Below are 87,090 nucleotides of genomic sequence, written 5' to 3'. Positions count from 1 at the left end.
CTGCAGCGCCGGAGCGTTTGTGGGTCCCGGCATTCCAGCGTGGGACCAGTATGACGTATTAGCCTCAGTTTCCCGAGGTTATTCGTCTCTGCAGGGTAGCTTGACCACGTGTTACTGAGCTATATGCTGCGAGTGTGAACTCGCGCAACTAGCATGGCTAAATCGGACTCCGATAGCAATGGCCTCCGGCAGGATCAACCGGAATGGGTTCCTGGCGTGTGCCAGGAGGGTTTGGCGGGATGATCTCGACGTGTGTCGAGTCATCTCCATTGCGTGGTCCGTTCGTGGTGCTCGGTGTCACCGAACGGGTGGCACCGAACTACCAAGGCTAACATCAGATTCCATCTTGTACGGCGGACCGCAGGGGTGGAATCCTCATTTCTTCGGATTTGAACGTAGCGCGTCCGTTCCCATAAGGGCGTCGGTTCGCTTCGTTCGGTGTCCGAGTGCGACACGGGGTTGAACCGTGTCGCGGTCGCGGTGTGTCGTTCGCATTCAACCGAAATCGCCTCGACCACTTAAGGCCGTCGTATCGTCGGCGTCGTGAGAGTGCGAGGCACTCTCCCGTGCGACGTTTCGTCGGTGGGGTCGAGGGGCGTTCGGGTGTTTGGCGCTCCGGGAGTGTCCCGGGGCGCCCCGCGTATTTCTACCAATGGCAGGGTTCTACTTAACCTCATTGATTCGGGACAATTTTCAAAAAATAGTTCGGTATAGGTGCTATTGTGTGACAATCACGCCGTTTTTCGAATCTAGCGTGACTTCCGGATAGTTTATATAGTGGTATGGAGTTCGACGTACGCGGGCGAGCGCGAGAAACATACCATTATAGAGAAACAATCAGCCGGTCAGTCTCAATTTATAACGGGTCGCTTTATAAGCGAGGGGCGAGACGTTTCGACCGAACAATGAGTGCGCCGGCAGATTCCATCGAGATTCAGAACGTAGTCGCATCGACGGGTATCGGACAAGAGCTCGACCTCGAAGCACTCGCGGACGACCTCCCCGGTGCCGATTTCAACCCCGACAACTTCCCCGGTCTCGTCTACCGGACGCAGGACCCGAAGGCGGCGGCCCTCATCTTCCGCTCCGGGAAGATCGTCTGCACGGGTGCCAAGAGCATCGACGACGTGCACGAAGCACTCGGCATCATCTTCGACAAACTCCGCGGTCTGAGCATCCCCGTCGACGAAGACCCCGAGATAACGGTCCAGAACATCGTCTCGAGTGCCGACCTGGGTCACAACCTGAACCTGAACGCGCTCGCGATCGGTCTCGGTCTCGAAGACGTCGAGTACGAACCCGAACAGTTCCCCGGTCTCGTCTACCGGATGGACGAACCCGAAGTCGTCATCCTCCTGTTCGGGTCCGGAAAGATCGTCATCACGGGCGGGAAGCAGACCGACGACGCGGAGACGGCCGTCGAAGAAATCGTCAAGCGTATCGACAACCTCGGTCTCCTCGACTGAGACGCCCAAGGCGACGACTCGACCGCGGGCAGTCAAAACGGTGATAGCACCCGCCACGTAACCACAGAGGTATGAGCACGCGCGAGGCCATCGCTTTTCTCGTCGGGTCGGAGAGCCGACTCGAACTCCTCAGGACGCTCCGAGATCGACCGAGTCGGCCGAGCGAACTCGCCGACGAGTGTTCGTGCGCCCGCGAGACGGCACAGCGGACCGTCGGCGCCTTCGTCGACCGAGGGTGGGCACGGAAAGAGAACGGCCGGGGACGGTACGCACTCACCGCAAGCGGTGTCCTCGTGGCGGAGGGGTACGAAGCGTTCGAAGCGAGGGTGTCCGTCGCCGACCGGTTCTCGGTGTTGCTCGAGAACCTCGGCGGCGTCGTCTCCGACCTCGACCCCGTCGTCTTCGACCGCCTCCGGGGGACGACGGCGACGCCGGACGACCCACACGCGCCCATCGACCGATTTCTGGCGGTCGTCGGCACCGAAACGGTGAGCGAATTCCGCGGCGTCACGCCTATCGTCAGTCGTGTCTTCAACGAGGCGGCACGGCGAATCATCGGCCAGCAGTCGAACGTGGAACTCGTCATCGACGAACGCGTCTTCGAGACGTCCGCCTCGGAGTACCCCGACGACCTGACGCGGGCGTACGAACTGGACCAGTTCGACCTGTTCGTCTGTCCGGAACGACTGACGTTCGGGCTCATGCTGGTCGACGGTCACGCCTACCTCGCCGCGTACGACGACCACGGGAACCTCCTCGCGAGCGTCGACGGGACGGATCGAGAGTTCGTCGAGTGGGCCGAACGGACCTACCGAGCGTACCGTACCCGGTCGTACGAACCGACGTCAGACGAAACCGAGGCCGAACCCGACGACGACCGTAGCGGGGACGACACCGACAGCGAAGCCGACGACGACCGAGCCGTGCAGAACGGTGAGTAGTGACCGGTCCGGTCACGCGTGAGTGGTCCAATCACTTTTGAGTGTAGGAAGCTATAAGTTCGATCTCACGAAGAAGCAACTGCAGTCGTGTGAGAGACAGCACGTCCCGCACGAACCCCGCTGCAGTTCGGCCCCCACGTCGCAGATGACGAAGCGGAGTCCGAGGACGCGCCCGTGCCCTCGTCCCGGACTCTGTAATCGCTCGACGACACTACGTTCCGACTTCTTCGGAGAGCACGTCACGGACGACCTGCGGGTCCTCTAAGAGCTGGTGTTTCGTGTAGCTACCCTCTGCACTTCCACCGCTGTGTTTCGACTGCTCGATGATGTCGAGGAAGGCGTGTTCTTTCAACAGGTCGCGGACGCGACGCAGCGACAGACTGTCGGACCCTTGTCCGGTACAGATGTTTTCGTACACTTCGTAGACGCGGCTGGTCCGGAAGCCGTCCTGACGCTCGTTCGAGAGCGACAGCATCGCGAGCGCCTGCAGGACGTATCGCGAGTGCGGCGTCGACCCGCGGATGAGTTCGCGGAAGCGGTCGGTCTCCGCGCGTTGTCGCGCCTGCGTGACGAACTCCTCGCGAACCGTCGACGCCGCGGTCGACTGTGCAATCTCACCCGCGTATCGGAGGATGTCGATGGCCTTTCGCGCGTCACCGTGTTCTCGGGCGGCGAGGGCGGCGGCGCGGGGAATCGTCGAGGGGTCAAGTACGCCGTCCCGGAAAGCGTCGCTCCGGGCGTCCATGATGTCGCGGAGTTGGTTCGCGTCGTACGGCGGGAAGACGAACTCTCGCTCGCAGAGACTCGACTTCACTCGTTCGTCCATGCGGTCTTTGTACTGAATCTTGTTGCTGATACCGATGACGCCGAGTTTGCACTGGTCTATCTTCCCGGCCTCGCCCGCGCGGGACAGTTGCATCAGGATGTCGTCGTCGCTCAGTTTGTCTATCTCGTCTAAGATGATGAGCACGACGTCGTACTGCGCGTCGAGGATGCGCCAGAGACGTTTGTAGTAGGTGGATGTGCTGAGTCCTTTGTCGGGGACTTTGATTCCGGTCACTTCGGAGCGATTCACGCTGTCGGCGATGGTCTGGACGGCCTGCGTCTCGGTGGTGTCCTGCGCGCAGTCGACGTACGCGAACGTCGCTTTCACCGCCTCTTCGCTCGCCGTCTCGACGAGTCGCTGTGAGACGTACTTCGCACAGAGCGACTTTCCGGTTCCCGTCTTCCCGTAGATGAGGACGTTGCTCGGACTCTGCCCGAAGATTGCGGGGTTCACGGCCGTCGCGAGATTGGATATCTCGTCGTCGCGGCCGACGATGCGTCCCTCACCCGGGAGGTGATTGATCTCGAGGAGTTCCTTGTTGGCGAAGATGGGGTCCTCCCGAGTGAAGAGGTCGTCGCTGGCGTTCGGCATAGTACAGGACACCGTGTTTCCGGTGAAATGGTTTGTCATCTCGCCGCGCGACACACACACCGGGTTTCCGGTGAAAGGCCACATTGCCGGGGTACTCGTGCAGTCGAAACAGAGGTGTGGGTTCACCGGAAACCCGGTGTGTTCACGAGACGTGACCCCTCGGTGGTCGGTGTCCACCGGGCAACGACGGGCGAAGTCGGCGTCTGCCGGGGCGAATGACCGCCGAGAACGAACGAGAGGCGGATGAGAGGCGAACGAACGACGGGTGGAACGAACACTAGATGGGACGAACGGCACGTGAGACGGTGAGTCGAGACGGATGACGCGCCACACCTTCTTCTCCCCGAGGACGAGTCGCGTCCGTTCCATATCCGCCGCCGCCGTCACCCGCAGACCCAGTACTCGAACCGTCGCTTCCGGTGCGACATGTTCGAGTAACGAACTAGTGAGTGTTCGCGAGTGTATCAATGGACGTTTACACTAAACAACTATTTAATAGTTGTTGTATGCTCTCCAGAGAGAGCGGAACCCGAACGGAGTCGGCGATTCGTTGGTTTCCAAAAGGCCGAGTATGAAGCCGCGATACGCTCTTTCGCGTGCTACGAGTTCGTTTCGGCCGCTCGGGTTTCACCGGAAACGCGGTGTGACTCTCTCGCACGGCGCGACTCGTTGGTCGAGACGAGAGGTCAGGTTCACTGGCAGATTATCCGGGTGCAGACCTTCTACCCGAGATTTTTCACCGGAAACGGGGTGTGGCTCCGCTGACGTGTCTCCGACTCGACTCCCGACTTCGCTCGCCGCTATCCGTCTCCCCCTACGTTCGTCCGGTTCATCGGAAACCCGGTGTGCGTCTCTCTTCGACACCTGCACCCTCTTTTTGCCGTCTCACCGGAAACGTGGTGTGTCTCTCCGCGACGTTCCCCGACGACGGCGCGGCCCCGTGTCCTCGTCGACGGCGTTCACCGGAAATCCGGTGTGACTCCGACCTCCGCTCTTCGAACGTCAACTCCACTCCTCGAACGGCACCCCCTGCCCCTCGAACGTCGCGTGACGTTCGCTCTCTTCACCGGAAATCCGGTGTGAGGGGACGACTCACGCCGCACGCTACCTTCCCCTCATCGACGGCCGCCGTCGCAACTGTAGCTTCGAATCCGTCGGCCGATTTACGTCGTTGGTAACCGGAATCACCAGAAATTTGCATACTCGTTGTCTGAGCGGTCTCACCGCCTCCGGACGTCTCGGCCGCACTCGCCTCCCCTCCGCCGGTCGTCTCGCCTGTCGCGTCGGCGGCCGTCGCTTCGGCCTCTTTGACCCCACCTCCGGTCGCTTCCGAGAGCAGTTCCGAGACGTCCTCTCCGGACTCGCCGACGATCGCCACGGCACCGCCCGGACCCGTACTCTCTCCCTCGGCGACGAGGACGTGGTGGAGAACGCCGTCCTGTCGAACGCGTATCTCTCCGGTCGTCTTCTCGGACTCTATTTCCGCGACGACTTGGTCGTCGGTCACCTCCTCGCCCTCTGCGACGAACCACTCGACGACGAGTCCCTGGTCCATGTCCATCCCGAGCTTCGGCATTTTGACAACGTATCCCACGGTGTGTCATCACACACCACGAGAGAAGAAAAAGACGCACCTCGTCTCTCGAACCGACGACGCTCCGAACCCGTCAGTTCGATAAGGCCGCCGCCCGTACGAGGAGTAATGACGCCCTCGGTGTTCCGCCGAGCACGACACGGTCTCCGTCGAGTCGGCGCTTGGTTCGTCGCGCCTGCCCGGTGGATGGTCCGCACGCTGCGCCCGTCGAACGCTCGCGACGGAGACGAACGAGACTGGCGACTCGCCCACGCGCGCCGGACCGAGACGAAGTGGCGGCGCGACGACGAGACGGTCCGGTGTTTTCGGTTCGACGACGGGTACGTCTCGACCGTCGACTACGCCGACAGAGACGTCACGTGGCAGTTGACGCCCGGACAGGTCCCACTCGCGAGTGCGCTCGCGACGGCGACGGTGTACCTCCAACACGCGACGACGCCGCAGATGGACCCGGACGGCCGGCCGTTCGTCGCCGTCGGTGACGCCGGCCCGCGGCAGGTGTTCGAAGAGATTGCCGACGAACCGGTCGACTACGTCTACCTCGACACGCTCCGCACCCTCGAAGAGTTCCCCTCGTTCATCGACGTGAACGACGACGTTCGGCGCGTCTACGAACGGATGTCGCCGACGCGGTTCAACACGCTCGGCTGACCTGTTCGGCAGGCGCAAGCCGTTTCCCCGCCGCCCCCTTCCTCCGAGACGATGACGGAAGACGACGCTGCCGACGCGGACACGCCGACGGACGCGCACTCGTCCGACGAGTCTCACCCGAACGAGGCGCCGGAGGACGGCGCGGCAGACGAGACTTCGTCGCGCCGTCCGCGAGAGAACCACCCGTCTACCGTCGCAGACGTCCGGGCAGACGACGAGAGAACGCACAGCGACGGCGACGACGGCGACGACGACGACGAGAGTGTCCGTCGCGCCGACGACGACCTCGCCACCGAACCCACCGACGCCGCCGCCGACCTCGCCACCGACCGCGACGCCGACACCGACACGCCCGCTACGCCCTCCGTCCTCGACGTCTCGCTCGACGGCTTCTACGACGCGCTCGAAGCCGAGGGCCGCCCGGTCGTCACCGCCCAACAGGCGGGTCGAAATCTCGGCCTGTCGCAGTCCGCGGCGGCCGACGCCCTCGACCAACTCGCCCGGGACGGCGTCGTCCAACGCGTGAACGTCGAGACGGACCCCGTCGTCTACTACCCGACCGAGTGGGGTCGTCTCGCCGAACGCGAGCGAATCGTGCTCTTTCCCGAACGGCGCGAAGTCGTCGTCGACCGACCGACGCAGTACACCCGCGCCCGTCTCGCGCAGTTCGCCCACCTCGTCGACTCCACGGGCGACCGGAACACCGGCACGCGCGGCTACCTCTACAAGATTCGTCAGGAGGACGTCTGGCAGGCCCCGTTCGACGAGTTGGACTCGCTTCTCTCTCTCATGCGGTCGGTCCTCCCGCGTCGCTCACCCCATCTGGAGACGTGGGTGGAGAACCAGTGGAAGCGCGCGAACCAGTTCCGCCTCTACACGCACGAAGACGACTACGTCGTCCTCGAAGCCGCCTCCGAGAGTCTGATGGGCAACGTCGGCCGACAGAAACTGGACGAGGAACACCTCGTCGCGCCCATCTCCGACACGGAGAGTTGGGTCCGCGACGGGAAGGAGGCGCACATCAAGCGCATCCTCTACGAGGCGGGGTATCCGGTCAAAGACGACCGCGACTTAGAGACCGGCGACCCGTTAAACGTCGAACTCCGCGTCGAACTCCGCGACTACCAACGCGACTGGGTCGACCGCTTCACCGACCAGAAGGCGGGCGTCCTCGTCGGCCCGCCGGGGGCCGGAAAGACCGTCACGGGAATCGGCGTCCTCGCGGCCGTCGGCGGCGAGACGCTCGTTCTCGTCCCCTCGCGCGAACTCGCCGCGCAGTGGCGAACCGAGATTCTGAAGCACACCTCGCTCTCGGAGGACCAGATCGGCGAGTACCACGGCGGGCAGAAACAGGTTCGGCCGGTCACTATCGCCACCTACCAGACGGCCGGGATGGACCGTCATCGCTCGCTGTTCGACGACCGCGAGTGGGGCCTCATCGTCTACGACGAGGTCCATCACGTCCCCTCGCGCATCTACCGCCGGAGCGCCGACTTACAGGCGAAACACCGACTCGGCCTCTCGGCCACGCCGATACGGGAGGACGACAAGGAGAAGGAGATATTCACGCTCATCGGCCCGCCCATCGGCACCGACTGGTCGAAACTATTCGAGGCGGGCTACGTCCAGGAACCCGAGGTGGAGATTCGGTACGTCCCCTGGGCCGACGACACGGTCCGCAACGAGTGGTCGAGTGCGGACGGCAGAGAGCGCCATCAACTCGCGGCGATGAACCCGCAGAAGGTCGCCGAGACGCGCCGACTGCTCAGACAGCACCCCGAGTCGAAAGCGCTCGTCTTCGTCGACTATCTCGACCAGGGCGAGGAGATGGCCGAGGCCCTCGACGTGCCGTTCGTCAACGGCGAGATGCGGCATCACCACCGCGAACGTCTGTTCGAGCGATTCCGCGAGGGACAACTGCGAACGCTCGTCATCTCCCGCGTCGGCGACGAGGGAATCGACCTGCCGAACGCCGAACTCGCCGTCGTCGCCTCCGGCCTCGGCGGGTCGCGCCGACAGGGTGCCCAACGCGCCGGGCGGACGATGCGCCCCGCGGGCAACGCCCTCGTCTACGTCCTCGCGACGCGCGGGACGACGGAGGAGGACTTCGCTCAGCGACAGATGCGCCACCTCGCCGAGAAAGGGGTGCGCGTGACCGAGAGCGACCTGACGGACTGACGGTCTCCGATTCGCGTTCTGTCTCCCGCCGACGCCGACCGAACGGGTGCCGTTAAGTTCGGACCGTCCGTCGGCGGGTGTAGACGGGCGACGCAGACACCGACGACCACGCGGGTGTCGACACCGACGTCGCGGCCCACACCGATGTCGACGCCGACGCTCGCTCTCGAACCACACGATGACGCTCGAATCACTCCTCGGCGACGACGGACACGAACGGTACGAGAAGGGACTCGACCGGTATCGCGACGCGCTTCGAGCGAGATTCGGAGACGAGCGAGTCGCCGCCGTCTACGACGAGTGGCGGTCGTTCGTCCGAACCCACCACGGCGCGGTGTTCGACCGACTCGCCGAGGAGACGGACGACTCGTCCGCCGACGACCCGTCGCCCGACGACGACCCGTCGCCCGACGACGCCGACGCCGTCGCCCGCGCGGTGTTCGTCCAGACGCTCTCGCTCGATTTCCTCCTCTCTCGACTCCTCGCCGCCGCCGAACGGCAATTCGGTGTTTCGGTCGGTTCTGTCGACACTCCGGCGGGTGAGTCACCCGAACTCCTCGCGCGGTTCGACGCCGTTCACGCCGCCGTCGCGGACGCACTCGGTTCGACGACCGAGGACGCACTCTCCGACCTCGAACGCCGGTTCGTCACCGCCGCCGACCCCGGCGCAGTCGCCGAACTCCACCACCGGACCGTCCCGCGTCTCACTCGGCGGTTGTTCGGCCGGTACGACACGCCCGCCGGTCTCGCCGAACTCGCCGTCGAGAGCGTCCGGGACGACGGAGACGACTTCGCGGACGCGGTCGTCCTCGACCCCGGCTGCGGCGCGGGTGCGTTCCTCGCAGCCGCCGGTCGAGCGAAAGCCGCCGCCCTCGCCGAACGCGGCGTCGCCCCGAGCGAGACGGCCGAACGCGTCACCGACACGGTCCGCGGGTTCGACGTGAACCCCGTGGCGGTCCGCGCGTCGCGTCTCGCACTCGTTCTCGCCCTCCGGTCGGTGCTCTGGCGGAGCGACGTCGCCGGCGTCGTTCCCCGCGTCGTCCTCGCCGACGCCGTCGAGACGACGGCGGCCGACTCGCCGCTCGACGGCACGCGCGCGGACGTGGTACTCGGGAACCCGCCGTGGCTGACGTGGGACTCGCTGACGCCGCGGGTGAAAGACCGCTGGCGCGACGGGCCGATGGCCGACCCGAACCTCGACCTGTTCTGCCACCGCGGCCGGAACGCCCGACTCGGCTACGCGAACGACGACCTGTCGGTGCCGTTCGCGTGGACGTGTCTCCACGAGTTCCTCCGCGACGGCGGCCGCGCCGCGTTCGTCTTGAAACGGGACCTGACGACCGGCCCCGCGGGCGAACTCCTCCGCCGGCGTCGCGTCGGTGACAGACCGCTCTCGATGCGACACGTCCACGACTTCGGGTCGCTCTCGCCGTTCGGTCGCGAAGTCGCCGCCGGGACCGCCGTCTACCGACTCGACGTGGGTTCGGCGGATGCGGCGACCAGCCCGGAGCACCGGTCACCCGTCGAGATTCCGACGACGCGGTGGTCGCGGGACGACGAGAGACCGGTGTACGACTCTCTCGACACGGTGCGGCGGACGCTCTCCGCAGACGAGACGGCACTCGTTCCGGCCGACCCGGAGACGACGGCGTCGGCGTGGGTCCGTGCGGACGCCGAACGCCGTGCGCTCGGCGACTCGGCCTACCGCATCAGACACGGCGTGAAAGACGACGCCAAAGCCGTCTACGCCCTCGACCGGGAGACCATCGAGGAGTACGACCTCGAACCCGACCACGTCTATCCGTATCTGAAGTCGAAACACGTCGTCAAGTACGGCCTGTTCGGGCACGACAGACATCTCGTCCCCCAGCGGATGGCCGGCGAAGAGAACGAGGACGCTCTCCGCCGCGAGACCCCGAACACGTACGCATATCTCGACGCGAACCGCGAGCGTCTGGAGTCTCGCGGGTCGTCGTGGTTCGACGACGGGCCGTTCTACTCGCTTTTCGGTCTCGGACCGTACACGTGGGCCGACTACAAGGTGGTCTGGTGTCGTCTCGGCTACAAGCCGCACTTCGCCGTCGTCTCGACGGTTTCGGACCCTCTCATCGGCGAGAAACCGGTCGTCCCCGGCGACCACTGCATGTTCGTCGGCACCGACGACGAACGCGAGGCGCACTACCTCTGCGGTCTCTTGAACTCCGCGCCGTACCAGCGCTGTCTGCGCGACATCTCCTCCGGCGGGAAGTCCAGTCTCTCGAAGTCGACCGTCTCCAAACTCTCACTGCCCGAGTGGGAGGCGACGGACGCGCAGACGGCCATCGCCGAGGCGTCGATGGCCGCCCACGAAATCGTCCCCAAACACGTCGACTGCTCGAAGCGCGCGTACAACGCGAAGACCGTCCCGGAACTCGACGTGGTGCAGGCCCGCGTGGACCGCGCGGCCGAGCGGTTCCTGGCCGTCCGCGACGACCAATGAGAAATTCTTAAGTCCGGTCACGGCGCTACGAGTAGATGGACCGCTCTTAGCTCAGCCTGGCAGAGCAGCCGACTGTAGATCGGCTTGTCCCCCGTTCAAATCGGGGAGAGCGGATTTGCTTGCAAATCCGGTCGAGTCGGTTTGAGCAGCGAGCGAACGGTGTGAGCGAGTGAGTTCAAATCACCGTGACTTCGCTCTGCTCGTCACGAGCCTTCGGTCGCTTCGCTCACGAAGACGGGGAGAGCGGACTTCTCTTGCGACTGCCTGCAGAGCGACGCGACTACGCTTCGTCCGGGTCGGAGTCGGTCGCTTCGACCAGTCGACTGTTCTCGAACTCCTCTATCGTCCCCTCGTGTCGGACCTGTACGGTCTCTCCGGGGAGTCCCGGGTCGTCGGACGACCCGCCGACGTCGGACGGGAGCGAGACGGCGGTCACGCCGTCGAGCGTTACTTCTCGACGCTGGATAGGGTCGTCCTCGTATTCTACGGTCGCCCACGTGGCGGCGTCGACGTCGAGTTCCGTCCCGAAGTACTCCTCGGGGTCTCTCTCTATCGAGTCTGCGGTCTGCGACTCGCCGGGCGTCCGGTTGTCGTCTATCTGGACCGCTTCGTGCTTGTACTGGTGGAGACGGACGAGCATACCTGCCACGTTCGTAGGGCTACGCTATCGGTGGCGTGGCAACGTACGTAGGGAACGCCGAGTCGTCGACGGATTCACTCCCGCCCGCCCCACACGCGCTTGTCGTCGACCAGTTCGACCACCATCGGACCCGTTATCCGAATCTGACACGACAGGCGCGGGTAGCCGAACCGCGCCGCCAGTCGGTCGTGCCAGTGCGTCGGTGCCGGTTCGCCCTCTCGAATCCGCACGCCACAGGTGGCACACACGCCGTTTCCGCCGCAGTTCGCCCGTTCGGTCAGTCGCGCGTACGGCGACAGGTCGTGTTCGAGGAGGTGGTCTCGCAGTATCGTCCCGGCGCGCGCGTACGTCACCGCCTCCGCGTCGCCGTCGCGGACGACCACGCGAATTCGACCGGCGACCGTCCTCGCGCCGTCGTTCGTGTCCCCGCTCATGGATACCGGTTCGACGTCGCGTGGCGACGCGACGCATCACCTTCTGACGTGACTATTGTTCCCACGGTCCTAGAAAGTATCTCTCATATTACAACTTAAGACCCCCGAGTACTAGCGGATAGATATGAGCGTCGAAACAACTGCTCCTACTCGTGTAACCGTGCGCCAACCCATGAACGACCACGAGACGATGACCGTCGAAGTGGAGACGACGAACGAGACGCGTCATCTCGTCGAGTACGCCACCCCCGACCTCCGCCGGACGCTCGAAGCGCTCCCGTCGGGGACGACGATTCCCGTCACGCTCTCGCGTGCCGGGGCCCGTTCGAACGTCTGGCGCGTCGACGCACTCCACAACGACCCCGCTATCCGCACCGCGAACCCCGTCGCACCGACGCCCAACTGAAGTCTCCCGCTCGTCGCCCCGCATCACGGGCACTCTCCGAACTCGTCGGCAGGCGTTCTTTTTCCGCTTGCCGGTCTTCTCGCGCCGCCGTCACCGACGGGCGACTCTTCGAGGGCGACGTGCCCTGTTTCTCGCCGCGGGAACGGGCTACACGTGGGCGGCGACGGCGTCGGAGTGGCGGGAGTGACCGACCGGCGGTGTTTAGCATCCCGCCGTCGACTACCCGACCGTGACAGAGTTCGCCTACGAGACCGATATCACCGTTCGTTTCCGTGACCTCGACCCGGTCGGCCACGTGAACAACGCCGTCTACGCGACCTACTGCGAACAGGCCCGCATCGACTTCTTCCGGGAAGTGTTGAACGTCGAAAGCGAGGACGTGAACTCCGTCCTCGCGAACGTCGAGATAAACTACCGAAAGCCCATCGAAGGGCTGGGAACCCTCACCGTCGCTCTCGGCGTCACCGACGTGGGCGACTCGTCGTTCGAGATGGCGTACGAACTCCGGTTCGGAGGCGACGTGGTCGCCACCGCTTCCTCCGTCCAGGTCGTGATAGACCCCGAGACGAAGACGCCCACCCGCGTCCCCGACGACTGGCGGGAGCGAATCGAGAAACTCGACCACTGAGTCGGGACGGGTCGCTCGCAGTCGCGGGCCGCCGACCGATTCACAACCGACAGACCGCTCGGGACGGCCGACCGACATCGCAGAAACGGCGACTTTTTCACGCCGAACGATAATCTTCCAGTATGTCCCAGCACATACTGGAGTCGGGTCCGAGTCGCACCGACTCTTCGAACGACTCCTCCATCGCCGAACGCGCCGGAGAACGCGTGCTCCGAATCGGTGCGGACCGGCCCATCCGAATCAGCGCCGGTCACCGCCTCCTGCACCACGACGGAAAGTGCAGTCGCCCGCACGGTCACAACTACGAGTTCTCCGTCGAGGTGACCGGCCAACTGACGGACGAGGGATGGGTCGTCGATAAGGGCGTCGTCACCGACGTGATAGACGAGTGGGACCACCGGTTCCTCGTCGAGTCGGGCGACCCTCTCGTCGACGCCTTCGAGGCCAGCGGCGACGGCGACTCGCTCGTCGTCCTCGACGCGCCGCCGACGGCCGAAGTGATGGCCGTCCTCTTAGAGGAGAAACTGCTCGACAGGCTCCCGGACACCGTCTCGGACGTCGCCGTCGCGGTGCGCGAGACGGGCGAACTCTGCGCGAGTCACCGATAATGCCCGTCACCTCCCGCGTCGAACGCCCCGACACCGCCCCCGACGGTCCCGCACTCCCTATCAACGAACTGTTCGCCTCCCTGCAAGGAGAGGGGAAACTGGCGGGCGTGCCGAGCACGTTCGTCCGGACCAGCGGATGCAACCTCCGCTGTTGGTTCTGCGACTCCTATCACACCTCGTGGGAACCCACGCACGCGTGGATGGGTCTCGACGAACTCGTCGCGGAAGTCGACTCGCTCGCCCCCGACCACGTCGTCCTCACCGGCGGCGAACCGCTGATACACGACGAGAGCGCGACGCTTCTCGACCGACTGTCTGAGGACTACCACGTCACCGTCGAGACGAACGGAACGCTCGCGCCGGACGCGCCAATCGACCTCGCCTCCATCAGTCCGAAACTCGCCTCCTCGACGCCGTCGCCCGCGAACGCGCCGGAGGGCGTCGACGGCACCGAGGGCGTCGACGTGGGCGAGTGGGAGGAGAGACACGAGGCGAACCGAATCGACCTCGACACGCTCGCGACGTTGGTCGAACGACACGAGTTCCAGTTGAAGTTCGTCGTCACCGGTGTCGACGATATGGCCGAGGTGAACGAACTCGTGACCGACCTGCGCGGCGTCGCCGCCGCGGAGGTTCTGGACACCGACGTCCTCCTGATGCCGGAGGGACAGACCCGCGAACGCCTCGCCGAGACGCGGAACGTCGTCGCCGAGTTGGCCCGCGAACACGGCTACCGCTACACCCCGCGCCTCCACGTCGACCTGTGGAACGACGCTCCCGAGACGTAACCCCGACTCCGACCCACGATGACCGATTCAGACACCACCGACACGAACGCGACGGACAGAACCGATACCGGCACGAACGCGACGGACAGCACCGATACCGACACGACGGACAGCACCGACCGACCGACCGCCGTCGTCCTCCTCTCCGGCGGCATGGATAGCGCGACGACGGCCTACGAGGCCAAAGACAGGGGCTACGACCTCTACTGTCTGCACACGTCGTACGGGCAGAAGACCGAGTCGAAAGAGTACGACTGCGCGCGTCGACTCGCGGACGACTTGGGCGCACTCGACTTCCTCCACATCGAGACGGACCACCTCTCGGCCGTCGGCGCGTCGAGTCTCACCGACGACTCGATGGCCGTCGACGACGCCGACATGGACGCAGACGAGATTCCCTCCTCGTACGTCCCGTTCAGGAACGCGAACCTCCTCTCGATGGCCGTCTCGTACGCCGAGGCGAACGGCTGTGACGCCGTCTTCGTCGGCGCGCACTCGGAGGACTACGCGGGCTACCCCGACTGCCGACCGGAGTTCTTCGAGGCGTTCGAGACGATGGTGGACGCGGGCACGAAACCCGAGACGGACATCGCTATCGAGGTGCCGTTCGTCACCGACTCGAAGACGGACATCGCCCGCCGCGGCCGCGAACTCGGCGTCCCGTTCGAGCACACGTGGTCGTGCTACCGTGCCGAAGAACCCGCGTGCGGGACCTGCGACTCCTGCGCCTACAGACTGCAGGCGTTCCAGAACGTCGGCACTCGCGACCCGATTCCGTACGCGGAGCGTCCCGACTACGGCGAGTCGTAGCGGTCACTCCGCCCGCCGCGACGCCGACGAGAGCACCCGAACGACTCGGACTAGTCGCCACACCGTCCACCCGCCGAGAGCCATCGCGCCGAGTCCGACGACGGTGACGAAGACGGCAACCCAGTTCGCCGTCGCCACGGCGCAGTCGAGCGTCTCCCGCGCGCACGGCCCGAACAGTTCGCGGGCGAACGCCCCCCAGTAGACGAGTGCGGTTCGACCGGTCCATGCGGCGGCGGCGGCCGACAGGACGGCGAGGGCGCTCAGGAGTCTCCCCAGTCGTCGCGGACCGGCGTGGAGGGCTCGGACCATGCCGAACGTAGAACGTCAGAACACAAACACGTTTGGGTGGCTGCGGAGGCTCTTCTCGCGCCTCGACAACGCTTATAACTTAGTAATATCACTAGGTAGTCGATGACGACACAGCTCCAGTACGCGAGAGACGGGACGGTGACGCCCGCGATGCGGCGCGTCGCCGAACGCGAGAACGTGTCGGTCGAGTTCGTCCGCGAGGAGGTGGCGAACGGGCACGCGGTGATTCCGGCCAACCGTGAACACGCCTCCTTGGACCCGATGATACTCGGCGAGGCGTTCTCGACGAAGGTGAACGCGAACATCGGCAACAGCGAGGAGACGAGTTCCCGCGAGGAGGAACTGCGGAAACTCCACACGGCAATTCACCACGGCGCGGACACGGTGATGGACCTCTCCACGGGCCCGAATCTCGACGAGGTGCGCGAGGCGAACGTCCGGTACTCGCCCGTTCCCCTCGGAACCGTCCCCATCTACGAGGCGGTCAAACGGGCCGATTCGGTCGCGGATATCACGCCCGAACTCCTCCTCGACGTGATTCGCAAACAGGCGCGGCAGGGCGTCGACTACATGACTATCCACGCGGGCGTCCTGATGGAACACCTCCCGCTGACGGACGGGCGAACGACGGGCATCGTCTCCCGCGGCGGGTCGATTCTCGCGAAGTGGATGGAAGAGAATCGGATTCAGAACCCGCTGTACACCCGGTTCGAGGACGTCTGCGAGGTGTTCGCCGCGTACGACGTGACGTTCAGCCTCGGCGACGGCCTCCGACCGGGCTGTCTCGCCGACGCGGGCGACGACGCGCAGTACGCCGAGTTGGAGACGCTCGGCGAACTCGTCGACGTGGCGCGAGACCACGGCGTGCAGGTGATGGTGGAGGGACCCGGCCACGTTCCGTTGGATATGGTCGCAGAACAGGTCGACCGAGAGCGCGAGGTGTGCGACGGCGCGCCGTTCTACCTCCTCGGCCCACTCGTCACCGACGTCGCCCCGGGGTACGACCACATCACGAGCGCCATCGGCGCGACGGAGGCGGCGCGGGCGGGCGCGGCGATGCTCTGCTACGTCACGCCGAAGGAACACCTCGGACTCCCGGACGCCGACGACGTGCGCGACGGCCTCGCGGCGTACCGAATCGCGGCGCACGCGGGCGACGTGGCCGCCGGCCTCCCCGGTGCGCGAGACTGGGACGACGCACTCTCGGAGGCGCGCTACGCCTTCGACTGGCGACGGCAGTTCGAACTCTCCTTGCACCCGGCGCGCGCGCAGGCGGCGCACGACCAGACGCTCCCCGGCGACAACTACAAGGAGGCCAGATTCTGCTCGATGTGCGGCGTGGAGTTCTGTTCGATGCGCATCGACCAGGACGCGCGGTCCGGCGAGGGCGGGATGCAGGAGATTGCCGACGAGACGGACCTCGACGCCTCTCCCGCGGCCGAGGTGAACCTGCCGCCGGTCGGAACGCACGACACCTCCCGCGTGCCCGAACTCCCGGCGTTCCTCCGCGAACTACACGAGTCGGGGGACGGGGGCAGAGCGAACGCCGACGACTGACCGCGTCGCCGCCTCCGAAATCAGTAAGGGGGTCCGAAGAAAGGACTCTCTGTGTCCCGCGACCCGCCCGTCTCGCCGTTCGTCGGCCTCGCCGTCGCCGTGCTCGCCGTCAGCACGAGCGCGATTCTCGTCCGGTACAGCGAGGCGCCGAGTCTCGTGAAGGCGCTCTACCGCGTCGTCTTCACCGTCGCCCTCCTCGCGCCCGTCGCGGTGACGCGTTCGCGCGACGAACTCCGCCGCGTCCCGCGCCGCGACGTGTTCTGGGCGGCCGTCGCCGGCGTCGCCCTCGCCGTCCACTTCGCCTCGTGGTTCGAGAGTCTTGAGTGGACGAGCGTCGCCGCGAGCGTCACGCTCGTGCAGGCGCAACCGCTGTTCGTCGCCGTCGGCGCGTGGGCGCTCCTCGGCGAGCGAATCACCCGCGGCGTCGTCGTCGGTATCGCCGTCGCACTCGTCGGGATGGCGACGATGACGCTCGGCGACCTGTTCGTCCCCGACGCCGTTCGTTTCCTCTCAGCCGTTCCGGGCCTCGCAGAGGTTCTCGCGCCCGTCGCCGCCGGAACCGGCGACCCAACGCTCGCCGGCGAACGACCGCTGTACGGCGACGCACTCGCGCTCGTCGGTGCCGTCACCGCCGCGGGGTACGTCCTCGCGGGCCGGTCGCTCCGACAGCGACTCTCGCTGATTCCGTACGTCACCATCGTCTACACCGCCTGTGCCGTCGTCCTCCTCTGTCTCACCGCCGCGCGCGGCCACCCGCTCTTCGACTACGCCGCCCGCGAGTGGGCGCTGTTCCTCGCGATGGCCGTCGGGCCGGGCGTCTTCGGCCACACGGTCCTGAACTGGGCGCTCGGCTACCTGGAGTCCAGCGTCGTCTCCGTCTCGCTCCTCGGGGAACCCGTCGGCAGTACGGTGCTCGCCCTCGTTCTCATCGGTGAGACTCCGACTCCCGCGACGATAGTCGGCGGTGTCGTCGTCCTCGCCGGAATCTATCTGACGACTCGGAGAAACTCCGAGAAACCGGCCCATTGAAGCTTTCTGGGCCTGATACGGATACCTCGCGAACGGTTCTCTCGCCTCCGTTTCCCTCTTTGTCTACTGGTCAGTTATAGTATCAAATTTGATATTAGAGTCACAACGCTGATATGCTGTCAGAGAACTAATTTAGAGTATGACGACGCTCCGCGAGGAGATATCCGTGCTCTACGTCGACGCCGACGCGGAGCGCTCCTCGTCGGTCGCCGCCTTTCTCGAAGGAGAGAACGTCGGCCACGACTTCTCCGTCGAAGCGGTCGCTGACCCCCGCGACGCCCTCCAGGTGCTCGGTGACGCTCCGAGCACCGCCGACTGCATCCTCTGCGGCGACGAGTTCCCGGAGTCGGACCCCCTCGACTTCCTCCGGTTGGTCCGCAGCGGTCGGTCGTCGCTCCCGTTCGTCCTGTTCGCCGGTGACGACTCGGCGGACGCCGCGCGTGACGCGTTTCGCGCGGGCGCGACCGACTACGTCCCCGAATCGACCGACGCCGACCGGTTCGCCGTGTTGGCGACCCGAGTCGCGGACGCCGTCTCTCGGGAGTGCGCACCGACCACCGACGCTTCCGCAGACGGACCCGACTCGACCGAAATGGCCGAGACGGCGGTCTACGCGCTCGACGAGACGGGCCGGTTCGTCTTCGTCGACGACGCCTTCGTCGAGATGGTGGGGTACGACCGCGAGACGGTTCTCGGCAACCACCTCTCCGCGCTCGTTCCGTCCGACGAACGCCAGACTCGCGACGAACTCACGGCGTTCTTCGAGGCCGACGCGGAGACGACCCGGTTCGAGACGAACGTCTGCCGCGCCGACGGCGACAGTCTCCCCTGCGTCGGCCGTGTCTCGGTCCGGCCCTTCGACGCGGACGAACCGCACGCGGTCGGAACGCTCTCGAACGTGGCCGACCGTCAGAGAGCGCGGCGAGACGCCTCGCGCGAACGGCTGACGGACGTGGTGCTCGACACCTCGACGATGCTGATGAGCGCCGAGATAGACGAGGTCGACGCGAAGATTCACTGGACGATACAGAGTTTGGGCGACTTCGCCGACGTCGACGCCGTCGCGGTGTACTCGTACGACGTCGATACGGACACGCTCCAGAAGACGCACGAGTGGACGACCGGCGACGTTCCCTCGCGGCCCACCGTCGTCGGCGGCGAGGACTGCGAGTGGTTCATCGACCGACTCTGCCGCTTCGAGGACGTCACCGTCGAACGGCCTCGCTCGTCGTCGACGCCCGACGCGACGTCTCTGTCGCTCCCCGAAGGTGGAAGCTACCTCGCGCTTCCGATGGTGTCGAACTGGTCGCTCGTCGGTGCGCTCACCTTCGTCTCCGCGACGTCGCGGCCGTGGACCGAAACGGAGGTGTCGCTGTTCGACACCACGGCGGACATGCTATCGTACACGCTCGAACGACAGCGGCGCGAGCGCCGACTCCGCCAACAGAACGACCGACTGGAGGAGTTCGCGAGCGTCGTCAGCCACGACCTCAGAAATCCGCTGAACGTCGTCGACGGCTTCGTCGACCTCGCTCGCGAGACCGGAGACGTCTCGCATCTCGACCGGGCGGCCGAGGCACTCGAACGGATGGACACGCTGGTCAACGACGTCCTCCAACTCGCGAGACAGGGACGAACCGTCGGCGAGACGTCGTCCGTGGACGTCCGCGGCGTCGCCGAACGCGCGTGGGCCGCCGTCGACACGGGGGACGCGACGCTCGAACTCGGCGAGCATCTCGCGACCATCTCCGCGGACGCGAGTCGGCTCACACAGGTCATCGAGAACCTCGTCCGCAACGCCGTCGACCACGGCGGCGACGACGTCCGCATCTCCATCGGGTCGCTCCCGGACCGGTCAGGGTTCTACGTCGAAGACGACGGCCCCGGCATCCCGAAGGACGAACGCGCGACCGTCTTCGAACAGGGCCACACCACCGCCCGGTCCGGTTCCGGGTTCGGCCTCTCCATCGTGGAGAGTATCGTCGAGGCGCACGGGTGGGACGTCGTCGCCACCGAGGGGACCGACGGCGGCGCGCGGTTCGAAATCGTCACCGCCCCCCGCGCACAGACGTTCGACCCGAACCGGCCCTGACTCACTCCAGTAGCGCTCTCGTCTTCGCGTGGCGCTGTCGGAACATCGGTTCGAAGCCGACGAACCCGAGCGGCGAGAGCGCCCGTCCCAGTTCGCCGCCCGGCAGTTCGTACTCGACGTGGTCCTCCACGAGTGTCTCCTCGCCGTCGCCGTAGAATCGGTGGGTGTGGACCCACTTCTGGAACGGCCCGCCTCGCATCTCGTCTCTGAACATCGCGGTGTGTCCGTCCGACTCCCGGGCGACGATGTGGGAGGTCCACTCCTGCTTCGGACCGACGCCGAGGGGGTGAAGCGACATCCGTATCTCCGCGCCGACGTCCAGTATCTCCGGGTCGGGTTCGCCGTTCGGTCCGCGCACGGAGACGACGTCGAGACCCATCCACTCGGGCGTCAACGCCTCCAATCCCGACACCTTCGAGTGAAACTTCCACACTTCGGAGAGGGGTGCGGCGACTCGCGTCCGGCGCGTGTACGTAGCCATGTGTCGACGTACGGGCGACCGAACAAAAAGCGCGTGGGCGGGCGGTTCTCCGTCGTCTCCTGTTCCGCTCGTTCAGAGCGTGAAGCGAGTGACGTTCGTTCCCGCCGTCGTCAGGTCCTCGTCCGTCGCCGCCGCGACGGTGACCTGATTCTCGCCGTGTTCGATCCGTAAGACGGCCTCGAACGTCCCTTCCTCGGGTTCGACCATCTTCGTCTCGCTCGGCGTCTTCACCGCGACGACGGCGGCGTTCGTCTGCCCCGAGACGACGAGGCTGTCGCCCATGAACCGGGTGCTGACGTGGAGTCTCGGCGACTCCGGCCGGTCGGTCTCCAGGTAGCGTTCGCGGATGAACGCCGGCATCTCGATGGGTTCGCCCGCGTCGACGCTGTGCGCGAGGCGGACGAACTGCGCCATCGACCACGCCAACGGCGTCGCCGCGCCCGTTCCCTCGCCGAACTCCCAGTTGAAGTCCGTGCTGTGTTCGCGGTCCCACACCTGTTCGGCGAGCATCCGCCCGGAGTTGGCGAAGCCAGCCATCGTCTCGAGCAGGTTCTGTGGCGCGAGCGGACCGTCTTCGGTGCCGTTCATCAGTTCGTACTCGCCGCGCTCACCGGTGAAGATGGGCCACAGACGACCCTTCCCCTTCGACTCGATGGACCACGGCGCACCCTCTTGGTCGCGTTCGCGTTCGCCGTAGCCGTCGCCGTTGTAGCGGTAGAAGGCAGGGCCGTACGGCGTGTCGACGCGGATGGTGTTGTCCATCTCCGTGACGGAGTTCCGGACGACGTCGTCGTCGGCGGGCTTGATTCCCAGTCGGACGAGTTCGAGGAACCCGCCGTCGATAATCTCACGCTCGTCCAGCGTCGGTCCGTTGTTCGCGAGCGTCCGGAGGTGCCCCGCGTCCGGGTCGCCGTCGCGAGTGACGCGGACGTAGTACGGCGTGTTCTCGTGGCGTTCGGTCCCCGTGTCGGTGGCCGTCCACGACTCGATGCTGTCCGTCCAGTCGTCGGCGAGCGCCAACCAGATGAGCGCGTCGGCGTCGTAGCCCTCCTCGATGGCGAGCGCCGCGGCGGAGGACAGTCCCGCGATTTCGGCGGCGATGGAGGACGGCGAGTAACCCGCCTCCTCCTCCCAGCGTTCCTGCGCCGTCGGCGGCCCGTTGCGCGCGACGTAGTCGGCGGAGCGCTTGACGTTCACGTAGTCGTACTCCACGTCGTCGAACGTGACGCCGCGTTCCGAGAGCATGTACGCCATGACGGCGGGGAACGAGATGTTGTCCATCTGTTCGCCGCCCCACCGCGTCCGGCCGTTGAGGTAGGTGTTCTGCGGGATGAAGCCGCGTTCGTCCTGCTGGTACTCGTAGATGTACTGCAGGGCGTGAATCGCCGTCTCCACGTCGCCGACGGCCTCGAAGACGGTGAACACCTGGTACAGGTCGCGCGACCAGACGAAGTTGTAACCGTACCCCTTCGACTCCTCGGAGGTGACCGCCTCGCCCCACGGCACCGACGGCGAGGCGATGCCCGCGCCGAGGAACGTCTTGTCTTCGACGGCGCGCAGCGACATCAGGCAGGCGCGGTACTGGTTGGCCAAGGTGTCGTCGTCCGCGACGGAGACGGGCAGTTCCTTGTCCGCGAGGAAGTCCGCCCACGACTTCGAGTAGCCGGCGCGGACGCGTTCGTAGCCTCGCGTCAGCGCACCGGCGGCCTCACCGAGTGCGGCCGCCGTGTCCGCGTTCTCGGCGAACCCGAGCGCGAGCGTCTCGTTGAGTCGCGTTCCCGTCCCGATTCGACCGACCAAGACCACGTTCTCGTTGTCGACGCGTTCCTGTGCGGTCGGGAGTTCGCCGTTCCCGAACAGTCCCGCGAGGTGGTCGGACCCGGCGACGCCAACCGTCGCCCACTCGAACCGCCCGGCGGCGGTCATCGCGATGGCGACGCTGTACTCGTCGCCGTGTTCGTCGATGAGCAGTGGACGCGTGTCCCCGGCCTGGTCGTACGCCCCGGCGTCGCGGGCGACGAGGTGATAGCTCCCCATCTGGCCGAGACGGAGGCCGCGGTCGGTCGCGCCGGTGTTCACGAGTGCGGTGTCGGCCACCGCGTACAGTTCGTACTCGTTCTCGTCGCTCGCCTCGAACGAGACGTCCGTGAGCAGCGCGTCGTGTTCGGAGTCGGTGACGTACTCGATAGTGAGCGTCCACTCGTGTCCCCGCCCGTCGCCCTGTTCGGTGATGATGTGCTTGAAGACGAGCGAGTCGTCCTCGGCCATCACCGCGCGGCGTTCGATGGTGTCGGCGTGGTCGTCGCGCCGCGTCTCGTTGTGCGTCCGCGCCGTGTACGACGACTCGGGGTCGGCGTCCACGACGAGCATGTCGAGCGTCCGCAGGTTCATCAGGTCGACGCGCGGGAAGCGAACCTCGGTGAGAGAGCCCTCTGTGAGCGTGAACCACACGCGCGAGGAGTCTTCTTCGGTGTGGTCGGCGACGGTGCCGACGCCGTACTTCTCGCCGGTGGTCCACCGCGGCCGACTCTCCGGCCCGGAGGGTGCGGGCTTCGGCGCGGGAAGCGCGTCGTACTCCGCGAGCAGTCCGGTCGCGTGCAGACGGAGCGCGTGCGACCACCCGAGCGGTGCGGCGCTATCCGGCGTCCCGTCGTCGAACACTTGCTCGGTCAGGTAGCCGCCGCGCGTCGTGAACGGCCCGTCCGTGCGGAGCAGGTCGTACAGCTTCGTCGCCTCGTCGAGGAACAGGTCTGCCTCCTCTGCTCGACCGTAGTCGTCGAGGAGGACGGCGCACGTCGCGGCCGCGTTCGCACCCCACGCCGTCGACACCGACCACACCTTGGGGTCGTCCTGTTCGGCGACCCGCCACCAGTCGTCCTCGAACCGGACGAGTCCGGCCACGTCGCCCGTCTCGCGGTAGAGGTCGGACAGCGCCGTCTCCATGTGCGACTCTAACTGGTCGAGCACGCGTTCGGAGATGCCTTCGAGTTCGTCGTACGCGACGAACGCGTCGACGAGCGAGAACGTCGACGAGTCGAGTCGAGAGTCGAGCGTATCACCCTGCAGTCGGAGCGCGTACACCTCGTACTCGTCGTCCCAGAGTTCGTCGAGTCCCTCGTAGACGGTGGTCGCCTGCGTCTCCGCGTGGTCGACGAGTTCGGCACTGACGGGGGACTGCGCGACGGCGGCGTACGCCTGCAGGAACGTCGCGGCGGTGTGCGTGAACCGACCGACCATGTTCTCCCACGCGTTCTGGCACGTCTCGGGGAGGCCGTCGTCTTCGAGGCTGTCGTCTAAGCTCTCGACGCCGCGTTCGATGGTATCGCGAATCTCGCCGACGAGTTCGCCGTCTAACTGGTCGCGGCGGTGCGTGAGGACGTTCGCGAGGAACGTCACCGCACTCGCCGTCTGGTCGGCCTGATACTCGGGCTTGTCCGAGCCTTCGACCCGCGCGTGTGCCCACCCGGGTGCGATGCTCCCGTCGACGGCCCACGCGCGATGCGGCCACGACCCGTCGTCGAGTTGCGTGTCGCAGAAGAACTCCGCGTTCGTCACCAGTCGGTCCGTGAGTTCGAGGTTCATCCGGTCGTCCGCGTTCAGGAGGTACCGAGACACCTCGGCCTCGTCGCGGAACCACGTGTAGCCGTACCCGCCGGAGTGCGTGTAGAACGGGTCGAACTCGGGGCCGGCGATGTGTGCGCCCGTCGGCGCCGTCAGAAGCGAGAGCGCTCTGAGGTCAGAGCGGACGAGGTCCTCGCGGGGGACGTGGTCCGGGACGTACACCTCGGCGCGTTCGCGGGCGGCGGCGCGGATGCTGTCTGCCGACGCGTGTTCGAGTGCGCAGTGAGTGAGGTCCGCGAGGGCGTCCTCGCGGGAGATGATGCGGTGGTCGGACAACTGCGTGACGAGCGTCGTCCGCGCGGCGCGGCCCGCCGATTCGAGGGGGGCGGAGACGACGATGTCGCCGCTCAGGTGCGTGTCCTCGTAGCGTTCGAGCACCGCCTCGCGCGGGAACTCGAAGGCGTCCTCGGAGAGAATTTCGTCGAACCGTTCGGGAATCTGCCCGCGAACGTCGTCGAGACCAGTCGACGCGGTGATGTAGTCGTGCTCGTTCCGGTGGAACACCTCGACGGCCTGCGTCCCGTTGGGGCCGCCGTCCTCGTGGATGAGGCGACCCACGCGGGTCTCTCGACCCTCGGGTGCCATCGTCAAGAACGCCGTCAGGTGCGCGTCCGTCGGAATCGCCCCGCGGAGTTCCACGTGGGTGACGTGCGCTCGACCCAGCGTCAGGTCGTACTGGTGGACGGTGTACTCCCCGGCGTCGTACTCCGTCTCCACGAGACTCGTCTCCCGGTAGTAGTGCTGTCTGACCGTGTCGAGTTCGTCGAACCATCGCGTCTCGCCGTTCGCTTCGATGGCGAACCGCGAGCGGTCGATGCCGTACAGTCCCGAGAGCGACGAGGAGTAGTCTCGAAGTGCACCGTCGGGTCCGACGTAGACGAGTCGGTCTCCGTGTCCCGAGAACGACCCCTCTGCGGTCGGCGTCTCCTCGGGGAACCGCCCGCCGTGGTCGCGCTTGTACTCGTTCAGCGCGGTCCGTAATCTCATATACGCAGGACGTGTGTGCCCGAAGCATAAGTATTGGTTCCTTTTGTATAATATCGAATACATATCACCAGTAGTAAATGGGTCCTAATCGGCCGACCTGACGGGTCGAGACGCACGAAAACGGCATTTGGAACAGTTATTCTTTCGAGAGTAAAGCCAAAGGTCCGAGGGGTAATTGATACTCCCATGCACCACCCAGGTCCACCCAGATTCATGGCCGTCGGCGAGACGGTCCAACTCGCACCGCGAGACCCAGACCCGGAGGAGACGTACCGCTGGCATCTGAAGAACGCTCCCGTCGGAAGCCAACTCGAACTTCCGGACGACGAGGACGTCGTCTCGTTCTCGCCCGACGCGGCCGGGACGTACGTACTCGAACTCGACGCGCCAGACGGCACTCACACGCTCACCGTCCGCGTCTTCTCCGGCGAACTCGCGCCCGTCGGCGTCGGCGGCGGCGCAAGCGGGATGAGCGGGATGAGCGGAATGAGCGGGTCCGCCCGTCCCGTCGGTCAGAGCGGCGGCGTCTCCGGGTCGGGGTCCGGCGCGGGGTCCGGGGGCGGGAAGGGCGGTGGCCGCCCGCGCGTCCAACTGCACGGCAGCATCGAAGGGGACTCGCTAGTCGTCCACGCCGACCCACAACCGCACCCTGACAGCGACACCGACCGAGACGACATCGTCGTGGAGTTCCTCGTCGACGACAGAGACGAGGTGTCTCAGTCCGCGGTCACCGTCGACGGGTGGGAACTCCGCATCCCGCTCTCGGAAGTCGGCAACCGCGTCCGCGTCCACGGCGTCGCCATCGCCGACGCCTACAGCGTTCCCGACACGGTCGAATTCTCGCGCGAACCGATGGCCGACGGAGGCTCCGGAGATTTTCGGTCTGACGCGGCCGAGTGCGACGTCGCCACCGACGGGGGCGAGGACATCGAAGTCGTCTCCGCGGACGCCGACCATCTCGGCGTCGACAGACCCAACGACCCGCCCGAGTGGTCGAAGGACGTGACGCTGTACGAGATATACGTCCGCGGGTTCGTCGACGAAGACGAGGACGAGACGGTGTTCGAGGCGCTCGAACAGCGTCTGGACTACCTCGAAGGACTCGGCGTCGACTGTCTGTGGCTCACGCCCGTCCTGCAGAACGACCACGCCCCGCACGGCTACAACATCACGGACTTCTACGACATCGCCGAGGACTTGGGCACGCGCGAGGACTACGAGGCGTTCGTCGACGCCGCGCACGACCACGGTATGAAGGTGCTGTTCGACCTCGTGCTCAACCACTCCGCCCGGGCGCACCCGTTCTTCCAGGACGCGTACAAGAACCCCGACTCGGAGTACTACGACTGGTACGAGTGGCAGGAGAACGGCGAACCGGGCACGTACTTCGACTGGGAGTACATCGCCAACTTCGACTACACGAACCTCGAAGTCCGCCGGCACCTGTTGGACGCCGTCGACCTCTGGGCGGACATCGTGGACGGGTTCCGCTGCGACATGGCGTGGGCCGTCCCGAACACGTTCTGGCAGGAACTGCACGACCGGGTGAAAGAGAAAGACCCCGAGTTCCTCCTCCTCGACGAGACCATCCCGTACATCGCGGACTTCCACAACGGGATGTTCGACATGCACTTCGACACGACGCTGTACTTCACGATGCGGCAGGTGGGCGAGGGCAACCAACCCGCCGAAGCCATCCTCGACGCCGTCGACCAACGCGCCGAAGTCGGCTTCCCGCCGCACGCGTCGTTCATGCTGTACATCGAGAACCACGACGAGACGCGCTACGTCGTGGAGTGCGGTGACGACGCCGCGATGGCCGCCGCGGGTGCGCTGTTCACGCTCCCCGGCGTGCCGATGCTGTACGGCGGACAGGAACTCGGTCAACGGGGCCGCCGCGACGCCATCGCGTGGGACCACGCCAGAGAAGAGATTCGCGACCACTACGAGCGTCTCATCGAGATTCGAAACGAGACGCCGGCGCTCGGATACGACGGCACCTACCACCGCATCGACTACGGGGCGGACACCGACCGCGCCGTCGCGTTCCGCCGCGAACTGAACGGCGACGCCTACGTCTGCGTCCTCAACTTCGGCGAGGACGCGGCGACGGTGACGCTCGGCGACGACGTCGAGGTGGACTCCGAGAACCTCGTCACCGGTGAGGACACCGCCACCGCCGATGGTCTCGAAGTCGAACACGTCGCGATTCTCCCGGTGAACTGACTTCGATGGCAACCGACACGGACCTCCGACTCCTCGAGGAACCGACCGACGAACTCCTCGCGTGGCACCGCGAGGTGGCCGCCGAGCACGACGACCCGTTCGAGGCGGCCAAGGTGCTCACCGACCGCCTCGGTGCACACCTCGGCGACGACGGCCGCGTGGAGGTCGGCTTCTGGACGCCCGAACTCGTCGACGCGGGCGTCCCCGCAGAAGACGTGTTCCTCGAAGTGCTGACGCCACCGACGGACGTGGACCCGGCCGACACCGACGCCCGCGAGGTGACGTTCCGTCGCGAACGCGTCTCGCTCCGTCGCGAAGGCGAGTACCACTGGGGCGTCGTCGACGGGATGCGCGCGGGCACCCGCGCGGAACTCGGGTCGCTGTACCACCTCGTCTACCGCGCGGACGGCGCGTGGCAGAGTATCCCCGACCCACTCGCGTACTCCGTACCGTTCGGTCCGTTCGCGCCCGCCGAACTGTACGACTTAGAGCGGTTGGACGAGACGCGCGCGGACCGCGACTACTTCGAGGCGCTCGGCACCGACGACGAACGCGTCTCGACGACCGAACACGACGGCCTCCCTCGCGTCGACCCTGCGGTGAGCATGCTGGAGATTCACCCCGGTACCGCCACCGAGGCGGGGTCGCTCGCCGGCCTCGCCGACGTGTACGAAGAGATTGCACGGAAACAGCGCGCAGACGAACCGCTCTCCCCGTGGGAACGCAACTTCGCGGGCTACGACGCGGTTCAGGTGATGCCCGTCGAACCCCTCACCGAGAACAGCGAGGAACACGAGTTCTGGTCGGTGCTCGACGAGGGCGACGACGAACTCACCGCCGCCGTCTCTCGCCCCGACGCGATGAACTGGGGCTACGACATCGTCGTCAGCGCGTTCTCCGCGCCGAACCCGGCCATCCTCGAATCCGGCCGACCGGACGAACTCGTCGACTTCATCGCGGCCTGTCACGACCTGCCGCGACCCATCCGCGTCGTCTTCGACGTGGCTCTCGGCCACGCCGACGACCGAGGTGCCGAACTCCTGAACGACCGCTACATCCTCGGCCCGGGGATGTACGGCAAACACCTCGACTACACCGAACCGACGGCCCGCGCGGCGTTCTTGGAGATGCAAGAGCGGAAGATGGACTTCGGCGCGGACGGCATCCGCGTCGACGGCGCGCAGGACTTCACCTCCTACGACGAGGAGACGGGCGAGATGTACCACGACGACGACTTCTTAGAGGAGATGGACCTCGTCACCCAGGAAGTCGCGGGCACGGAGTACCGCCCGTGGATGGTGTACGAGGACGGCCGTCCGTGGCCGCGCGAGGACTGGGAACTCGCCTCTTCGTACCGAGCGCTCATCGAACAGCACCCCCACTCGTTCCAGTGGTCGCCAATCACGTTCGCGCACAACACGCCCGCACTGCTCACGTTCTGGGCGACGAAGTGGTGGCGCGTCCGCGAAGTCGGCGAGTTCGGCGGTAACTGGCTCACTGGCGTCGCCAACCACGACACCGTCCGCCGCGGGACGCAGATAGACCCGACGGTGTCGTTCAACCAGTCGCCGGTGAACCCCTACCTCGGCGAGGACTACCCCGAGACGCTGGACGAGGCGTACGACAACCCGGCCGCGGCGATGCTGTTTCACTGCTTCCTGCCGGGCGTGCCGATGGACTTCGTCCACGCGAACATGCGCGCGCCGTGGGGGTTCGTCCGCGACACCGACCCCGAGTGGAACGTCAAAGTCGTCTCCGAGGAGTCGAACTTCCTCTACTGGCAGGTGCGCGAGGAGGACTTCGCGGACCCCGCGCACTTCCGGCGCGTGAAGGACCTCGGCTTCGACTCCGTCGACGAACTCCACACGTTCATGGACGCGTTGTCTGCGGCCGTCGACGCGACGGACTACGACCTGTCCGTGATGGCCGCGATGCTGTCGGCGATGGACCAACCGCTCGGCGACGACCTGTCGGCGGCGGACCTCGACGCGTACGCCTCGGCGTGGATGCGCGACGTGTACGACTTCGCCAACCTCTCTCACTGGCACGACCAGTCCGAAGAGCGAACGGCCGCCCGACTGGAGACGCGCGAGTTCCGCCACGACCGCTCGTGGCTTCGCGACGACCTTCGCGAGGGAGACTACTTCACGTACCGCCACCCGACGGACGGAACCGTCCTCTACTACGGCATCCGGACGTCGCCGACGGGAGACGAGCAACTCCTGTTCGCCGCGAACATGGAGGGCGTGCCGGTCGAGGTGTCGCCCGAGTCGCTGGCCGCGGACGCCGCGGACGACGCGAACGCGCCGGAGATTCCCACCGACGGCTGGGACCCGGTTCTCACCGCGCCGAGCGTCGACGAGGAGACGACGGTCGAACTCGCGAACGCCGACGCGGTCGTCTGGCGGCGCGAACCCTAGCCGCCCCGTCCCCGGTGGTGTTCACCGCCGCGACCCGCAAGCCCTGAATACTCCCGGGTCGAACCATCGAGACGTGACAGAGACGTACGTCTGCCCGCACTGCGCTGCGACACAGGAGCGCCCGTATCGGGTCCGACTCATCATCCTGACGTGTCCGGAGTGCGGTGAGAACGGCCGGCACGTCCACGCCTCGTACGAGAGCCTCTTGAACGAGGTGCCCGAAGACGACAAACCCGACGAGTGGGACCGGATGCCCCTCGACGAGCGACTGTTCGACGCGATGAAGCGCGGTCTGGTCGACGTCTGAGTTTCTCTCCTCGCTACGCCGTCCGGTTCGTCGTCGCCGCCGTCTCGACGGACACGCCCGCCACGTAGTCACCGTCGGGTCCGACCCACGTTCCCTCGGGTCCGCACTCGGTCGTCAACCGGCAGACGCGCGTCTCGGGCGGCCAGACGACGCGAACGCTCGATTCACCTCGTCTCACCGTCGCCTCCTGTCTGTACGTGACGCTCGCGCCGCCCTCACCGACGAACGTCACCACGAGGTCCACCTCCGAGGCACCCGCCGGGAGGGGAACCGTCTTCCCGTCGGACCCGGCGGCGAACGCCAGGTTCCGGACGCGCGCCCCCTCCGCCGTCGTCGCCCACTCGACGCTCACCGTCTCGCCTTCCATCGCCGACGCGGGGACGCGGTAGCGCGCGTACCCCTCCGTCGTCTCGATTCGGACGCTGACGCTCGTGGACCCGACGGGGACGCCGAGCGTCGTCGTCGCGCGAACCGCGTCCCCCTCCAGCACGCGGAGTCGCTGTATCTCGGGGTTCACCGGCCGCACCGCGCCCGTCCACCCTCCGCGGTAGGTGAAGCGGTACGGGGTCCGGTTCGTCGCCGACAGCACCGCGACGTCGCGTTCCGGCGACCCGTCGGTGGCGTACACCACGCTCCCGTCGAACCCGGGGTCGTATCGGAGATACTGGAACGGGTGCGCCTGCCAGTCGCCGTACGTGTCCGGCGTGAACACGAGGGCGTCGTCGAACCGCTCGCCCGGCGGTCCGCGTTCGACGAACGGTTCGTACGTCGCGGTCAGACTCTCGGTTCGCTGGCGGTTCTCCGAGAGCGGTTCGGAGAGGGCGTCGCGCTCGGCGGCGACGACGACGGGCGCGGAGACGAGGAGGAGAGCGGCGACGGCGACGCGGGCGTGTCGCCGCGTCGTCCGCTCGGCCACCTGCGACCACACGGTGCGGACGACGAAGACGGCTCCCGCGGCGGCGAAGACGCTCACGGGAAGGAGCGCGTCGAAGTGGTAGAACGGACCGAGGAGGTTTATCAGGTCGTTCCTGAGACCGTTGAGCGTCCCCCAGAAGTACGCCTCGCCGAGGAAGACGGAGACGAAGACGCCGGCGACGACGGCGGCGACTTCGCCGTCTCGCATCCCCGAGAGCGAGGGGTCGTAGTCGCGGAGTCGGCCCCGCCGTCGCCACACCGCCCCGACGCCGCCGAGGGCGGCGAGGCCGGTTCCGAGGAGGCCCGCGGGCGTCCACTCGGTGAGGAAGTACCGGAGGACGAACAGCGTCGTCTCGGCGGCCAACTCGACGGTGTAGTCGCGTTCGTAGCCGAGTATCTCGTGCGGGCCGAAGCCGATGCCGTCGTTCGGCGCGAACGCCGCGTACGGGAACACGAGGGGGTCACCGGTGACGACGGCGTTGTACGCGAGTGCGAGGAGGACGCCGAGCGTCCCCGGAATCGCGACGGCGAGACTGCGGCGGAGGACGCGCCGGAAGTCGGTGTCGAACCGGTCGTCGCCGCCGCGCCATCCCGAGACGAGGACGACGAGCGTGTGGGCTATGAACGGAATCGCGAACAGGACGGCGGTGAACGGCCGCGCGAAGAACGCGAGGCCGATTGCCGTCCCCGCGAAGACGGCCCACCGGAGTCGCCCCGTCCGCGCGGCGTGGACGTAGCCGACGGCGAACGCGAGGTTGAGACTCGTCGCGGGCGCGTACGACAGGAACGTCGCCGAGGTGAAGAGGAACATCGGCGAGGCGGCGAGGGCGACGACGGCGACGAGGCCGACGCGGCGGTCGAACGCCGCCGCCGCGAGGTAGTAGACGCCCGCGGCGTTGCCGGCGGCGACGAGTGAGAGCGCGAGGTTCCAGTCGCCGAGCAGTCGCCCGACGGCGAACATCGCGGGGGCGACGGGGGCGTACTTGCCGTACATCGCCGTCTCCCCGGCGCGTTCGGTGACGACGAAGAACCACGGTCGGACCGCGTCGGTGGGAATCGAACCGGGGCGAAGGAACAGCTTCCCTTCGAGGAGCATCGCCGCCTGATAGAGGTAGACGCCCTCGTCGTCGTTGACCGAGTGGTACGGGAAGAGGTCGACGGCGAGGACGTAGACGAGGAGGCCGACGGCGGCGACGAGGACGGCGGCGACGGCGCGTTCCGGGTGGCGGCGGAGGGTGCGACGAACCGAGCCGAAAGAGAGAGCGGACCGAGACACGAGCTGTCAGTCGGCGGTTCGGGCGTCGTCGGTCGGCCGCTGCGCCCCCGGGGACTCGGTCGCTCCGCTCCCGTCGGTCTCGCTCATTTCTCGTCCTCCGGTCGCTGCTCTCGCGGGAACCACGCCAGCTCGTGTCCCGCCTCTATCTCCACGACGACGGGTCCCGAATCGGGAACGTCCTCGTCGTGGTTGTGCATGCACTGGACGGGTTCGCCCGTCTCTAACTCCACTTCGTAGAGGAACGTCGGACCGAGGTAACGGCGGGCGGTGACGCGGCCGGAGGGTTCCTCGTCCGGACCGCAGGCGCGAACCGATACGTCGTCGGGGCGGACCAGCACGTCGATACGAGTCTGGTCGTACTCGGGGGCGAGGCCGTGAATCTGCTCGCGCGGGACGCAGCCGAGGTCCGTCTCCACGCAGTCGCCGGCGACGTGCCCGGGGATGAAACTCGCGTAGCCGAGGAAGCCGGCGACGAAGCGGGATTCTGGGTGCTGGAAGACGTTCTCGGGGTCGCCCGCCTGCTCTAAGTCGCCGTCGTTCATCACGGCGACGCGGTCGGAGATGGAGAGCGCTTCCTCCTGGTCGTGGGTGACCGAAATCGCGGTCACGCCCGCCTCCTTCAGGATGCGGCGCACCTCCTCGCGCATCTGCACGCGCAGGTCGACGTCGAGGTTCGAGAACGGTTCGTCGAGGAGGAGGATGTCCGGTTCGGGCGCGAGCGACCGCGCGAGGGCGACGCGTTGTTGCTGGCCGCCGGAGAGTTCGTCGGGGTAGCTCTCGCCTTGTCCCGAGAGGTCGACCAGTTCCAGCAGGTCGTCGACGCGCCGCTCTCGTTCCTCCTCGGAGAGGTCGACGAGGCCGAACGCGATGTTCTCGCGGGCGGTGAGGTGGGGAAACAGCGCGAACTCCTGAAAGACGACGCCGACGCCGCGTTCCTCCGGTGGGACGAAGCTCGCCCCCGAGACGGTCCGGCCGTTGAGTCGGACGTCGCCGCCGTCGGGTCGTTCCAGTCCGGCGAGGAGGCGAAGCGTCGTCGTCTTCCCGCACCCGGACGGCCCGAGAAGCGTGAGAATCTCGCCCTCTCGAACCGACAGCGACAGGTCGTGGATGACTTCCTCCGACCCGTAGGACTTCTTCAGTCCGTCGAGTTCGAGGACGACGTCCGACTCCGCGTCGGCCCGTCCGTTGCGCATCTCTGGAGTCGGTTCCGATTCGGGTTGGGTCGTAGTAGTGCTATTTGACATCGTATCCCTCTTGCGTGATGATGACGAGCATCGACAGCCCCGAGACGAAGAGGAGGACGAGGGCTGGAATCGCCGCCTGTCCGAAGTACCCCGACGCGTGTGCTGTCCAGATGTGCGTCACGAGCGTCTTAAAACCCGACGGCCGCAGCAACAGCGTCGCCGGGAGTTCTTTCATCGTGGTGAGAAACACCAGCGCCGCGCCGCCGAACAGGCCGGGAGCGACGAGCGGAAGCGTGACGTGACGGAACGCGCCGACCGAGGTTCGTCCGAGCGTTCGCGCCGCCTCGGGAAGCGAGGGGTCGACGCGCAGGAACGACGCGCGAAGCGACCCCACCGCCTGCGGGAGAAAGCGGATGACGTACGCGAAGACGAGGAGGTACAGCGACGGGTAGATAGGTGCGCCGACGCTCGACCCGAAGAAGACGAGTGCGAGGCCGAGGACGACGCCGGGGACGGCGTAGCCGACGTACGTCGCGCGCTCGAACAGCGGCGACAGCCGGGTGCTGTGCCGCGCCGAGAGGTACGCCACCGGGAGGCCGGCGACGATGGCGACGAGGGCGGCGGCCGTCGAGACGGAGACGGAGTTGAAGACGTACTCCCACTGGAACGCGAGCGACTGGTTCACCGAGGCGTTCCCCGCCCCCAGCCACGTCACGAGGATGGCGAGGGGGACGACGAGCGCGAGTCCGGCGACGGACGCGCAGAACGCCATCGCGGGGAGTTTCCACGCGCCGAGGGGGACGACGTCGCGCGAACGGCCTCCGGCGGAGGTGCGTTCGTTCCCGCGAATCTTCGACTCCAACCAGAGGATGACGAACGTGACGCCGACGAGTTGCAACGAGAGGAGCGTGGCGGTGTCGCGGCCGAACGCGCCGAACTCGACGTAGATGACGCGCGTGAACACGTCGTAGCGCATGATGGAGGGAGTCCCGAAGTCCGAGAGCGCGTACAGCGACGCGAGCAGTGCGCCCGCGGCGACGGCGGGCCGAATCTGCGGGAGGGTGACGCGCTTGAACGCGTCCCAGCGACTGTGTTCGAGTGTCCGCGCGGCGTCGATGAGCGTCGTGTCCATCGACTTCAGCGACGCCCGGGCGGTGATGTAGACGTAGGGATAGGTGTACAGCGTCAACACGAGCACCGCGCCCTGCAGTCCGTAAATCTCGGGAATGCGCTCGACGCCGAGCGGTGCGAGGAGACGCTGGAAGTCGCCCTGCGGGCCGAACGCCGAGACGAACGCGAACGCGCCGATGTAGCTCGGGATGACGAGCGGCAGGGAGACGGCGACGGTCCAGAACCGGTGGAACGGGAGGTCCGTCCGCACGGTGAGATACGCCAACGGGACGCCGAGTGCGACGCAGGCCGCCGTCGTCACCGCGACGAGGACGGTGCTGTTGACGAACACTTCGAGCGTCGTCGGACGGGCGAGCAGCGAGAGCGCCTCCGTCAGTCCCACGTCGAGGCTGGTCTTGACCAACCAGAGGACGGGGAGGACGACGGCGGCGGCGACGGCCCCACTCGCGAGCGTCAGACCCAGCGGTGCGTCGCTGGACTCGTCGGGGCCGTCGTCGGTGGTCGTTCGCTGCTCTGTCGCCATGTGTGGTCTGTTACAGCACGCCGGTGTCCCGAAGGAGCGCGATGGTTCCTTCGAGGTCCGACAGTTGTGTCAGGTCTAACTCGTCCGGCGGGTTCAACTCGTCGATAGTCGGCAGGCGGCCGATGGGTTCGATTTCGGGGACGAGGGGGTACTCGAACGTCGTTCGCGCGAAGTAGTCCTGCGCCTCGGCGGAGAGGAGGTGCCGGACGAAGTTCGCGGCCAGCGAGTCGTCTTCGGCGGTGTCGAGGACGGCGGCACCGGCGACGTTGAACACGGCACCTGCGTCGCCGCGGGTGAACGCCGTCCCGATGGGGGCGTTCTGACCGCGCTGGGCGATGAGGCGCTGGATGTAGTAGTGGTTCGTAAAGCCCGCGGAAATCTCGCCGTCGGCGACGGCGCGGGCCACCTGGAACTCGTCGGGGTACTGGTTCACGCCGAGTTCCTGGATGCCGTTCAGCCACTCGCGCGTCGCCTCCTCGCCTTCGAGGATACGCATCGCGGTGATGAACGCCTGGAACGACGAGTAGGTGGGTGCCCAGCCGAGTTCGCCGTCGAACGACGACTGCTCGGGGAACGCCATGATGTCGTCCGGGATGTCCTCTTGCGCGAAGGTCTCGGTGTTGTACGGGATAGAGCGCGCGCGCCCGGACGTTCCGATCCACATCCCGTCGGGGTCGTGGAAGTTGTCGGGGACGAACTCCAGAACCTCATCGGGGAGTTGTTGGGTTCGTTCGCGGTCTTTCAGCGCGCCGAGCGCGCCGGCGTTGACCGAGTAGAACACGTCCGCGGGGCTGTTCTGCCCCTCGGTCTGAATCTGGCTGACGAGTTCGGCGGCCGAGTTGTAGAGCGGGCGAACGGTGAAGTTCGGGTAGAGCTCCTCGATGTAGGAGATGAGTTCGCCGACGAGGGCTTCGCCGCGACCGGAGTACAGCGTGAGTTCGCCCTCCAAGTCCGGCATCTCGGTCATCGAGACGCCGCCGGAGAGGTCGCGGTCGCCGAACGGCGACCGACCGGACCCGATCTGTTCGGGCGCAGAGCCGCCACCGCCGGTCGACGTCTCCGTCTCTGTCTCGTCGCCACCGTTCATCAGTCCGTTACAGCCCGCGAGGCCGGCGATTCCTGCGGCCGTCGCGGCTCCGAGGAACCGACGGCGACTTCGGCCGCGCGGCTCATCGTCTTGCTCGTCCATGTTTGTTTTAGGTATGCCTAAATCGTTTATAGCTTCCGGTTCGAGAATCGGGGGGTCGTCGCCGGGCGTCGTTCAGTCGTCGGCGACTGCGGCGGTGGCGGGGTTGGTCTGCGCGTCGATGTCGTCCAGACACGCCAGCCAGTCCTGCCAGTACTCGCCGCAGTAGTTCAGGAACGACCCGTTGTTCCACTCGGAGAAGTCGCCGTCGGCGAGGGCGTCGGCCATCGCTTCGGCCGCCTCCGTCCACGTCGTCGCGTCGTCGCCCGCGGCGTCGACGACTTCCCAGACGTGTTCGTTCAGTTCGAGGCCCGGGACCTCGTTGTTCAGGTCGTCGAAGGTCGGCCGCGGCGCTTTGTTGTGCTCGCAGAGGGGGTAGCCCGTCAGCACCTCGCCGTCGAGGAGGTCGGCCGCGCGCTTCAAGAAGACGCCCGACCAGATGTCGTCGAACCGGCCCACGTCCCACTCGTTGTCGTCCATCGGCAGTTGGTAGAACGCCGGAATCACGTCGCGTTCGAACGCGAGGTTCATCGAACAGACGGTGGTGTACTGTCCCTCGTCGACGACGAAGTCGCCCGTGAAGTCCGCCTTCTCCGTCCGCGTCTGCGCCTGCCCCTTCAGGTCGCCGTCCATCAGGATTCGAACGGCGTCCAGGTCGGGGACGTTCGTCCAGAGACCCTGCGAGGCGACGACGTTCTCCACGTCGCGCGGTTCGGTCTCGACGTCCTCGTCCATCGCGGAGTAGGGGTAACCGCGCGGGTACAGACCGTGTTCCTCGGCGTTCTGGTAGAGCACGTTCACCCACCGTTCGTCCGACCGGACCGACTCCATCTCGCCCTCGTAGTCGAGGTTCTCTAAGTGACGGCCGAAGAAGTCCCACTCCTCGTGCGGGAGGGTGTCGTCGTCGATGAAAACGCCGCGTTCGAAGCGCGGATGCGCCCACATGTAGAGCAGTCCGAAACTGGTCTGGGCGTGCGAGGCGGCCGGAATCAGGTGCGTGTACGCCGAGAGGCCGTGCGACTCGAACCACTCCTCGCGACGAGAACCGTCGTACACCGCGCCCGAGACGCCCTCGTCTTCGAGCATCGCCTCCATCTCGTCGGTGTCGCAGAAGTCCTCGGTGACGAGGAGGACGAACAGTCTGTCGAGGTCGAACCCGTGCTCACGGGCGTTCTCGAAGTACGCTCGCATGCACTCGAACTCCCGTATTGTCGGGACGACGACGCAGATGTCTTCGCTCATTACTCCCTTGTGTTTAGGCTACCCTAAAATCTCTGTCGTTCTCGACTCGACCCGGTTCGAACCGATTCGAATCGGTTCGGTTCGACCGCTCGGCCCGATTCGTGGTATTCATGCCGTTCGACGGCGGACCACCGACCGTGTCCCGCCCCGTCGCTGTCGGCGTTCGCGCGACGCTCCTCTTGACGCTCGCAGGCGTGACTGCGTGGGTCACGGGCGTGCCCGCTCTGTTCCCGAGTCTCGGTCCCTCGGCGTTCGTCCTCGCCGTCCGAGACCAGGGACCGACGCCGCGGACGGTTCTGGGTGGTCACGCCATCGGTGCCGTCTGCGGGTTCTTCACCTACCTCGCCGTCTCGACGCTCCTTCCCGTGCCGGCGACGCCCCTCGACTTCCACCCGCCGTGGCTGATTCTGAGCGGCGTCGTCGCCGTGGGCCTCACGAGTACCGGGATGCTCGCTCTCTCCGCCGTCCACCCGCCGGCCTGCGCAACGACGCTCATCGTCTCGCTCGGCCTGATGTCCACGCCGAGGGAAGTCGCGTTCGTCCTCCCGGCGGTGGCGTCGCTTCTCGTCGTGGACCGACTCCTCGAACTAACGGCGACCCGCTACGCCTCGTCGCCGGTCAACGCGTTCAACAGGTAGACCGCCTCTCGCTTCGACAGGGGGTCGTTCGCGTTCCCGCACTGCGGCGACTGCACGCAGGCCGGACAGCCGTCTTCACACGGGCAGTCGCGAATCATCCCGTGAGTCCGCCGGAGAAGCGTCTCAACTTCGTCGTACCCGCTCTCGGTCAGGCCGACGCCACCGGGGTAGCCGTCGTAGACGAAGATAGTGGGTTGGTCGGTGTGCGGGTGGTGCGGCGTCGACAGGCCGCCGATGTCGCCCCGGTCGCAGAGAAACGAGAGGGGAAACAGCGATATCATCCCGTGTTCGGCGGCGTGGATGCCGCCGTTGAAGCCGTACTCGCCGCCGGAGAACCCGTACTGACCGGCGCCGTCCTCGCGCGATTCCTCGCCGATACTCCGCATCTGCACCTCCACGTCCCGCGGGACGGTGACGTACAGCGCCTTCGTCCGGAGCGTCGTCTCCGGGAGGTCCAGCGACTCGCGGCCGATAGCCTCCCCTCGCTTCGGGTCGCGACGCTCGAAGCCCGTAATCTGCTTTCGCATCGTCACCTCGGCGAACCGAACCTCGGTGTCCGCCCGCGCCGAGAGCGGTTTCGCCTTCAGGTCGGCTTCGACGGTAACCTCCTTGTCGTGCAGGACGCGCGTGTAGTAGTCCGCCCACGTCGGTTGCAGGACGGCGGTGTCCCGGTCCAAATCGAGTTTCGCCACCTCGTACGTCTGCCCCTGATGGTGGTATATCGCGCCGGGGTGGGCGTCGCGGAGGGCGTCGCCGAACGACAGCGACGCGAGGACGTCGTTCGAACGGCCGTCCAACAGGTCCACCTCGCGGCTCTCGATGGTTCGCAGACTCATCTCGTGCTGTGGACTGCCGCCGCCCGAGTACGTCCAGCGGACGCCTCGGTCGGTGTCGCGGCGTTCGAGCCGTTCCTCGCGCTCTAACCCGGCCACCACGTCCGGCGTCGTCTCGCCGAAGTGTCTGTCGTCGTCGGGTTTCAGCCAGTTCTCCGCGGCGGCGCTGGCGACGTGCGCGGGGAGGAGTTCCTCGTTTTCGGGGTTGCAGATGGCTCGCTCCGGTTCGCCGTTCCAGAACTCCTCGGGGTGGCGCATGAGGTACTGGTCGAGTTGGTCCTCGCCGCCGACGAGGACGACGAGTGCGTCGTCGTTCCCTCGCCCCGCCCGACCCGCCTGCTGGAACGCCGACATCCGCGTGCCGGGGTAGCCGTCGATGACGACGGCGTCCAACCCGCCCACGTCGACGCCGAGTTCCAGCGCGTTCGTCGACCAGACGCCCGTCACGCTCCCGTCGTGCAGTCCGGCCTCTATCTCGCGTCGCTCGTCGTGCTTGAGAGCGGCTTGGTACGCCGAGACGCCCGCGGCCGCCTCGTTCTCGCCGCGCGTTCGGAGTTCGCTCGCGCTCTCGGTGGCGTAGCGTTCGGCGGCCTGACGCGCCCGCGTGAACGCGAGCGTCTGGTGGCCTCTCGACAGGAGGTCCACGAACAACTGCTTCGTCTCGACGTGACTGGACCGTCGCCGGCCGCTCCCGCGTCGGCCGTCCGCGTACTCCGGCGGGTTCCACAGCACCCAGTGCGTCGCGCCGGTTCCGCTCGTGTCCTCGTCGACGAGGCGGAACGTCCCCTCGCTCTTTCCGGTGATTCGCGCGGCGTGTTCGACGGGGTTGCCGATGGTCGCAGAGCAACAGACGTACTGCGGGTCGCTGTCGAATCGTTCGCAGATTCGGTTCAGACGGCGGAGCGTGAGGGCGACGTGACTCCCGAACACCCCGCGGTAGCCGTGCACCTCGTCTATCACCACCGTCTCCAGCGAGGAGAAGAACCACTCCCACAGGCGGTGCGCGTGCGGCAGGAGCGCGTAGTGGAGCATGTCTGGGTTCGAGAGCAGGACCGTCGGGCGGCGGCCGCGCACGTCGCGTTTCTCCGTCTTCGAGAGCCGTCCCGTGTACTGCTCGACGGAGACGCGACTGCCGAACCCGAGGCCGCGTGCGAGGTCAGACAGCGTCTCGTCCTGGTCGGCGACGAGGGCGTTCTGCGGGCCGAGATACAGCGTCCGACCGCCGTGGTCCATCGCTCGCTCGAACGCGGGGACGGTGTACGCGAGGCTCTTTCCGCTCGCCGTCTGCGTCGCGAGGACGACGTTCTCGCCGCCGCGAACGGCCGCTATGGCCTCGGCCTGGTGGCGGTACAGCGAGTCGATGTCGCGGTCTGCGAGCGCCGATTCGAGGCGCGATTCGAGCGGCACTTCCGCGAACTCGGGGTCGCGCGCCGGGAGTCGCCGGTGGTCGCGTATCTGCCCGTCGTAGTACGGTCGGTCCCGAAGCCACGCGATGAGTTCGTCCACACCGACTGTCGGGCCGAGACCGACCTGACGGTTACGGTCGGTCGGGTCGTCTCTCCGCCGTCTCTCTCGTCGTCGGGCCGTTTCGCCGTCGCCAGCACCGTTTTGTCCTCGCGGTCCTCAGTCACGACTATGCCCGACTACGACGCGGTTCTCGTGTACGACGGCGACTGTCCCTACTGCTCCATCGCGGCGAAGGCGCTGAAGGAACTGAAGAACGTGGGGGCGATATCCTGGTACGACGAGACGGCACAGGAGTTTCTCGAACGGCAGTTCGGCGAGACGCCGTTCGCGATGTTCCTCGTCGACAGCCGGGAGGACCGCGTCTACGCCGGCCGCTCCGCCGCCGAAGAACTCGCCGACAGAGCGGGGACGCCCGGAATCGTGAGTTCGCTCGTCCGCGACAACTACGACCGAATCGCGAAGGTCGTCGGCGCGGCCAGCGGCCGCGGACGCGACCCCGACGACTTCCACGACACCTACCCGCTGGACGAGGACGCCGCCGACCTGTTCGATGCCCTCGTCGACGCCGCCGCGGAGCGACCGGAAGCGCTCTCGTAGATGGTCTCGGTCCTGAACCCGGCCGACATCACCGAGAGACAGGACGAACTCGGCGTCGGCGACGGCGAGGCACCGCCGGGGACGTACGCGCTCGTCTTCGGAGTCTCGGACGCCGTCGAGACGAGCGTCGGGTCGCTCGGGACCGTTCGATTCCCGCCCGGCGGCTACGCGTACGTCGGGAGCGCGTTCGGTTCGAACGGCCTCGGCCGCGTCGACAGACATCGCCGCGTCGCCACGGGCGACCACGGCGTCCGCCACTGGCACGTCGACTCCCTCGGCGGTCACCCGGACGTCCGACTCGATGCGGTCGTCGCCGCGCCGAACGTCGACGCGGAGTGCGCCCTCGCCGAGGCACTCGACCCCGACACGTCGCCGGTCCGTGGCTTCGGCTCGTCGGACTGTGACTGTCGCGCACACCTCGCACACCGCGCGTCCGTCGAGACGCTCCGGTGTTCGGTCGTCGAGTTCTTCGAAGGGAAAGAACTGGGGGAGAGCCCCCAGTGACTGCGCCGGTCCGGGCAGGCCGACGCAGCGTGATTGCCGGTTGTCAGAGGCACCCCGGCAAGCTACTATTTTGCTCCTATTCATTTATACTCACCCGTCGAGTATCCTCCTCACAGATTGGTACTTGTATATAAAAACTTCTATCGTTTATATACTAATCTCAGTGCAAAATCTTATCATCACTGATATTCGACCTGAGTAGCATGTCGAGGCGGTCCGCACCGGAGGTTCTCTCACTCGTCGGCGACCGAGAGGACGTCCTGCGACACGTCGGTCTCACGGGACGGCGAAAACGCGACCTCGCGGAAGCGATGGCGCTCTCCCGTTCGACGCTCGACAGAGCGATTCGAGAACTGGCCGACGCCGGCCTCGTCGAACGCGGTGAGGAGGGCTACGCGCGGACGTTGTGCGGACAACTCGCCCTCGAAGAGTACGACCGGGCCGTACGGCGCGTCGAGGGTATCGTCTCTGGTAGCGCCGTCGTCGGCTCGCTCGACGCCGAGACGGCGTTCGACGCCGCCGTCCTCGCGGGCGCGGACGTCGTCGAGGCGAAGCGACCCTCGCCGCAAGAACCGCTCAGACGCCTCGGAAACATCCTCGAACGCGCCGACCACGCCGACGCCTTCTCGCCCGCTATCTTCCCGACGCAGGTCGACACCTACCACCGCCGCGTCGTACACGACGGACTGACCGCGAACGTCCTCGTCACCGGCGCCGTGACGAGTCGTCTCGTCTCCTCGTACTCCGACGAGACGAAGGAAGCGCTCCAGACCGGCCGACTGGAGGTTCGTTGGACGACCGACCTCCCCCCGTACAGCCTCCTCGTCGCCGAGACGCCGTCCGGCCCCGAACTCGGAATACTGACGTACGACGACACCGGCATCCTCGGGTTCGTCGGAAACGACACGTCCGACGCGGTGGCGTGGGGGCGACGCGAACACGCCCGGCGATGGGACGACGCCGAACCCTTGCCCGACATCGCGGCCGACTGACCGCTTCGCGCGCTTCGCGCTTCGTCTCGCGTCCGCTTCGCCGACCCAAACTGCTTATCCCCCGCGAGGTCAACTCCGGGCTATGTTCCCACCTCTCCCGTATCTGGAGTGGATATCCGGCCGCCCCGAGGCGGCCACGCACGACCTCGGTTCGAGCGACCTCCGCCGGACGCCGGACGGGTCCGGCGTCGTCCCCGACCGACTCGCGGGACTGCCGGACCCGCCGGACGACGTGACGCTCCGGTCCCAACTCGCGGACGAGTACGACGTCGCTCCGGAGAACGTCCTCGTCACCGCCGGCGCGACGCACGCGAACCTCCTCGCGGAGTCGGCCGCCCTCGCCGTCGCCGCCGAGAGCGGCGACGAGACCGACGCCGATTCGAACGAACCAGACGGCGACGGCGCGACGCAGGTGTTGGTGGAGAAACCCGGTTACCAACCGCTCGTCTCGACGCCCGGCGGACTCGGCGCGCGCGTCGACCGATACCTCCGTCCCGAAGACGACTACGCGCTCTCGGCGGACCGTATCGCCGCCGCGGCGAGAGACGGGTTCGGCCTCGCCGTCACCTCGAACCGACACAACCCGACGGGACGACTCACCTCGCGCGAAGCCCTCTCGGAGGCGGCGAAGGCCTGTCGCGACGCCGGCGGCTACCTCCTCGTCGACGAGGTGTACGCACCGTTCGTCGCCGACGAGGCGACCGACCAAGCCTTCGGCGGCGTCACCGGTGCGGGTCTCCCGAACACGATGATAACCGGGTCGTTGACGAAGTTCTACGGTCTCGGCGGCCTCCGAATCGGCTGGCTCATCGGTCCCGAGGAGACGCTGGACGCCGCGCGAGACGCCGCGTTCCACGTTCCCGCGGTGGCCGAACCGAGCCGGGCGCTCGCCCGCCGCGCGCTTTACAACCGCGAGGAACTCTCCGCGACGGCGCGCGAGCACCTCCGGGCGAATCACGAACTCCTCGCGTCGTTCGCCGCCGACCACGACGAACTCTCGGGGACGGTGTTCCCCGGCAGTTCCTTCGCCTTCCTCTCGCACGACCACGCCTCCGGCGACGAGGTGTCCGAGGCGGCGTGGGCGGAGGGCATTCTCGTCGTCCCCGGCCGGTTCTTCGACGACCCGTCCGGGTTCCGCGTCGCACTCGGCCGCGACCCGACGCACGTGGAAGCGGCCCTCGACGCCCTCTCCGACGTCCTCGCGTCGCTGTCGGCGACGGCCTAGTCGAGAAAAGACGGGTCGCGCACCCCGAATCAGGCGATGGCGTCGGCCAGCATCTCCACGGGGTGCGGCGGTTCGTCGTCGCCCTCGCGGTCACCGAGTTGCGACCGGCAGGACGCGCCGGGCGCGACGACGACGTCGCCCTCCGAGGCGTCGACCTGGTCGTACAGCGTTCCGGCGATGGCTTTCGACATCGAGTAGTGTTCGGCCTCGTAGCCGAAACTCCCCGCCATGCCGCAACACGACGAGTCCAGTGGGTCCACCCGGTAGCCCGCCCGTCGGAGGACGCCGACGGCGTGGTGGTCTTTCTTCGTGGACTTCTGGTGACAGTGGCCGTGGTAGGTGAGCGACCGCGACGGCGCGTTCGCCGCCACGACGTCGCGTTCGAGGAGTCGGAACGTGTCGAAGTACTCCATCACGCCGTACGTGCCGTCGGCGACGGCTTCGACGTCGTCGCCGGTGAGGAGGTCCAGGTAGTCGTGTTGGAACATCACGGCGTCGGAGGGTTCGACGACCACCACGTCCCACCCGTCGGCGACGAGTGGAGCGAGGGTGTCGACGTTCTGTCTGGCCTGTCGCCGCGCGAGGTCGACGAAGCCCTTCGAGTGCGGCGGTCGGCCCGACCCGGTGACGCCGTCGGGGATGCGGACGTGGACGCCCGCCGCCTCCAGGGCGCGGACGGCCGCCTTCCCCGCCTCGGGGTGGTTGAAGTTCGTGTACGTGTCGGGGAAGAAAAGCACCTTCGACTCCGCCTGCGCCTCGGGGATTCCGGCCCGTCCCCGCGACTCGAACCAGTCGGTGAACGACTCGCGGTGGAACGTCGGCAACTCGCGTTCGCGGGCGATTCCGAGCGTCTTCTCCATCGCGACGCGCGCGCCGGGCACCTTCGCGGCGAGGTTCGAGACGGGTGCGAGCGTGCTCCCGAGTTCCGAGAGGCGGTCGATGTTCGCGAACAGTCTGTCGCGGAGACTCGACCCGTTTCGCTGGTGGTACTCGTGGGTCACCTCCGTCTTCATCTTCGCCATGTCGACGCCGCTGGGACAGTCTTTGAGACAGCCCTTACAGCCGATACAGAGGTCCATCACCTCCTCGACGAACTCGTCTTCGAACTGCGCTTCTTCTCGCAGGTCCCCGCTCATCGCCTGCCGGAGCATGTTCGCTCGGCCGCGAGTGGACTGAATCTCCTCTTCTGCGGCGCGGAACGTCGGGCACATCACACCGCCGGTCGTCTCCTGCGGGCCGCGACAGCCACCGCACCCGTGACAGAGTTCGACCATCCCCTGCAGGCCGTTCTCGTTCGGCCAGTTCATCGCCGGGTCGAGGCCGGCGTCGAACTCGTACTCCGGCGAGAACCGGAGGTGTTCGGTCATGTCGTGCGCCCTCGTCGCCGCCGCGCCCTCGGGTCGTTCCTCGTCGTCCTGGTAGCCGCAGATGTTCCCGGGGTTGAGAATCCAGTCGGGGTCGAACGCCGTCTTCAGGTCGCGGAACGTCGCCCACAACTCGTCGCCGTACAGTTTCCGATTCCACTGCGTGCGGGCGCGGCCGTCGCCGTGTTCGCCCGAGACCGACCCGCCGTACTTCACGACGAGGTCCGTCACCTCGTCGGCGATGGCCTCGTACGTCTCCAGTCCCTCGACGGTCTTCGTGTCGACGAGGGGCCGGATGTGGAGCACGCCCGGTCCGGCGTGCGCGTAGTAGGAGGCGAACGTCCCTTTCTCCTCTAAGATGGCCTGGAAGTCGGCGACGAACGCCGGGAGGTTCGCCGCGGGGATGGCGGTGTCTTCGATGTACGCGATGTGCTTCGCGTCCGACGTGCGAGAGAGGAGGATGGGGAGGCCGGACTTGCGCATCTTCCAGAACTTCGCGCGCGTCTCGGCGTCGTGCGCCTCCATCGCCGCGACGGCGTACTGCTCTTTCTGCGTCGTCTCGGCCGCGCCCTCGCCGGGTTCGGCCTCCGTCGCCGCACCCGGAACTCGGTCGGCGACGAGGTCGGCCACCTGCTGTCGGCCGTGGTCGTCGTCCTCGGCGTAGAACTCCACGAGGAGGACCGAGTCGGTGCCGTCCGGGAGCATCCCGACCACGTCGCGGAACTCCGCCGTCTCGGCGGCCAGTCCGAGGAGGACGTCGTCCATCACCTCGACGGCGGCGGGGCCGTGTTCGAGGATGGGTTCGACGTCCTCCATCGCGTCCAACACGTCGTCGTACGTGAGAAGCGCCACCGCGGCCGTGTTCGGGACGGGTTCGAGAGAGACGGTGGCTTCGGTGACGATTCCCAGCGTTCCCTCGGACCCCGCGAGGAGTCGCGCGAGGTTCACCGTGCCGGGTTCGCTCTCGGGGTCGACGCCGGAGTCGTCCGGGAGTCGGCGTTCGCCGCGCATCTCGTCGACCAGCATGTCGAGGTTGTACCCCGAGACGTTCCGCTTCAGGTCGGGGTATCGCTCGGCGATGTCGTCGGCCCGTTCGTCCAGAATCGTCGCGACTTCGGCGTAGATTCGCTCTTCGAGCGTGCCCGTCGGGTCGCCCTCCTCGCGGAGCGTCTCCACCTCGACTTCGCCGAACGTCGTCACGGTGCCGTCCGCGAGGACGACTTCGGCCGATTCGAGGTAGTAGTCGGTCTTGCCGTACTTCAGCGAGTGCGCGCCGGTCGAGTTGTTGCCGACGGCACCGCCGAGTGCGGACTTGTCGCCCCACGCCGGGTCGGGGGCGAACTTCAGTCCGTGGGCTTCGAGTTCGCCGTTCAGGTCCCCGAGTCGGATACCCGCCTGCGCCGTCGCCGTCCCGGCGTCGGCGTCGACGTCGATGAGGGCGTCCATGTGGGTCAACAGGTCCAAGACGACGGCTTCGTTCACCGTCTGCCCGGCGAGACTCGTCCCGCCGCCGCGGGGCAGGACGGGTATCTCGCGGCGCGCGCAGTACTCCACCACGGCAACCACGTCGTCCGTCGACGTCGGCATCACCACGCCGACGGGCGTCTGCTCGTACGCGGAGGCGTCCGTCGCGTACAGTTGCCGCGTGTAGGTGTCGAAGCGCACGTCGCCGTCGACGAGCGATTCGAGGTCCGAGACGAGACCCGGACGGTCGACGTCGCCGTCGACGTAGTCGTAGTTCGCTCTGTCGTCCGCAGCAGGGTCTGCGGTGCGTTCACGAGAGTTCGATGCCATCTAGTACCACGACGTTCGGCGGTACCCCGTATAAAATCCCGGACGGCGGCACGGTGCGCGGGTGCGTGTGCGCCGTCGTGGTCGTTCCGCTGGACGTGTGCTCGTCGCTCCCGAACGATGCTCTCGTCGTTTTCCCCGCATTCTCCGGCAACCGGTGCCGGAATCGTGGCGAAGAGACTGTCCTTCCCGGGTGACTGTCGAACGGCGTGATACCTCGTCTGACGCCCGTCTGCCGCACCTCGCCCGAGGCGGGAGAACCGAGTCCGAGGCTACGAACAATTAAGGCGGATGACTTCCAGAGAGTGGACATGGACGGGACTCCCGAAGAGTTGACGACGCTCGTCGGGCGTGAGGTCTACTCGAACAACGGCGTGTTCGTGGGCGAAGTCGAGGACGTTCGCCTCGACCTCGACCGGCAAGCCGTGACCGGACTCGCGCTCGGACGACTCAACGACGAACTGTTCCAGAACCGAATCGAACGGGGCAAAGGCGTACTGCTGCCGTACCGCTGGGTCCGCGCCGTCGGCGACGTCATCCTCGTCAACGACGTCATCGAGCGACTGAAACAACCCGAAGAAGAGACCGAATCGACGCTCGTCGCCTGACGCGGCGGCTCTCGCCGCGCGAGTCCCGCGCGGTCAGTTTCCGTTTCCGCTCTCCGTACTCTCGACGCCCATCGCTTGAAACAGCTTTCGCCGAACCGCCTCCTCGGTGAGTTGCAACAGCGTATCGCGGTTGTCGTCGGACGTCTCGATACCCGTGAAGATGCCGAGCGGAATCTCGACGTCGCCCTGCGTGGAGTGGCCTCCGGCGTCGCCGATGCCCTCGAAGGCGTCCTGCAGGACGTTGCCGATGTTCATCCGGATGTCCTTCGACCGAGCCGAGAGGTAGATGTTGTTGTCGACGATACCGAAGACGGCAGTCGTCGTCACGCCCTCCAGATTGAGGAGATGCTGTGCGGCCTGTCCCAACGCGTCTCTGTCGCGGATGAAGCCCGCGTTCGAGACGAGGTGGCTCCCCTGCACGTCGCGGTTCTGGATGGCCTCGGCGAGGACGTCCAGCGTCTCCGGCGACATCGACGGCGACTCAACCTGTTCGAGGGTGTCGTGGTCGGCGAACGGGTAGAGGTACGCCGCGGCCGTCAGGTCCGCGGGCGTCGTCTCGCGCTTGAAGTCCAGCGTCTCCGCGCGGATGCCGTAGAGAAGCGCCGTCGCGACGGCTTCGCTCGGGCTGATGTTGAACTCCTGGATGTACTTCGTGAGGATGGTTGACGTCGAGGAGACGTTCGGCCGGACGTCGATGAACGCGGGGTCGATACCCTCGTCGGGTTCGAAGTGGTCGATGAAGATGTCCACCTCGGTGCCGATGTCGGGTTCGCCGGACTTCATGTGGTCGACGAGGGCGACGGCTCCGTACGCGGAGAGGTCCGGCGCCTCCGACAACGGCGTGAGGTCGATGCCGAGGAGGTTGACGAACGCCCGGTTCTCCTGGTGGCCCATGTCGCCGTCGTAGAGGATGTCCGCCTCCACGTCGTACTCGGCGGCGATGGCCTGCAACGCCGCCGCACTCGCGATGGAGTCGGGGTCGGGGTTGTCGTGCGTCAGGATGGCGAGCGTGCCTTCGCTGGCTTCGAGCAGTTCGGCCAGTTGGCGCGCCTTGTACTCCAGTTCGCCGGACTCCAAGGAGCGAAGCGCGGAGTCGGCGATGACCTCCGAGGGGTTGATGACGACGTCGGCGCCGAGCGTGTCGAGTTCGTCCTCGGAGACGGGGTCGGACGCGCGGACGACGATGAACTGGTCGCCGCCGCGTTCGCGGATGGCGGAGACGGCCGCCTTGTTCGCCTCGACGTCCGACGCGAGGATGAGGACCACGTCTCGGTCCCCGACCACGTCGGCGACTTCGGGGTCGGAGATATCGGTCGTCTGCGCGTTCAGGTCCTGGTCGCGGAGGGCTTCGACCCGGCTCTCGTCCTTGTCGAGGATGAGGACGTCTTTCCCCTCCTCGGCGAGTTCCTCGGCGACGGCGTGCCCTACGCTCCCGCACCCGAGAATCGCGTAGGTAGACATCGAGGATATCGTGACCCCAGCACTCATATCGTCTTCACGTCTGGTCGGACGACACTTAACAGCACTCGTTTCCGCGAGGCGGGCGAACGTCGCCGAAAAGCCGCGGACTGCGGGCCGGAGACGACCGCCCACGACCGCCACGCTCCGTGCGTTCGTCTCCCATCGCGACTCTTAAACGAAAGGTCTTTACTTACCCCGTGGATACGACGAAACGCACGGGCCGGTAGCTCAGTTAGGGAGAGCGTCTGACTCTTAATCAGACGGTCGAGGGTTCAAATCCCTTCCGGCCCGCTTTCGACGGTGCAGACACCGCGTCTCCATCCTCTCACACCCGCACTCCACAGGTGAGCGCCCGCGGTGTGCGGCACACCGAGTTTCCGGTGAAATCAACGGGAAGCGTTCTACAGACGTGTGAAAACGAGGTTTTAGAGATAGATTCTGTGACTCAGACCGCTCGCTGTTCAGTTTCACCCGCTGGTGAGCGTTTATACGGTGTGAAAGAAAACACGGGTCGATGCAGAACGACCGAACCGGACTGGTACTCGCGGTTCTCGTCCTCGGGACGGGCGTCGTCTTCGGCGCGTGGGTCGACGGGGGCCGTCGACTCGGCGACGCCGTCTCGGCGGTGGCCGTCGCGCCGGTGCAAGTCCCGTCAGACTTCGGCGCGACGCTGGGTCTGTTGCTGCTCTTCGTCGGAACCGTGGCGCTGGTTCGGCGCGTCGTCGCGCCGTGAGACGCTTCGGTCGATTCGACTCTCGATACCGGCGATTTCGGCGACGTGCCACGCGTTTCCGCGCCCGCCGACGCCCTCCATCTTCAACGGGACGCTCGCGCCCGCGGGGAGTCTTGATAACGCTTCTTCGACAGACGCGTCCTCGAACGAGACGAGTTGCCGTACCTCGTTCGTCGATTCGACCAGTACCGTCATCGCGCCGTGGTCGTTCATCGGCCACTCGATTCGGGCCGTGCGCGTCCGCATCTGGGATGGGTTGGTGGGGTGGGACCGCATGATTCTTACCAACGGTCACAACCTCTTAAACTCTTGTTTGCACAAGTTGAGTTTGTTATCAAAAAATGCGACCATCAGCAAAAGGTGAAGAACTATCTCGTCTCGATAGACGTTCGTTCGCTCTTCACTCGTCTTCGAGTAGTTCGTCCAAGAGCGTCTCTAACTCGTAGTTCTGGAGGACGCGCGCGCTGTCTCGAAGCGTCGACACGACGAACGTCGAGTTCGTCCGTTCGACTTCCTCCAGCGTCTCGAAGTCGGTGATGAGTCGTTCGACTTTCTCGCTCCCCGAGAGGTGTGCGACGACGATGAAGTCCGTCTCGCCCATCGTGAAGTACGCCTGCGTGACGCCCTCGACGTCGAGAATCTTCTCTTTGAAGTCGTGATGCGACCCGCTGTAGTCTGTCAGTATCTCGACGAGGACGGTGACGCCCAGTCCGACCTTCTCCAGGTCGACGTCGTACAGGTCGTTCTTGATAACGCCCGCCTCGCGGAGGTTGTTCAGTCGGTAGTGAATCGTCGAGACGGGGATGTCCGTCTCTTCGTGCAGTCGTTCGGGACTCCCTGTCTCCAGGTCGGATATGGCCTTCAGGAGGCGGATGTCGCGTTCGTCCATGACCGTGGTGTCTGTCCATACGTGGCGTGAGGGTTGTATGTTCCGCATCCTCGAACGAGTGAGCGTCTCGTACAACGAAAACGATTTGTGCCGATTTATAATGCATCAAATGCTTCTAATTTTGCTCCAGAATCGAATCTCGGGCAAACTCTTGTAGACAGATATAAAAACACGCGTCTGTGACGTTCGTGTATCCATGTCGCTCGGAACTCGCTCTGACACGTCCAACTGGAACGCCCTCCTCTTTCTCGCACTCGCGTGCTTTTGGGGAACGTCGTTCGTCGCTATCGAAGCCGGATTAGAGTACTTCCCGCCGGTCCTGTTCGCGGGCATCCGCTACGCCATCGCCGGCGTCGTCATCTTCGGCTACGCCGCGTGGACGACGGACCGGTGGTACCCCCGCGGCCGCGCCGAGTGGACCAGCGTCGGTATCGCGGGCGTGTTCATCATCGCCGCCTACCACGCACTGCTCTACCTCGGTGAGATGCACGTCAACGGTGCCGTCGCCGCCGTCGTCGTCAGTCTCACGCCGGTGCTGACCGCCGTGTTCGCCGCGGTGCTCTTAGACGAGTCGCTGGACGCCGTCGCCGGACTCGGCTTCCTCCTCGGTATCGCGGGCGTCGTCGTCGTCGCGGACCCCAACCCCGCGAACCTCCTGTCGTCGAACCTCCTCGGCATCGCCCTCATCTTCCTCGGCGGCGTGAGTTTCGCCGCCGGCGCGGTGCTCTCGACGCCGTTCCGAACCGACCTGCCGAGTGCGCCGACGCAGGCGTGGGCGATGCTCGTCGGTGCGGGCGTCCTCTTCGTCGGCGCGTTCGCGCGCGGCGAGTCGCCCGCCGCCATCGAGTGGACGACGACGGCCGTCGTCTCGCTGACGTACCTGACGCTCGTCTCCGGCGTCGTCGGCTTCCTCATCTACTTCGCCCTGCACGAACGCGTCGGCGCGACCGAAATCAACCTCGTCGGCTACCTCGAACCCGTCGTCGCCTCCCTCGCCGCGTGGGTCCTCCTCGGCCACGTCGTCGACCAGACGACGCTCGTCGGCTTCCTCGTCATCTTCGCCGGGTTCGCTCTCGTCAAGCGCGACACCATCCGTGCCCGCGTCTTCGGCGAGTCGACGCCCGCGGCGACCGGTCACGGCTACGACGCGGACTGACCCGACCTGCTACGAACCGAAACCACTTTTCGCCCCTCCGACTCACACCAACCGTGAATCGGGACAGTATCCAGTTCTACGCGCTCTATCTCACGCGGTTCGCGGGCGGGTTCGGCGTCATCACCCTCGTCACGCTCCTCCCGCAGTACATCCAGACGCTGGACCCCACGGGCGTCTCCGTCTTCGGTCTGTTCTCCGTCGGTGCCGGGTTCGTCATCGGCATGTACACGACGGGGTTCACGCTCGCCCAGACCGTCGCCGTCGTCCCCCTCGCGTGGGCGGGCGACAGACTGGACAAGGGGACGGTGCTCGTCTCCGTCCTCGCCCTCGGCACCGCCGCCTACGCGCTGTTTCCGTTCGTCGACTCCAGTCTCGCGTTCATCGGCGCCCGCGCGCTTCAGGGCGTCGCCGTCACGGGGGCGGGACTGATGTCGCTGGCGCTCGTCGGCGAGATATCGAGCGTCGGGACGCGCGCGAACAACATCGGGAAGGCCAACGCGTCGGCGTTCGCCGCCTCCATCCTCGGGAGTCTCTCCGCCGGACTGCTGTACGACGCCTTCGGCTTCACCTCCATCTTCGCCATCATCGTCGTCCTCATGACCGTCGCGACGGTCACCGTCTGGCTGTTCTTAGACGAGGACGAGACGCGCATCTCCGGCTTCCCGTTCTCCGACCTCGCGCTCAACCGCCGCATCCTCACCATCGCCAGTTTCCGCACCCAGTACGCCGTCGCCGTCACCCTCGTCCGCACGTGGATACCCATCTACGCCGGTCTCTCCGCAATCGACGGCGGCCTCGGCTACGCCAGCCTCGCCGTCTCGTTCACCGTCGTCGCCGAGAAGTTCACGAACATGCTGTTCCAACCGAAGATGGGAACGCTCTCGGACCGCTACGGCCGGGCCCTGTTCGTCTTCGTCGGCGGCGGTCTCTACGGCCTCATCGCCCTCGCGGTGCCGTTCTCGCCCGCCATCGGTGCCGCACTCGGTCTCCCGGAGACGTATCCCGTCCTCGGTCCGCTCTCGGCGGCCTTTCTCCCCCTCGTCGGCCTCTCGGGACTGCTCGGCGTCGCCGACAGCTTCCGCGAACCCGCGAGCATGGCGCTGTTCGCCGACGAGGGAACCGACGACGGCGGCGTCGCCTCCTCGTTCGGCATCCGCGAACTGCTCTGGCGGCCGGGGAGCGTCGCCGCACCCCTCGTCGGCGGCTGGCTGATGACCGAAGTCGGCATGGAGTGGGTGTTCTACGTCGGCGGCGCGTTCGCCATCACCGGCGTTTGCAGCTTCCTCGCCATCCTCGCGTACGACTTCGGCCCGGCCGCGCTGACCGAGTGGTGACGCTCCGACACCGGCCCGACGAATCAATACTTATCACGGGGGTTCACCTCGTACGAATCAATGTTCCGTGCGGACGCCCCCCCGGAGGAAGCGTACGAACGACTCCGCAAGACCCTCTGTTCGCTCCCAGAAGAAGCCGTCTCGCTCGCACAGGTGGCCGAGGAGTTCGACCGCGCCTACGGCGGACTGTTCCCCGACGTGAACGTCCCGCGCGCGATGCAGGACCTCATCGTCCTCGGCGAAGTCGAACTCTGCCGCGAGACGGAGTCGGGCGCGCGAGTCAGACTCCGCCACCAGTGGGGCGACTACGACCCCGACGACAGGCCCGAGGAACCGCTCCGCGCCGCCGGGACGGCGTGGCGGTGCTACGTCGCGCCAGACTTCCGCCGCCGCCGGACGGACCGTCTGTTCACGACCCGAGACGCCGCCTTCGACCACCTCCGCCGCGCGGGCGGCGTCGACCCGGACGAACTCGAACCGGTCTGGTTCCTCCGAGAGGTGTGGGCCGCCGGCCTCGAAACCGGCGAGACGGCCGTCGTCCGGCGCGAACCCATCTACGAGCGCGAGTCGGTCCACGGCGACTACTACGAGACGGAGAGCGACTTCGGCATCTAGTCTGACCTGACTATAGAGTGAAGATTTCTCGCCGCGTAGGGCGACGTATGGACAGCCTCGACACCCCTCGCGCACAGCGACTCATCGGGTCGCGTCTCGGCGGCCTGTTCGAGACGCGTACGTTCGAGACGGTCGCGCTCAGACGACTCCCGAGACAGTTCGCCGCCCGGCGCGCCCGCGCCGCCGCGGACGTGTCGCTCGGCGGCGGTCCGGCCGCGTTCCTCCGCGAGGTGGACGCCCCGCCGGCCCCGCACCTCCACGACCGAATCGAGACGGCGCTCGCCGCCTTCGCCGAGGTTCGGGAGGCGCACGAGGACGTGACCGACCGCTGGGAGGCGGCGTTCTGGGGCGACGAGGAGACGACGCCGGACGAACGCGTCGCCCTCGAACGAGAGCGGCGGCGGACGGACGCGACCCACGCGCGACCCGACGCGTTCGACTTCCTCGTCCGCGACCATCTCGTCCCGCCCGTCGCCTTCGACGTGCCCGACCCCGACGACGCCCGCGAACGCTGGGCGCACGAACTCGCCGAACCCGAGCGCCTGTACGCCTTCTCGGACTCGACGGTGACCGAGTCGCTCCCGCGTGTCTCCCGGTCGAAGACGGTGTTGGGACCGGGGACGGTGGAGTACCGCCTCCGCTTCGAGACGCCGTCGCTCCACGTCGGCGACACCGCGGAAGCCCGCGTGTACGAACCCGAGGACGCGGCGGACGGGCTTTCGACGGTGATATTCTTCTCTGGACTCGGCTCGCTCGGCGACCGACTCGGCTACTGGCCCGAAGAGGAGGCCGTCGGCCGCCGTCTCGCCCGACGCGGCTACCGCGTCGTCCTGCCGGACGCCCCGTGGCACGGCCGCCGCGAACCGCTCGGGTCGTACGCGGGCGAACCGTACCTCGCTCGCGCCCCCATCGGTCACCTCGAACTCTACGGCGCGGCCGCACAGGAGGCGGGCGTCCTCGTCGACTGGGCGCGGACCGAGGGCGCACCCGCCGTCGCCGTCGGCGGTCTGAGCCTCGGCGGCATCGTCTCGCTCCACGTTGCCGGACGGTGCGGCGACTGGCCGGCGTCGATGCGCCCGGACCTCGTCGCGCCCGTCGCCGCGATGGGGAGCGTGACGCAAGCGCTCACCGGGTCGCGTCTCGTCTCGCTTCTCGGCGTCGACGACGCCCTCTCCGCGGCCGGGTGGACCGGCGACGACCTGAACGACTTCGCCCCGTTGTTGAACCCGCCCGCGAAACCCGCGCTCTCGCCGGAGCGAATCCTCGCGTGCTACGGGTCGCGCGACGACGTGGCCTCCGCGGAGTCGATGGCGAGTCTCCTCCGTCGGTGGGACGTCCCCCGTCGCAACGTGGTGACGTGGGACCGCGGCCACCTCGGGACGACGATGCACCTCGTCCGCGACGATGCCTTCCAGCGACTCCTCGCGAAGGAACTGGACCGAATCGCGGCGATGCGTACGGACGACGCCGGGGACGAGACGGGCAGAGAAGACGAACCGGGGACGGCGGCCGAACCGACCGCCTGAGCGTTCAGTCCGCGAGGAAGTCGGGTTCGAGGCGCTTCTCCCCGTACTCGGCGTCGAGGTGGTCGCGGAACTCGTCGATGGAGACGTCCTTCGTCTCGCGTTCCTGTCGGTCACGCACGGAGATGGTTCCGGCCTCCTCCTCGTCGTCGCCGAGGACGAGCATGTACGGGACGTTGTCCTCCTGCGCCTCGCGAATCTTCCGGCCCAGCGTCCACGAACGGTCTTCGACCGAGACGCGGAAGTCGCCGAGTTCGTTCTTCACGCGGTGGGCGTAGCCCAGTTGGTCGTCGGAGATGGGGAGGATACGCACCTGTTCGGGCGCGAGCCAGAACGGGAACTTGCCGTTGAAGTGCTCGATGAGCACCATGAAGAACCGCTCGTAACTGCCGTACAGCGCGCGGTGAATCATCACCGGGCGGTGCTCCTCGTTGTCCTCGCCCGTGTACGTCAGGTCGAACCGCTCGGGCATGTTGAAGTCCACCTGCACCGTCGGCCCGTCCCACTTGCGGCCGAGGGCGTCCTCGAACGCGAAGTCTATCTTCGGCCCGTAAAACGCGCCGTCTCCGGGTTCGAGGTCGTAGTCGATGTTCTGGTTCTCGAGCACCGAGCGCAGTTGCGACTCGGCGTGCTCCCAGATTTCGTCGCTTCCGACGGACTTCTCCGGTCGCGTCGCGAGGGCGACGTGCGCGTCGAGGCCGAACGTGTCGAGCACCTCGTAGATGGAGTCCATCACCTGTCGAATCTCGGCCTCTATCTGCTCGGGTCGGCAGAACAGGTGGCCGTCGTCGATGGTGAACGACCAGACGCGCGAGAGGCCCGACAGTTCGCCGCGCTGTTCTTTCCGGTACACTTTGCCGTCCTCGAAGTAGCGGACGGGCAGGTCCCGGTACGACCACGAGTGCTGGTCGAAGATGGTCGCGTGGCCCGGGCAGTTCATCGGCTTCAGCCCGTACTCCTCGTCGTTCACGTCGAGGAGGAACATGTCGTCGACGTAGTTGTCGTAGTGGCCGGACTTCTTCCACAGTTCCGTGCGGAAGAGATGGGGCGTCTCGACGGGGTCGTAACCCGCGTCGACGTTCAACGACTCCGCGAAGCCCGACAGTTCCGAGAGAATCTTCTTGCCGTTCGGGTGGTAGAGCGGGAGACCCGGCCCCGTCACCTCGGGGATGGAGAAGAGGTCCATCTCGCGACCGATCTTTCGGTGGTCGCGCTCTTCGGCCTCCGCGCGCATCTCCATGTGGTCTTGCAGGTCCTTCTCGGACTCGAACGCCGTGCCGTACACGCGCGTGAGCGTCTCGTTCTCCTCGTCGCCGCGCCAGTAGGCCGAGGAGATGTTGAGCAGTTTCACCGCGCCGACTTCGCCCGTCGACTCGACGTGCGGCCCCTTACAGAGGTCCTGGAAGTCGCCCTGGACGTAGAACGAGAGTTCGTCGTCGCCAGCGGCCTCGTTCTCCAAGATGTCGCGCTTGTACGGGTTGTCCTCGTACAGTTCCAGCGCGTCTTCACGGGAGCGGAGTTCGCGTTCGACGGGGAGGTCCTCGTCGATAATCGCCTCCATCTCCTGCTCTATCTCGGCGAGGTCGTCGGCGTCTAAGTCGACGTCCGTCACGTCGTAGTAGAACCCCTCGTCCGTCGGCGGGCCGATGGCCAACTTCGCCTCGGGATGCAGTCGCTGGAGGGCCTGCGCGAACACGTGGGCGGCCGTGTGTCGGAGGACTCGCAGATACTCGTCGCTCTGGTCGGTGACGATGACGACCTGTGCGCCGTCGTGGACGGGGTCGGCCTTGTCGACGAGTTCGCCGTCGACGACACCGGCGACGGTGTCCTTCCCGAGTCCCGGTCCGATTGCGTAGGCGACGTCCCCGACCGTCGCACCCTCCTCGACGGACAGCTCCGAGCCGTCGGGGAGCGTCACAACGATTTCACTCATGTGCGTTCGGAATCGGAGCGGACGAATAAGTGTTTTTGAAGGCCGCGAGCGGTTCGCACGGTCGTTCCGGGCCGCCGTCTCTCGGTCTCCGCGTCACCCTCCGGCCGCGTGTGCCACACGCTTATCTCCCCGGACGCGGACAGACGACTCATGAGATTCGACCGACAGTCTGGCGTCTTCATGCACGTCACCTCGCTCCCCGGCCCGCACGGCGTCGGCGACATGGGTGACGGCGCGCGCGCGTTCGTCGATTGGCTGGCCGACGCGGAGCAGTCGCTCTGGCAGTTCTGCCCCCTCGGCCCCACCTCCGGTGCCCACGGTAACTCGCCGTACCAGTCGTACTCGGCGTTCGCGGGCAACCCACTTCTCGTCGACCTCGTAAAACTCCGCGACGACGGCTACCTCACCGACGACGACCTCGAACCCGTCCCCGAGTTCTCCGAACACGAGGTGGAGTACGACCGCGTCGGCGAGTACAAACGCGAGAAACTTCGTCTCGCCCTCGAGCGATTCCAGTCGGACGCCGCCGAGGAAGACCGCGACGCGTTCGAGACGTTCTGCGAGGCGGAGTCGTCGTGGCTCGACGGCTACGCCCTGTTCATGGCGCTCCGGACCCGCTACGACGGTGCGTGGATAGAGTGGCCCCAGGAGATTCGGACCCACGACGAGGCGGCCATCGAGACGCACCGCGAGGAACTCGCAGACGAGATATCGTTCCGGAAGTTCTCGCAGTTCGTCTTCGACCGGCAGTGGCGCGACCTTAAGGCGTACGCCAACGACCGCGGCGTCGAACTCGTCGGCGACCTGCCCATCTACGTCGCCCTCGACAGCGCGGACGTGTGGGCCGCCCCCGAGGCGTTCGACCTCACGGAAGAGAACGAACCCGCCGCCGTCGCGGGCGTCCCGCCGAACCCCGACGACGACGGCCAGCGCTGGGGCAACCCACTGTACGACTGGGAGTACCTCCGCCAGAACGACTACGACTGGTGGATGGACCGACTCGACCGCCTGTTCGACCTCGTCGACGTCACCCGAATCGACCACTTCAAAGGCTTCGACGAGTACTGGGCCATCCCCGCGAACGCCCACTCCCCGGCGGAGGGAGAGTGGCGCGACGGCCCCGGCGCGGACTTCTTCGACGCCGTCCGCGACCGCTTCGGCGACCTGCCGTTCATCGTCGAGGACCTCGGCTTCCTCGACCAGTCCATCGTCGACCTGCGCGACCGGTTCGAGTTCCCCGGCATGCGCGTCCCGCAGTACGCCAACTGGTGCCAAGGAGGCGACATGTACCAGCCGATGCACTACCCCGACAACAGCGTGGGCTACACCTCGACGCACGACACGAACACGTTCGTCGGCTACTACCACGACCTGCCGGGCGAACAGAAGGACTGTCTGCACTACAACATCGGCGCGGACGGTTCGGAGATTCACTGGTCCATCATCGACGCCGTCTGGCGGTCGAACGCCGTCATCGCCTTCACGACGATGCAGGACGTGCTCGGACTCGGTTCCGACGCGCGGTTCAACACGCCGGGGACGGCGCACGGCAACTGGCGGTGGCGCTGTACGCGCGACGGGTTCGGCGAACACCTCGCCGTGCGACTGGCGAGCCTGACCGACGAACACATCCGGAACTGAACCGAGACGCCGCCGCGGACCGCGGACTCGACTCTCCCCGACGACGCGGTATCCTCGGCAGACGTTCGTGACGAAAACGTGTTATTCGGCTGTTGTGACGGCGCTATCGGCCCATCTCGGAACTAGTCATTATTTGGTAACTGGCTCTCTGTCGGACGTATGGGCTGTCGTGAAGATGCAACACTCCCACCCGCATTCGACGACTTAGAGATAGGTATCATCTTACACGACCCGGAGACCGGCGTGATTCTCGACGCGAACGAGCGGTTGGAAACGCTGTACGGGTACGCGCTGGACGACCTCCGGCAGACGACTGTCGACGCGTACACGCCGCCGTCGACCAAGTTCACCCAGTCGGCGGCGCTTCGCCGAATCCGCGCGGCCGCCGAGGGAGACACACAGACGTTCGAGTGGCAACTGGAGCGCTCGAACGGGGAACTCCGCTGGGTTCGCGTCCACCTCAACAGGACGACCATCGACGAGGAGGCGTACGTCATCGCCGAGATAGAAGACATCACGCAGTACCGGTCCCGCGAACGCCGACTCCGACTGCTGAGCCGAATCGTCCGTCACAACCTCAGAAACCAGACGAACATCCTCATCGGGTACGCCGAGCGAGTCGAATCGGCGGTCGAGAACGACTCGCTCGAATCGGAACTCCGCACTATCGTCGACGTCGCCTCGGACGTCGGCGCTCTCAGCGAGTCGGTGACCCAACTGGAGCGAATCGCGGAACCCGACGCGACGGAGCGTTCGTCGAGAAATCTCCGAACGACCGTCGAGGACGCCGTCCGAGACGTCGAACCCCGGTATCCGGACGCGACGATAACGGTCGAAGCGCCGACCGACGTGTGGGCTATCGTCGACGACGGCGTCGACTACGCCATCTCTCACGCGCTCGAAAACGCCGTCGAACACAACGACCGAGACCGACCGACGGTCACCGTCACCGTCGACTCCGACGGCGACGAGGGAGTCGTTCGGGTCGCCGACAACGGCCCGCCGATACCCGACACCGAAATCGACGTGCTCAGAGACGACGTCGAGGCCAGCAGCACCTACCACGGGAGCGGTGTCGGTCTGTGGGTGATGCAGTGGTGTGCGGACTCGCTCGGCGGTGCGCTCCGGTTCGAGGAGAACTCGCCGCGCGGTAACGTCGTCTCTATCTGCTTGCCGTTGACCGACCAGGCGGGCGCGAACTCGTAGCGCCCGGTGTCGGCGACGCGGCGCTACCCAGTCGGGTAGTCCATCTGCTCGGCAATCGCCGTTCGCGTCTCCGAATCCGTCAGTCGCTCCACGAGATGGAGACCCAGGTCCAGCGCGGAGGTGACGCCGCGCGCCGTCACCACGTCGCCTTCGTCCACGACGCGGTCCTCGCTCACGTCGCAGTACGTCCGCAACTCCTCCGTCGCCGCCGGGTGCGTCGTCGCCGTCTTCCCCGCTAAGAACCCCGCCGCGCCGAGGAGGAGCGACCCGGTGCAGACCGACGCGAGAATGTCGGCGTCGGCGGTTCCGAGCCAGTTCAGGAACGACTCGTCGTGCCGTAACTCCCGCGTTCCGGCCCCGCCGGGGACAACGACGAGGTCGTACTTTTCGAGCGACTCGTCCACCTCGTCAACGGCGATACCGAGGTTCGCCGTCGCCGTCACCGGCGCGGTGCGAGCGCAGACGTTCCACCTGAACGGGAACGGCGCGAGGTCCATGGTGTCGAGGCGGGTCAACGGGTCGAACGCGCCGACGAAGTCGAGCGCGGTCATGTCATCGAAGACGACGAACGCGACGTGCATGGGCTCGCTTCGCGGCCGGTGACGATGAATCCCGCCGCCGGTTCGGTAGTTTTTCGCCGTCGCACGCGGACAGTCGGGCGTGCCACGTCGACGAATCGGCTATCTCTCGCTCGCACTCGCCGCACTGTTGCTCGTCACCGCGAGCGTCGTGACGACGCTGTCGCTGTTCGGCGACGTGACCGTCGGCGGGTACGCCCTGACGGAGTTCGTCTCGCGGGCGCTGACCGTCTCGGCGACGGCGTTGGCCGTCTTCGGGTCGTACCTCGTCGTCGAACAGGCTCTCGCGAGGCGGTTCGACAGCAAGCGACGCTCCCACGACGCGCGGAACGTCCTCCGACTCGCGTTCGGTCTCGTCGGTATCGTCGCCGTCCTCGGCGTCGTCACCGACCAGTGGGTGGGGGTGCTGTTCTCGCTCGGTATCGTCGGCTTCGCCGTCACCTTCGCTCTCCAGCAACCGCTGTTGTCGCTCATCGGCTGGTTCTACGTCATGCTCAAGCGGCCGTTCTCCGTCGGCGACAGAGTGGAGATAGACGGCACGCACGGCGACGTCATCGACGTCGGCTTCCTCGCGACGACGCTGTGGGAGATTCGCGGTCCGCTCGTCTCCTCCGGGCAACCCTCCGGACGGACGGTCACCGTCCCGAACGCGCAGGTGCTCTCCTCGCAGGTGATGAACTACTCGACGCTGTTCGACCGCGTCTGGGCCGAACTGACCGTCCAAGTCGCCTACGAGACGGACCTCGCGTTCGCCCGCGAGGTGATGGTCGAAGAGACGGCGGACCACCTCGGCGAGGAGATGGCGGCGGCCGTCGACGACTACCGGGTGCGACTGGACGAGACGGCCGTGACGCTCGACGTGAGCGGCGAACCGACCGTCAACGTCGTCCAACAGGAGTCGTGGATAGAGCTTCGACTCCGCTTTCTCTCTCGCCCGCGTCAGATAACGAGAAACCGGAACGCCCTCTACGAGCGCATCTTCGCGCGGTTCAACGAAGAACCGGAACGCGTGAAGTTCCCCGTCGGACGGAGTCGGTGAGCGTCCGAGCGCGGCCGTCCTCGCCTCGCTACTCGAACACGAGCGTCGCCCGCCGCCCGGCGACGTACAGCGTCTCGCCCGCGACGGCGAGCGGTTCGTACCGGACTCCGCTGCCGTCGTACCGCCAGTTCGTCGTCCCGTCTGCGAGAGACAGCGCCGTCACGCCGCGGTTCGACCCGACGAAGACGACGCCATCGCCGCCGACGATACCGTCCGCGTCGTCGACGGGGACGCGCCACCGCGGTTCGTACGACTCGCGTTCGAGACAGACGACGGCCGCCGTCCCGGCGACGACGACGCAGTCCGGAAAGAGCGCCAGTCCGCGGTTCCACCCGACGGGGACTCGGGGCCGCCAGCGCACGTCGCCCGTCCGCGCGTCGAGGACGAACAGGTGGCTCTCGGGGCGCTTCGTCCCGTCGTCGCCGCGTCTTTCGGCGCTCACGGGGACGAACACCTCGCGGTCGCTCGCCGCGAGACTCCACGGATAGCCCTCGTTCTCGAACGTCCACCGGTACGTCCCGTCCGTCCCGACGCCGACGACGTTCGCGCGCTGTCTGTATTGCGTCTCGCGCCGCGGACGGTAGACCTCGTGTCCGCTCGCGACGAGCGTCTCGCCGGCGAGGGCCAGTTCCTGACTGGACCACGTCGCCGGCTGGTCCGTCGTCGTGGTCCAGCGCGGGCGTCCGCCGGGGACGCCCCCGAACACCGTCCGGTTGCCGTCGACGGCGTACAGACGGTCACCGACGGGGAGCAGTCGGAGCGGATGCGCGTTCCAGCGCGCCCCGTCGGACTCGACGGCCGGGAAGTCCAGTCTCCACGCCGCTTCGCCGTCGTGCGTGAACGCCCGTACGTTCATCTCGTTCTCGCCGCGGAGGACGAACCGCTCGGTGACGACGGGAACCGTCTTGTCGCCGCCGCCGACCCCGTGCCGGTACGTTTCGCCGCCCGGACCGACGGCGAGGGCGTTGCCGACGCCGAACTGGCCGACGGCCCGCGGCGTCTCGTCCGAGGCGGACGCGGACGGACCGGGCGCGTCGGGGTTCGCGTTCGTCCGCCGAACGCCGAAGCGACGCATCGGCCACACGTCCGGCCCCGTGGGAATCGAGAGCGTCGTCGTCGTGAGCGGGTTCGGCGGGAGGGCGGAGCATCCGGCGAGACCGGCGAGCGAGGCGCCGGTACCCGCGAGGAGGGCGCGGCGGGAGAGCTTCATCGACCGCCTGTTCGCCGGTCGACACGAAACGCTTTCGGACGCGACCGAAACCCCGATACTCGCCGCCTCCCTGTCCTCGGACGATGGAGTTCGAAACCGGCGCGATACCGCTGTCGGACCTCGACGGCCCGTTCGACCTGCAGGCGACGTTAGAGAGCGGGCAGTCGTATCTCTGGGACCGCGCCGACGGTCGGATGTACGAGTCGATGGACGTCCACGGCGGCGACGCGTGGTACGAGACGGTCGTCCCACCCATCGAAGGCGTCTCCGACGAACAGGTAGTCGTCCGGGTTCGGCAGACGGGCGACGCGAGCGACGGCCGACTGGAGTGGGAGGCGACGGCCGACGCCGTTCCCCTCCTCACGCACCTCCTCCGACTCGACGACGACTTAGACGCGATTCTCGACGCGACGCCGGACGACCCCCTCCTCGACCGAGCGTACGCGGCGTACGAGGGGATGCGACTCGTGCGCGACCCGGCGTTTCCCTGCCTCGTCTCGTTCATCTGCTCGGCGCAGATGCGCGTCTCTCGCATCCACGGGATGCAGATGCGTCTGGCCCGCGAGTACGGCGACACGGTCACCGTCGACGGCGACGCGTTCCACGCGTTCCCGACGCCCGACCAGTTGGCCGCCCGCACCGAGGCGGAACTGCGCGACCAGTCGCTCGGCTACCGCGCGCCGTACGTCCAACGGACGGCCGAGATGGTCGCCACCGGCGAGGCCGACCCCCGAGAGGCCGTGGGCCTCCCGTACGAGGACGCGCGCGAGTCGCTGACGCGGTTCGTCGGCGTCGGCGACAAGGTGGCCGACTGCGTCCTCCTGTTCTCGCTCGGCTATCTGGAGGCGGTTCCGCTGGACACGTGGATACAGACGGCCATCGCGGACCACTACCCCGACTGCGAGGGCGGGAACTACACCGAGACGTCGCGCGCGATTCGCGACCGACTCGGCGGCGACTACGCGGGGTACGCGCAGACGTACGTCTTCTACTACCTCCGCGCCGGCGGCGAGTGAGGCCGTCCGCACACGCGCTTCGGAGACCGTCTCTCGGCGGGGAGTCTCGGACGAAACGGAATCCGCGCGTCCACGGGTTTCTACCTTTGGGCCAACCTTCATGCGGCGTCCGACGTAATACCGAACTGTCATGGACTGCCGAGTCGTCGTCGAGGCCGCGGTTCCCGTGTACGACGTCGAGACCGAGGACGAGGCTATCCGCATCGCCATCGCGAAGACCGGGGAGATGCTGAATCCGGACCTCAACTACGTCGAGATATCCATGGGGTCGCGCACGTCGCCCGGAGGAGAGGAACTCGTGCCCGCGTTCGTCGCCGCCGACGAGGCACTCGTCGCACTCGAACTGGAGATGACGGTGTTCAACGTCGAACAGGAGGAACACGCCTCCCGAATCGCGCGCAAAGAGATCGGACAACGGTTGGAGAACGTCCCGCTGAAGATTCTGAGCGTGGAGGTGCTGCCCGGCGACGACGACGAAGAAGCGTCGGACGCGGACGACGACGACCTCATCGAGTTCGACGACCTGGTCGACGACGGCTGACCGGACGCGCGCGGACGTCGCCTCGACGACCCGCCTCTCGCGCTCTCTTCTCTGTCCCGCGGTTCGTCCCTGTGCCCGTCGCTCGCTTGGACACCGGCCGGTACGGTGGACGTACCTCCCGTTAGTAGGGACCTATCGGACTGACTCGTGTCGTGGGTGGGTATCCGTCGTCGGCGCGAGAACGCAGTGTCGACGTGAGAGACCGATACCGTCGCTCGGAGCGTAAGATGGGTCGAGGAGTCGCTGGTCGTCTATCGGTTCAGTCCGCGGTCGGTGCAACGGTCTCTTGCTCGGCTTCGTCGAGGGATCCGGTGATTCCCTTCACCAGTTTGAAAACAGCAGCCTTGTGGTCGGTTTTCGACTTGTGAATCGACGTCGGTCGGACGCCGAGTTCGTTGTAGGCTGTGAGTGGTACGTCGCCGTCGTCCCACTCTTCAATCTGTGTGTGTACTTCTGCGAGCAGGCCGTGCAGGTGGATGAGTTCCTGCTTCTTCATGAGCAAACCTGAGTTGAGACTGGAGGATTATATTACTATCTTGACCCTCGTTAGCATGGCACCGCCGGAAACGGCGAAAAACGACGCCTTACTCCTGATTCTCAGCCTTTAGATGATTATGAAATATCAATTACACTGGTGCCAGGAGGCAGACAAGTTATAGCGGTACTAACGTATCGACGACTTCACTCCTGAACGTTTTAAACGACACGAACCATTCGTCACGACATGGACTACGAGGACCAACTCAACAAGGCACTCGACGAGGTTCCGGACGTCGTCGACGGCGAAGGCCGGTTTCGAGTCCCGAGTCCGGACGTCCGTCCGGAGGGTAACGCCACGGTGTACGAGAACTTCGACGAGACGTGCGACCGACTCGCGCGCGACCCGACACACCTGACGAAGGCGCTCCAGTCGGAACTCGGAACCAGCGCACAGATAGACGAGAAGGGGCGTCTCCGCCTCACGGGCGACTTCGACGAGCGACGCGTGCAGAGCGCCCTCGACGACTACGTCGCGGACTTCGTCCGCTGTAGCGAGTGCGACTCTCCGGACACTCGCCTGGAGACGGACCAGGGGGCGACGGTGATGAAGTGCGACGCCTGCGGCGCACTCTCGGCAGTTCCCGACCTGTAGCGCTTCGACGGCGACCGGTCGCCGTCTCGCAGAACTGTTATTCGAACTGTTTCACCGTCTCCAGGTCTCGCTCCGTCCGCATGAACTCCGAGAGGCGACGGGTCGCGCCACACGCAGAGCAGGTGTAGTTCCTCTTGAGGTCGGGAAGTTCCGACGGACTCGCTTCCCAGTCCTTTCCGCACTCGGGGCACAGTAGCCGGACAAACGCTTCGACCATGTGAGTGTCTGACTCAGGGTGTACGAATAAAGGTTTCCGCAGTAAAAAATCGTAGCCGGCGTCGGGGTCGCTCAGGCGAACAAGCCTGCATCGTCCACTTCGAGGAGCTCTTTGTAGCGGTTTCGGATGGTGACCTCCGAGATACTGGCCACCTCGCTCACCTGGCTCTGCGTCACCTTCTCGTTCGTGAGAAGGGCGGCCGCGTAGACGGCGGCCGCGGCGAGTCCGACGGGCGACTTGCCCGAGTGGATTCCCGCTTCCTTCGCGTTCCGGAGCAGTTCGCGGGCCTGCCGTTCGGCCTCGTCGGAGATGCCGAGTTCGGAGGCGAACCGCGGGACGTACTGTTCCGGGTCGGCCGGTTCGATTTCGAGTTTCAGTTCGCGGACGACGTAGCGGTACGTCCGGGTCAGTTCCATCTTGTCGACGCGAGAGACGGTCTCTAACTCGTCGAGCGAACGGGGCGTTCCGGCCTGTCGGGCCGCGGCGTACAGCGCCGCCGTCGCGACGCCCTCGATGGAGCGCCCCGGCAACAGGTCGTCGTCCAGCGCACGGCGGTAGATGACCGAGGCCGTCTCGCGCACCGTCTCGGGCAGACCGAGTGCGGAGGCCATCCGGTCTATCTCGCCGAGCGCCTGTTTCAGGTTGCGCTCTTTGGAGTTGCGCGTGCGGAACCGCTCGTTCCACGTGCGGAGACGCTGCATCTGCTCTCGCTGACGGGCGGACAGCGACTTGCCGTAGGCGTCTTTGTTCTGCCAGCCGATGTTCGTCGAGAGCCCTTTGTCGTGCATCATGCGGGTCGTCGGCGCACCGACGCGGGACTTCGAGTCACGCTCGGCGCTGTCGAACGCGCGCCACTCCGGGCCGTGGTCGACGACGTCCGTCTCGACGACGAGACCGCAGTCGCGACAGACGGTCTCACCGCGAGCGTCGTCGCTCACGAGCGAACCACCGCACTCCGGGCATTCGTGTCTCTCCGCCTCCGCCTCCGTCTCGTTCTCTGCGACTGCCTCCGCGTCGGCAGTCCGCTTTCGCTCCGTGTTCACGTACTCTCTGGTTGTTGTGTCACTCATGGTGGGATGCAGACTCGTCGCCAACCGGGTGAAGAGTGAAGAAGCGAGAGAGACTCCGGATGGGGTGAGTCCTTACTCATAGTAACCTCGGAAAGTATTTAAACCTTTGCCCAAATTCGACCCGACAAAACCGCGGTACTGCGACGATTATTACACGAAATTCGGGCAGTTCGGTTCTTCACGATTTGCTATCAAAACCACACTTATTACTTTCGCCTCGTCGGTCACAGCCACCCCTCGCGCTGAAAGTGCGCGAGGAGGACCACGGTGACGGCGACCATGCCGAGCATCACCGCCGGATAGGCGAACGGCCACCCCAACTCGGGGAGGTTCCACGCGCCGCCGTCGAAGTTCATGCCGTAGACGCCGACGACGAAGGTGAGGGGGATGAAGATGGTCGCGACGACGGTGAGGCGGCGCATCACCTCGTTCGTGGACTGCGAGAGGACGTTCAGGTAGATGTCGCGGGCCCCGCGAGCCAAGTCGCGGTACGTCTCGGTCAGGTCGACGACTTCGACGAGGTGGTCGTACGCGTCGCGGTAGTACTTCTCGGTCGGTTCGCGGACGTACGCGGCGTCGCCGCGTGCCAGCACGGAGACGGCCTCTCGCGTCGGCCAGACGACTTTGCGAAACGAGAGGAGGTCGCGTCGGACGGCGTTGAGGCCGCCGAGCACGTCGGCGTCGGGGCCTTCGAGGACGGCGTCCTCGATGACCTCGATGGTGTCTCCGACCTCGCTCAACAGGTCGAAGTACTCGTCGACGATTCGGTCGACCACGCGGTACGCGGCGAAGTCGGGGCCGTTGACGAGGACGCGCCCCTCGCGGTTTTCGACGGACCGCCAGACGCGTTCGACGGCCGGGACGCCCGTCTCTTCGACGGTCAGCGTCAGAACCCAGTCCTGTCCGACGAACAGTCCGACCGGGAGCGTCCGGACCTCCTCGTCGAACGTCGTCTCGCCGCGCCGCAGGGTCGCCGACTTGACGAGGAGGAACGTGTGGTCGGGGAACTCCTCGGTCTTTGGGCGCACGTCGTTGCGGATGTCTTCGAGTTCGAGGGCGTGCACGGAGAAGACGCGGCCGACGGTCTCCATCTCCGCCGGCGTCGCCCCGGAGACGCGAATCCACGTCGTCCCCGGCGCGTCGCGCGCCCGTTGGAGGTCGGACTCCGAGTCCACGTGTATCGTCTCGACGCCGCCCGCGTCGTACACCTGCGCGGCTATCACGCCCCCTCACCGCCCGTCCCGATAGCGAGCAGTGTCACGCCGACCATGAGACCGACGAGCGAGGCGGACCGGCCGGGGTACGGCGCGACGACGCCGACGAGGTATCCGAAGAGCGAGAGGCCGGTCAGGACGCTCGCGGCGGTCCGTTCGCGGTTCATGTACCGTACGTCCCGCGCCGACGAGAAAAACGTTGTTCGACCGACCGGTCTCGACGCCCGCGGTTCCGGCGGAACAGTCGTTCAGAAGAGGGGTAACCGGCCGTTCAGGGGAGGGCCGACCGGTCGTTCAGGAGAGGGCCGACGGACCGTCCAGGAAGACGGTCGGCCGTTCAGACGGGGTGTTGGATGGCCCGCATCATCGACAGCACGTTCTCCTCTTCGCCGCCCAACTGTTGCGGGTAGACGCCGACGGCGACGATGAAGTCCTCGCCGTCGCGGTACTTCGTGACGTGGATGTAGACGTCCACCTGCTGTCCGCTGACGGTGGCTTTCGCGGCGTACTTCGTCACCTCGGTCTGCGTCCCCTGTGCGGTGATGGTCTGGGTACTCACCTCGCGCACGTCGCTGAGGCCCTCGTACTGGCTCTGGACGAGGTTCACGAGTTGCTGGTTCGAGTAGTCGCCGATGGGGTTCAGCGTCTGTCCGGCTATCTCGACGGCGGGCGTCGAGATGACGGTGAACACGCCCAGTTTTGCCTCGAAGAACCCGAGGTCGAGCGACTTCTCGTACGTGTTAATCTCGTTCTCGGCGACCACCTGACGTTCCTGTCCGGCCACGGTGAACGACCGTTCGACGGATTCGGTGCGGGGACCGTCCGACGAGTAGCCCGCGTTCTCGGCCGCCGACGCCTCGACGGCGGCGGGTTCGGCCGCGAACGTGAGCGCTTCTTGCCCGGTCAGAAAGCCGATACAGCCGGTCGTCGCCGTGAGTGCGGTCGTCGCGAGTCCTGCGACGACGGTCCGACGGGAGGTCATTGCGGCCGAGGGTTCTGTGGCCACCCGAATAAACCCGCGGTCTGGTGTCTCAGCGCGTCAGACGACCGTCACGTCGTCGGGTCGTCCGCGTCGCTGTCGGCCGCGCCGTCGACACGACGTTCGTTCTCTCTGCGAACGACGCGTCCGCTGTACCAGTAGTACGCGAGCGTGACTAACGGGAAGACCAGCGCCGACGCGAACCACAGATGTCGCGAGGCCCCCCACTCGACGCCCTGTTTGCGGAGCGCGCTGATGTCGGCCCGTATCAGTCCGGAGAAGAAGACGTGCATCACGAGGACGACGGCCACGATGCCCGACCAGCCGACGCCGAAGGCGGGGACGACGAGGACGATGAGTGCGCCGAGTCCCCAGATGAGGAGCAACAGTCGTCGGTAGACGCTCTCCACCTCGAACGACTCGCGTTCTCGCTCGACCCGTCGTCCGCGACGGTACTCGTCACCACTCGTGCGACTCATGTCCGTACTGTCCGGTCCGCGTGATAAAAGCCCGTCGCGGTCTGCCGTTCCCGCGACTGGCTACCCGAGGTATCGAACGTCTACCTCGTGCGGGCCGTCGGGCGTGTCCAGCGTCACCCCGCCGACGAGGCGTCCGCGCACCGCCCGACGCCACGCGTCGACGGCTTTCGCGTGCCGCTCTCGGTGTCTGTCGGCGGTGTACGCCTCGTCGCTGGCGCGGAGTTCGTCGCCCGTCTCGTCCACCGTCGGAAACGGCGGCGCGTCGCGGACCAGTCGGTCCGGCGAGAGGTGGACGGGTCGGACGTCGCCGTCGTACGCACCCTCCGCGCCGTCGAGATGGAGACGGGCGCGCATCCGACCCGCGAACGGCGGGGTCACGCGGAGGACGGCACCCCGGCCGCGTCGCTCGTTGGCTTCGAGCGCCGTCACGACGTCCTCCGTCGTCACCGCCAGCGACCGTATTCGTCGCGGGTCGGTCTCGCGGGGTCCGTCGGCCACGTCGCCGCCGTCACCCACTCGCGGCCCACGTCGACCCGTGCTGCGGGCCGAGTTCTCCGTCACACTCGGGACAGGTCGACCGGAACGACCCCGCCGAGACACGGTTCCCACAGTCGCGACAGACGAACGGTGTCCGCTCACTCATCGTTGACGGCACGAGTTTGGTCTCGGCACATGTTAAATGTTACCACGGATTATCAGGTCACCGGCGACGAGTTCGACGGCGCCGCTCGTTCGGAAGACGTACTTCATCCGGAAAACACAGTCCGGAACGCTGTCAACTACGCTTATCGATTTCCTCGACGTACGTCTCTACTGTTGCTCGGACGCCCGGACGACTGCGGAGGAGAAATCACGTGAGAGACACTCAACGCCTCGACGCGCGCCCGCGAACGTCCGTTCGGTCGAACGTCCGGTCGAACGACGCGGCGGACGACAGAGCGCGGACCCGAGGCGTCGCCGACGGAGCGGACAGGGTCGAAGAGACCGGCGGTACCGCCCCGGCCGACACTCCGTCGCGACACCACCGGTTGGGCAACCGCCGGACCGCCGCAGTCGTCGGCCGCCGCGTGCAGCGGACGCCTGCCACGGGTCCCGACCGACTCACCGTCGCGCCCGGTGACCGACACGAACGGGCGGCCGAACGCGCCGCACGCCGAATCGTGCGCGGGTCGTCATCCGACCCGGGAGTCCGTCCGTCCGAACCGCCGACCCGCATCAGACGGCTCTGTTCGCGGTGCCGCTCTCGGCTCGCGCGAGGGAGACCGCTCGACTGTCAGGACTGTGAGAACGAACTCCGGCGCTCGCCGCACGGTCCCCCCGGCGAAGTTCCGGACGCCGTCTATCGAACGCTCGGCCGGCGGGGACGGCCGCTCGCTCCCGAGGTCCGCGACCGGATGGAGCGGCAGTTCGGCCGCGACTTCGGCGCGGTGCGAGTCCACACCGACGACCGCGCGGCCGAGTCCGCGCGTGCCGTGAACGCGCACGCCTACACCGTCGGACGCGACGTCGTCTTCGAGTCGGGACGGTACCGGCCCGGAACGGCGAGCGGAGACCGCCTCATCGCCCACGAACTCGCCCACGTCGTCCAACAGGGCGCGGCCCCGTCTCGGGCCGCCACCGAGGCGGGGAAACACGGCCCCGACGTGAACGCGACCGGTGGACTCCGACTGCAGCGACAGGAGGCATCGCCGCGGTTCACACAACGCGACGAGGAGACGCTCCGTGCGGGGGCGCGGTTCGACCCCTCGCTCGCCGACGTCGCGGCGCGCGTCCGTCGCTGTCGGGAGAACGCGAGCGGCGACTGCGACGTCCTCGTCACCGACGACGACCTGTGGTCGATGTACGGCGAGTACCAACTCGTCGAAGACGTGTTCGGAAGCGACAGGGCGGACGCGGCGCTCCGGGGACGTCGACTGAGCGAAGTCGCCGCGGAGGCCGCCGCCGAGCGAACCGACCCGAGCCCCACCGCGCTGTACTACGCCGGTGCCGCTCCCCTTCTCGAACCGCTTCCACCCTCCCCGACCCCGTCGCCCGGACCGACGCGGCCGCCGCTCAGACTGGTCCCGCCAACGACGCCGACACCGACACCGACGCCGACACCGACGCCGTCGCCGACGCCGAAACCCGGACCGGCGCGGATACCGGCCGGCGCCGTCGGCCCGACGATACTCGTCGTGTTCGGCGTGCTGGTAGTCACCGACCTGCATGCCTACGCGTCGTTCCAGCGGAAGGCGCTCGACGCGGGCTACGTCCACGTTCCGTCCGGCCGGAGCATCTGCATGCGCGGCTGTCACGCCTCGCCCGGACCCACCCCGCCGCCGACCGAGTTCCCGGAGTTCGAACCGGCACCGCTCGGACCGTCGCCGAGACCGATACCGACGCTCGACCCGCAGGAGATGGAACTCCTCCGGGAGTACCTTCGCACCGCGTCGGGCGGCCCGTCGGCCGCCCCGGGGACCGGAACGGCGCCGACGCCGACGCCCGCCCCGCAACCGGACCCGCAGGAGGACGAGGACGACCAGCAAAGCTGTCGGGAGTTCCCGCTCGGTCGCCACCTCGGCGAGGACGTGATTCACAACACCTGTGCGGACCTCCACCCGCTGATTCGCAACGTCCACCCCGGTTCGGACTACGTCCTCGTCACCCCGGAGGGGGTCACGAAACACTTCGACGCGCTCGGCGCCGACGGGACCGTCTGGGAGGTCAAGACGCAGACGGGGACCACCGCCACGTCGTCGTTCCTGCGGAAGATTACCATCGAGCGAGATTACCTGCGAGAGGCGATACACGAGAAACGCATCGCGGACGAGTGCGGCCACCCGTACAAGTTCGCCATCGCGGACAAACAGCTCTACGCGGCGGCGCTCCCAGTCTTCCGGCCGCACGGAATCACCGTCGTCCCGGTTCCCCAGTGCCTCCCGTGAGCCGACGAATCGACTGCGGCGGAGCGGACGGCGCCCCTCGGACCGGACTCCTCCCGGTCGCGACCGAAACTGTGGATTGATTGCCCTCCCGGACAAGCGGTAGGCATGACCGACCGACCAGCCCCGGAGTCGGGGTGGTTCGCCGACGTGGACGCCGAGACGCTCGAAGGGTCCAGTGCCGCCGTCGAGGCTGGTACTGCGGACGCCCCCGCGGACTGGCCCGCCCTCGCCGTCGAGTCCGGATTCGCGGCCGACGAGAGCGACTACTACGAGAAGCTCCGAGCGGCGACGCTCGACGCGGCGCGACGCGAGGTCCGCGAACGCGAACGCGCCGACGACAAGCAACTCGTCCACGCCGTCCGCGCGATGGACGACGCCGAACGCACCGCGAACGAACTCGCCGAACGCCTCGCCGAGTGGGCGGGGACGCTGTACGACGACGCGGGCGTCGGCATCGAGGGCGCGCGCGAACTCGCCGACAGCGACCCGCAGACGCCGCTGGAAGAACGGGTCGTCTCCTTCGCCGACCGCATCTCGGGTCTCGCCGACGAACGCGACGAACTACGGGCGTTCATCGAGGAACGCGCGCCCGCCGTCGCCCCCAACCTCGCGGAGATGGCGGGTCCCGTCCTCGCGGCGCGCCTCGTCGCCCTCGCGGGCGGCCTCGAACCGTTGGCGAAGAAGCCCTCGGGGACGGTGCAGGTGCTCGGCGCGGAAGACGCCCTGTTCGCCCACCTGAAGGGGCGCGGGTCGTCGCCGAAGCACGGCATCATCTACGTCCACGACTACGTGCGAGGGACGCACCCCGAACACCGCGGGTCCGCCGCACGCGCGTTCGCGGGCAAACTCTCCATCGCCGCCCGCATCGACCACTACTCGGGCGAGTTCAAACCGGAGGTCCACGAGGAACTCCGTGAGCGCATGGAGACGATTCGAGCGCGGGAGGTGGGCGAGTGACCGACCTTCCCGCCGGCGTCGAACGCCGCACCTTCGACGGTCGAGAGCGACTCGCCACCCGCGGCGAGACGGTGTACGGCGAACCGCGCGACGACGACGGGTGGCGCGCGTGGGACGCCGGACGCTCGAAACTCGGCGCGATGTTCGAGTACGAGATGGACACCGGTCTCGCGGGCGGCGAGTCCGTCCTCTACCTCGGGGCCGCCTCGGGAACGACCGTCTCGCACGTCGCCGACTTCGCGGGGCCGACGTACGCCGTCGAGTTCGCGGCGCGCCCGGTCCGTGACCTCGTCGGCGTCGCCGAGGCCAGAGCGAACCTCTTTCCGCTCTTGAAGGACGCTCGCAAACCGGAGACGTACGCGCACGTCGTCGAGTCCGACCTCGACTGCATCGTCCAGGACGTCGCGACGCGCGGGCAGGCCACCGTCGCGAACCGCAATCGGCAGTTCCTCGCGGACGACGGCCGCCTCCTCGCCGCGTTCAAAGCGCGAAGCGAAGACGTGGTCGCCGACCCGGACGAGGTGTTCGAGGGCGTCCTCGACGAACTCTCGGAGGCGTACGAGATACTGGAGACGACGCGACTCGACCGGTTCCACGACGACCATCTCGGCGTCGTCGCCCGGCCGAGATAGTCGGCGCGTCGTCGTCCCGAACCGACGCACGTCACCGCCGTGACACCCCCCTGCACGGGTCGCCGGGGTCCACGACCTATTTAAAGGGCCGCCGCGAACGACCGTGCGATGGAACTAGGGTCGGCAGACGCCTTCGACCGCATGGGCACCCTCGGTGTCGAGGAGGAGTTCTACGTCGTCGACGGCGACGGGTACCCCGCGTCGGGCATCTCGGACCTCGTCTACGACGACCCGCCGGAGGGCCTCCTCGGCGACAGAATCGACCACGAACTGTTCAAGTTCACCGTCGAGACGCAGACACCGCTCATCGAGGACCCGGCAGACGCCGACGAACTCGTCCGCGCCGTCCGCGACGCCCTCGTCGACCACGCCGCGGACCACGGCTACCGAGTCGCCGCCGCGGGTCTCCACCCGGCGGCGAAGTGGCGCGAACTCGACCACGCGACGAAACCGCGGTACAAATCGCAACTCGACCGAATCCAGTACCCACAGCACCGCAACACGACGGCAGGCCTGCACGTCCACGTCGGCGTCGACGACGCGGACAAGGCGACGTGGGTCGCGAACGAGGTCCGGTGGTATCTGCCTCCGCTGTTGGCGCTCTCTGCGAACTCGCCGTTCTGGAACGGGTTCGACACGGGTCTCTCGTCGGCGCGAGCCAAGATATTCGAGAACCTCCCGAACACGGGGATGCCCTCGCACTTCGCGGACTTCGAGGCGTACCAGACGTTCGAGCGTCGGATGGTGGAGTACGGCTCTATCGAGGACCGGGGCGAACTCTGGTACGACGTGCGCCCGCACACCGGCCACGGCACGGTCGAGGTTCGGACGCCGGACGCGCAGTCGGACCCGGACGTGACGCTCGCGTTCGTCGAGTACGTCCACGCCCTCGTCCTCGAACTGGCCGAGCGATACGAAGACGGCGAGTCCGGCACCGAGATTCGACGCGAACTGCTAGACGAGAACAAGTGGCGGGCGACGCGGCACGGCCACGACGCGAGTTTCGTCGGCACGGACGGTGAGAGCGTCGTCTCGCTCGAACAGTTCGTCACCCGAGAATCGGACCGACTCGGCGTCTCCGGCCTGCGCGACGTGTTCGACGCCGAGAGCGGGGCGACCCGTCAGCGACGAGTCCGCGAGGAGTCCGGCGTCGAAACCCTGTGTGAGAGGCTCTGTCTCGACTGAGCTTCGGAAAGGTTTTTCACCGCATAGTTTTGACCTGTGTGACAGAACAGTATGTCTGCGGACGAAAGCCTCGACGACGCAACGGAGAACGAATCCGCCGACACGGACGTGGCGGACCCGGCGGACGAATCGCCCGAACGATCCACCAGAGACCGACTCGAAGCGGAGGCCGACCGCGCCGTTTCGGAGTTCGACGAGAACATCGTCGACCTCCTCGCGTGGTTGCTCGACACGGAGACGCGCGCCCGCATCTTCGTCTACCTCCGTCAGCACCCTCACTCGACGAGCGAGGAAGTCGCCGACGGAACCGGCCTCTACCCGAGTACGGTTCGCGAGGCGCTCGCTGAACTCCACGACGAGGAGACCGTCTCCCGTCGCAAGCGCAAGAACTCCGGCGCGGGCAACAACCCCTACGAGTACACCTCCATCGCCCCGAGCGCTCTCGTCCAGAACGCCGTCGGGCAGGTCCAATCGCAGTTGAACACGGTGTTCAACCTCGACCGACGACTCCTCGGCGACGACGAGGACGGCGACGTCGAACCCGTCTCTATCACCGTCCGCGCCGACGGCGACGACTGACTCCGCCGCGCGCCTCCCGTCTCCGCTTCGTCCTTCGAAAGCCGACCTTTTTAAGTTACGAGACGCCGACGCCCGGGTATGCACGTCGCGTTGGGCGGGACCTTCGACCCGGTCCACGACGGACACCTCGCGTTGTTCGCGAGAGCCTTCGAACTCGGTGACGTGACCGTCGGTCTCACGAGCGACGAACTCGCACCGAAGACCCGGCACGTGGACCGCTACGTCCGCCCGTACGAGGAGCGAAAGCGCGACCTTGTTCGGGAGTTGACGCCCCTCGCCGAGGAACACGACCGGACGTTCGAGATTCGGAAACTGACCGAACCGACCGGCATCGCCACCGAACCGGGGTTCGACGTCCTCATCGTCTCGCCGGAGACGCAGGACGGCGGCGCACGCATCAACGAGATTCGCGCCGAACGCGACCTTCCGCCACTCGACATCGAAGTCGTCGACCACGTCGCCGCCGAGGACGGCGACAGAATCTCCTCGACGCGAATCGTCCGCGGCGAGATAGACCGACACGGCAACCTCACGCCCGACAGAGAGGGCCGCGGGGCGACGCGGCCGTCCGCGGACGGGACGGCCGACGCCGACGACGCCTGAACCGGTCCGTCCGACCGCTCTCCGGACGGCCGTTCGCTACCTCGGGGTGCGCCGACCGTTCACCACGTCGGCGGCCGGAACCCGGCGTCTTCTAAGATGTCTTTCCACCGTTGCTGGATACTGAGTCGCGTCACGTCCATCGCGTCGGCGACGCGCGACTGCGAGCGTTCCTCGCCGGCGATGAGTGCGCCGGCGTAGAGACTCGCCGCCGCGACGGCCCGCTTCGAACGGTCCGTCTCGGGCACCTGCGAGAGGAACATATCGCTCGCGTACGACCGCGCTTCGGACCCGAGGCCCAAGCGGTCCGCCGCCGATTCGATGCGCGTCAACCACTCCTCGTTGTCCACCCTGTCCCGGGCGCTGTACATACGCCTCCTCCGCGGGGGCCGCACTTGACGCTTGCTCCGCCCCGGTGTCGACGATTCCGTCGTGACCGCCGTCGAGGCTCCCGAGGCGACGGTGTGCTGCGAGACGAACGACACCTTCTTACCTCGTTTGCTGATACTGAGTACTGCGCGCGGGTAGCCAAGCCTGGCCAACGGCGCAGCGCTTAGGACGCTGTCTCATAGGAGTCCGCCGGTTCAAATCCGGTCCCGCGCATACTGCCTTGAACGAACGTGAGAGGCATGTATGCGCAACGGCCGGAGAGAACCCTGTGAGTCACAGCCCGGAACGGCCCGAAGGGCCGCACGCCCGGAATGTCTCACTCCGGTTCGAATCCGGTCCCGCGCATGGCTTCTCCGAACGTCAGTGAGGAGAGCCATCGCAATGGCCGGATTCGCGGCCCAGAGGACGAGCGAAGCGAAGTCCTCGCGGTTCGAATCCGGTCCCACATACTGAACGAGGGTACAGACCGAATTCACGGGCCAGAGTGCGAGCGGAGCGGGATTCTCTCGATTCGAATCCGAGCCCCGAACCGACCACCGGCCCGGGTGGAAACGAACAGCACTCTCGGAGACGTCCCGCCCGTGGCAGTTCGTCGTCGCACTCCGAATCCGCTCTGGCGTCCGTCCCGTCACAACCCGCAGACAGTTGTCTGACGCGCGTCAGCGGTTATCACCCCAGAGAACGTCCCACAAGCCTTTTTCTCACTGCAGTTGACGAATAACTGATGGTGGCGCTATCGGACCTCCTCGGAGACGTCGTGGCGGACGTGGACGCGTTGTTCATCTTCTCGCCGAGTAGTTCGTACTACGAACGGTACGCGGACGCCGACCTCGACATCCCGGTGGTGGTGGTCGCGCCCGAGAACGTGGTGGACGCGGAGACGTACGTCGAACTCCCCTTGGAGTTCGACAACGTCCGCGACCGCATCCGCTTCGGCATCGAGGGGGCGATGGAGAACGACATCGTCGAGGAAGGTGACGCGGTGGCGTGCAACGTCTCTGTGTTCGACGGCGACCAGGACGCCGTGGTCCGCGTCCGCGTCGGCGAGGAGATGCGTTCGGGTATCTACGACCTGTTCGCGAACTCGCGGGCGGACCCGAGCGTCATCCGCGACGTCTTCGAGGTGGCCATCGAACTCGGAAAGAAGGGACAGAAGGGCAAGCCCGTCGGCGCGTTGTTCGTCGTCGGCGACGCGGGCAAGGTGATGAACAAGTCGCGTCCGCTGTCGTACAACCCGTTCGAGAAGTCGCACGTCCACGTCGGCGACCCCATCGTGAACGTGATGCTCAAGGAGTTCTCGCGACTGGACGGCGCGTTCATCATCTCCGACTCGGGGAAGATAGTTAGCGCGTACCGCTACCTCGAACCCGCCGCCGAGGGCGTCGACATCCCGAAGGGACTCGGGGCGCGGCACATGGCCGGTGCGGCAATCACCCGCGACACCAACTCGACGACCATCGTGCTCTCGGAGTCCGACGGTCTCGTTCGCTCGTTCAAGGGCGGCAAGATGATACTGGAGATAGACCCGGAGGACTACTGATGGCCGCCGCGGGCACACCGTTGCAGACGGCAGTCCCATCCGAACCCGCACCCGAGGGAACGTTTCTCGGGGGACTCTACGACCTCCTCCCGCGGGACGTCTGGTTCGCTCTCGCCGTCCTCGTCGCGGGCGTCGTCGTCGCCATCGTCCTCGGAACGCTCACGCGTCGCGTTCTCGACGGCCTCGGCGTTCCGGAGGCGATAGAGGGAACGGCGTTCGAGCGAACGGCGCGGAACTTCGAGACGTCGACGGTCGAACTCCTCGGCTGGTTGGTTCGCTACTTCGTCGTCGGCGTCGCCATCCTCGCGGCCCTGTCTATCGCGAACGTGAACTACGCCGACCGCTTCTGGAGTCAGGTCGTCGGCTTCCTCCCGATGCTGTTCTTCGCGGTCATCATCCTCATCGTCGGCGTCGTCGTCGGCGACAAGGTGGGACTGCTCGTCGCCGAACGCCTCCGCGGCGTCAAACTCCCGCAGGTGGGTATCATCCCCTCGGCCGCGAAGTTCACCGTGTTCTACCTCGCGGCACTCATCGCCCTCTCGCAACTCGGCGTCGCGACGCTCGCGTTGGTCGTCCTCCTCGCCGCCTACCTGTTCGCCGTGGTGTTCCTCGGCGGTATCGCCTTCGGCGACATGCTGAAGTCGGGCGCGGCGGGGACGTACCTCCTCTTGACCCAACCGTACGCCATCGGCGACGAGGTCAGACTCGCCGAGACGGACGGCATCGTACAGGAGGTGGACCTGTTCGTCACCCGCGTCGAGAGCGACGGCGAGGAGTACATCATCCCGAACCAGAAGGTGTTCGAGGAGGGCCTCGTCCGACTCAGATGAGACTCGGGTACTGACTGTCCGGCCACGAAAACAGTTTTACACTACACCTCGGATATTCTCTCGAACGCGCGTGTCACGACTCGCGACGCCCGAATGAGAAGAGAGCTTCCATCGATGGACGTCTGCGTCTCGCAGACTGCCCGCGACACCGCCGAGCGACTTCTCACCGCGTTCTTCCAGCAGGACCTCCGCGAAGAGCGTCTCGCCCGCGGAGATGAAGCGGGGTCGAGAGCGGCGGCGGCGACGGCCGTCGAGGCGATGTCGGAGGTGTTCCGCGCCGAGTTCCCCGGCCGCCCCGGACGCCGCGCCGCCCGCGCGGGAGCGACGTTCACCCGAGCGCTCTTCTTACAGGACGAGATAGAGAACTGGCGCGTCTTCGACACGCACCGCGACCGAATCCCCGACGACCTGCTCGTGAGCGACCCGTCGAGACCGTACGCGTTCGAGGTGTCGAACGACGAACGGTGGGACGACGTGCAGGAACTCCTCGAACGGGTCTGCGCGGACGTCGGCATCGACTCCGCGTACGGTCGCCGACAGACCGAGTTCTGGCGGCAACACGGACTCCGGGAGCGAGAGTGGCACGAAACCGCGCTCGACGCTCACCGGCTGAAAATCGACGCGATGGTGCCGAACTGTGCCGACGCGGACGTAGACACCCTCGCGAGCTACTTCCTCTTCGGCGTCGAACACCACGACCAGTGGGAACGGACCGACCCCCGACGCGACTTCGAGGACGTTCGAGACGTCGTCGCCGCCTACTACCAGCGAGTGTTCGACCTCCGCGGACACGTGCCGTCCGTTTGTCCGGTCGCTTCGACCCCCGAGAATGATATAGTGGGAGAACGAGGTAGCGCCGTGAAGTGGAGCTCCGACGGCTATCGTCTGGACGGTGACATCTACCGGGAAGCGTTCCGCAGTGCGGACGCCCCCGCCCTCATCACCGACCCGAACTTCGTCATCCGCGACGTCAACGCGGCGGGGTTGACGTTTCTCGGACACGAGTTCGGTGAACTCGTCGGACGCTCCGCCGCGGATATTTCGGGAGACGACCGCATCTACGAAGACATCGTCGACCACCTCGTCCGCGGCGAGACGTGGACCGGGCGGTTCGTCGCGCGGACGAGCGAGGGCAACAAGGTGTACGGACGAGGCTCTGCGGCCCCACTGGTCGTCGACGACGACGTGGAGGGGGCCGTCGCCGTCTTCGTCGACACGACGAAGCAACAGCAGTACGAGAACGCCTCGGAGGTGCTGAACCGCCTCCTCAGACACGACTTGCGAAACGAACTGAACGTGATGTACGGCCACATCCAACGCGCGCAGTCGGCGTCGTCGCAGGCGGACGCCGCGGAGATTCTCGACAGCGCACAGGAGAAGGTGCTCCAAATCGTCCACAAGACCGAGCGTGCCCGCGACTTGCGAGAACTGTTAGAACGGTCGTACACCGCGTCGAACCGTCCCGTTCGCCTCGATATCGTGCTCAACAACACGCTCGTCGAGGTGATGCAGGAGTTCCCCGACGCGGAGTTCCGCTTCGGCGTGTTCCCCGAAGCCGTCGTCCGGGCGGACGACCTGTTGTCCGCGGCCGTCGAAGCCGTTCTGGAGAACGCCGTCGTCCACAACGACACCGACGAGGCGGAGGTCACCGTCGCCGTCGACGTGCGAGAGGACGACGTCGTCCTCGAAGTCGGCGACGACGGACCCGGCGTCTCGCCGGCCCAACGCGACCTCATCTTCGGCCGCGAGGAGTACGACCAACTCCACCACGGGACGGGAATCAGTCTGTTCTTCGCCGACAGCGTCTTCGACAGCTACGGCGGCGACATCTGGGTCGAAGACAACGACCCCCGCGGTGCGGTTTTCAAGATGCGACTCGAACGGTCCTGACGTGACTCTCCAACTCGGACTGCTCGACGCGTTCGGTGTCGTCGCGATGGCGCTCGCGCTCTCTCTCGGGGGCGTCGCACTCGGACTGGCGACGCTGTGGGACGCCGGCGAACGCGGCAGCGACCACCCGGTTCGGTGGGGCGTCCTCGCGGTGGTCGTCCCGCCGTCGCTCGTCGCGTACTTCGTCGTCCGCCGACGACTCGGTTCGCGCGGGCCGCCGACGCCCGAGGAGCGAGGGGCCAGAACGGTCGCCGCCGGGGTTCTCGCCGCCGTCGTCGTCGGGTCCCTCTTCGCACCGCCCGACCCAATCTCTCAGATTCGGTGGTTCCTCCCGACGCTCGCCGTCACCACACCGCTCGCGTACCTCGCGTTCTTCCGGGACTGACTACTCCTCGTCCGCGGACTCCGCGCTCGACATCGGCCGCGCCGGGACGCCCGCCACCGTCGTCCCCGGCGGCACGTCGCGCGTCACGAGCGAGTTCGCCGCCACCTGCGCGTCCGCGCCGATTTCGACGCCCGGGAGAATCACGGCCTTCGCACCGATCATCGCCCTGTCGCCGACGACGACTTCGCCCGTCCGGTACTCCTCCTGCAGGAACTCGTGACAGAGGATGACCGAGTCGTAGCCGACGATGACGTCGTCGCCGAGCGTGATGAGTTCGGGCCAGAACACGTCCGGCGTCGCCTCCAGACCCCACGAGACGCCGCGGCCGACGGTGACGCCGAGGCGGCGAAGCGCCCAATTCTTCCACCGGAGGAACGGCGCGATGCGCGCCACCCAGACGAGGAGGTAGTTCAGCGTGACGCGCCAGACGGGTTTCGCGTCGGTCCAGTACTGGAGGGAGTTCAGCGGGCCGGGCGTCGCGTGGCGCTGGACCCGGTGGTGTCGCCGCCCCGGCGCGTCGTCGGTGTCGTCGCTCACGGCGAGAGGTTGGTCGCGTTCGTACAAAAGGCTCCGCGTCTGCTCGCGGTCGGGTTCGGGTCGGGGCCGGCGTCGTCCGTCGTTCCCGGAGACGCTACTCGTCGCGCAAGTCGGCGACGTGGTCGATACGCCGTTGGACGAGTTCCGGTTTGCCGATGTCGTGGCGGACGCGGAGTCCGTCGCCCGCGGCGGCGAGTGCGGCCTCGGCGGACTCCTCTGCGGCCTCGATGGTGTCTTCGACGCCGACGACGGCGAACGACCGAGACGTGGTCGTGTACAGGCCGTCCTCGCGGGCGTCGACGCTCGCGTAGAACAGGAGTGCGTCACCCGCGCTCTCCTCGTCCACTTCGATTCGCGCGCCCGAGTCGGGGTCCGTCGGGTAGCCGTCGGGGACGGCGTACTTGCACACCGTCGCCTTCCCCGAAAATTCGAGTTCGGGAAGCGTCTCGCCGTCGCGGGCGGCCGTCACCACGTCGAGGAACGGGGTTTCGAGAACGGGCAGGGTGTTCATCGCCTCGGGGTCGCCGAATCGAGCGTTGAACTCGACGACTTTGACTCCGTCGGCGGTCAGCATGAACTGCCCGTAGAGGATTCCTTTGTAGTCGTCCAACGCGTCGACCGTCGCCTGGAGAATCTCGACGGCCGCCGTGTAGTCGTCGAACGACATGAACGGCAACTCCGCCGTCGCGTCGCTGTAACTGCCCATCCCGCCGGTGTTCGGCCCCTCGTCGCCCTCGTAGGCGCGCTTGTGGTCCTGTACGGCGGGCGTCGGCCGAACCTCGCCGTCGGCGACGAACGCCTGCACCGTGAACTCCTCGCCGACGAGGCGTTCTTCGAGGACGACTTCCGTGTACTCGGAGTCTCGGAGGTACGCTTTGGCCTCTTCTTTGGTCACCTGGTCGCCGGTCACCTTCACGCCCTTCCCGCCCGTCAGTCCGGCGGGTTTGACCGCGAGGTCACCGTCGTAGTCGTCGATGTACGCGCAGGCCTCGTCGGTGTCTTCGAACACGGCGAACTCCGGGCACCCCGGAATCGCCTCGGCCGCCATGAACTCTCGCTGGAAGGCCTTGTCCGTCTCGATGCGCGCGTCGTCCGCCCGCGGACCGAACGTGTAGACGCCGGCGTCGTCCAGAGCGTCCGCGACGCCCGCTTCGAGGGCGGACTCGGGGCCGACGACGGCCACGTCCGCGCCCACCTCCGTGGCGTAGGCGACGACGTCGTCTACCGCCGTCTCGTCCACCTGTCGGAACCCCGCCGCGAGCGACGCGATTCCGGGGTTTCGGTTGCTCGCGCAGGCGTACAGTTCGCAGTCGGAATCCGCGGTCAGGGCACGCGAAATAGCGTGTTCGCGGCCGCCACCGCCGACGAGAAGCGCCGTCTCCGTCATAGTGGGGAGACCTCAGCACGAGAGTGTAAAGGTTGCTCTTCGAGCGAACGATTCTGACCACAGACGTGCACACACCGCTCGCCCGGCGAGCGTCGACGGGCCGACGACCGAACCGAGGGGACCGTCCTCGCCGACCGGTCGGGTTCGACTCGCCGTTCGAGCGGAAGTCGCGTGTTAACTCCCGAAACGGGTCTATTCGGGCGAATAGAGACGCAGACGAGTGTCCTATCTGTCCCCCCGACTATCTGCGATAACGTTCAGATACTCGTGGGTGTGCGGTGATTACTCAAGAGTGACGACTACGTGGCTACCGGTAGCTCTCGAACCCGTCCGGCGTCCGTGCCTCTGACTTGCCGCGACGCGAGAGTGACCGGGTGACCCATCCAATCACCACTACCCGGTCTGAATTCTGACGGCTCGTCCTCCGAAGACGCTCTCTCAAACGCTCGTTTGACCCACCGGAAGACCCATCGTTCGGTCTCCGAGACGACGAGTATGGTCTCACGGAGACGATTCCTCCACCTCGGCGTCGGCGCGGTTCTCGCGGCGACGGGATGTGTCGGCGACTCAGCGCCGAAACGGCGTCGCGACCGGACCGACCGGGCCGACGAGACGTCCGCTTCGCCGTCACCGGCCGATGCGTCGGACGCCGCCACGGAGACGCCCGACAGACTGCCCGCGTGGAGTCCGGACTGGTCGCTCTCGTTCGGCGGCCGAAACGTCCTCGGCCTCGACGCCGCCGCCGACGGCGAAACGCTGTTCGCCACCGTCAGCACCCAAGACGGCCCCTCGTCGGTCGTCGCCGTCGACCCCGCCTCTCAGTCGAGTCGGTGGCGAACCGAGATGGCGGGCGAAGCGGTCGCACACTCTCACGCCTCGTTCCAGCGCATCTCGCGCGGGCAGTGGGGCGTCACGCTCGCGAGCGACGCCGTCTACGCCGTCGCCGGGATGGCCGAAGAGCGCGAGTGGACGGCGTTACACGCCCTCGACCGACAGAGTGGCGACGCTCGCTGGTCGGTCCGCCGCGACCGCGCACTCGCCGTCGCGGGCGTCTCGGACGGCCTCGTCGTCGCCGCCGGACTGGAGTTCTTCCCGCCGCCGGACGTGACGCCGACGAGTCACCAGACCCCGGAGGAACCGCTGACGACGGTGGTCTACGCCCTCGACGCCGCGGACGGGTCGGTCCGGTGGGAGCGCGAGTTCACCGCCGTCGCGGACGTCGCCGTCGGCGACCGGGGGGCGTTCGTCGCCACCGACGAGGGTGTCACCGCCCTCGGCCGCGACGGCGGCGAGCGATTCTCCCTCGACGTCGGTCCCGCGACGTGGGTCGAAGTCGCGGGCGAGAGACTGTTCGTCCTGACGGGCGACGACGACCGGCGAACGCTCCGCGGCGTCGCCCCCGACGGAACGGTGGAGTGGCGGCGCGAACTCCCCGTCCACGAACTGCTCCTCCACGACGACAGACTGTACGCGGGCGGCGACGCCGTCGTCGCCGTCGAGTCGGACGGACGCGTGGTCTGGCGCGACGACGACTACGGCCAGTGGCTCCTCGTGGACCCCGACGGCGACACGCTGTACACGCGTTCGCAGGTCGGTGCGGACGCCGCGACGGCGTACGCCGTCGACGGCGACGAACGGTGGACGTTCGACCCCCCGTCGAACGACGCGTGGCCGGAGACGGCGACGACGGACTCGCTCGTCGTCTCGGCCATCACCGGCGACCACGCCTCCGACCCGTTCCTGACCGTCTACGCCGTCGATTCGGCCGGCGAGGCGACGGCGTCGTTCGGCGTCGACACCGTCTTCGACGCCGTGGGCGTCGGCGACACCGCCTACCTCGCCGACGGCGACTCGACGCTCCGCGCGTTCACGCCGCCGTGAGGTCAACGGCCCCTCCGACTCCGCTCGCGTCGCCGTCTCCACGGCCCTTTAGTCGCCGCGGACGGTATCTCCGGTATGAGCGACGCGACGGGGCGTAACCGGTTGGACGACGAAGCGAGTCCGTACCTCCAGCAACACGCCGACAACCCGGTCAACTGGCAACCGTGGGACGAGACGGCGTTGGAGACGGCGCGCGAGGAGGACAAACCCATCTTCCTCTCGGTCGGCTACTCGGCGTGTCACTGGTGTCACGTCATGGCCGACGAGAGCTTCGAGGACGAGGAGGTGGCGCAGGTCCTCAACGAGTCGTTCGTTCCGGTGAAAGTCGACAGAGAGGAACGACCGGACTTGGACCGCATCTATCAGACCATCTGCCAACTCGTCACCGGCGGCGGCGGGTGGCCCCTCTCCGTCTGGCTCACCCCGCAGGGAAAGCCGTTCTACGTCGGCACCTACTTCCCGAAGCACGAGCGTCGAGACAGGGGGAACGTCCCCGGCTTTCTGGACCTCTGTCGGTCGTTCGCCGAGACGTGGCGCGACGAGGAGGACCGCCGGGAGATAGAGAACCGCGCCCAGCAGTGGACGTCGGCGCTACAGGACCAACTGGAGTCGACGCCCGAGGCGGGCGGCGAGTCGCCGGGGACCGAAATCCTCGGCGAGGTGGCGAAAGGAGTGCTTCGCGGGGCCGACCGGGAGTACGGCGGCTTCGGTTCGGGCGGCGGACCGAAGTTCCCCCAACCCGGCCGCATCGAAGCGCTCCTGCGGTCGTACGTCCACTCTGGCGAGGAGGAACCGGTCACCGTCGCGATGGAGACGCTGGACGCGATGGCGAACGGCGGGCTGTACGACCACGTCGGCGGCGGCTTCCACCGCTACGTCACGGACCGGAAGTGGACCGTCCCGCACTTCGAGAAGATGCTGTACGACAACGCCGAGATTCCCCGCGTCTTCCTCGCCGCACACCGCCTCACCGGTCGTCCAGACTACGCCGAAGTCGCCCGCGAGACGTTCGACTTCGTCGCGCGCGAACTCCGCCACCCCGACGGCGGGTTCTACAGCACCCTCGACGCCCAGAGCGGCGGCGAAGAGGGAACGTTCTACGTCTGGACGCCCGAGGGGGTCCACGACGCGCTCTCTGACGAGACGCGCGCCGACGTGTTCTGTGACTACTACGGCGTCTCCTCCGGCGGCAACTTCGAGAACGGGACGACGGTACTCACCGTTTCGGCGTCCGTCGAACAGGTCGCGGCGGAGCACGACCTGAGCGAAGCGGAGGTGGTCGAACATCTCGACGCCGCCCGCGAGACGCTGTTCGAGGCCCGCGAGTCGCGGACGCGACCACCCCGCGACGAGAAGGTGCTGGCCGGGTGGAACGGCCTCATGATATCCAGTCTCGCGCAGGGGTCGCTCGTCCTCGGCGACGACTACGCCGAACTGGCGGCCGACGCCCTCGGATTCGTCCGCGAACACCTGTGGGACGGGTCGGCGAAACGGCTCTCGCGCCGGTACAAGGACGGCGACGTGAAAGGCGACGGCTACCTCGAAGACTACGCCTTCCTCGCGCGCGGCGCGTTCGACCTCTATCAGGCGACCGGTGAGGTCGAACACCTCGCGTTCGCCGTCGACCTCTCGGAAGGCATCGTCGACTCGTTCTACGACGAGTCGGCGGGGACGCTGTACTTCACCCCGGACGACGGCGAGGCGCTGGTCACCCGTCCGCAGGAGTTACAGGACCAGTCGACGCCGTCCAGCGTCGGCGTCGCGACGTCGCTGCTCCTCGATGTGGACTCGTTCGTCCCGGACGCCGACTTCGCCGCCGTCGCGGGCGCGGTACTGGACAGACACGGCAACCGGATTCGCGG

The 87,090-nt window shown here is 66.8% G+C and carries 76 protein-coding genes, 3 tRNA genes and 1 rRNA gene (1 of these 80 running past the window's edge); 48 read left to right on the top strand and 32 right to left on the bottom strand.

Going from position 1 to position 87,090, the window contains the following annotated elements; all coding sequences use genetic code 11:
* Positions 1–205: ribosomal RNA gene (locus BM282_RS17685) — 16S ribosomal RNA — on the bottom strand; the annotation flags it as partial.
* 700 nt (positions 206–905) lie between these two features.
* Between BM282_RS17685 and BM282_RS17680 the strand changes: the two genes are divergently transcribed.
* The gene (locus tag BM282_RS17680; protein WP_089883507.1) at positions 906–1,466 is read left to right on the top strand and encodes a TATA-box-binding protein; all 561 of its coding nucleotides are present in this window, start codon (positions 906–908) and stop codon (positions 1,464–1,466) included.
* Between the two features lie 71 nt (positions 1,467–1,537).
* Positions 1,538–2,407 carry a helix-turn-helix transcriptional regulator gene (locus BM282_RS17675; RefSeq protein WP_245758411.1) on the top strand — a complete coding sequence of 290 codons (870 nt, stop codon included), beginning with the start codon at positions 1,538–1,540 and terminating at the stop codon, positions 2,405–2,407.
* Between the two features lie 211 nt (positions 2,408–2,618).
* On the opposite strand, the gene BM282_RS17670 is transcribed toward BM282_RS17675, so the two are convergent.
* Both BM282_RS17670 and BM282_RS17665 read right to left on the bottom strand, forming a co-directional pair.
* The gene (locus BM282_RS17670; protein ID WP_089883504.1) at positions 2,619–3,824 is read right to left on the bottom strand and encodes a Cdc6/Cdc18 family protein; all 1,206 of its coding nucleotides are present in this window, start codon (positions 3,822–3,824) and stop codon (positions 2,619–2,621) included.
* A gap of 1,063 nt (positions 3,825–4,887) precedes the next feature.
* On the bottom strand, positions 4,888–5,400 hold the full coding sequence (locus BM282_RS17665) for a biotin/lipoyl-containing protein (RefSeq protein WP_089883502.1): 513 nt from the start codon (positions 5,398–5,400) through the stop codon (positions 4,888–4,890).
* Positions 5,401–5,604: 204 nt separating this feature from the next.
* Here BM282_RS17665 and BM282_RS17660 point away from each other — a divergent pair, with 204 nt between their 5' ends.
* The 4 genes from BM282_RS17660 to BM282_RS17645 all read left to right on the top strand — a co-directional run bounded on the left by BM282_RS17660 (position 5,605) and on the right by BM282_RS17645 (position 10,840).
* Positions 5,605–6,069, top strand: a complete 465-nt coding sequence (locus tag BM282_RS17660) for a hypothetical protein (RefSeq protein WP_089883528.1) — start codon at positions 5,605–5,607, stop codon at positions 6,067–6,069.
* 51 nt (positions 6,070–6,120) lie between these two features.
* A complete protein-coding gene (locus BM282_RS17655; RefSeq protein ID WP_245758410.1) occupies positions 6,121–8,247 on the top strand; it encodes a DEAD/DEAH box helicase in 2,127 nt (708 codons plus the stop codon).
* A 178-nt stretch (positions 8,248–8,425) separates the two neighbouring features.
* Positions 8,426–10,726 (top strand): N-6 DNA methylase, encoded by a 2,301-nt coding sequence (locus tag BM282_RS17650; protein WP_089883500.1) that lies wholly within the window; start codon positions 8,426–8,428, stop codon positions 10,724–10,726.
* A gap of 40 nt (positions 10,727–10,766) precedes the next feature.
* Positions 10,767–10,840 (top strand) — tRNA-Tyr (locus tag BM282_RS17645).
* Between the two features lie 166 nt (positions 10,841–11,006).
* Here BM282_RS17645 and BM282_RS17640 read toward each other — a convergent pair.
* Positions 11,007–11,366, bottom strand: coding sequence for a hypothetical protein (locus tag BM282_RS17640; RefSeq protein WP_089883497.1), 360 nt, complete (start codon positions 11,364–11,366; stop codon positions 11,007–11,009).
* Positions 11,367–11,440: 74 nt separating this feature from the next.
* A complete protein-coding gene (locus BM282_RS17635) occupies positions 11,441–11,800 on the bottom strand; it encodes a 2Fe-2S iron-sulfur cluster-binding protein (protein WP_089883496.1) in 360 nt (119 codons plus the stop codon).
* 172 nt (positions 11,801–11,972) lie between these two features.
* Between BM282_RS17635 and BM282_RS17630 the strand changes: the two genes are divergently transcribed.
* The 5 genes from BM282_RS17630 to queC all read left to right on the top strand — a co-directional run bounded on the left by BM282_RS17630 (position 11,973) and on the right by queC (position 15,040).
* Positions 11,973–12,206: a hypothetical protein gene (locus BM282_RS17630; RefSeq protein WP_245758409.1), complete on the top strand. Its 234-nt coding sequence runs from the start codon at positions 11,973–11,975 to the stop codon at positions 12,204–12,206.
* 229 nt (positions 12,207–12,435) lie between these two features.
* Positions 12,436–12,834, top strand: coding sequence for an acyl-CoA thioesterase (locus BM282_RS17625; protein WP_089883493.1), 399 nt, complete (start codon positions 12,436–12,438; stop codon positions 12,832–12,834).
* A 122-nt stretch (positions 12,835–12,956) separates the two neighbouring features.
* Positions 12,957–13,442, top strand: a complete 486-nt coding sequence (locus tag BM282_RS17620; RefSeq protein WP_089883491.1) for a 6-pyruvoyl trahydropterin synthase family protein — start codon at positions 12,957–12,959, stop codon at positions 13,440–13,442.
* The gene (locus tag BM282_RS17615; protein ID WP_089883490.1) at positions 13,442–14,230 is read left to right on the top strand and encodes a 7-carboxy-7-deazaguanine synthase QueE; all 789 of its coding nucleotides are present in this window, start codon (positions 13,442–13,444) and stop codon (positions 14,228–14,230) included. Before BM282_RS17620 ends, BM282_RS17615 begins: the two co-directional genes overlap by 1 nt.
* A gap of 18 nt (positions 14,231–14,248) precedes the next feature.
* Positions 14,249–15,040, top strand: coding sequence for a 7-cyano-7-deazaguanine synthase QueC (queC, locus tag BM282_RS17610; RefSeq protein WP_089883488.1), 792 nt, complete (start codon positions 14,249–14,251; stop codon positions 15,038–15,040).
* Positions 15,041–15,043: 3 nt separating this feature from the next.
* Here queC and BM282_RS17605 read toward each other — a convergent pair whose 3' ends face one another.
* The gene (locus BM282_RS17605) at positions 15,044–15,349 is read right to left on the bottom strand and encodes a hypothetical protein (RefSeq protein ID WP_089883486.1); all 306 of its coding nucleotides are present in this window, start codon (positions 15,347–15,349) and stop codon (positions 15,044–15,046) included.
* 102 nt (positions 15,350–15,451) lie between these two features.
* Here BM282_RS17605 and thiC point away from each other — a divergent pair, with 102 nt between their 5' ends.
* The 3 genes from thiC to BM282_RS17590 all read left to right on the top strand — a co-directional run bounded on the left by thiC (position 15,452) and on the right by BM282_RS17590 (position 20,027).
* Positions 15,452–16,906, top strand: a complete 1,455-nt coding sequence (gene thiC, locus BM282_RS17600) for a phosphomethylpyrimidine synthase ThiC (protein WP_089883484.1) — start codon at positions 15,452–15,454, stop codon at positions 16,904–16,906.
* Positions 16,907–16,957: 51 nt separating this feature from the next.
* Complete coding sequence (locus tag BM282_RS17595) at positions 16,958–17,935, top strand: DMT family transporter (RefSeq protein ID WP_089883482.1); 978 nt, start codon at positions 16,958–16,960, stop codon at positions 17,933–17,935.
* Positions 17,936–18,074: 139 nt separating this feature from the next.
* Complete coding sequence (locus BM282_RS17590; protein WP_089883480.1) at positions 18,075–20,027, top strand: hybrid sensor histidine kinase/response regulator; 1,953 nt, start codon at positions 18,075–18,077, stop codon at positions 20,025–20,027.
* Between the two features lies 1 nt (position 20,028).
* On the opposite strand, the gene BM282_RS17585 is transcribed toward BM282_RS17590, so the two are convergent.
* Both BM282_RS17585 and BM282_RS17580 read right to left on the bottom strand, forming a co-directional pair.
* The gene (locus tag BM282_RS17585) at positions 20,029–20,508 is read right to left on the bottom strand and encodes an SRPBCC family protein (RefSeq protein ID WP_089883478.1); all 480 of its coding nucleotides are present in this window, start codon (positions 20,506–20,508) and stop codon (positions 20,029–20,031) included.
* A 72-nt stretch (positions 20,509–20,580) separates the two neighbouring features.
* Positions 20,581–25,116 carry a glycoside hydrolase family 15 protein gene (locus BM282_RS17580; protein ID WP_089883476.1) on the bottom strand — a complete coding sequence of 1,512 codons (4,536 nt, stop codon included), beginning with the start codon at positions 25,114–25,116 and terminating at the stop codon, positions 20,581–20,583.
* 213 nt (positions 25,117–25,329) lie between these two features.
* On the opposite strand from BM282_RS17580, the gene malA reads away from it, so the two are divergent.
* The 3 genes from malA to BM282_RS17565 all read left to right on the top strand — a co-directional run bounded on the left by malA (position 25,330) and on the right by BM282_RS17565 (position 30,069).
* Positions 25,330–27,342: an alpha-amylase MalA gene (malA, locus tag BM282_RS17575; RefSeq protein WP_089883475.1), complete on the top strand. Its 2,013-nt coding sequence runs from the start codon at positions 25,330–25,332 to the stop codon at positions 27,340–27,342.
* Positions 27,343–27,347: 5 nt separating this feature from the next.
* The gene (gene gghA, locus BM282_RS17570; RefSeq protein WP_089883473.1) at positions 27,348–29,762 is read left to right on the top strand and encodes a glucosylglycerol hydrolase; all 2,415 of its coding nucleotides are present in this window, start codon (positions 27,348–27,350) and stop codon (positions 29,760–29,762) included.
* Between the two features lie 73 nt (positions 29,763–29,835).
* On the top strand, positions 29,836–30,069 hold the full coding sequence (locus BM282_RS17565) for a hypothetical protein (RefSeq protein WP_089883471.1): 234 nt from the start codon (positions 29,836–29,838) through the stop codon (positions 30,067–30,069).
* 13 nt (positions 30,070–30,082) lie between these two features.
* Here BM282_RS17565 and BM282_RS17560 read toward each other — a convergent pair whose 3' ends face one another.
* The 5 genes from BM282_RS17560 to BM282_RS17540 form a co-directional block, all read right to left on the bottom strand.
* The gene (locus BM282_RS17560; RefSeq protein ID WP_089883469.1) at positions 30,083–32,260 is read right to left on the bottom strand and encodes a DUF7846 domain-containing protein; all 2,178 of its coding nucleotides are present in this window, start codon (positions 32,258–32,260) and stop codon (positions 30,083–30,085) included.
* Positions 32,261–32,343: 83 nt separating this feature from the next.
* Entirely contained in the window at positions 32,344–33,504 is a 1,161-nt protein-coding gene (locus tag BM282_RS17555) for an ABC transporter ATP-binding protein (RefSeq protein WP_089883467.1), read from the bottom strand.
* Positions 33,494–35,098 carry an ABC transporter permease gene (locus tag BM282_RS17550; RefSeq protein ID WP_089883465.1) on the bottom strand — a complete coding sequence of 535 codons (1,605 nt, stop codon included), beginning with the start codon at positions 35,096–35,098 and terminating at the stop codon, positions 33,494–33,496. The genes BM282_RS17555 and BM282_RS17550 overlap by 11 nt, the downstream gene beginning before the upstream one ends.
* Before the next feature lie 10 nt (positions 35,099–35,108).
* Positions 35,109–36,287: an extracellular solute-binding protein gene (locus BM282_RS17545; protein ID WP_089883463.1), complete on the bottom strand. Its 1,179-nt coding sequence runs from the start codon at positions 36,285–36,287 to the stop codon at positions 35,109–35,111.
* Positions 36,288–36,359: 72 nt separating this feature from the next.
* Entirely contained in the window at positions 36,360–37,526 is a 1,167-nt protein-coding gene (locus BM282_RS17540) for an alpha-1 4-glucan-protein synthase (protein ID WP_089883462.1), read from the bottom strand.
* A gap of 137 nt (positions 37,527–37,663) precedes the next feature.
* On the opposite strand from BM282_RS17540, the gene BM282_RS17535 reads away from it, so the two are divergent.
* Positions 37,664–38,164 (top strand): HPP family protein, encoded by a 501-nt coding sequence (locus BM282_RS17535; protein WP_089883526.1) that lies wholly within the window; start codon positions 37,664–37,666, stop codon positions 38,162–38,164.
* On the opposite strand, the gene BM282_RS17530 is transcribed toward BM282_RS17535, so the two are convergent.
* Complete coding sequence (locus tag BM282_RS17530; protein ID WP_089883460.1) at positions 38,128–40,503, bottom strand: DEAD/DEAH box helicase; 2,376 nt, start codon at positions 40,501–40,503, stop codon at positions 38,128–38,130. The two genes, BM282_RS17535 and BM282_RS17530, sit on opposite strands and share 37 nt — an antisense overlap.
* A gap of 129 nt (positions 40,504–40,632) precedes the next feature.
* On the opposite strand from BM282_RS17530, the gene BM282_RS17525 reads away from it, so the two are divergent.
* The 4 genes from BM282_RS17525 to BM282_RS17510 all read left to right on the top strand — a co-directional run bounded on the left by BM282_RS17525 (position 40,633) and on the right by BM282_RS17510 (position 43,782).
* A complete protein-coding gene (locus BM282_RS17525) occupies positions 40,633–41,061 on the top strand; it encodes a DCC1-like thiol-disulfide oxidoreductase family protein (protein ID WP_089883458.1) in 429 nt (142 codons plus the stop codon).
* A complete protein-coding gene (locus BM282_RS17520; RefSeq protein ID WP_089883456.1) occupies positions 41,062–41,565 on the top strand; it encodes a GIY-YIG nuclease family protein in 504 nt (167 codons plus the stop codon).
* A gap of 203 nt (positions 41,566–41,768) precedes the next feature.
* Positions 41,769–42,557, top strand: coding sequence for a helix-turn-helix transcriptional regulator (locus BM282_RS17515; RefSeq protein WP_089883454.1), 789 nt, complete (start codon positions 41,769–41,771; stop codon positions 42,555–42,557).
* Positions 42,558–42,639: 82 nt separating this feature from the next.
* Positions 42,640–43,782 carry a pyridoxal phosphate-dependent aminotransferase gene (locus BM282_RS17510; RefSeq protein WP_089883452.1) on the top strand — a complete coding sequence of 381 codons (1,143 nt, stop codon included), beginning with the start codon at positions 42,640–42,642 and terminating at the stop codon, positions 43,780–43,782.
* 29 nt (positions 43,783–43,811) lie between these two features.
* Here the strand turns inward: BM282_RS17510 and BM282_RS17505 are convergent, their stop codons facing one another.
* Positions 43,812–46,940: an FAD-binding and (Fe-S)-binding domain-containing protein gene (locus BM282_RS17505; RefSeq protein ID WP_089883450.1), complete on the bottom strand. Its 3,129-nt coding sequence runs from the start codon at positions 46,938–46,940 to the stop codon at positions 43,812–43,814.
* A 308-nt stretch (positions 46,941–47,248) separates the two neighbouring features.
* Here BM282_RS17505 and BM282_RS17500 point away from each other — a divergent pair, with 308 nt between their 5' ends.
* Entirely contained in the window at positions 47,249–47,545 is a 297-nt protein-coding gene (locus BM282_RS17500) for a PRC-barrel domain-containing protein (protein ID WP_089883448.1), read from the top strand.
* A gap of 33 nt (positions 47,546–47,578) precedes the next feature.
* Here BM282_RS17500 and BM282_RS17495 read toward each other — a convergent pair whose 3' ends face one another.
* Complete coding sequence (locus BM282_RS17495) at positions 47,579–49,033, bottom strand: DHH family phosphoesterase (protein WP_089883446.1); 1,455 nt, start codon at positions 49,031–49,033, stop codon at positions 47,579–47,581.
* Between the two features lie 190 nt (positions 49,034–49,223).
* Between BM282_RS17495 and BM282_RS17490 the strand changes: the two genes are divergently transcribed.
* A tRNA-Lys gene (locus BM282_RS17490) sits at positions 49,224–49,297 on the top strand.
* A 223-nt stretch (positions 49,298–49,520) separates the two neighbouring features.
* Positions 49,521–49,739 (top strand): hypothetical protein, encoded by a 219-nt coding sequence (locus tag BM282_RS18290; RefSeq protein WP_139229756.1) that lies wholly within the window; start codon positions 49,521–49,523, stop codon positions 49,737–49,739.
* On the opposite strand, the gene BM282_RS17480 is transcribed toward BM282_RS18290, so the two are convergent.
* Positions 49,659–50,015: a hypothetical protein gene (locus BM282_RS17480; protein ID WP_245758407.1), complete on the bottom strand. Its 357-nt coding sequence runs from the start codon at positions 50,013–50,015 to the stop codon at positions 49,659–49,661. The two genes, BM282_RS18290 and BM282_RS17480, sit on opposite strands and share 81 nt — an antisense overlap.
* Positions 50,016–50,139: 124 nt before the next feature.
* On the bottom strand, positions 50,140–50,628 hold the full coding sequence (locus tag BM282_RS17475; RefSeq protein WP_089883440.1) for an Lrp/AsnC family transcriptional regulator: 489 nt from the start codon (positions 50,626–50,628) through the stop codon (positions 50,140–50,142).
* A gap of 196 nt (positions 50,629–50,824) precedes the next feature.
* On the opposite strand from BM282_RS17475, the gene BM282_RS17470 reads away from it, so the two are divergent.
* From BM282_RS17470 to BM282_RS17455, 4 genes are read left to right on the top strand one after another with little or no spacing between them, the layout of a single operon-like run.
* Entirely contained in the window at positions 50,825–51,784 is a 960-nt protein-coding gene (locus BM282_RS17470) for a DMT family transporter (RefSeq protein ID WP_089883439.1), read from the top strand.
* Positions 51,785–51,837: 53 nt separating this feature from the next.
* A complete protein-coding gene (locus tag BM282_RS17465) occupies positions 51,838–53,118 on the top strand; it encodes an MFS transporter (RefSeq protein WP_089883437.1) in 1,281 nt (426 codons plus the stop codon).
* A gap of 60 nt (positions 53,119–53,178) precedes the next feature.
* Complete coding sequence (locus tag BM282_RS17460; RefSeq protein WP_089883436.1) at positions 53,179–53,733, top strand: hypothetical protein; 555 nt, start codon at positions 53,179–53,181, stop codon at positions 53,731–53,733.
* A 47-nt stretch (positions 53,734–53,780) separates the two neighbouring features.
* Positions 53,781–55,259, top strand: a complete 1,479-nt coding sequence (locus BM282_RS17455) for an alpha/beta hydrolase (protein WP_089883434.1) — start codon at positions 53,781–53,783, stop codon at positions 55,257–55,259.
* Between the two features lie 4 nt (positions 55,260–55,263).
* On the opposite strand, the gene thrS is transcribed toward BM282_RS17455, so the two are convergent.
* Entirely contained in the window at positions 55,264–57,189 is a 1,926-nt protein-coding gene (gene thrS / locus BM282_RS17450; protein ID WP_089883432.1) for a threonine--tRNA ligase, read from the bottom strand.
* Between the two features lie 123 nt (positions 57,190–57,312).
* On the opposite strand from thrS, the gene malQ reads away from it, so the two are divergent.
* The gene (gene malQ / locus BM282_RS17445) at positions 57,313–58,830 is read left to right on the top strand and encodes a 4-alpha-glucanotransferase (protein ID WP_281244804.1); all 1,518 of its coding nucleotides are present in this window, start codon (positions 57,313–57,315) and stop codon (positions 58,828–58,830) included.
* 159 nt (positions 58,831–58,989) lie between these two features.
* Positions 58,990–60,036: a PAS domain-containing sensor histidine kinase gene (locus BM282_RS17440; protein WP_089883429.1), complete on the top strand. Its 1,047-nt coding sequence runs from the start codon at positions 58,990–58,992 to the stop codon at positions 60,034–60,036.
* Between the two features lie 23 nt (positions 60,037–60,059).
* Here the strand turns inward: BM282_RS17440 and BM282_RS17435 are convergent, their stop codons facing one another.
* Positions 60,060–60,617 (bottom strand): DJ-1/PfpI family protein, encoded by a 558-nt coding sequence (locus BM282_RS17435; RefSeq protein WP_089883427.1) that lies wholly within the window; start codon positions 60,615–60,617, stop codon positions 60,060–60,062.
* 79 nt (positions 60,618–60,696) lie between these two features.
* Between BM282_RS17435 and BM282_RS17430 the strand changes: the two genes are divergently transcribed.
* Entirely contained in the window at positions 60,697–61,653 is a 957-nt protein-coding gene (locus BM282_RS17430; protein WP_089883425.1) for a mechanosensitive ion channel family protein, read from the top strand.
* Positions 61,654–61,681: 28 nt separating this feature from the next.
* On the opposite strand, the gene BM282_RS17425 is transcribed toward BM282_RS17430, so the two are convergent.
* The gene (locus BM282_RS17425) at positions 61,682–62,863 is read right to left on the bottom strand and encodes an outer membrane protein assembly factor BamB family protein (RefSeq protein WP_089883423.1); all 1,182 of its coding nucleotides are present in this window, start codon (positions 62,861–62,863) and stop codon (positions 61,682–61,684) included.
* A gap of 83 nt (positions 62,864–62,946) precedes the next feature.
* On the opposite strand from BM282_RS17425, the gene BM282_RS17420 reads away from it, so the two are divergent.
* Positions 62,947–63,879, top strand: a complete 933-nt coding sequence (locus tag BM282_RS17420) for a DNA-3-methyladenine glycosylase family protein (protein WP_089883421.1) — start codon at positions 62,947–62,949, stop codon at positions 63,877–63,879.
* A gap of 130 nt (positions 63,880–64,009) precedes the next feature.
* Positions 64,010–64,420 carry a DUF555 domain-containing protein gene (locus BM282_RS17415; protein WP_089883419.1) on the top strand — a complete coding sequence of 137 codons (411 nt, stop codon included), beginning with the start codon at positions 64,010–64,012 and terminating at the stop codon, positions 64,418–64,420.
* 259 nt (positions 64,421–64,679) lie between these two features.
* Here the strand turns inward: BM282_RS17415 and BM282_RS17410 are convergent, their stop codons facing one another.
* Positions 64,680–64,916 (bottom strand): UPF0058 family protein, encoded by a 237-nt coding sequence (locus BM282_RS17410; protein ID WP_089883417.1) that lies wholly within the window; start codon positions 64,914–64,916, stop codon positions 64,680–64,682.
* Positions 64,917–65,144: 228 nt separating this feature from the next.
* Here BM282_RS17410 and BM282_RS17405 point away from each other — a divergent pair, with 228 nt between their 5' ends.
* Positions 65,145–65,552 carry a translation initiation factor IF-2 subunit beta gene (locus BM282_RS17405; protein WP_089883416.1) on the top strand — a complete coding sequence of 136 codons (408 nt, stop codon included), beginning with the start codon at positions 65,145–65,147 and terminating at the stop codon, positions 65,550–65,552.
* Positions 65,553–65,589: 37 nt separating this feature from the next.
* Here BM282_RS17405 and BM282_RS17400 read toward each other — a convergent pair whose 3' ends face one another.
* The 7 genes from BM282_RS17400 to BM282_RS17375 all read right to left on the bottom strand — a co-directional run bounded on the left by BM282_RS17400 (position 65,590) and on the right by BM282_RS17375 (position 70,027).
* On the bottom strand, positions 65,590–65,769 hold the full coding sequence (locus BM282_RS17400; RefSeq protein ID WP_089883414.1) for a DUF7836 family putative zinc-binding protein: 180 nt from the start codon (positions 65,767–65,769) through the stop codon (positions 65,590–65,592).
* A 71-nt stretch (positions 65,770–65,840) separates the two neighbouring features.
* Positions 65,841–66,839 carry a transcription initiation factor IIB gene (locus BM282_RS17395; protein ID WP_089883412.1) on the bottom strand — a complete coding sequence of 333 codons (999 nt, stop codon included), beginning with the start codon at positions 66,837–66,839 and terminating at the stop codon, positions 65,841–65,843.
* Between the two features lie 224 nt (positions 66,840–67,063).
* Complete coding sequence (gene corA / locus BM282_RS17390) at positions 67,064–68,062, bottom strand: magnesium/cobalt transporter CorA (RefSeq protein ID WP_089883410.1); 999 nt, start codon at positions 68,060–68,062, stop codon at positions 67,064–67,066.
* A complete protein-coding gene (locus BM282_RS18725) occupies positions 68,059–68,220 on the bottom strand; it encodes a hypothetical protein (protein WP_175501611.1) in 162 nt (53 codons plus the stop codon). The genes corA and BM282_RS18725 overlap by 4 nt, the downstream gene beginning before the upstream one ends.
* A 170-nt stretch (positions 68,221–68,390) precedes the next feature.
* The gene (locus BM282_RS17385; protein ID WP_089883409.1) at positions 68,391–69,035 is read right to left on the bottom strand and encodes a DUF6517 family protein; all 645 of its coding nucleotides are present in this window, start codon (positions 69,033–69,035) and stop codon (positions 68,391–68,393) included.
* Between the two features lie 68 nt (positions 69,036–69,103).
* Positions 69,104–69,511 carry a hypothetical protein gene (locus tag BM282_RS17380; RefSeq protein ID WP_089883407.1) on the bottom strand — a complete coding sequence of 136 codons (408 nt, stop codon included), beginning with the start codon at positions 69,509–69,511 and terminating at the stop codon, positions 69,104–69,106.
* 60 nt (positions 69,512–69,571) lie between these two features.
* Positions 69,572–70,027, bottom strand: a complete 456-nt coding sequence (locus BM282_RS17375) for a hypothetical protein (protein ID WP_089883405.1) — start codon at positions 70,025–70,027, stop codon at positions 69,572–69,574.
* Between the two features lie 338 nt (positions 70,028–70,365).
* Here BM282_RS17375 and BM282_RS18785 point away from each other — a divergent pair, with 338 nt between their 5' ends.
* From BM282_RS18785 to BM282_RS17345, 6 genes are all read left to right on the top strand, one after another.
* Positions 70,366–72,435: an eCIS core domain-containing protein gene (locus tag BM282_RS18785; RefSeq protein ID WP_217642727.1), complete on the top strand. Its 2,070-nt coding sequence runs from the start codon at positions 70,366–70,368 to the stop codon at positions 72,433–72,435.
* A gap of 105 nt (positions 72,436–72,540) precedes the next feature.
* Positions 72,541–73,392 (top strand): NOP5/NOP56 family protein, encoded by an 852-nt coding sequence (locus BM282_RS17365; RefSeq protein WP_089883403.1) that lies wholly within the window; start codon positions 72,541–72,543, stop codon positions 73,390–73,392.
* On the top strand, positions 73,389–74,024 hold the full coding sequence (locus tag BM282_RS17360) for a fibrillarin-like rRNA/tRNA 2'-O-methyltransferase (RefSeq protein ID WP_089883401.1): 636 nt from the start codon (positions 73,389–73,391) through the stop codon (positions 74,022–74,024). The genes BM282_RS17365 and BM282_RS17360 overlap by 4 nt, the downstream gene beginning before the upstream one ends.
* A 108-nt stretch (positions 74,025–74,132) precedes the next feature.
* Positions 74,133–75,209, top strand: a complete 1,077-nt coding sequence (locus BM282_RS17355; RefSeq protein ID WP_089883400.1) for a glutamate--cysteine ligase — start codon at positions 74,133–74,135, stop codon at positions 75,207–75,209.
* 51 nt (positions 75,210–75,260) lie between these two features.
* Positions 75,261–75,788 carry a winged helix-turn-helix domain-containing protein gene (locus BM282_RS17350; protein WP_089883398.1) on the top strand — a complete coding sequence of 176 codons (528 nt, stop codon included), beginning with the start codon at positions 75,261–75,263 and terminating at the stop codon, positions 75,786–75,788.
* A 78-nt stretch (positions 75,789–75,866) separates the two neighbouring features.
* The gene (locus tag BM282_RS17345; protein WP_089883396.1) at positions 75,867–76,391 is read left to right on the top strand and encodes a phosphopantetheine adenylyltransferase; all 525 of its coding nucleotides are present in this window, start codon (positions 75,867–75,869) and stop codon (positions 76,389–76,391) included.
* 59 nt (positions 76,392–76,450) lie between these two features.
* On the opposite strand, the gene BM282_RS17340 is transcribed toward BM282_RS17345, so the two are convergent.
* The gene (locus BM282_RS17340) at positions 76,451–76,759 is read right to left on the bottom strand and encodes a cyclin (RefSeq protein ID WP_089883395.1); all 309 of its coding nucleotides are present in this window, start codon (positions 76,757–76,759) and stop codon (positions 76,451–76,453) included.
* A 147-nt stretch (positions 76,760–76,906) separates the two neighbouring features.
* Here BM282_RS17340 and BM282_RS17335 point away from each other — a divergent pair.
* From BM282_RS17335 to BM282_RS17315, 5 genes are all read left to right on the top strand, one after another.
* Positions 76,907–76,991: transfer RNA gene (locus BM282_RS17335), tRNA-Leu, on the top strand.
* Between the two features lie 511 nt (positions 76,992–77,502).
* Positions 77,503–78,318 (top strand): diadenylate cyclase, encoded by an 816-nt coding sequence (gene dacZ, locus BM282_RS17330; protein WP_089883393.1) that lies wholly within the window; start codon positions 77,503–77,505, stop codon positions 78,316–78,318.
* Positions 78,318–79,148 (top strand): mechanosensitive ion channel domain-containing protein, encoded by an 831-nt coding sequence (locus tag BM282_RS17325; protein WP_089883391.1) that lies wholly within the window; start codon positions 78,318–78,320, stop codon positions 79,146–79,148. The genes dacZ and BM282_RS17325 overlap by 1 nt, the downstream gene beginning before the upstream one ends.
* 858 nt (positions 79,149–80,006) lie before the next feature.
* Positions 80,007–81,038, top strand: a complete 1,032-nt coding sequence (locus BM282_RS19050) for a sensor histidine kinase (RefSeq protein ID WP_089883525.1) — start codon at positions 80,007–80,009, stop codon at positions 81,036–81,038.
* A 1-nt stretch (position 81,039) separates the two neighbouring features.
* Positions 81,040–81,423, top strand: coding sequence for a hypothetical protein (locus BM282_RS17315; RefSeq protein WP_089883389.1), 384 nt, complete (start codon positions 81,040–81,042; stop codon positions 81,421–81,423).
* Here BM282_RS17315 and BM282_RS17310 read toward each other — a convergent pair whose 3' ends face one another.
* Both BM282_RS17310 and purD read right to left on the bottom strand, forming a co-directional pair.
* Positions 81,424–81,960: an acyltransferase gene (locus tag BM282_RS17310; RefSeq protein WP_089883387.1), complete on the bottom strand. Its 537-nt coding sequence runs from the start codon at positions 81,958–81,960 to the stop codon at positions 81,424–81,426. It lies immediately after the preceding gene.
* 94 nt (positions 81,961–82,054) lie between these two features.
* Positions 82,055–83,347: a phosphoribosylamine--glycine ligase gene (gene purD, locus BM282_RS17305; protein ID WP_089883385.1), complete on the bottom strand. Its 1,293-nt coding sequence runs from the start codon at positions 83,345–83,347 to the stop codon at positions 82,055–82,057.
* A gap of 495 nt (positions 83,348–83,842) precedes the next feature.
* Here purD and BM282_RS17300 point away from each other — a divergent pair, with 495 nt between their 5' ends.
* On the top strand, positions 83,843–85,228 hold the full coding sequence (locus BM282_RS17300) for a PQQ-binding-like beta-propeller repeat protein (protein ID WP_089883383.1): 1,386 nt from the start codon (positions 83,843–83,845) through the stop codon (positions 85,226–85,228).
* Between the two features lie 75 nt (positions 85,229–85,303).
* On the top strand, positions 85,304–87,090 hold the 5' portion of the coding sequence (locus BM282_RS17295) for a thioredoxin domain-containing protein (protein WP_089883381.1). It continues 394 nt past the right edge of the window; the window shows 1,787 of its 2,181 coding nt (coding positions 1–1,787); its start codon is at positions 85,304–85,306; its stop codon lies off the right edge, out of view.

The organism is Halogeometricum limi, assembly GCF_900115785.1.
GTDB classification, from domain to species: domain Archaea; phylum Halobacteriota; class Halobacteria; order Halobacteriales; family Haloferacaceae; genus Halogeometricum; species Halogeometricum limi.
The sequence above is the reverse complement of the archived record's forward strand: the minus strand, read 5'-3'. Positions and strand labels throughout refer to the sequence as shown.

What these genes read in the sequence shown, in the direction of transcription:
- BM282_RS17680 (WP_089883507.1), top strand. Translation starts at nt 906, where the DNA reads ATGAGTGCGCCGGCAGATTCCATCGAGATTCAGAACGTAGTCGCATCG.
- BM282_RS17675 (WP_245758411.1), top strand. Translation starts at nt 1,538, where the DNA reads ATGAGCACGCGCGAGGCCATCGCTTTTCTCGTCGGGTCGGAGAGCCGA.
- BM282_RS17670 (WP_089883504.1), bottom strand. Translation starts at nt 3,824, where the DNA reads ATGCCGAACGCCAGCGACGACCTCTTCACTCGGGAGGACCCCATCTTC.
- BM282_RS17665 (WP_089883502.1), bottom strand. Translation starts at nt 5,400, where the DNA reads ATGCCGAAGCTCGGGATGGACATGGACCAGGGACTCGTCGTCGAGTGG.
- BM282_RS17660 (WP_089883528.1), top strand. Translation starts at nt 5,605, where the DNA reads ATGGTCCGCACGCTGCGCCCGTCGAACGCTCGCGACGGAGACGAACGA.
- BM282_RS17655 (WP_245758410.1), top strand. Translation starts at nt 6,121, where the DNA reads ATGACGGAAGACGACGCTGCCGACGCGGACACGCCGACGGACGCGCAC.
- BM282_RS17650 (WP_089883500.1), top strand. Translation starts at nt 8,426, where the DNA reads ATGACGCTCGAATCACTCCTCGGCGACGACGGACACGAACGGTACGAG.
- BM282_RS17640 (WP_089883497.1), bottom strand. Translation starts at nt 11,366, where the DNA reads ATGCTCGTCCGTCTCCACCAGTACAAGCACGAAGCGGTCCAGATAGAC.
- BM282_RS17635 (WP_089883496.1), bottom strand. Translation starts at nt 11,800, where the DNA reads ATGAGCGGGGACACGAACGACGGCGCGAGGACGGTCGCCGGTCGAATT.
- BM282_RS17630 (WP_245758409.1), top strand. Translation starts at nt 11,973, where the DNA reads ATGAACGACCACGAGACGATGACCGTCGAAGTGGAGACGACGAACGAG.
- BM282_RS17620 (WP_089883491.1), top strand. Translation starts at nt 12,957, where the DNA reads ATGTCCCAGCACATACTGGAGTCGGGTCCGAGTCGCACCGACTCTTCG.
- BM282_RS17615 (WP_089883490.1), top strand. Translation starts at nt 13,442, where the DNA reads ATGCCCGTCACCTCCCGCGTCGAACGCCCCGACACCGCCCCCGACGGT.
- queC (WP_089883488.1), top strand. Translation starts at nt 14,249, where the DNA reads ATGACCGATTCAGACACCACCGACACGAACGCGACGGACAGAACCGAT.
- BM282_RS17605 (WP_089883486.1), bottom strand. Translation starts at nt 15,349, where the DNA reads ATGGTCCGAGCCCTCCACGCCGGTCCGCGACGACTGGGGAGACTCCTG.
- thiC (WP_089883484.1), top strand. Translation starts at nt 15,452, where the DNA reads ATGACGACACAGCTCCAGTACGCGAGAGACGGGACGGTGACGCCCGCG.
- BM282_RS17590 (WP_089883480.1), top strand. Translation starts at nt 18,075, where the DNA reads ATGACGACGCTCCGCGAGGAGATATCCGTGCTCTACGTCGACGCCGAC.
- BM282_RS17585 (WP_089883478.1), bottom strand. Translation starts at nt 20,508, where the DNA reads ATGGCTACGTACACGCGCCGGACGCGAGTCGCCGCACCCCTCTCCGAA.
- BM282_RS17580 (WP_089883476.1), bottom strand. Translation starts at nt 25,116, where the DNA reads ATGAGATTACGGACCGCGCTGAACGAGTACAAGCGCGACCACGGCGGG.
- malA (WP_089883475.1), top strand. Translation starts at nt 25,330, where the DNA reads ATGGCCGTCGGCGAGACGGTCCAACTCGCACCGCGAGACCCAGACCCG.
- gghA (WP_089883473.1), top strand. Translation starts at nt 27,348, where the DNA reads ATGGCAACCGACACGGACCTCCGACTCCTCGAGGAACCGACCGACGAA.
- BM282_RS17555 (WP_089883467.1), bottom strand. Translation starts at nt 33,504, where the DNA reads ATGTCAAATAGCACTACTACGACCCAACCCGAATCGGAACCGACTCCA.
- BM282_RS17550 (WP_089883465.1), bottom strand. Translation starts at nt 35,098, where the DNA reads ATGGCGACAGAGCAGCGAACGACCACCGACGACGGCCCCGACGAGTCC.
- BM282_RS17545 (WP_089883463.1), bottom strand. Translation starts at nt 36,287, where the DNA reads ATGGACGAGCAAGACGATGAGCCGCGCGGCCGAAGTCGCCGTCGGTTC.
- BM282_RS17540 (WP_089883462.1), bottom strand. Translation starts at nt 37,526, where the DNA reads ATGAGCGAAGACATCTGCGTCGTCGTCCCGACAATACGGGAGTTCGAG.
- BM282_RS17525 (WP_089883458.1), top strand. Translation starts at nt 40,633, where the DNA reads ATGCCCGACTACGACGCGGTTCTCGTGTACGACGGCGACTGTCCCTAC.
- BM282_RS17520 (WP_089883456.1), top strand. Translation starts at nt 41,062, where the DNA reads ATGGTCTCGGTCCTGAACCCGGCCGACATCACCGAGAGACAGGACGAA.
- BM282_RS17515 (WP_089883454.1), top strand. Translation starts at nt 41,769, where the DNA reads ATGTCGAGGCGGTCCGCACCGGAGGTTCTCTCACTCGTCGGCGACCGA.
- BM282_RS17510 (WP_089883452.1), top strand. Translation starts at nt 42,640, where the DNA reads ATGTTCCCACCTCTCCCGTATCTGGAGTGGATATCCGGCCGCCCCGAG.
- BM282_RS17505 (WP_089883450.1), bottom strand. Translation starts at nt 46,940, where the DNA reads ATGGCATCGAACTCTCGTGAACGCACCGCAGACCCTGCTGCGGACGAC.
- BM282_RS17500 (WP_089883448.1), top strand. Translation starts at nt 47,249, where the DNA reads ATGGACGGGACTCCCGAAGAGTTGACGACGCTCGTCGGGCGTGAGGTC.
- BM282_RS17495 (WP_089883446.1), bottom strand. Translation starts at nt 49,033, where the DNA reads ATGAGTGCTGGGGTCACGATATCCTCGATGTCTACCTACGCGATTCTC.
- BM282_RS18290 (WP_139229756.1), top strand. Translation starts at nt 49,521, where the DNA reads ATGCAGAACGACCGAACCGGACTGGTACTCGCGGTTCTCGTCCTCGGG.
- BM282_RS17480 (WP_245758407.1), bottom strand. Translation starts at nt 50,015, where the DNA reads ATGCGGTCCCACCCCACCAACCCATCCCAGATGCGGACGCGCACGGCC.
- BM282_RS17475 (WP_089883440.1), bottom strand. Translation starts at nt 50,628, where the DNA reads ATGGACGAACGCGACATCCGCCTCCTGAAGGCCATATCCGACCTGGAG.
- BM282_RS17470 (WP_089883439.1), top strand. Translation starts at nt 50,825, where the DNA reads ATGTCGCTCGGAACTCGCTCTGACACGTCCAACTGGAACGCCCTCCTC.
- BM282_RS17460 (WP_089883436.1), top strand. Translation starts at nt 53,179, where the DNA reads ATGTTCCGTGCGGACGCCCCCCCGGAGGAAGCGTACGAACGACTCCGC.
- BM282_RS17455 (WP_089883434.1), top strand. Translation starts at nt 53,781, where the DNA reads ATGGACAGCCTCGACACCCCTCGCGCACAGCGACTCATCGGGTCGCGT.
- thrS (WP_089883432.1), bottom strand. Translation starts at nt 57,189, where the DNA reads ATGAGTGAAATCGTTGTGACGCTCCCCGACGGCTCGGAGCTGTCCGTC.
- BM282_RS17440 (WP_089883429.1), top strand. Translation starts at nt 58,990, where the DNA reads ATGGGCTGTCGTGAAGATGCAACACTCCCACCCGCATTCGACGACTTA.
- BM282_RS17435 (WP_089883427.1), bottom strand. Translation starts at nt 60,617, where the DNA reads ATGCACGTCGCGTTCGTCGTCTTCGATGACATGACCGCGCTCGACTTC.
- BM282_RS17425 (WP_089883423.1), bottom strand. Translation starts at nt 62,863, where the DNA reads ATGAAGCTCTCCCGCCGCGCCCTCCTCGCGGGTACCGGCGCCTCGCTC.
- BM282_RS17420 (WP_089883421.1), top strand. Translation starts at nt 62,947, where the DNA reads ATGGAGTTCGAAACCGGCGCGATACCGCTGTCGGACCTCGACGGCCCG.
- BM282_RS17415 (WP_089883419.1), top strand. Translation starts at nt 64,010, where the DNA reads ATGGACTGCCGAGTCGTCGTCGAGGCCGCGGTTCCCGTGTACGACGTC.
- BM282_RS17410 (WP_089883417.1), bottom strand. Translation starts at nt 64,916, where the DNA reads ATGAAGAAGCAGGAACTCATCCACCTGCACGGCCTGCTCGCAGAAGTA.
- BM282_RS17405 (WP_089883416.1), top strand. Translation starts at nt 65,145, where the DNA reads ATGGACTACGAGGACCAACTCAACAAGGCACTCGACGAGGTTCCGGAC.
- BM282_RS17400 (WP_089883414.1), bottom strand. Translation starts at nt 65,769, where the DNA reads ATGGTCGAAGCGTTTGTCCGGCTACTGTGCCCCGAGTGCGGAAAGGAC.
- BM282_RS17395 (WP_089883412.1), bottom strand. Translation starts at nt 66,839, where the DNA reads ATGAGTGACACAACAACCAGAGAGTACGTGAACACGGAGCGAAAGCGG.
- BM282_RS18725 (WP_175501611.1), bottom strand. Translation starts at nt 68,220, where the DNA reads ATGAACCGCGAACGGACCGCCGCGAGCGTCCTGACCGGCCTCTCGCTC.
- BM282_RS17385 (WP_089883409.1), bottom strand. Translation starts at nt 69,035, where the DNA reads ATGACCTCCCGTCGGACCGTCGTCGCAGGACTCGCGACGACCGCACTC.
- BM282_RS17380 (WP_089883407.1), bottom strand. Translation starts at nt 69,511, where the DNA reads ATGAGTCGCACGAGTGGTGACGAGTACCGTCGCGGACGACGGGTCGAG.
- BM282_RS17365 (WP_089883403.1), top strand. Translation starts at nt 72,541, where the DNA reads ATGACCGACCGACCAGCCCCGGAGTCGGGGTGGTTCGCCGACGTGGAC.
- BM282_RS17355 (WP_089883400.1), top strand. Translation starts at nt 74,133, where the DNA reads ATGGAACTAGGGTCGGCAGACGCCTTCGACCGCATGGGCACCCTCGGT.
- BM282_RS17350 (WP_089883398.1), top strand. Translation starts at nt 75,261, where the DNA reads ATGTCTGCGGACGAAAGCCTCGACGACGCAACGGAGAACGAATCCGCC.
- BM282_RS17345 (WP_089883396.1), top strand. Translation starts at nt 75,867, where the DNA reads ATGCACGTCGCGTTGGGCGGGACCTTCGACCCGGTCCACGACGGACAC.
- BM282_RS17340 (WP_089883395.1), bottom strand. Translation starts at nt 76,759, where the DNA reads ATGTACAGCGCCCGGGACAGGGTGGACAACGAGGAGTGGTTGACGCGC.
- dacZ (WP_089883393.1), top strand. Translation starts at nt 77,503, where the DNA reads ATGGTGGCGCTATCGGACCTCCTCGGAGACGTCGTGGCGGACGTGGAC.
- BM282_RS17325 (WP_089883391.1), top strand. Translation starts at nt 78,318, where the DNA reads ATGGCCGCCGCGGGCACACCGTTGCAGACGGCAGTCCCATCCGAACCC.
- purD (WP_089883385.1), bottom strand. Translation starts at nt 83,347, where the DNA reads ATGACGGAGACGGCGCTTCTCGTCGGCGGTGGCGGCCGCGAACACGCT.
- BM282_RS17300 (WP_089883383.1), top strand. Translation starts at nt 83,843, where the DNA reads ATGGTCTCACGGAGACGATTCCTCCACCTCGGCGTCGGCGCGGTTCTC.